Genomic DNA, 109,897 nt, shown 5'->3' on the forward strand with positions numbered 1-109,897 from the left:
GGAGAAGCATGGGCTGTAGCGCAAAGGTCGAGCGAATCTCAGCGCATTCCGTTCAGGGATTCGGGGGCTCTCGGCCTTGCCGGCGGGAAAGGACGCCCCCCGAGCCGAGTTGGCGTGAGGACGGCGTGGGCGGCCCATGTCGGAGCCGGCAGCCATTCACCTTTGCCTGGTCCACCCCAGTCCCTTCCCGTGAAAGGGAGGGGCCCTAGATGCGTTTCCGCAGCCGCTTCATCATCGGGCTGGTGTGGCGCCTCGGCCTGCTGCTGGCCGCCGCGTTCGGCTTCGTCCAGTCGCTATCGATCGAGGGGCTGGGAGCGGCCCGGATCGTTGCTGGCCTGCTCGTCATCGGTGCCGCCACGCTGTTGTGGCGGCACGTGCAGCGGACCAACATGGAGCTCGCCCGCTTCATCGACGCCGTCCGATTCGCCGATTTCAGCCAGGGCTTCTCGCACCGATTCGACGGGAGCGGCTTTGCGCAGCTCGGCGCCGTGCTGGACGACGCGATCAAGCGGATGCGCGACGAGAAGCACAAGCTCATCGACGCCAACCGCTTCTACGAGGCGGTGCTGGACGATGCGCCCACCGCCTTGCTGACGGTCGACGAGAGCGGCAAGGTGGAGCTCGCCAACAAGGCGGCACGGCGGCTGCTGATGCGCCACCGAGGCGTCCGGATCGAGGACTTTCGCGAATATGGCGACGCCTTCGCCGACGCGCTCGAGGGCGGCGCGATCAACCGGCCGCGACTGGTTCCCCTGGTCAGCGACGGCGTTCCGCAGACGATGCTGGTCAGCGCCGCCGTCGTGCACCGGCTGGGCGGCTCGGTGCGGGTGGTGGCGGTGCAGCCGATCCAGGGCGAGCTGAACGCCATCGAGATCGCAGCCCAGAGCGACCTCATCCGCGTTCTCACCCACGAGATCATGAATTCGATGACCCCCGTCACGTCGCTGGCACACAGCGCTGTCGAGCTGATGCGCCGGCTCGATTCCGGGGCCGGACCGGAAATGGCGGATGCGCGCGGGGCGGTCGAGACGCTGGCGCGGCGGGCTGACGGGGTGATGAAGTTCGTCGAGAGTTATCGCCAGATCAGCCGCGCGCCGCAGGCCCGGCCGCGTCCGATCGACGTCGCCGCCTGGGGCGCCGAGCTCGAGGCCCTGTTTCGGGCCGGAGACGTTGCGGATGGGGTCGAGTTCACCCTGGCTGTTCCGGACGGACTGCCGCCGATCGAAGCTGATCCGGACCTGATGAGCCAGGTGCTCATCAACCTGCTGCGCAACGCGGCGGAGGCGGCGCGGAGCCATTCGGAGCGGCCCTGCGTCTCCCTGTCCTTCGGTCGGACCCGATCGGGGCGGACCCGGATCGAAGTGGAGGATAACGGCCCCGGCGTTCCGCAGGGGCTGCGCCAGGACATCTTCCTCCCTTTCTTCACCACCAAGGCGAAGGGGACCGGCGTCGGGCTCAGCCTGGCCCGCCAGGTGGTGCTCGCCCATCGCGGATCGATCAACGTCGACGCGGGCCAGAGCGGCGGCGCCCTGTTCCGGATCGTGATCTGAGAGGCGGGAGATCCAACACAATTCCCGCCCTGCGTGCAGCCCAGGCGATTCACGCCTCTTCCGCCAAGTTCCATAGCCGCAGCCCGTCTTGCCAGCGAAGGCTGGCATCCAAGGGGACCAGGCTCCTGGAAACCGAGGCCGGACGGACCCCAGCTTTCGCTGGTGCGACGAACAAGAACAGAATGGGTGAACGCGATGCCCCGGCGCGCGGGGAGGCAGAGCTCAAGAGAGGGCGCCGGCCTGTGCCTCCTCGAGGGTCGCGATCGGCTCGACCTGGTCGACCGGATCGGCAAGGGTGAGGCCATCGAGGATGCGGGCGGTCTCGTCGCGCACGAGCAGCATCGCCCGATGCAGCCGGCACTTCTCCTCGCTGATGCAGTTGCGGCAGGCCTCGTGCGCCAGGCGGCTGGCGCAGGGGAGCAGACCCAGTGAGCCGCGGGTCAGCCGGACGATCTCACCATAGCTTATTTCCTGGGGGGGCCGGGCGAGCCAGTAGCCGCCCTCGCGCCCGCGCATCGTCGCGATCAGACCGGCCCGGCGCATCTGCGAGAGAATGACGGTCAGGAATTTGGGCGGCAGGTTCTGCGCCTCGGCAATCTCGGCAAGCTGGACCGGCCCTTCCCCGTAGCGATCGGCGAGATGGAGCAGAGCCCGAATTGTGTACCGCGTCCGTTGAGAAAGCATGGGGCCCCAATGGACCGCGGCGGCGCGAATCGCAACCGGACGCCCCCTTCGGGCCATTCCCGAAAGCGCCTGACAGCCGCGAAAGCCGCCTCTATCACGAGCGGCGCGAGGCTCTCGGTCGAAGGGAGAGCGCGAGGGGAGAGGTCAATGGCACAGGCGCGGCGGCCGTTCTGGCGGACGCTCTATTTCCAGGTGCTAGTCGGGATCGCGCTCGGCGTGCTGGTCGGCTGGCTGTGGCCCGAGACCGGCCAGTCGCTGAAGCCGCTCGGCGACGGTTTCATCAAACTGGTCAAGATGATCATCACGCCGGTCATCTTCCTCACCGTCGTCACCGGCATCGCCGGAATGGCCGACCTCAAGGCTTTCGGGCGTGTCGGCGCCAAGGCGATGGCCTATTTCCTGACCTTCTCGACCCTGGCGCTGGCGGTCGGGCTGGCGGTCGGCAACCTCGTCCGGCCCGGCGAGGGACTAAACATCGACCCGGCGACACTGGATAGGGGCGCGGTCGCCGGTTACGTCACCGAGGCGCAGGAGCGCACGCTCACCGAATTCGTGCTGCACATCATCCCGGACACGGCATTCAGCGCCTTCACCTCGGGCGAGATCCTCCAGATCCTGTTCGTCGCCATTCTGTTCGGCATCTCGCTGGCGCTGGTCGGTGCGCGCGGTGAAAGGGTGCTGAGCGGCCTTCGCGTGCTCACCGCCATCGTATTCCGCATGGTGCACATCCTGATGTACGCGGCGCCGATCGGGGCATTCGGCGCGATGGCTTTCACGATCGGCCAATATGGCATCGGCTCGCTTGCCAACCTCGCCGGGCTGATCGGCACCTTCTACTTCACCTCGCTGCTGTTCGTGGTCGTGGTGCTCGGATTGGTGGCGCGGACGGTCGGTTTCTCGCTTCTCGGCCTGGTTCGCTACATCAAGGACGAGCTGCTGCTGGTGCTCGGCACGTCGAGTTCGGAAAGCGCGATGCCGCTCCTGATGGAGAAGCTGGAGCGGGCCGGCTGTCCCAAGCCCATCGTCGGCCTGGTCGTGCCGACCGGCTATTCCTTCAACCTCGACGGCACCAACATCTACATGTCGCTGGCTGCCTTGTTCATCGCCCAGGCGACCAACACCGAGCTGACGCTGGGCGACCAGCTGCTGCTGATGGCCGTGGCGATCATCTCGTCCAAGGGCGCCGCCGGCGTGACCGGATCCGGTTTCATCGTGCTCGCCGCCACCTTGTCGGTAGTGCCCTCGATCCCCGTCGCCGGAATGGCGCTGATCCTTGGCGTCGACCGGTTCATGAGCGAATGCCGGGCGCTCACCAATTTCGTCGGCAATGCCGTAGCGACGATCGTTGTCGCGCGCTGGGAGAAAGCGGTCGATCCGGCCCGGCTTCGCGCGGCGTTTCGCGGCGAGGGGGGCGAGCTCACCGAGAAAGAGAGCGACCTGCTGCAGATCGAAGGGAAGAGCGACGTGCCGGCGCCGGCGGCCGAACCCGGCTGAGCGGGCTCAGGATGGCGGCAGGCGGCGATGCGGCATCTGCTCGCTACCGACGCGCAGCGCCCGGATGGCGAGACGTATCTCCCAAAGGAAGAGGGCGAGCCCAGCGATCAGCAGCAGCATCGTAATAATGAACAGCCAGGCGATCTCCCGTCCGAAGGCGAAGTCGGCGAGGTCGGCGATGAACATCATCGCGATGAGCACGCAGACGGACAACGCCGCGGCGGTGCAGGCGGTGATCGCCCAGTTCACGACCGTGACCCGCCGGTCCAGGATGTGCAGCTCGTCGGTGGCGATCCGGCGCGCATGCATGTCGAACTGCTCGAAGTCGCGCTGGAGGCTTCGCTCGCGCTCGACGGCGCGGGCGAGGCGCTGAGTCAGCACGCTCAGGAGTGCGCCGATGCCGGCGAGCAGGAATACCGGAGCGATCGACAGCTGGATCTGCTGGGCGATGGTCGAGACGGCGGCCTGGCTCATGGTCACGGACCTAGCCGGTCGGATCGCCGATGATCAATCGGATTGGCGGGCGCAGGCGTCGGGCCTCGGCCCGATGTCCTAGCATCACCTGCGCCTGTTCGGTTAGCAGAGGTACGAAGCGGGACGAGGCGCAATTGGCGGAACATCACGGCCATCATCATCACCATGGCGGGCACAGTCATGCGCCGGCGGACTTCGGCCGCGCCTTCGCCATCGGAATCACGCTCAACATCCTGTTCGCCACGGCCGAGGCCGCCGCGGGCCTGGCCTTCGGCTCGATGGCCCTGCTCGCCGATGCCGGACACAATTTTTCCGACGTGCTCGGCCTCGCCGTCGCCTGGGTAGGCGCCGGCCTGTCGAAGCGACCGCCGACGCGGCGATTCACCTGGGGCTATCGCGGCTCGTCGATCCTCGCTTCGCTCGCCAACTCGCTGCTGCTGCTCGTCGCCTTGGGCGCGATCGTGCTCGAGGCCGCGAGCCGCTTCACGGATCCCCCGCCCGCCCCCGGCCAGGCAATGGTGCTGGTCGCGGCGATCGGAGTCGTCGTCAATCTCGCCACCGCCTTGCTGTTCGTCAGCGGTCGCAAGCGCGACCTCAACATACGCGGCGCCTATCTCCACATGGCTGCCGACGCCGGCGTCTCGGCCGGGGTGGTCGTCGCCGGGCTGCTGATCCTGTGGACCGGCGCAAGCTGGATCGACCCCGCCGTGACCCTCGTGATCGCGGCGATCATCTTCTGGAACACCTGGGGCCTGCTCAAGCAGTCGGTGTTCATGTCGCTGGGGGCGGTGCCGGAGGGAATCGAGCCGGAGGAGGTGGAGCGGGCGCTCGCCGGCCTGCCCGGCGTGACCGCGGTGCACGACCTCCACATCTGGCCGATGGGCACGACCGATACGGTGATGACCGCGCATCTGGTCATGGCCGACGGGCACCCGGGCAACGGCTTCCTCGCGAGCGCCCAGAAGCTGATGCACGACCGGTTCGGAATCGGCCATGCGACCCTTCAGATCGAGCTCGAACTCGGCGCCGACTGCCAGGATTGCGGAACGGAAGAGGCGGTGAAGCAATAGCGCGGCGCTGCACGCCGCATCACGGCGGACTTGGCCGCGCCGACGACGGACGCTTCCCGGGACGAACGCAGGACCCGCACCGGAAGACCCGCCTTAGCGGATGCCTTGGGCCTCGCGAACGCGTATGGTCGTCGCGGGCGTGACGCCCAAGGAGCAGCGACATGGCCAAGGGTCAGAAAAAGTCGAACAAGGAAATCCGCAAACCGAAGGCGGAGAAACCGAAGAAGAATGCCTCCAATCCATCGACCAAAGGCATCATCCACGACGCCAAGAACTGAGGTGCGGAATGGGCGAAAGCGCCGACAGGGACCGATTCGATCTCCAGCGGTTCGTGGCGGCGCAGGAGCCGATCTACTGGCTGGTCCAGGCGGAGCTGGCCCGCGGGTGCAAGGAAAGCCATTGGATGTGGTTCGTCTTCCCGCAGATCGCTGGCCTCGGCTACAGCGCCGCCGCGCGGAATTTCGCCCTTTCCGGCCTCGAGGAGGCCCGCGCCTATCTAAGCCACGCAGTGCTAGGATCCCGGCTGCGCGAATGCACCGAGGCGGTGCTGGCCCACCGCGAGCTGACCGCCGAGGAGATCTTCGGTCGGATCGACGCGGTCAAGTTCCGGTCGTCCATGACCCTGTTCGACGCAGTCGAGGCGCCGCCGTCGCCCTTCGCCGAGGCGCTGGACGCATTCTATGGCGGGCAGCGTGACCCGGCGACCTGCGAACGGCTGGCGAAGAGCTGACCGACGCCCGACATCGGCTGAAGTCCCGAATCAGCCGCAGCGAACCCGTTCGGCCGGCGGGCCGGCGGCCTCGACGGCGAGCCGGTCTTCGGCCGTCCTGCGCAGCGTCCGCGTCTCGCGCCAACTTTCCCCCTCGCCCTGGAAGGCGAGATCGACTTCGACGTGCCCGCCATCCGTTTCCCGAATCGCTTCTATGCGGGCGACGCTCTCGTGGAATCGAAGCCGCCCCGGCTCGACGACGAGCCGCATCTCGCTGCCCGAGCCGGCGCACGCGGCCGCGCTCTGATCCCAGGTTCCGAGGAAGCGCGCCGGCAGCGCCGGCACCGGGGGAGCGGAGGGCTCGGCCGGCGAAGAGGCTTGAGGCCCGGACGGGATCGCGCGGGCGCTACCGTCCTCCGGGAGCCCCCTATCGACTCGCGCGGGTGAGCTTTCGGCCGCCCGATCGGGTGGCGGACCGCAGGCGGCAAGAGCGAGCGCAGGCGCAAGCAAGGCCGCCAGGCGAAGGGTTCGACGAGACATGGGGCAGAAAGGCAGGAAAGAGGCTCGGAGTTCCGAATCCGTCTGGGATGGATTGCGCGCCGCCTGAGGCTGGACGATCATTCCGCCGTTCAACGCGGCCATAGCCGGCATCGGGACGATCAATTGACGAACGACGCAAGACGCCTGATCGAGGCCCTGGACTTGGCGCCCCACCCGGAAGGCGGCTGGTATCGCGAGACGTGGCGCGCCGAGGCGCCCACAGGGGGGCGCGCCTCGGCCACCGCCATCTAGTTCCTGCTCGAAGCGGGTGAGCGTTCACACTGGCACAAGGTGGACGCGACAGAGCTGTGGCTGTTTCACGCGGGCAGCCCGCTTCGGCTCGACGTGGCACGGTCCGACGCAGCGCCGGTCCGCACGGTGCGGCTCGGGAGCGGCGTGCTTGCCGGCGAGGAGGCGCAGGTGAGGATCGCGCCGGGCGAATGGCAGTCCGCCGTTGCGGACCGCGGCTGGGCCCTTGTTTCCTGCGTGGTGTCGCCCGGATTCGAGTTTGCGGGGTTCACCCTGGCACCGCCGGGCTGGGCGCCCGGCGGCTGAGGCGGCCTCGGCAGCCGGTCTCAACCAATCGTCCCGCCAGCGCGACAGGCTACCGCTTCGCCGGAACCCGAAAGACGGGTCGCGATTGGCAGCCCGGAGGCGCCGTCGATTGCGTCGGTGCGGCGAGGAGACGCGATGATGGAGATCGCCCTCGAGATCGCCGCGACCTTGCTGGTCGCGATCACGATGGCCCTGTCGCTGGCCCATGCGCTGGAGTTGCCGGGCAAGATGCGCCTCGACCGCGAGCAGTATCTGGCGGTGCAACCGATCTACTATCCCGGTTTCACGATCGGCGGCGCGGCCGAGCCGCTCGGGACGGTCGCCGTGGCCGCGCTGCTTGCGACGATACCGGTTGGAACGTCCCGCTTCTGGTTGATCGCCGGGTCACTGGCGGCACTGCTTGTCGTGCAACTGATCTTCTGGACGATGACGCAGCCTGTGAATCGCTACTGGCTTCAGGCGCAGCCGCTGACCGGATCTGCACGAAATTTCTTCGACACCGGCGCCGCCGCCGAGGCGCCCGGCGACTGGAGGTCGATGCGCGACCGGTGGGAACGCTCGCACGTGCTTCGTGCGGTCGCGGCTATGTCGGCGTTCGTGCTGCTCGTCGTGGCCGTGGCGCTCTGAGGCAGAGCGTTTTCAGAACCTGACGATGAGCGGCACGTTCGGCCGGAAGTCGACTTGCTGATTCTGAGAGCCGTGGTCGAGCTCCAATTCCATCAGCCATTCGTCGCCGACCCGCAGCTCCGCCGCCCAGCTGAGATTGACGAAGGAAGCGGACGGCGGAAGCGCCAGGCGCGTCGGAGCGCTTACCCGGAGCCCCGTGATCCGCCGTGCGCCGTTCGGGTGCAGGAACGGCTCGGCCGCGGCCCCACCGGCCGCAATGGCGGCGCGGTTTGCCGCTTCATCGACGCCTTGAGAGGCAATGAACAGCGTGACGGTCCGCGCGTCGAGCGGCGAGAGCATTTCGATGCTGCTGCCCGGTCCCATCCAGGGCGCGGCGACGCGCCATGTTTCGAACGGGAAAGTGGGCGGCGTCGCCGAAGTGCGGCGGAAGCCGATCCCGAACGGCGAGTCCCCCGAGCGTCGCCAGTCGGCGCGCCTGGCGAATCGCGCCTTGGCCATCGCTCCGCCGTCGAGCTCGGGCACGTCGTTATCGGGCCAGATCAGCTCGAAGGAACCGTTTTCGAACGCGATCCTCGCCGAGGCCGTACCCTGCCCTTCGTGCGCGTTGATCGTTGGCACGAAGCGGAAGCCCGCCGCCTCCAGCATCGGCCGTTCCGGTCCACCCTCACGAACCGCCATCCAGGCGTGGTCGAGGACCAGGACCGGATCGGTAGGTGCGGGACGCACGTAGCGCTCCTCACGGGGGCCGGCACAAGCGGCGGCGAGACAGAGGAAGGCGAGCGTGAGTGCGCGAAACGGGGACGCCTGCGACAAAACAAAGTCTCCCTGCTGGTGCCGCGCCTTATCGGGCGGTCCGGCGCGGCGGGCAAGGCCGCGACGGAGACACAGCCCGGTGCAGGCAGCATTCCGTTCTCGCCGAACAGCACCTAGCCTGGCACGCATGATTCGCACGCTCGCCTGTCTGGCCTTGCTCGCTTCGACTCTTGCCTGCGGAGAATCCCCGCCGGCGGCGGCCCCCGAGCCTCGGCGGGAGGCGGACGCCGCCAGTCCAACCGCGCCGACGGCGGACAAGGTGCGGGTTCGGCTCGAGACCGAAGCGGGCGCCATCGACCTGGAACTCGACGCCAAGCGCGCGCCGATCACCACCGCCAACTTCCTCGCTTATGTCGACAAAGGCCGTTTCGACGGCACCCGCTTCTATCGCGCCTCGCGCACCCGCGGCGCCGAGGAGCGCGGCTTCATCCAAGGAGGCATCCAACGCAATTACCGGCTGATGCTGCCAGCGATCGCGCACGAGCCGACGTCGCAAACCGGGATCCGGCACGAGGCCGGCACGATATCGATGGCGCGGACAGCCCCGGGAACCGCGATGGGGGAATTCTTCATCACCGCGAGCGAGATGCCCTCGATGGACGCCGGCGCGGGCCGGGAAGGAGACGATCTGGGCTTTGCGGCGTTCGGCAGGGTCGTCGGAGGCCTCGATGTCGTGCGAAGGATCCTCGCGTCGGACACCGTCGAGGAGGCCGGCCGCGGCGCGATGCGCGGGCAGATGCTTGCCAATCCGGTCGAGATCGTTCGCGCGCGGCGGCTCGATTAGGGAACATGGTGTCTCCCGCATCTTTTGCGGGATTCCGCCAACAGTGTAGTTGCTATTGAGAGGCGTTCTCAATAGATAGGCGGGATGCTGGACTGGATAGCTCCTCACCCCGTTCTCGATTCGCTCCCGATAAACACGCGCAAGATCGTGCTTGGCCTGCGCGCCTGGGCCGTGACGGCTCGGCTTGGCAGATGCTCGCTGCACGCGGCGGCCGAGCCGCTCGGCTCGCAGCGTGCCGCGGCCCACCTTCACCTGATGGTCGGGGAGATAAGGGAGCTGTGGCCGGAACCGTTCGCGGTGAGCGGGCCCTGCTGTGCCGGGCTCACCCATGACGAAGCCGTGCTCGCCGAGATGCTCCGTCTCGGGAACCGTCGGAGTCGCCTCGCCTTCGATCGGCTGCTCGAGGAGATGATCGGCGCCGAAGGCCGGGAACGCCTGTTCATTTCGGCCTGTGTCCTGATGCAGGTGATGGAGTAGAGCGTCCGAGCCGCTGGCGAAGGCTGCCGGCGATCACTTCGTCGCCGGCAGGTAGATCTCTCCGCCTTTGTCGCGGAACTTCTCGCTCATCTCGGCCATGCCGGCTTCGGCATCGGCTTGCGTGAGGTCCGAGGCAAAGCTCGCTCCACCCCCCGCCTCGGGTGGACGTACCCCCTCCCCGCGCAGGGGAGGAACCGGAGCGGCCGCCAGAAAGTCCGACGTGTTCTGCCTCGCCGCGAAGTCGCGGACCTCCTGGGTGATCTTCATGCTGCAGAATTTGGGGCCGCACATCGAGCAGAAATGCGCCGTCTTGGCGCCTTCGGCCGGAAGGGTCTGGTCGTGATATTGCTCGGCCGTGTCGGGATCGAGCGACAGGTTGAACTGGTCGCGCCAGCGGAACTCGAACCTCGCCCGTGACAAGGCATCGTCGCGAAGCCTGGCGGCCGGGTGGCCCTTGGCGAGGTCGGCGGCGTGGGCGGCGAGCTTGTAGGTGACGACGCCTACCTTGACGTCGTCGCGGTCGGGGAGGCCGAGATGCTCCTTGGGCGTGACGTAGCAGAGCATCGCCGTCCCAAACCAGCCGATCATCGCGGCGCCGATCGCGCTGGTGATGTGGTCGTAGCCGGGGGCGATGTCGGTGGTGAGGGGCCCGAGCGTGTAGAACGGGGCCTCGCCGCAGGCCTCGATCTGCTTGTCCATATTGGCCTTGATCTTGTGCATCGGCACGTGGCCGGGGCCCTCGATCATCACCTGGACATCGTGCTTCCAGGCGATCTGCGTCAGCTCGCCCAGCGTGGCGAGCTCGGCGAACTGAGCCTCGTCGTTGGCGTCCGCAATGCTTCCGGGCCTCAGGCCGTCACCGAGGCTGAAGGCGATGTCATACGCCTTCATGATCTCGCAAATCTCCTCGAAGCGCGTGTAGAGGAAGCTCTCCTGATGATGGGAGAGGCACCATTTCGCCATGATCGAGCCGCCGCGCGAAACGATCCCGGTCACCCGCTTCGCCGTCATCGGAACGAAGGGCAGCCGCACGCCGGCATGGATGGTGAAATAGTCCACCCCCTGCTCCGCCTGCTCGATCAACGTGTCCCGGTAGATCTCCCAGGTCAGCTCCTCGGCGATCCCGCCGACCTTCTCGAGCGCCTGGTAGATCGGCACGGTGCCGATCGGCACCGGCGAGTTGCGGATGATCCATTCGCGCGTGTCGTGGATGTTGCGGCCCGTCGACAGGTCCATGACCGTGTCCGCACCCCAGCGGATCGACCAGACCATCTTGTCCACCTCGGCGGCGACGTCGGAGGCGACGGCACTGTTGCCGATATTGGCGTTGATCTTGACCAGGAAGTTGCGGCCGATCGCCATCGGCTCGCTCTCGGGATGGTTGATGTTCGACGGGATGATGGCGCGGCCACGGGCGACCTCGTCGCGGACGAATTCCGGGGTGACGTAATCGGGAATGGCGGCGCCGAAATCCTGTCCGTCGCGGATCTGATCGAGAATGGCCTCGCGTCCGAGATTCTCGCGAATCGCGACATATTCCATTTCCGGCGTGACGATGCCGCGACGGGCATAATGCATCTGGCTCACATTGGCGCCGGGCTTCGCGCGGAGCACCTTGCGGCGGACGTTGGGAAAGGCCTTCACAGCGCCGGACCGATCCGGGCCGAGCTGCCCGTTGTCCTCCGGGCGGACCTCACGCTGCGCGACCTCCTCGACATCGCCGCGGCCGCGGATCCAGTCGCGGCGCAGTTCGGGCAGCCCCGCCATGATGTCGATTCGGGCATCAGGGTCGGTGTAAGGACCGGACGTGTCGTAGACGCGCAGCGGCGGCTCGCCCGACGAAGGCTCCAAGTGGATCTCGCGCATCGCCACGCGCAGGCCGGCGCGGCCCTCGACATGCACCTTGCGGCTGCCACGGATCGGACCGGTCGTTACTTGAAGCTCGGTGCGTGCAGGAATGTCGGCCATTTCGCTCTCCTCATGCGGGAGGATAGAGGCCTGGCGCGCACTCACCCTCCCTACGCCGGCGCTAACCGGATCAGGTTCGACGGGTCTCGGGCTCCCGGCCCGACTCTCAGCCGCGGATCAGCGGCCCCCCGGGGAATGGTCGACTCTTAGGGGCTATGGCGTGGCGACGGAAGCCGGAATCGGGCAGATCGGCGGAAGCACGCATTGGCCTGATCCTTTCAGCCGGCCTGCGTCCAGTTATGGCTTCGGTTGCGTCGATCCTGCCATGTCATCAAGGAATGCCCGCTGCATCGCGCTACGCTGAATGTTGGCATGGTATCTGTTCGAGGTTGAATAATAGACCCGGAGCAAGCGGAGATCCCATTCGGTCAGGCTCGGCGGGGCCGTTGCCGCCCGGCGGCCACGCTCGTCGAAGAGGTTCAGAATCGTCGGTGAGCGAAGCAGACGGGCGCGGCTCGGATCGGTGGCGATGAAGGTCCGCAAGGTAGCATAATCGGCGATCTGGATCGGGGTGAGCCCATTCAAGGCCGCGGTTTCGATCACCAAGAAGGCAGCAAGAAAGATGGGGCGCGTCGGCGAGGTGGTGCGCGTCTGCAGCCCCACCACCCAGCTTTGTCCTTCTATGTCGTGCGTGACCTGCTGACCGTCGCTCCCCACGAGCTTCCTGACCTGCCAGCTGACGGTCGGGCCGGGGGAGGCGGCCAGCTGCGCCAGGTCGCTGGCTCGAAGTCCCGTGAACATCTCCGGATCGCGCTCATGGAGGGCGCGGATCGCGTCGGCCTTCCCCGGCGCTGCCAGAACGACGATGTTCGGAGCGCAGCCGACCGGGGCCACGGCAATCCCCGCCGCAGAAGCGACCCGGCGCATCCGATCGGCGATGGCACGGTTGCTGGCCTCGCCGAGACCGGCCGCAGCCGGACAAACCGGGGCTTCGAACCGGCTCAGCTGCTCGTCAGGACCGGACTGCGCGAAAACGTCGATGACGCGCTGCACGCGACGGTCGAGATCCCGGTGGCCCTCCACCACGATCGCGCCGTCCGCATTCGTGCCCGACACGTCTTGAGCGGCACCTGGCGCCGAGGCCAAGATCGCGAGGAGCCAAGGCGCTAGAACGCGAAGCATAGCCTGCCTCCGGGAGATGTGCTGCAACGAGAGAATAAAGGAGATTCGCCAGGCGATCCAGCGCCGCGCGAAGCCTGCGCTTCGGCACGGGCCTGGAAGCGCTCCCTATCCTTCGGCCGCACATCACCTGTCGGACCGGCCGCTACCTTCGGTGGGGTTCGGCGAGCCTCGGTTCATCGCCGACTGCCGCAGGTGGGATGGGCGGCGCCAAGGGCGAGCTCCAATGTCGAGGGCGTGGCGATGGAGGCCGGAATCGGGTAGACCGGGCCGAAAGGGAGAGGCCCGCGAGGGCCGGGGACTGGCCCGGCTTCGAGGCGCGGTGGCGGATCGTCCGCCTCCGGTCCGATCGCTCGGGCGCTGGTCCCGGCGCTGGAGCGAGAGGCGCCGGCCTCCACGGAAAGGCAATTCATCAGCCATGCAATTGATCGAGATCCTGCTGCCGCTACGCGACAAGGAGGGGCGGCCGTTCGACCCGACGATATGGGCGCAGGTACGCGAGGAGCTCATCGACAAATTTGGCGGCCTTACCGCCTTCACGCGCGAACCGGCCGAGGGGCTGTGGGAGGAAAATGGCAGGCGCGACAAGGATGAAATCGTCATCCTCGAGGTGATGGCGGAGACGCTCGACCGCAATTGGTGGCGGACCTATCGCGAGGAACTCGAGCGGCGGTTCCGGCAGGACGAAATCGTGCTCCGCGGGCGGGAAATCGAGCGGTTCTAGGGGACGGGGCGGCTTCGACAGCGCTCACACGCGAGTCAGCCGCGCGCTGCCTTCCAGCAAATAGACTCGTGTCAGCCCTTCGAAACCTGAATCGGTGCCGATGATCAGCCACAGCCGACCATGCGAGTCGCTGCTTACGACGGGTCCTCCACTGCCGGTGGCAAGCGTCTTGCGCGAATAAAGCGGCGCGAGACAGTCTCCGGCCGGGACGTTCTGGGCGAGATTGCCGATCGCGATAACATCGCGCCCGCCTTGCGTCTGGTTGCCCTTGTCGAAATTGGTCCTGACGAACCCCTGCTCCACCACCTTGTCCGGCCGCACGCGGGAGGCCCCGGCCTTGACCGTGACCGCCTCGCCGGGGGCTCCGCCAATGCCGACGCAATCGGGCGGGGCGTTGGTCGCCAGCGTCACCGAAAGCTCGACCCGGTAGCGCGCTCCGGCTGCGAGCCCGTCGAGCAATCGGCTGACGTACATGAACACATCGTCGGCGACGTTCGTGCTTTGCAGGTAGATTCCGGAACGGTCGTCGACCGAGGGAGGCAGCCGCTCGTGACCGAAAGCGAAACCGATGCTCGATTCCTGGCCAAGAGCATAATCGGCAATGGCCGGCTCCCAGCCCGCGAAATTATCGGCAAAGCTGAAGTTGAACGTCACTTGCCCCGGCGGCGGTGGTGCGGGCGGCGGCGGTCCGGGTGGCGGAGGCGGGTTGGCGCCGCTGCCGCACCGCCCAACAAAGCCGGCACTCGAGGCCGAGGCAAGGAAGAGACGGCGGGTGAGCAGCATGGCAGGCTCCATTTTCCGTGCCGGGGCCGGCAAGCAGCCTTCGGTTCACCGAGTCCGAGACGCCGCCGCTCGCCTCGTCCCGCAGCATTCCGGAATCAGCGCGTGCAGGTGGACGGCAAAGGCAGCTCAAGTTCGAGAGGCGTCGCGATCGGCGTTTGGCCTTCGCTCAACTTCGACAGAGTCAGGCCGAGCAGCCGGATGCCTTTGGGCGGCGGCAGCAGGCCGCGCAGCAACGCACAGCCTATCTCAAGGAACTCTTCTCGGCCGGCGACCGGCCGATCGAGGCTGCGGGCACGCGTAACGATCCGGAAATCTCGATATTTCACCTTTAAAGTAACCGTTCGTCCGACGATTTTCTTCTCCTCGATCCGGCGCCAGACGGTGCGGCTGATCCGGTCGAGTTCGGCGACCAGGGCCGCCTCGTCCATGAGGTCGTCGAAGAAGGTGTCCTCGGCTCCGATCGACTTGTACGGCCGGTCCGGCTTGACCTCGCGGCGGCAGATGGCGCGGGCGAGATCGTAATAATAGCGGCCGCTGCTGCCGAAATTGTGGGTGAGGAAAGCGAGACTTTGGGCTCGCAGGTCGGCGCCGGTCTCGATGCCGAGCCGCCCCATCTTCTCGGCGGTCTTCGGCCCGACTCCATGGAAACGCTTCACCGGCAGGCTGGCGACGAAGTCCAGGCCCCGCGCGGGCGTGATCACGCACAGGCCGTCCGGCTTGTTCTGGTCGCTGGCGAGCTTCGCGAGGAACTTGTTGTAGGAGACGCCGGCACTTGCGGTGAGGCCGGTCTCGGCGCGGATGCGGGCGCGTATCTCCTCGGCGATGCGGGTGGCGATCCCGACGCCCTTGAGATCATCTGTCACGTCCAGATAAGCCTCGTCCAGCGACAGCGGCTCCACGAGCGGCGTATATTCGGCGAAGATGGCGCGGATCTGGCGCGACACCTCGCGATAGGCGTCGAAGCGCGGCTTGACGAAGACGAGGTCAGGGCAGCGCCGCCTCGCCGTTACCGACGGCATCGCCGAGCGAACACCATAGCGACGGGCCTCGTAGCTCGCGGCCGCGACGACGCCGCGGGCGCTCCCGCCGCCCACGGCGACCGGCTTGCCGCGAAGCGCGGGGTCGTCGCGCTGCTCGACGCTCGCGAAGAAGGCATCCATGTCGATATGGATGATCTTGCGCACCGGTTCGGGCGAGGACGTCGGCTGCGGGTCGTTCACCCTTTGTCTTTAGAGCGTTTCCAGTGCGGGCGGAACGGCCCAGGTTCGAAAATGTGCGAAAACCGGCGAGCAAGCGGGGCGGAGCGGGAGGTGCCGTTCATTCGGTCCGACGGGCGTCACGTCGCGGACATGGCGGTGCGCCTCCGGTTCGGCTAAGTGACGTCGCATGGGACGCGGGCAACGCGAGGGGGTGCTGATCGCGGGCGGCGGCGTCGCCGGCTGCCTCGCGGCGTTGGCCATGGCGCGGCTGCGGCCCGAAGTACCGCTGACCATCGTCGAGGAAAGCGACCGCTTCGGCGGCGACGGCTTCCATCATCTTTTCGAGGCCGAGCTCGAGGAAGCGGAGCGGACGATCGCGGCCGATCTGATCGAGCAATCCTGGCCGGGCTTCTACGTCGCCTTTCCGGACGTCCGGCGCAATCTGAAGGCGCCGCTCGGCGGTTTCGAAGCGGCAGTGCTGCACCAGGCGATGCTCGAGACCCTTCGGCCCGACCAGTATCGACTCGGCACGCGGGTCGTCGCGATGCGCTCGGACGCGCTCGAGCTGGACGGCGGCGAGACGATCAGGGGCGACGGTGCGATCGACGCACGAGGTCCCGCCAATCTGTCGACGCTCGATCTGCTCTACGAGGCGCGGGTCGAGCGGATTGTCCGGCTCGAGGCGCCGCACCGGCTCGACCGCCCCCTGCTCGCCGACGCCACTGGCGAGCAGAGCATCGGATTGACCTTCATCCAGGCCTTTCCGATCGATGCCGAACGGCTGCGGATCGCCAAGGTGCTGATTTCCGAGCGCGTCCAGGCGGACGAGGCCGCGCCGGCGCGGCTCGACCACTATCTTACGACGCGCGGGTGGAGAGTCGCGGAATCGCAGGCCTGCCCGGCACCGGGGTCGGCGCGGCCACTGCCGACCGGCGGCGACTTTGGCGCCTATTGGCGGATCGGCGGCGCCCGGGTCGCGAAGCTCGGCCTGCGCGGCGGCTTCGTCCAGCCGACGACCGGCCGCACCGCCCCGGACGCGCTCCGCAACGCGCTGCTGCTTGCGGCGCAGCGGGACTTTTCCGGCGACGCGCTTCACGACGTATTCGAGGATCAGGCGAAACAGACGTGGCGACGACGCGAGCCGCAGCGAGGGGTCCTCGCCGCCGTCGCGGCCGCCGGTCCGGCCGAGCGGCGGGCGTTGCTCGAGCAGATATATCGGCTCGATCCCGGCACTATCCTGCGCTTCCACACCGACCGGCTCGGGCTGCTCGACCGGCGACGGATCCAGCAGGCCGTTCGCAACCGAAGCGCAGCGATTCCGAGTTGAAGCGAGCTAGCTGACGAGCCGACGAGCGGCCTGAGCGGCGGCTCGGCGGGGACCGTGCCAGTCCTCCGGTTCGGGCCGAGCCGTCGCCAAGCTCAACCCCTCTTCCAGATTATCCGATCTCGACCACGCCTGAACCGCCTTTTCCGGCGCGGTGGAACCTGTTCACTTCCGGACAGAAACTGTCCGGGCGCGGGCAGCGCTTCGAGCCGCCCTCTCCCCAGTCCGAGAGAGGGGCGATGGCACGGATCCTGCTCCGGCCCCGGAGAGGGCCTCACGGGCAGGCCGACGGGAGGAAGGCAGCATGACAACGGGAATGAGATTCGCCGTGACGGCCGCTCTGGGGGCAGCCGCCATTCCGGCAGCCGCGCAAACGCCGGTGCCGGTGCCCCAATTCGACTCGATGGAGTTGCGCGGCGGCGGGACCGTGACCCTCAGGCACGGAATGCGGCAGCGCGTGACCCTGCTCAGCGGCGATCTGGAGACTTCGCGCTTCACCGTGGATGATGAGGGGCAGCTGACCATCCAGGCATGCCGCAACAGCTGCCGGGACTATCGTTTGCAGGTCGAGATCGTCACGCCCGATGTCGGCGCACTAGCGATCCACGGAGGCGGATCGATCCGGACCGCGGGCGCATTTCCGCGCAGAGCCAATCTGGCGGTGGCGATCACGGGCGGCGGGACCATGGACGTGGACGAAATCGAGTCGGCCAACGTTGCCGCCTCGATCCGCGGCGGCGGTACCATCGTCACGCATGCACGCGCCAACCTGTCCACCAGCATCGTCGGCGGCGGATCGGTCCGCTACCGGGGCGACCCGCAAATCTCAACGGCCATCAGCGGCGGCGGAACCGTGTCGCCGGTGGGTTGAACGAAACGGCTCCGACGCATGGGGGCCGGAGCCGCCCGTCTCCCTCGAAAGGGGCGACGAGGGAGACATGAAGCCGCTCAGGCGAGACGCCCGTTCAACTCGATCGCGTGCGTCATGTTGAAGAAACTGGGTGAACTGGCGATCACGGCGTCGTGAATCTCTCGATACTGATCGGCCGTGCCGTCGCCCTCGAGATGGACGACGAACTCGATCCGGCGGTAGCCGGGGGGCACGTCGTCAACCAGGCCGAGGAACCCGCGTAGGTCGAGCTCGCCCGCGGTTTCGATCCGAATGTCGTCGAGGGCAACGCCACGGACCGCCGCCTGGGCGACATAGCCGACGGTCATGCAGGCATTGAGCGCCGACAGGAGCAGCTCCTGCGGATTGGGCGCCGAATTGTTGCCGAGCAGCTGGCTCGGCTCGTCGGCGACGATCTTGAACCGGCGGGCAATCTCCTTTCCGCCGATCCGGCAAGACTCGATCCGTGATTCGGAGCGGGTGCGGCCCGTCCACTGCGTCTTCACCCGAAACTCGACAAGCCCCGCCGCCGGATCCCGGCGGATGGCCTCGACCGTCTCCTCGAGCGCCTGGAGATCGATTCCGTTGAGGGTCATTCGCGTGAGAGTTTCAGTCATCAGAAGGATCTCCGTCGGGAGGCTCGCGAGAAAGGCAGCCGGTCCAGCCTCGTGTCCGCCCTTCTTTTCTCGCGTTCAGATGGCGCGCGGGCCGGCGGCCTCGGCAGGCGCAGCGGCCAGCGACGCAAGGGCACCGCTGAGCGAGGCGGATCCCACTCCGAGCAGGGCGGCGGTCGCAAGCAAGGCTCGCAGCCTCCTGCGCCTGAGATCGAGTATCTGGCCAGTCATTCGTCTTCTCCCATGCGCAGGCAGCGGCGCCGCGTCGGTGCCCGATCTCGCGCGCAGGCATGTGAGCGGGCGTGGGAATGAGCGTGTTAATTGCCGCACGAGCGGGGATCGGCTAATTTCAACGGCTCGACGCTCCGTCCGGCCGCCGGATGCGAGAGGCGATGGAGGGCGAGACGCAAGGGTCCGGCCTGGAGCTGCGCCTGCTGGGCGAGCCGTCCCTGATCAGGGGCGGACAGGCGTGTCCGCTTCCCCCCTCGCGCAAGACGCGCGCGTTGCTCGCCTTCCTTGCAACCACCGGCAAGCCGCATCGGCGCGACCGGCTCTGCAGCCTGCTATGGGACCTGCCAGACGACCCCAGAGGCGCGTTGCGCTGGAGCCTGAGCAAGCTGCGGTCCCTGGTCGACGAGCCGGACCGGCCGCGGCTGATCACCGACGGCGAGCATGTCTCGCTCGACCTGGCCGACGTCGCCGTCGACCTCCACGCATTGCGCGCCTGCGCCTCCGGCGCCGAACCGCCCGAACAAGGCTTCGATCCGCATTGGCTCAGCCCCTTCTGCGACGGGCTCGACCTGCGGCGCTGCGAGGAGTTCCAGGCCTGGTTCGCCACGGAGCGCGAGAATGTCCGTCAGCTTCAGATCGCCTTGCTGCGGCGGGTCGCCGAAAAGGCGCCGCCGACAGACCGTGTAGCGCCGTTGCGCGGCCTCGTCGCGCTCGATCCGCTAAACGAGGCCGTGCGGCTGCGGCTCGTCGAGGCCCTGATGAGGGCCGGGAGGTGCGGCGAGGCCGAGGAGCAGCGCAAGCTGGCGCTCGCGACGCTGGAGGAGGCCGGAATCGGTGCGCCGGCGGCGCTGCGACGACCGGTCGGAGAGCGGAATGTCGAGCCCGGCTCCGCTACCGTGCAGCACACCTTGTTCTGCACGGCGCGCGACGGCACCGGCATCGCTTACGCCTGCGCCGGGGAGGGCCCGGCGATCGTCAAGACCGCCAACTGGCTCAACCATATCGAATATGAATGGGAGAGCCCCATCTGGCGGCATTGGCTGCGCGAGCTCACCCGCGAACACAAGCTTCTGCGCTATGACGAGCGCGGCAACGGCCTTTCCGACTGGAAGGTCGCCGACCTGTCGTTCGAGGCGTTCGTCAACGACCTGGAGAGCGTCGTCGACGCGGCTGGGCTTGACCGGTTCGACCTGCTCGGCATCTCGCAAGGTTGCGCCGTCTCGATCGCTTACGCGGTGCGTCATCCCCATCGGGTAAAGCGCATGGTGCTGGTCGGCGGCTATGCCGCCGGATGGGCCGTGCGCGGCGATCCGGACGAGGTCGCCCGACGCGAAGCGATGATCACGCTCACGAAAGTTGGCTGGGGACAGGATAATCCCGCCTTCCGCCAGATCTTCACCACGCTCTATTTCCCCGGCGCCTCGCACGAGCAGGCCGACTGGTTCAACGAACTGCAGCGGGTCTCCGCCTCGCCGGAAGGCGCTCAGAGGCTGCAGCGGGCGTTGAGCGAAATCGACGTCCGGCCGCTGCTCGACCGGGTCGGGGTGCCGACCTTGATCATGCACAGTCGCGGGGATTCGGTGGTGCCCTTCTCCGCCGGGCGCGGGCTCGCGTCGCGAATTCCGGGTGCCCGGTTCGTCGCGCTCGACAGCGACAATCATCTGGTGCTCGACAGCGAGCCGGCCTGGCGGGTGCTGGTCGACAACCTGCGCGACTTCCTGCGCGACCCGGACTAGATCCCGGCCTTCGATTCCGAACCGCCGCTCGGCAGCCCGCTTCGCCCGAGATTCTTCCAGCATGGGCATCGTGAAGCTCATCCTGAGCAAAGGCGGTGCCTGTCGGAGGCCTTCGCGGCCGGACGGAAATGTCCAGGGCCTCGATCAATTCGCAGAATGCCCGCGCAAGACGGTTGCGGCCCCGGCGAACATGTCGCCGGGGCCGCGTTCTCCCCCGGATGGGCAGGAGGGAGACGCTCGCCGTCGCGCCGCCGCGGCTCAATACTCCGAGACCGCGAGGGAGACCGATCGGCGCGAAAAGACCTTCATGCCAAGCGCCCGCACATCTGCACGGGCTGGGCGAGATTGAAGTAATTGGGAGAGCTGGCCATCACCGCCTGGTGAATCTCCTGATACTGCTCGGGCGTGCCATTGCCCCGGATATGGACCGTATAATTGATCCGCCGGTAGCCTGGCGGGATGTCCTCATCGAGGCCGAGGAAGCCAGCCAGGTCGAGTTCGCCTTCGGTCTCGATGCGGCATTCCTCCAGCTTCACGCCGCGCACGGCGGCCTGGGCAACATAACCGACCATCATGCAGGCGTTCAGCGCCGACAGCAGCAGCTCCTGCGGATTGGGCGCGGTGTCGGTGCCGAGCAGTTCGCACGGCTCGTCGGCGACGATGGTAAAGCTGCGCGGGATCGGATCCCCGGCGCAGGTGAAGGATTCAACGGTGGACTCGGAGCGGGTCTGCCCCTTCCATTCCGTCTTCACCCGGAAGGCGGCGGCCCCGCAGGCGGGGTTGCCACGGACGGTCTCGATCATCTCGCCAAGTGCGTCGAGATCGATGCCGTTGAGGGTGTTGCGGGTGAGAATGTCGGTCATGGTCGGGGTCTCCGTGCTGGAGGTCACGAGAAGGCCGGGGCAATTTCGGCGATACGATCGCGAGCGCTGGGTGAGATTGCGGCAAGGGTGCCGGTGAATCGCGGATGGATCATGCCCGAGCCCAGATAGGTCCAGCGCAGCGCCTGGTGCTGCTGGGCCTCGAGCTCTGCCCGCACCGGCTCCGCGAGCCGGCGCCCGGCTGCCCGCTCGAAGGCGTCGAGATTGAATCTCGCCTGGGCCCTCAGGCCCTTGTCGAGAAAGGTACCGATTTCGAGATACTCGCCGATCGCCGAATCGATGCGTTCCGGGTCGCGGCCGTCCGCCAGGGCCTCGACCATCAACGTGTCGAGCTTGGCGTGCTGCGCTTCCTCCATCCAGTGATGCTTCAGGAGGCTCTTGAAGAGCGGATCGAGGGCCGCATCGTTCCGGACGGATCCGAGATAATGGCTCTGCGTCATCCACTCGACGTGGAGGATCAAGAGTGCGACCGCGAGAGGATCGTGGCGCAGCACCTCGGCGCCGATCGTCTCCGCCGGCCCGATCGTCTCGCACGGGGTGCCGAAGCTCTCGGTGAACAGCGCATGGAAGCGCCGGAACAGATGGATATGCTTGGCTTCCTCGCCGGCGAACTGCAGCAAGGCGCGGACCCGGACGTCATCCCCGTTCAGTTGCGGGCGGGCATGGTCCAGCACGAAGGGGAGGATGAACTCCTCGACCAGCCCGAACAGAACGAGATATTCGTGGCCGCGTATCTGGTTGAGCAGACGGCGCTCATCCGGAGAGAGGTACGGCACGCATTCGGTGCGGGCGAGAGTCTCGGGCATGAAGCAGCGGCCGAAATCGAGGACGGCCCCCTGGGGGAGCACGTCCTCGATCTGCCAGGCCGCACGGACCGACGAGGCCAGAACGTCCCGAAAGTTGAAGTCGTGATGCACGGCATTCTCCACGCGTCGAGTTCAGGCGACTTCGGGTTGGCCGGCGATCGTCTGCTGGATGGCCAGGGCTCCGAGCGCGCCGCTCATGGTCGCGGAGCTCGCTCCAAGCGCCGCCGCGGCGATCAGCAGAAAACGCAGCCGGTTCTTCTTCTTGTTGCTCGTACTCATCTTCATTCTCCTCGTGACTCGAAAGGCGCGCCACGAGGGCCGTTCTGGACGAAGCCGGTTTCAGCCTGATGCCGTCGGGGAAGCAAATGTGTGTCAATTGTTACGGCGAACCGTAATGGGTTGAAGCGCGGCGGCTTTTCGCGCAGCCGCCGATGCTGCTATAGCGATTCGGGGGAGTCGCAGGCGTCCTGCGGGGAAGGGGCGATGCTCAGAACAGCCGATCTCGAGCCGATCAAGGCAGCCGTCGTCAGCTCGTCGCTCGACGCGATCGTCGTCATCGACGACTCAGGCGCCGTGCTCGCCTGGAATCCGGCGGCCGAGACGCTGTTCGGCTATTCCCAGGAAGAGGCCGTTGGCCGGCCCGTCGCCGAGCTCATCGTCCCCGAGAATCTGCGCGGCGCCCATAAGCAAGGATTCGAGGCTTATCTCGCCGGCCGCCCGGCCCGGGTGCTCGGCAAGAGGGTCGAGACGCAGGCCTCGTGCAAGGACGGCAGAATCATTCCCGTCGAGATCACCATATTGGAGATCGGCATCGACGATCGACGCATGTTCACGGCCAATATCCGCGACCGGTCCGACGATGCCGCCCGCGACGAGGAGCTCGAGGATACGCGCCGGCAGCTTCACCTCGCCGTTCAGGGCGCCGATCTGGGCGTGTGGACGTTCAACCCGACCAATGGTGCCTTGTGGTATTCGGAACGTTCCCGACAGTTGATCGGCCTCGGCCCGGACGACGTGCTCGACGTCCCGACCCTGCGGGCGAGAGTTCATCCCGACGACTGGGAGCGGCTGTCCGAGCCTTACTATCAGGGCTTCCCGCACGAGACGCTCGCCATCGAGTATCGCGTCATCCGGCCGGACGGGGAGCTGCGCTGGATCTACGCGCTCGGCGCTGCGGAGCGGGACGCGGCCGGGATAGCGCGCGAGGTCCATGGCATCCACCTGGACATTACGGAACGCAAGCGCGCCGAGGAGGAGCTTGAGAGTATCCGCCGTCATCTCGAGCTGGCGGTGGAAGGCGCGCAGCTCGGGGTCTGGTCGTACAATCCGGTCACCCGCTCCGCCTGGTTCTCGGATCGGTCCCGCGACCTGCTCGGGCTCAAGGACAATTTCCTCCCCGACGCGACGTCGGTGCGCGAGTGCATCCACCCCGACGACTGGGAGCGGCTGGTCGGCCCCCAATTCCGGCATTTTCCCGACCAGCCAGTCGGGATCGAATATCGCACCTTGCGGCCGGACGGCGAGGAGCGCTGGGTCTATTCACTTGGCGCGGCCGCGCTGGACGAGGCCGGAACCATGCAGTCGGTGCACGGCATTCACTTCGACATCACCGATCGCAAGCGCGCCGAGGAAGAGCTCGCCCGTTCGCGCGACGCCCTGGTCCAGTCCGAGAAACTGGCTGCGCTCGGCGCGCTGCTCGCCGGGGTCAGCCACGAGCTCAACAATCCGCTCGCCGCGATCGTGGGCCAGGCCGAGATGCTTGCCGAGGATGCCCAGGGCACGCCGATGGAGCAGCGCGCCAACCGGATCAGCGCCGCTGCCGAGCGCTGCGCACGGATCGTCCAGACCTTCCTTGCCATGGCGCGGCAGCGGGAGCGTCAGCTCGGCCAAGTCAACCTCAACGACATCATCGCTTCCGCGCTCGAGCTGACCGACTATAGCCTGCGCACCTCGGGAATCGCCGTCCGGGTCAATTTCGGCAGCGGCCTGCCCCCGGTCGAGGGCGACCGCGACCAGCTGCATCAGGTGCTCGTCAATCTCATCGTCAACGCCCAGCAGGCGATGGAGAAAGGCGAAGCCTTCGAGAAGGTGCTGACCATCCGCACCTCGGTGAACCAGGCGGGGCGAGTCCTGGTCGACGTCACCGACACCGGACCGGGCGTTCCGGAAGCGATGCGCCGACGCATCTTCGAGCCCTTCTTCACCACCAAGCGCCAAGGTCAGGGCGGCGGAGGAACGGGGATCGGGCTTTCCTTCTCGCAGGGCATCGTCGAGGCGCATGGCGGCACGATCAGCGTGCAGCCCAGCCGGCGCGGAGCCCATTTCCGGATCGAGCTTCCGGCCGCCGCCGGCCAGCCGGTCACCGTCGTGCCGCAGATGGAGGTGGTCATAGCCGAAGCGGCGCCGAGCTTGCGCCGATGCCTGATCGTGGAGGACGAGCCGGACGTCGCCGACACGCTACGCGAGCTGATCGCGCGCGAAGGGTTCGAGGTCACGGTCGCGGCGAACGGGAGCGAAGCCCTTCACGCCATCGACCGCAACGCCTTCGACGTGCTGCTGTCGGATCTGAGGATGCCGCAGCTCAGCGGCGCCGAGCTCCACGAGCGCCTGTCGGAGACCCACCCGGAGCTGGTACAGCGGATGGCCTTCGTCACCGGCGACACGATGGGCGACCGGATGGGCGAGTTCGCGCGCAGCTGCAGCCGTCCGGTGCTGGAGAAGCCTTTCACCCGCGCCGGGGTACGCGCGCTCCTCGCCGCCCTGATCAATCCCGGAGCTTGAGATGAGCGAAGCGGCGCACATTGTGGTGGTCGACGACGATGCCGACGTCCGCGAGACGGTCGCGGAGTATCTGCGGCGCAACGGCTTCGCAGTGAGCGAGGCCGACGGCGGCGACGCTCTGCGAGGGGTGATGAGCACCCGCCCGATCGACCTCGCGTTACTCGACATCAACATGCCCGGCGACGACGGCCTGACCCTGGCGCGCGAAATAAGGGCGTCCGGGCCGGCCGGAATCATCATGCTGACCGCGAACAATGACGATCTCGACAAGATCGTCGGGCTGGAAGTCGGCGCCGACGATTATGTCACCAAGCCCTATAATCCGCGTGAGCTGCTGGCCCGGGTCAAGGCGGTACTGCGCCGGGCGAAGGGGGCCGGCGGCGGCAGCGCCGCGACCTTGGGCCGCGAGGTGCAGATGGGCCGGTGCCGACTGAACCTGGACACGCGCAAGTTGTTCGAGCCCGACGGCAGCGAGGTGGCGCTGACCGCGATGGAATATGACCTGCTGCGCACCTTCGCGGAGAATCCGCGTCGGGTCCTGAGCCGCGATCAGCTGCTCGACCTTGCCCACAGCAAGGAGATGGAACCGTTCGACCGCTCCATCGACACGCGAATCGCCCGGATCCGCCGCAAGATCGAAGCCGACCCGTCCAAGCCGGACTGCCTGCGAACGGTGCGCGGCGCCGGCTATGTCTACAATCCGGATTGTCGGACGGCTTGATATCCAACGACCCACATTCTCACGTCATCCCATCCCGAGCTGGGATCCAGGTCGGGCTCGGTCGGACCGCCGCCAGCGAGCAAGCCTGGGGCCTCGGACTTGGGTGAGATGGCTCGGTTTCCTCACGTCGAATATTGGACCATAGAAGCCGTAGAGGGGCGAACGTGCTTGATCGAATTCTCTTCCTCTTCCTCCTTGTTTCGCTCTTGCCGGTGACCGCCGAAGCGAGCGCCCGTCCCCGCGCCCGCGAGGCCGGAATTGCGATCGGCATCCTCCCGACCGGCCCCTTGAACGCGATCACCGACGTCGCCGGCGTTCGCGTCGGCCACGTCACGCTGATCGAAGGCGATTCGATCCGGACCGGAGTCACCGCGATCCTGCCGCACGGCGGCAACCTCTATGCGGACAAGGTGCTCGCCGGTTTCGCGGTGGCGAACGGCTACGGCAAGTTCATGGGCTCGACCCAGATCGAGGAGCTGGGCGAGATCGAATCGCCGATCCTCCTCACCAACACGCTGAACGTGCCGGAAGCGGCCGCCGCGGCGATCGGCTGGACGCTGCGCCAGCCGGGAAACGAAGAAGTGCGATCGGTCAACGCCGTGGTCGGCGAGACCAATGACGGCTTCCTCAACGACATCCGCAAGCGTGTCGTCACGAGCGATCACGGCCTGGCCGCCATCGAGGCCGCGCGCGAAGGGCCGCTAGCCGAGGGATCGGTCGGGGCGGGGACCGGAACTGTGGCATTCGGCTGGAAGGGCGGGATCGGCACCAGCTCACGCCGCTTGCCCGAGCGGCTCGGCGGCTGGACCATCGGGGTCCTCGTCCAGGCGAATTATGGCGGCGTGCTCACCATCGACGGCGCGCGCGTCGGCGAAGCACTGGACCGCTATTTCCTGCGCGACGCCCTGCAGTCCGGATCGGGCGACGGATCGGTGATCATCGTCATCGCCACCGACGCGCCGCTCTCCGACCGCAATCTGGAGCGGCTGGCGCGCCGGTCCTTCCTCGGAATCGGCCGGACGGGATCGCCGATCACCAACGGATCGGGTGATTATGCGGTCGCTTTTTCGACTCACGAGGGCGTGCGGCGAACTTCGGCGCGGCGTGCGGCGCCGTCGAGCATCGAAGAGCTACCCAATGAAGCCGTCTCCCCGCTCTTCCAGGCAGTCGTCGAGGCCACTGAGGAGTCGGTGATCAACGCCTTGTTCGCGGCCGAGACGATGGACGGACATCAGGGCAGGATCGAAGCGCTTCCGATCGAATCGGTGGCCCGCCTCCTCGGCGGACCTGCCCGTGAGGACCCGAATACCCAATCGCCCTAGTGCAGGCCGGACGGCTTCCGCCCCAGGACACGCGACCGCAACGTCTCCCTTCGGGTTCATTCGTCGTTCATGCCGCGCCATGTGATAGTGTAACATCGATTTCGACCATGGAGGTGACGATGCGTGCGCTGATCCTGGCTTCGATGACCGCTCTGGTGGTGACTGGCGTGCCACCCGCCCCCATCGCGCCTCTTCCCGCCCAGGCGCCCGAGCGCCGAACCGCGGCGGTCGATCCCGACGCAATCTGCGCGCCCTATATCCAGGGCTTCCACAATCTGCATGGCGGCGGCCGCCGCCTTGTCCGGCAGCAGGCCGGAACGGTGCGGACGTCGCCCCAGCCGCATGTCATGGTGCCGACCTCCCCGCTTCCTCCGCCTCCGCCTCCGCCTCCGCCGCCGCCTCCGCCCCCGCCTCCAGCGCCCCCTCCGCCCGTCACCGGACAGGCCGCCAGGGAGGACGCATCCGACCTCACAGTGACGGGGAGCCGCGCGACGTCCGCCCCGCAATATAGCGCCCAATCCCCGACGACCGTGATCGGACCTCCTGGGCGTCCCTTCCAGCCGATGCCGCGCGAGGATCGCGAGCGCTATGCAGGCGAGGATGTCGCCCTGGTCCAGGCGGTCGCCGATGCGCCGGTGTCCACCTTCGGAGTCGATGTCGACACCGGCAGCTATGCGAATGTCCGGCGGATGCTGACCCAAGGGTCAATGCCGCCCCAGGCGGCGGTCCGCACCGAGGAGATGCTGAATTACTTCCGCTACGATTATCCGCGCCCGGAGGATCGCAGCCGGCCGTTCAGCATCACCACCGACATGACGACGACACCGTGGAACGAGAATACGCGGCTGCTCCGCGTCGGCTTGCGCGGCTACGACCTGCCGCGTCGCGAGCGGCCGTCGGCCAACCTCGTCTTCCTGGTCGACGTGTCGGGATCCATGGCGAGCGTCGACAAGTTGCCGCTCGTGCAATGCTCGCTAGCCTTGCTCGCCGAGCGGCTGAACCCGCGCGATCGGGTGTCGATCGTCGTCTATGCCGGCGCCGCCGGCCTGGTGCTGGCGCCGACGTCGAGCCGCGGGGAGATCGTCGCTTCGCTCAAGCGGCTGATGGCGGGCGGATCGACCGCCGGCGCAGCCGGCATCCAACTGGCTTACCGGATCGCGCGCCAGAACATGATCGAGGGCGGGGTGAACCGGATCATCCTTGCCACGGACGGCGACTTCAACGTCGGCATCACCAACGACGAGACCTTGATCGACATGGTCGAGCGCGAACGCGCGGCAGGGATAACGCTGACCACTCTCGGCTTCGGCACCGGCAACTACAACGAAGCGATGATGGAGCAGATCGCCGACCACGGAAATGGCAATTACGCCTATATCGACTCGCCGCGCGAGGCACAGAAGGTACTCGACCAGGAGCTCGCCTCGACCCTCTTCACCATCGCCCAGGACGTGAAGATGCAGGTCGAATTCAACCCCGCCTATGTCAGCGAGTATCGACTGATCGGCTACGAGAACCGGCTGCTCGCCGAGCAGGATTTCGACAATGATGCGGTCGATGCCGGCGACATCGGCGCCGGCCACCAAGTGACGGCACTCTACGAGCTCGTTCCGGCCGGAAGCCCGGGTTGGCTGCCCGACCGGCGCTATCCGGCAAACCGGCGCCAAGCGGCGGGAAGCGCCAATGAGGAGCTCGCGTTCCTGCGCCTCAGGTACAAGCTGCCGGGCGAAGACGAATCGCGGCGACTGATCGAGCGGCCGGTCCGGGCGGGCCTCGTCCGCAGCGCCCGGGCGCCGAACGGCGATACTGCCTTCGTTGCTGCCGTGGCGGCCTACGGCCAGCTGCTTCGCGGCGACACAAATCTCGGCACCTTCACCTTCGCCGACGTGCGCAATCTCGTCCAACGCGCAAGCATTGACGATTACTGGCGTCGCGAGTTCGTGCAGCTCACCGAACTGGCGGAGCGCCGTCGGCTCGCCGGCGGGGGAGAATGAGAGGACGGCCGCTTCCCCGTGGCCCGGGCCGCTCTCTCGCAGGCGGAGGCTAGCGGGCGGGCGGCTTTCTGAAGCGCATGACGAACTGGTCGGTGCGGCCGCGTATAGCCGGATCGAAGACGGTGACGGCGTGGTCATCGCCCGGATTGCTCAGCACGTCGCTGGACCCGACATATTCGAAGCCGGCTTGCTCGACCTGACGCCGGACAATCTGCGGATCGATTCGGTGGAGACGTTCGGCGTCGCGCAGACCCGATCCCGGTTCGGCCGCATGATCGATGATGAACCAGGTCCCGCCGGGCTTCAGCATGTCGAATACGGCGCGGTTGAGCTGGGCCGGATCCGTCCGCCCCATGAACTCCGCCGGATAGTCATGATAGTTCTGCGAGGTCCACACCATGTCGAGCGGCTCGGGCGCCGTGAGGATCGGCGTGGGCTGCACCTGAACGGTGACGTTCGAATAGGCGTCCGAGGTTGCCATCTGCTCGAGCTCGGCGACGTTGCCGCGAGCGAAGCGCGCATAATGTTCCGGCCAGACCGCATAGACCCGGCCCTCGGGACCGACGATCCGGCTGAAGATCCGGGTCCAGTAGCCATTGCCCGGGATGAGATCGAGGACGCGGTCGCCGGGCTTCAGGCCCGAGAGCGTGACCAGCGCGCCAGGCTTGCGACGTTCGTCGGCGCCGCGTTGCGCCGCCCGCCCCGTATCGTCGAGCGCGGCCTGGACGTAGGCCGGCACGTTGGCGGGGTCCGGAAGCGCCGGAATCGCGGCCGCCGCCTTATTTGCGTCCGTGCCCGCCGTCTCTCCGCAGCTCGAGAGCATTGCCGCCGCGGCAAGCAAGGCCGCCGCCCATCTACCCGCTCCGGCCATTCCGCCTCCTCTTCCCCGTCATGAGGATCGCCGCTCCACTGCTGCCTTGCTCCGGCATTTCGATCAATCCGGCTCAGAATTCGACGAGCGGTCACGACGCGTCGCGGCTTTACGCGCCGCCGCAGGCTGGGGCATGAGCGGACGATCAGGGAGGATGCCGCAATGAGTGACGAGCCTTCGATCCAGGCCAGGCTCGCCCGCCTGGAAGCGCAGGCCGGCAAAGCTTCGCCAGCGCCTTCCTCGAACTTCGACAGGGTGGCGAAATATCTGCCCTGGCTGGCCTTCGCCCATGTCGCGATCGGCGCGCCGACCCTCCTCCTCACTCTGGTCCTCGCCTACGCCACCTTCGTCCAGGCCGATGCGACCAGGAAGATGCAGGTCGGCGGTGCCTTGCCTTACGTCGCCTACGGCACGAGCAATGCGAACGAGGAGGGCGAGGAAGAGATTTCGCTCAACCTGTCCAACGATGGCGTCGGGCCGGCGCTGCTTGGACCGATCGAGATACGATATGACGGCCAAGCCATGCGCGACGCACAGGAGCTGCTCGCGCGTTGCTGCGGGCTGCAGGCGGGGCAGGGTCAATCCTTCTCGGTGGCGCCGGCCAGCAGCATAGCGCTTCGGCCGGGAGAAAGGGTGGACGTTCTCCGCATAACGCGGACGCCCGCCAATGCAGCGGTCTGGGACCGGCTCGATTCCGAACGGTGGAGGCTCCGCGTCCGGTCCTGTTACTGCTCGATCTTCGACGATTGCTGGACCATCGACGGGACGCAAAGCCAGCCGCAGCCGGTCGAGGGCTGCCCGACAGACTGGACCGTCTACTCGGTGCGGCTGCAAGGCCAGGCGGAGGAAACTCCACCCGTTTCCTGAACCGCCGCCGGAGTCCAGCGGCTCTTTCGGCGAGCCCGCTTCTCGGCGAGGGTCTCGCCCTCATAGGAAACCGGAACAGCCGCCAGGTCGGGGCGCGGGTCGTCGAAGGCGTTGAGGTTCAGGGTGGCGCAGAGCGCGCCGCCAATCTCGGCTACCGCGCCCAGATAGACGCCGCAGCGACCGCAGAGGATATAATCGCTGGATCGGGTTCCGAAGCGGTAGCGCCAAGCTTCCGGCCCAAGGAGCAGGTGCGCCATCCCTTGCGGATCGGTGACCGTCCGCGCGCCATGCCTGCGGCAGAAACCACACTGGCATGCGCGCGGCGCAAGCGGCGCAGCCGTGACCAGTTGGAGCCGATTGGCGCCACAATGGCAGCGGCCGGTCAGACTCGGGTCCATGCGCCCTGGTCTTGCCGGCCAGCCGTGGACGGTGTCGGAAAGCGGTAGAGCGCCCGTATCCGCTCACCGTCCAGCAACGCGAAGTCGATTCCGGTGGCGAGCGACGGCCGGCCCGGCGGACCGAAGGTCCAGGCCAGGCAGGCCATCTCATTATGCGCGGCGACGCTCCCGGAAGGTCTGAAGGTCCAGGAGCTGTGCCCCGCCAGAAGCTGCTCGGCCCACCGATCGATCGCGCGGCGCCCTTTCAGTCCCACTCCGGGCTCGACCAACAGGCAGTCCTCGGTGAACAGCAGGTCGACGGCCCGACGGCGCCGATCGGGCCGGTCCTCGCCGAGGACATGGTCGATCCAGTCATGCATGATCGCCACGGCCGTCCAGCCGGCAATGTCCGAACGGCGCAGGAGGTCGGCATCATCGATGGAAGCGAGCAGCCGGTCGAACGACAGCATTGTAGGTCTCCGCAAGGCGTTGTCTTGGCCGTACCCAATCATGTATGACGCATGTCAACAATGACAATCTTCCCTGATTTTCGGCCAATAGGCCTGTCGTGACGCGCAAGGATCGCCTTGTCCTCTTCGTCGCGTTCGACACGGTTTCCGCGCTGGACCTGTCGGGACCGCTCAGCGTGTTCGCCGGCGCGTCGGCCTTCCTCAAGGAAGACGGGAAGACCGGCTATGACTGCCGGATCGTGTCGATCGACGGCGGACCGGTCCGGACCGATCTCGGCGCCGCCTTCCTGAGCGAACCCGTGGACGCCTTCCGCGACTCGATCCTCGACATGGTGATCGTTCCCGGCTCGGTCTCGATGGACAGAGCGCTTGGGGACCAGCGCCTCATCGACTGGATAAGGATACAAGGCGCGCGCGCGCGCCGAACCTGCTCGGTCTGCGCCGGAACCTATGTCCTGGCGGAAGCGGGCCTGCTCGACGGCCGTCGAGCTGCCACCCACTGGGCGCACTGCGATGCGCTTCAGCGGCGCTATCCCTCCGTCAAGGTCGAGCGGGATCCCATCTTCGTGCAGGACGGACCGATCTGGTCGTCGGCCGGCGTGACGGCAGGCATCGACCTCGCTCTTGCGCTGGTCGAGGAAGATCATGGCCGCGAGCTCGCCATGCTGCTCGCCCGACAGCATGTCGTGTTCCTCAAGCGGCCGGGCGGACAGTCGCAGTTCAGCATGCTCCTCGAGAGCCAGTCGATGGAAGGCGAAGCCTTCTCCGATCTGCACAAGTGGATCATGGAGCGGCTTGACGACGCCGAAGCAAACCTGACGATCGAGCGACTGGCCGAACGCGTCGGCATGAGCCCACGCAATTTCTCGCGAGTCTATAAGGCGAAGACGGGCCGAACGCCCGCAAAGGCGATCGAGCTTTTCCGCCTGGAAGTGGCGAGGCGGCTGCTCGAGGAGACGGACGAGCGGGTCCAGAGCGTAGCGCACCGGACCGGCTTCGGCGACGAGGAACGGATGCGCACCACCTTCCATCGTCATCTCGGCGTCAGCCCGCGCGAATATCGGGACCGCTTCGGGCCGCGCGTCTCGCTCAGGCTGGCGTCCTGAGAAGGCCGAAAGCGGCCCCCCGGCAATGCCTCACACGTCGAGATTGGCGACGTTGAGCGCATTCTCCTGGATGAAGTCGCGGCGTGGCTCGACGACGTCACCCATCAGCCGGGTGAAGATCTCATCGGCAAGATCGGCCTGCGCGACCTCGACCCTCAGCAGGGAGCGGTTGGAGGGATCGAGCGTCGTCTCCCAGAGCTGGTCGGCATTCATCTCGCCGAGGCCCTTGTAGCGCTGGATGGCCAAGCCCTTGCGGCCCGCGGCGAGGATTGCCTCGAGCAGCTCGCTTGGGCGGGTGACCCGCGCGCCCTTGGCCGGAACCGCGGACTGCTCCTCGCCCTCGGCGCCGGTTTCCTCGTCGCCGGCCGGCTCGGACGCGTCCGCCGCGGCCTGAGCCGCCTTGATCGACACCAGGCGGGACGGGTGCGCATAGGCGGCTGCCTGCTCGGCGGCGAGGCCGTGGAGCTTGCGCGCCTCGGCCGACACCAGGAACTTGTGATCGATGATGTGGTGGTCGGTAACGCCACGCCACAGGCGGCGAATCAGAAAGTCGCCGTCGACGCCGATCTCGGCCGTCCAATGGCCGCCTTCGCCGGTGCCGCCCTCTCCGAGATTCAGCCATTCGGCCGCCCTCGCGAGGGATGCGGCGCGTCCCTTGTCGTCCAGCTGGGGATCGAGCGCACCGGCCAGGGCCACCGCCTCGATGATCGCCGGATCGTAGCGGCGCGGCACGTAGCGCATCAGGCTGCGCATCCGCCTGGCATGATCTGCCAGCGCACGCAGGTCCTCGCCGGAACGCGGGCCGTCCACCGTTTCCAGCAGCATGCCGCCAATGCCCCCCTGAACGAGATATTCGTCGAGCGCGGCATCGTCCTTGAGGTAGACCTCGGACCGGCCTTTGGCGACTTTGTAGAGCGGCGGCTGGGCAATGAAGAGATGGCCGCGCTCGATGATGTCCGGCATCTGCCGGTAGAAGAAGGTGAGCAGCAGCGTGCGGATGTGGGCGCCGTCGACGTCGGCGTCGGTCATGATCACGATCTTGTGATAGCGCAATTTCTCGATGTCGAAATCGTCGCGGCCGATGCCGGTGCCCATCGCCTGGATCAGGGTGCCGACCTCGCGTGACGAGAGCATGCGATCGAAGCGCGCGCGCTCGACGTTGAGAATCTTGCCGCGCAGCGGGAGGATCGCCTGGAAATGGCGGTCGCGACCCTGTTTGGCAGAGCCGCCGGCGCTGTCGCCCTCGACCAGGAACAGCTCCGACTTGGCCGGATCGCGTTCCTGGCAGTCGGCGAGCTTGCCCGGCAGCGAGGCGACGCCGAGAACGCTCTTGCGGCTCGCCTCGCGTGCCTTGCGGGCCGCTTCGCGCGCCGCGGCGGCGTCGATGATCTTCTGGATGATGGTGCGGGCGTGGCCCGGATTCTCCTCGAGCCACTCCGCCATCTTGTCGGCCATCAAGCTTTCGAGCGGCTGGCGCACCTCGGAGCTGACCAGCTTGTCCTTGGTCTGGCTGCCGAATTTGGGATCGGGCAGCTTGACCGAGACGATCGCGGTCAGGCCTTCGCGCATGTCGTCGCCGGTGAGGCTGACCTTCTCGCGCTTCATCATGCCGGACTTGTCGGCATAATTGTTGAGCGTGCGGGTCAAAGCCGCGCGAAAGGCGGCGAGATGGGTACCGCCGTCGCGCTGCGGAATGTTGTTGGTGAAGCAGAGGACCTGCTCATAATAGGAATCGTTCCACTCGAGCGCGACCTCGATACCGACGTCGTCGCGTTGCCCGGTGACCGAGATCGGCTCCGGGATGAGCGGCGTCTTGGCGCGGTCGAGATAGCGGACGAAAGCGGCGATACCGCCCTCGTAATAGAGCTCTACGCTCTTCTCCTCCTCGTGGCGGGCGTCGGTGAGGATCAGCCGGACGCCGCTGTTGAGGAAGGCGAGCTCGCGAAAGCGGTGCTCGAGCGTATCGAAGTCGAACTCGACGATCTTGAACGTCTCGGGCGAGGGCAGGAAGGTCACCCTGGTGCCCTTCTTCCCTGGCGGCGCGTCCCCGACCACCCGCAACGGCGCCTCGGGCTCGCCGCCGTTGAGAAAGCGCATAAAATGCTCCTTGCCATCGCGCCAGATGGTGAGCTCGAGCTTCTCCGACAGCGCATTCACCACCGAGACACCGACGCCGTGGAGGCCGCCCGACACCTTGTAGGCGTTGGCGTCCGACGCATTCTCGAACTTACCTCCGGCGTGGAGCTGGGTCATGATCACCTCGGCCGCCGACACCCCCTCCTCGGAATGGATGTCGGTCGGGATCCCGCGGCCATTGTCCTCGACCGAGCAGGAGCCGTCCGCGTTGAGGGTGATGCGGATGAGGTCGCAATGACCGGCCAGCGCCTCGTCGATCGCATTATCCGAGACCTCGAACACCATGTGGTGAAGGCCCGACCCGTCATCGGTATCGCCGATATACATTCCGGGCCGCTTGCGGACCGCGTCGAGGCCTTTCAGCACCTTGATGGATTCGGCGCCGTACGTGCTTTGATTTGGGGAGCTTGCCATGTCGATCATATAGGCGGCGAAGGGTTCGAACCCAAGGAAAATCGCGGGATTCGCGGGCCGGATCGCAGGTGCAGCAAAGCCCTTCGATCAGGCGGGGCGGACGACCCCATCCCTGACTTCCAGCCAGCTCGCACCATCACCTATTCCGACGAACAGCCCGGGCTCGGTTCCGGTCATCCAGACCTGGCCGCCGGCCGCCTCGAGCCTCTCGAACAAGGCGGCCCGTCGGACCGGATCGAGATGGGCCGCGATCTCGTCAAGAAGCAGGATCGGGCGGCGTCCGGCCCGTTCCGCCACCAGCTCGGCATGGGCCAATACGAGGCCGATGAGCAGGGCCTTCTGCTCACCCGTCGAGCAGAGCGAGGCGGGCTGGCCGCCCTCGCCCCCGACCGGCAGCGATCCCGCGGGACCGCTCAGGGCCGGCTTGCCGAGATGGCTGACGATGAGGTCGGCGCGATGAGGGCCGTCGAGCGCGCGCCCCGCCGCGGCATCGCGCTCGCGCCCGGCGGCGAGACGGCGGGCGAGATCGCCGGCGCCACCGCCCGTCAGCGCCAGGCCGGCACGGGCGAACGGGCCTTCCGGCGCATCCGCCAGTCGGTCGGCAAGCAGGGCCACCGTCGTGGCGCGGGCCTCGGCCAGAGCAGCGCCATGCTCGGCCATCCGGGCTTCGAGCGCGGCGAGCCAAGCCTCGTCGCGCGGGGGTGGCTCGGCCAGCAGCTTATTGCGTGCGCGCATCGCGGCGTCGTAGCGGGTCGCCTGCGCCGCGTGGCCGGGGTGGAGCGCGAGAACAAGCCGGTCGAGGAAGCGGCGGCGCGCCGAGGCGCCTTCGACGAACAGGCGGTCCATCGCCGGCGTGAGCCAGAGCACCGACAGCCATTCGGACAGGGAGTTGGCGGCGGCGGGCGCGCCGTTGATCCGCACCTGGCGGCGGTCGGGGGCGGCAGCGGTCGTGCCCGTGCCGATGTCGATCTCGGCGGAACCGGGGCTTTCCCGAGTCCCGACCTGCTCCCCTGAATCGGCCGGAGAGATCCGGGCCGCGACGGCGAAGCCACCGGGACCGCCGCGCCGTGCCATTTCCGCAAGGGTGGCGCCCCTGAGCCCGCGGCCCGGGGCGAGCAGCGAGACCGCCTCCAGGAGGTTGGTCTTCCCGGCGCCATTCTCCCCGCTCAGGATGACGAATCCGGGGCCCGGAGCGACGACGGCGTCGGGATAGGAACGAAACTGGCTGAGGCTGAGGCGGCGGACGGCCATGCGCCCTCCCTATCGGCAATGACGCGCAATCGCCATGCGGGCACTAGAGCCTGAGAACGCCGCGCCGCTTTTCGCCGCCCTCGCGTCCGTCTAAGCCCGCAGGCGATGCATGCGACGACCCCCCCTACGGTGGAGGAGCCGATCACGGTCGCGGGCAACCGTCTGACCCTGCTCGCCGACGGTCCGGACCGCCTGGAAGCGCTGATCGCGCTGATCGAGGGCGCCAAGGAATCGCTGCGGGTCCTCTATTACATATGGGAGGATGACGACACGGGGCGACGGGTCCGGGACGCGCTCGTCGCCGCGCTGGGGCGCGGCGTCTGCGTGTCGCTGCTCGTCGACGGGTTCGGCGCGGCGAACGCGACCGAGGCCTTCTTCCAGCCGCTGATCGACGCAAAGTGCCGGTTCTGCCGGTTCGCGCCGCGGTTCGGCCGGCGCTACCTGCTGCGCAATCACCAGAAGCTCGCGCTCGCCGACGAGCGGCGGGTCATCATTGGCGGGTTCAACATCGCCGACGAATATTTCGGAACGATCGAAAGCGGGGCCTGGCGCGATCTCGGCCTGCTGGTGGAGGGCGAAAGCGTCTCCTGCCTCGCTCCCTATTTCGACGACCTGTTTAGCTGGGCGTCGAAGCCGGATCCGCGCATCCGGCAGCTTCGCCGGATCCTCAGCCGGCGGAGCCACACAGACGGCGCGCTCCACTGGCTATTCGGCGGGCCGACCCGGCGGCTGAGCCCGTGGGCACGCGCGGTGCGGCGCGACCTCCGGGCGGCAAGGCGGCTCGACCTCGTTGCCGCTTATTTCGCGCCCGGGCCGGCGCTGCTCCGGCGAAGCGGGAATGTCGCGCGGCGAAGGGGCGAAGTGCGTCTGATCACCGCCGCTAAATCGGACAATGGAGCGACGGTCAGCGCCGCCCGCCACACCTATTGGCTGCTGCTCAAACGGGGCGTGAGGATATTCGAGTATCAGCCGACGAAGATGCACACGAAGCTGTTCGTGCTCGACGACGTCGTCCATATCGGATCGGCCAATTTCGACATGCGCAGCCTCTATCTCAACCTGGAGATGATGCTTCGAATCGAGGATCCCGGCTTTGCCGGCGCGATGCGGCGCTTCGTCGACGGTGAGGTCGCGCAATCCGTCGAGATCACGCTGGACACGCACAGCCGGCAGCGCACCTTGTTCAACCGGCTGCGCTGGGGATTCGCCTATTTCCTGCTGGCGATCGCCGACTATCGCATCTCGCACCGGCTCAACTTCCGCAACGAACCCTTGGCGGGATAAGCCATCGGCCCAGGCGAGCCGATCACGCGACCACCCGTCGACCCGTCATGCCAGTTCAGGAAAGTTGCGCTCGGGTGCCGGCTTTCCGCCGGTACCCAGGAAGCCCCTTGCGTGCCGCTCAGTCCCTCCAGGCCCAGAAAAGCTGGGCGGGCGGGATGTTGACCCATTCGAAACCGCGATCGATCCGGTCGAAATAAGGGGCCAGGAACTCCCGCACCTTGGGCGAGAATTGATAGACCAGGAACGCGCCGCCGGGACGCAACGCCTCGGCCGTCTCCTCCGCGATCTTGGGCCCGAGACCCGGGGGCAAGGTCGAGAAAGGCAGTCCGGAAAGGACGTAGTCGGCCTGCTCGAAGCCGCAATCGGACATGATCTGGCGCACGTCGGCGGCCGAGCCGGTCACGGCGAACAGCCGGCTGTCGGCAAACTTGCGCCGAAGAAAGCTGGTGAAGTCGGCGTTGGTATCGATCGCGATCAGCGTCGCGTCGGGCGCCAGGCGCTGCAACAGATGTTCGGTGAAGGTGCCGACACCGGGACCATATTCGACGAACAGCTTGCAAGACGCCCAATCGACCGGCTCGAGCATCCTGTCGATCAAGGCCTTGGACGAAGGGATCACCGATCCCACCATCACCGGATGCTTGATGAATCCGCGCAGGAAGTGCCACAGGGGGCCGCCGCTCAGATCGCGCGCCAGGCGGCTATCGCGCCGCGCTTCGTCCCAGGATGCCGACATGCTGCCTTCCAGAATGTTACGGAAAGATGATGCGTTGGCAAATCGCCGACCGGTTGGCAAGAAGCAAGCCATCCTTCCCCGTTTCACCATCAACCTCGCTCCCGGAGAAAGGCTCCCTGTCTCGTCGAGGTGGCGAAAGAAAAACTCAAGCTTGTGAACGGGTTCGGCCTATCGCGTGAACGCTTCGCTGTGCTGTTCTCCGTGATGCTGGTCGCCGCGGCCGGCAATACGGCGATGCAGTCGCTGCTCCCGGCCATCGGCCGCGACCTCGGCGTCGCCGATATCTGGGTGGCCATCGCCTTCAGCCTGTCCGCGGTGCTGTGGGTGGTGACGGCGCCTTATTGGGCGCACCGCGCCGACCGGCGGGGCCGGCGGGCGCTGATGCGCCTCGGCCTCTACGGCTTCATCATATCGATGCTGATCTGCGGTGCTGCCCTGGCTGCCGGGCTGCAGGGCGGCCTCGGACCGATGGCGGTGTTCGTCATCTTCATGCTCGGCCGGACGATCTACGGCGCATTCGGATCGGCTTCGCCGCCCGCCGTGCAGGCCTATGTCGCCGCGCGCACCGAGGGGCAGCAGCGCACGAGCGGCCTTGCGGCGATCGCCTCCTCCTTCGGCCTCGGAACGATCATCGGGCCCGCCATCGCTCCCTTGTTCATCTTCGAGCCGCTCGGCCTATCGGCTCCCCTGTTCGCCTTCGCGGCCATCGGTGTGCTGGTGCTCGCCGCTTTGGCCCTGCGGCTTCCGGACGACACGCCTCGCGCGGAGGCGCGCGGGCCGATCGTCTCCTACCCCTCGATCGGTGGCGGCGGCGCGTCGGTTCGGGAGGAGGCCGGCACGCCGGCCAAGCTTGCATGGCGCGATCCGCGGGTCTTGCCCTGGCATGTGATCGGGGCCGTCGGGGGACATGGCCATGCCGCGCTGCTGGGCGTTATCGGCTTCCTGGTCATCGATCGGCTGAACCTGCCGCTGGATCACGCCCAGCAATGGATCGCGATCGTGCTCATCGCCGGCGCGGCGGCGTCGCTGCTGGCGCAATGGTGGTTGATCCCGCAGCTTGGACTGGAACCGCGCCAGCTCGTCGTGTGGGGATGCGTGCTCGCCGCCGGCGGCCTTGCCATGACGGGATTTTCCCAAGGGATCTACGGGATCACGATGGGATTCGCGCTTGCGTCGCTCGGTTTCGGCTTTTTCCGGCCCGGCTTTACCAGCGGCGCCTCGCTCGCCGTCGCCCCGCACGAGCAGAACGCGGTTGCCGGCATGGTCACGTCGGTCAACGGAGTCGCGTTCATCGCCGCCCCGGCGCTCGGCGTGGCACTCTACACGGTCGCGATCCCGCTTCCCTTCCTCGCCACGGCCGCGCTCATGCTCGGCCTTGCCGCCTGGACCGGCCTTGCCTTCAGGCCTGCGCGCCTGGAGGAGTGAAGCCTGGACGGCCTAGCTATTCCTTTCCGCCGGGACGAGGCGTGAGCATGCCTGGATGGATGAATCCGATGCCGCCGGATCCGACGCTGCGTGCGTCCTGTTTCAGGTGCGCCTGGATCTGTTCGTAGTCGCGCTCCATTTCGGGCGTGACCGAAGCCCGCGTTTCGGCGAGCGCTCGTTCGAACTCCGCCATCGACACGACTCCCGCCTCGATCGAGGCCCTGAGCGCGAACAGGCCGGCACGCCGGACCAGATCTTCCAGATCGGCACCGGTAAAGCGCTCGGCCCGCGCAGCGATCGAATCGAGGTCGACATCGTCCGCTAGCGGCATGCCCTTGGTGTGGATTCCGAGAATGTGGCGACGGCCGGCCTCGTCGGGCACCGTGACGTAGATGAGCTCGTCGAACCGGCCCGGCCGCAGCAGCGCCGGATCGATCAGATTGGGCCTGTTGGTGGCCCCGATAACGACCACCGACTGAAGCTCCTCGAGCCCGTCCATCTCGGCCAGGATCGTGTTGACCACCCGCTCGGTCACCTGAGGCTCGCCAAGGCCGCCGCCGCGGGCCGGAACCAGGCTGTCCAGCTCGTCGATGAAGATGACGGTCGGCGCGACCTGGCGGGCGCGGGCGAAGAGCCTTGCGATCTGCTGCTCGCTCTCGCCATACCATTTGGACAGGAGGTCCGACGACTTGGTCGCGATGAAGTTCGCTTCCGCCTCACGAGCCGTCGCCTTGGCGAGCAGCGTCTTGCCGGTGCCCGGCGGTCCGTAGAGCAGGAATCCCTTGGCCGGACGGATGCCGAGCCGCCGAAACGCGTCGGGATGCTTCAACGGCAGCTCGACGCCTTCGCGCAGCCGCTCGCGCGCCTCGTCGACCCCGCCGACATCCTCCCAGCGCACCGTCGGCATCTGCACCATCACTTCGCGCATTGCGGAAGGCTGGACCCGCTTCAGCGCCTCGTCGAAATCCTTGCGAGTGACCGATAGCCCGTCGAGCACCTCGGGCGGGATCGTCCCGTCCTCCAGGTTGAGCTTCGGCATAATGCGCCGCACCGACTCGATCGCCGCCTCGCGGGTGAGAGCGGCGAGGTCGGCACCGACGAATCCGTAGGTCTTGCGCGCCAGCTCCTTGAGATCGACCCCGTCCCCGAGCGGCATGCCGCGGGTATGGATGGCGAGGATCTCCCGCCGGCCGCTCTCGTCGGGCACGCCGATGACGATCTCGCGGTCGAACCGGCCAGGCCGGCGAAGTGCCTCGTCGATCGCTTCGGGCCGGTTGGTAGCGGCGATGACGACGAGATTCTGGCGCGGCTCGAGCCCGTCCATCAGCGACAGAAGCTGTGCGACCAGGCGCTTCTCGGTCTCTCCGGTCACCTGGCCGCGCTTGGGCGCGATCGAATCTATCTCGTCGATGAAGATGATCGACGGCGCGGCGTTGCCGGCTTCTTCGAACAGCTCGCGAAGCTTCTTCTCGCTCTCGCCGTAGGCCGAACCCATGATCTCGGGCCCGGCAATGTGAAAGAAGCTGGCATCGCTTTCATTGGCAACCGCGCGCGCCAGCCGGGTCTTGCCGGTACCGGGAGGCCCGTGCAGCAGCACGCCCTTGGGGGGATCGACGCCGAGCCGCTCGAAAATTTCGGGATAGCGCAGCGGCAGCTCGACCATCTCGCGCAGCTGATCGATCGTCGAGCCGATGCCGCCGATATCGTCATAGGTGACGTCGGCGCGGCGGGTTTCCTTGGCTTCGGTATATTCGGGTCGGAGTTCGACCTCGGTATTGGCGTCGATGAGGACGATTCCCTTGGGAACGGTCGAGACGACGACCAGCCGGATCTCCTGCAGCGCATAAGCCGGCGCGGTGAGCATCTGCCTGAGCTCGGGCGGGATGTCGCCACGCATGATCTGCTGCTGTCCCGTCGTGGCAACCACGTCGCCGGCGGTGAGCGGCTTCATGCCGAAGCTGCGCTTGAGCGCATGAGCGGAGCCGTGCAACCGCAGGTTCTTCTGAGCCGGCGCAAAGACGACGCGCTGCGCCGGCTTCGCCTCGGCCTTGCGGACCTCGATGAAGTCGCCCGACCCGATCTCGGCATTGGCGCGCTGGAGGCCGTCGAGCCGGATGATCTCCAGGCCCTCGTCCTCCGCATAGGGGCCGACCGCCCGGGCCGGAGTGGTTCGCTTCCCGATCAGTTCGACCACATCGCCTTCGGCGAGGCCGAGCTCCGTCATCAGCGCACGCGGCAGTCGCGCAATACCGCGCCCGCTGTCGTCAGGTCGCATGGTTGCGACCTGGAGTCGCCGGGGTTTCCGTTCTTCGTCGGCCATCAGCTATCGCCCTCCATCGGAACCCCACATAGGCACGGAGAACGGATGGTCCAGACGAGGGTTCAAAAAAGGGCGACCAGCGGCCGGTCGCAGAATAGAAATTGACAAAAAAGGGCCGGCCCCGAAGGACCGGCCTTTGAAGTTTTTAGGAGAGGATGCCTGAAAGGCGAGGTCCTTTTCGCGCCTGCACACTTATTGTGCAAGTGCGAAGAAAGTTGCTAGAGATGCAGAAAATGCACGCACTCTTCCTTAGATGCACTCCGTCGGTGGGTCGAGCGGCCTTGTGTGCACCGCACAAAAGGTACGACCTAAAGGGGGCAGGCCGATGAAGCGCCTGCCGCCTTTGTCGGCGTTGGAGGCCTTCGTCCACGCCGCCCGGACGGGTTCGGTCAAGGCGGCCGCCGAGGCGCTGGCTTTGTCGTCGCCGGCGCTCACGCGACGAATCCAGGCCCTCGAGCGCCATGTCGGCCATCCCCTGTTCGAACGGCGGCACCAATCGATTCACCTCAACGAGGCGGGCGAGCGCCTGCTCGGCGACGTCGGGCCGGCGCTTGACGCGATCGGAGTGGCAATCGAGCGCGCGTCCGGCAAGGGCGAGCTGATGCGCCTCAAGCTGGCGGTGCTGCCGCTGTTCGCCTCCTATCAGCTGATGCCGCGCCTTTCGAAGCTCCGCGAGATCGAGCCGGACCTCCACATAGACATTGACACGCGCCCGCACGCACTTGCGCGGCTCGACGAGGGTCTTGACGTCGCGATCACTCTGACCCGTGAGGTCGAGCCGCCGCTCTATGCCAGACGTCTGGGCGCGAATCGCGTGGTGGCGATCGGCGCGCGCCACCTCGCAGAAGGGCCGCGGGCGCTCACCGCTCCAGCGCAGCTTCGCGAAGCGACGGTGCTGCTCCACCGCGACCTGCCCGACGCGTTCGACGCCTGGCGCGAGGCGGTCGGCCTTCCCGGCCTCGAACCCGCGGCGATCGACATGTTCGATTCGGGGCAGCTCATCCTGAACGCCGCGGCCGAAGGGCTGGGCGTCGCGTTCATGTTCGAAATGCATCTTGAAGGGGCGCAGGATCCGCGCCTGGCGCGGCTGTTCGACGTCGCGGTCGAGAGCCCCTATTGCTACTGGTTCGCCTGTCGGCGCTCGGCGCTGAACCGCCGACCGGTGCGCCTTTTCCACGATTGGCTGATCAGCGAGCTGGGCTAGAGGTCATCGGCCCGCCGCGAATTCCGGCACGCCAGATATTCAGGGCCGGCCTCAGAAAGCCGCGCGTCCGAAACCAAGTCAGCCCTGCAACCGCGCGACGATCCGGCGCAGCAGTGCGCGCGGGACGAAGCGGGTGGCCTGCGCCGTGGCCTTGTTGAGCAGCCCCGGCACGACCACCGCCCGATTTCGGTCCAGCCCCTTCAGGCCGGCCGCGGCGACGGTGGCGGCATCGGCGAGGAAGCCATCGAAGCGGCCGTCCCGATAACCGGCGACGGTGCCGAATTCCGTGGCGGTCGGGCCGGGGCACAGCGCCGATACCTTGATGCCGCTCCCCTTCAGCTCCTGGTGAAGCGCCTCGGTGAAGGACAGCATATAGGCCTTGCTGGCGAAGTAGACGGCGAACCCCGGACCGGCCTGGAAGGCGGCGGTCGAGGCGAGATTGAGGATCGCACCGTGGCCGCGCTCAAGCATCGGCGGGAGCACCAGTCGGCACAACTCGGTCGGCGTCCGCACGTTCAGATCCACCATCTCCCGCTGCCGATCGAGTGACAGCTGCCCGAAGCGGCCGACCAGCCCGAAGCCGGCATTGTTGATCAGTACGTCGACGGTGAGCCCTTCCGCCTCCACCTGATCGATCAGGCTTGCCGCCGCATCGGGAAGTGAAAGGTCGGCGACAAGGACATGAACGCGCCCGCCGAGTTCGACCGCAAGAGAGTCCAGCCGGTCGCGCCGCCGGGCGACCAGGACCAGCTCGTCGCCGCGGCCGCCGCATTGCCGGGCGAACTCGGCGCCCAGTCCCGCCGACGCTCCGGTGATCAGGGTCACGGGACGGGCCACGGGCTCCGGACCCGCCGAGCCGCGCCTCAGGCTCGCAAGCTGGCCTTCACGATCTTGCCCGGCGTGGCGGGCGGCTCGCCCTTCGGCAAGGCGTCCACATGTTCCATGCCTTCGATCACCTCGCCCCAGACCGTATATTGCCCGTCGAGGAAGCGACAATCGTCGAAGCAGATGAAGAACTGGCTGTTGGCGCTGTTCGGATCGTTGGTACGCGCCATCGAGGCGGTCCCCCGAACATGCGGCTCGCGACTGAACTCCGCCTTCAGGTTCGCCTTGGACGAACCGCCGCCGCCGGTGCCGGTCGGATCGCCGCCTTGGGCCATGAAGCCGTCTATGACCCGGTGGAAGACCACGCCGTCGTAGAAACCTTCTTCGGTCAGATCCCTGATCCGCTCGACGTGGCCGGGCGCGAGGTCCGGACGCAGTCGGATGACGACGTCGCCGCCGCTGTCGAGGCTGAGCACCAGGGTGTTGCGTTCGTCCGCCATGTTCCGACTCCTTCGGTTCCGTTCCTCCGCGCGGCCTTAGGGCCGGCGCGGCCGTTGCGCCAGCCCGGCGCGACGCGTTCCCTGTGCCTTTCCTCCGACACCATCAGCCACTAGATGGATTCGGGCGAGAGGCTCCCGGCCTGCGCGCATGACCCTTAGATGCAACGATCTTCCGAGTCGGTGGACGATTCCCTTCGGCTCGGAATCCCTTTAGAAAGCGGCGCTTCCAGGCGCCGGGAGGAGCGGGATGAGCGACAGCGACCTCGAAGCTCCCGATGGTGCCTCGCCGACCGAAGCGCCGGCGGCGGAAAGCCGACACGACGAGGACGACCGTCTGAGGCCTGAGTTCGTCCGCTCGGTGGTCGAGCGGGTCCAGGCCGGCGACGCCGAAGGCGCCCGCCTGCTCGTTGAGCCACTGCATCCGGCCGACATCGCCGACCTTCTCGAGCTGGTCGATCGCGACGACCGGCGCTCGCTCGCCGCCGCGCTGGCAGGGCTGCTCGACGGCGATGTCCTCGCCGAGATGAACGACTGGGTGCGCGACGAGCTGCTCGAGGCGCTCGAGCCCCACCAGGTCGCCGAGATCGCCGGCGAGCTCGAGACCGACGATGCGGTCGCGATCATCGAGGACATGGAGGAGGAGGATCAGCGCGCGGTGCTGCGGGCGCTCGATCCCGACGACCGCGCAGCGATCGAGGAAGCGCTGTCCCACCCGGAAGATTCTGCGGGCCGGCTGATGCGCCGCGACGTGGTCGCGGTGCCGGAGCATTGGACCGTGGGGCAGGTGATCGACTTCCTAAGGGCGGACGAGACGCTCGCCACCGATTTCTTCGAGATATTCGTCGTCGATCCGGCCCACCGGCCGGTGGGCACCTGCCTGCTCTCGTGGGTCCTGCGGACCCCGCGACAGGTCGCCGTCGCCGACGTGATGCAGCGCGAGCAGACCCTGATCCCTGTCGACATGGACCAGGAGGAAGTGGCGCTTCGCTTTCAGAAATATGCCCTGGTTTCGGCCGCGGTGGTCGACCATGCGGGCCGGCTGGTCGGGATGATCACCGTCGACGACGTGGTCCACATCATCCAGGAGGAAGCGAGCGAGGACGCCTTCCTGCTCTCCGGCGCGGGCATCGAGGGCGACATCAACGAGCCGGTGCGCGACAGCTACAAAGCGCGGGTACGATGGCTGATCACCAACCTAGCCACAGCTCTCGTCAGCGCGACCATCATCCTGCAGTTCGGCGTTGCGATAGAGCAGATGGTGGCGCTCGCCGCCCTAGGGCCGATCGTCGCATCGATCGGCGGCAATGCCGGAACGCAGACGATGGCCGTGGCGGTCCGGGCACTGGCCCTTAACCAGCTTACCCGCTCCAACACCTGGCGTGCGATCTGGCGGGAGCTGCGGGTGGCATTGCTCAACGGCTTCACCATCGCCCTGCTGCTCGGCCTTGGAGCAGGGCTCGTATTCGGGGATCCGCAACTGGGGAGCGTCATCGCCGCCGCCGTCCTGATCAACATCGTCATCGCCGGCCTCTCCGGAGTGGCCGTGCCGATCATTCTGGAGCGGCTTGGCCAGGATCCGGCCGTCGCCTCATCGGTGTTCCTGACGATGATCACCGATTCGATGGGCTTTCTGATCTTCCTCGGCCTCGCCGTCGCCTCCGGCCTCGTCGGCTAGCCAAGCCCTTGATTTGGCGCGCTTCGGCCGGCACAGCCCGGCCATGGCCCGGCTTCACATCAGCAAGGTTGCGGTCGGCTGCGGCAGTGTCGACGCACTGCGGTTGCGCCAGCAGTCGCGGCTGCAAGGCGACCATGTGCCTATCACGACCCGGTTCCGGCCGAAGCGGGCCGAAGAGCTGATCGGCGGATCGATCTACTGGATCGTCAAGCACCGGCTCGCGGTGCGCCAGACAATCCTCGGATTTGCCGAAAGCGAGGGCGACCGCCGTACGATCATCCGTCTCGATCCGACCCTGGTGCCGGTCCGAGGGCAACCGAAGCGCGCCCATCAGGGCTGGCGCTACCTTGGACCCGAGGACGTTCCGCCCGACCTGGGCGGAGACGGCGACGGCGTCGAGGCGCTGCCGCCACAACTCGCCGAGCGGCTAGCGGTGCTGGCTCTGATCTAGACGCCCCGATCCGCAGCGGACGAGATCGCTGTTCGGGCCGCGCAGCGTGCAGGCGGCCGTTCCCGCTATCTCTACCGTGCCTAGGCCCAGCGCCGTCACCGTCGCGGCTCGCCGTGCCTCCACCGCGATCGCACCACTGGTGACCGAAGTGATCGCGGCGGTCTCGACGCGCAGGCCCGAAGCCTCCAGATCGCCGCTGCCCTGCACATTGGCGTTCATCACCTCGGCGGTGCCCGCCAGTTCGACCCGGCCGGCGCCGGCGAGGCCGACCGACAGATTGTCGGCCTGCAGCTGCGCGACGCGTAACCGCCCGCTGCCTTCGACCGACAGATCGACCTTCAGGCCCTCGATGCGGTCTATGTCCAGCCTGGCGGGACCGAGCAGACGGGCCGAGCGCAGGCTGCGCGTTCCGAGTTCGACCGTCACCGTTCCTTCCTGAGCTCCCGGATTGCCGCCCCAATGATGTCGATTGCGCCTGATGCGCAGCATCCGACCAGTGACGTCGATCGCGACGCGGTCGAGCGCGGCCTGGCTGCCCGACGCGACCGCCGTGGACGGACCGCCGACGGTCAAGCGGACAATGTACGGGCCTTCGACCACCACCCGATCGAAGTCGGTGACCGCGTAGCGGCGGTCCGCCGCCACGGCAGGCGATGTCGTCGAAACTGCAACGAGGCCGGCGACGAGAAGAAGGGTTCGGATCATCCGGCAACCATGCCCGGAATTGGTTAACCATCCATGGGGACGGCGGCTCGAAAACCGGGACTCAGTCGCCGCAGCGTATCTCGCCCGAACCCATCTTGGTGACCGAACAGCGGGCGGCCCCGCGAACCGTGACGTGGCCGGACCCCATGATCGAGCCGTCGACCGCCTCGCTCGCCTGAATGGCCACGTCGCCCGAGCCGGCGATCGACACCGACGCCCGGCGCACCTGCAGCGAATCGAGCTCGACGCTGCCGGATCCCGCAATGCTTATCTCGGCCTCCTCGGCTGCGCCCGACGCGCGAATGTCGCCGGAACCCGTGACCGAAAACTCGACACGCCGGGCCTGGAGCGTCCCGATCTCGAGGTCGCCCGAGCCGGAGATCGAGCTTTCGAACGCCTCCGCCTGGACGCGGTCGATCCGCATGTCGCCGGAACCGCCGATGGAAGCGCCATTCAGCGATGGGGCCGTGACGTGAACCGTGACGGAGCCCCGACTTCCCCCGGAGAACCAGGAGTCGCGGCGGGTTTCGAGCCGGAGCACGCCGCCTTCGACCCGCACCTCGAGGCGCTCGAGCGCTTCGGCATTGCCCTCGGCGCGCACCGACGGAGGCCCGCCTACCGTCACGATCACGTCGTGCGCGCCCGCCAGACTGACCGACTGAAAGGCGCCGACGTCGAAGTTGCGCTGCCCGGCCGAGCCGGTCTGAACCCCCTCGCTTCCGCCGCTTGTGCTGTTGCCGCCGTTGCCGCTCTCGTTCCCGTTGGCCGAAGTGCAGGCGCTGGCCGCGATAAGCGCGCCGATGATCGCCAGACGCATCCATTCCTCCTGTCTCTGCTGTATTATAGACATAATACAGATGGTGTATGTCGGCCGCAACAGAAAAAGGCGGCCCGTCTCCGGGCCGCCCTTTCCGAGCCATCGCCGCTTTGGCGGCCTACTCTTCTTCCTCTTCTTCGCGCACCTTGTTGTGGGCGGCGGCCGCCGTGTTCAGAATGTCGAGGATCTTCTCGAGCGCCCTCTTTTCGTCGACCTCCTCCATTGCACCAAGCTCGCGTGCGAGGCGGGTGGAAGCGGCCTCGAAGATCTGGCGTTCGGAATAGCTCTGCTCCGGCGCGTCGTCGGGCCGGAACAAGTCGCGGACCACCTCGGCGATCGAAACGAGATCGCCCGAATTGATCTTCGCTTCATATTCCTGAGCGCGGCGCGACCACATGGTGCGCTTCACCTTCGGCTTGCCCTTCAAGGTGGCGAGCGCCTCCTGCATCGTCTTGTCGGACGAGAGCTTGCGCATGCCGACGCTTTCCGCCTTGTTGGTCGGGACGCGGAGCGTCATCTTTTCCTTCTCGAAGCGCAGAACGTAGAGTTCGAGCTGCATTCCAGCGATGTCCGTGCTCTGCAGGTCGATGACACGGCCGACGCCGTGCTTGGGGTAAACGACATAATCGCCAACGTCGAAGCTCAAGGCTTTCGTTGCCATCAATATGGACCTTCCCATGGAAATGGCCGCAATGAACCGGTCTAGCCTCGCATCCGTCCCAAGAGACGCAATTGCTGGTTCCGGTTGTGCGGCAATTCGCTGTGATCACCGTCTGCGGGTGCGGTGGCATCCGCTTCGATGACAAGCATATAGCATCAAATGCGCCGGAAATCCAGCCATTCGAGATCGCTGCGCGCACGAATCGTGCCAAGGCGCCCCCGCGGGGGACCGAGCATGGAGGAGATCAGTCGCCTTCGCCGGGCTCCGCCGAGAAGTATTTCTCGAACTTGCCTTCTTCGCCCTTATGCTCGTCAGCGTCGGGCGGCGAATCCTTCTTGCGCGTGATGTTGGGCCATTCGGCGGAGTAGGTCGTGTTGAGCTCCAGCCACTTCTCAAGACCGCTCTCGGTGTCCGGCAGGATCGCCTCGGCCGGGCATTCGGGCTCGCAAACGCCGCAGTCGATACACTCGCTCGGATTGATCACGAGCATATTCTCGCCCTCGTAGAAGCAGTCCACCGGGCAGACTTCCACGCAGTCCATATATTTGCAGCGGATGCAGGCATCGGTGACGACGTAGGTCATGAACGGCTTCTCCCGCGCCGTCCCTAAGCTTGGCCCCCTTCGCTCGTCAATTCACAATAAAGGAGCCGGGCCGCAGCCGGCGGCCCGCGGCGCTGCGGAAGCGCTTCGACCTTGAGTACCCGCACCCTCCCGTGCTGCGCAAAGCTCAGCACGTCTCCGACCCGGACGGGCGCATGAGCGCGGTCGATCACCCGTCCGCCCACCCGGATCCGGCCTTGTTCGGCCAAGGCCTGCGCAGCGCTGCGCGTCTTGACGATCCGGGCAAACCAGAGAAATTTGTCGAGCCTTAGGCTCTCCGCCGGCCGATTCAGCGTCAAGGACCGGGCCTACCTTCCGGATCCCGGAGGGGCGCGCAGCTCCGCCAGCGCGGCGAAGGCGTGGGAGCCGCCCGCCTCCCTCGTGCGGGGCCGTCGCGCCCGGCCCCGCCAGACCCAGCCGGCGTCACCGGCCGCCGGCCGGAACCCGATATCGCGCATCAGCCTGGCCACAGCGGAAGGCTGAAGTCCGAGCGAGGTGACGAGCGCCTCGTCGACGATCGGGCCTTCCTTGCCGCCCTTCACCTCATGGGCGTGACGTGCGAGGCGCTCGGCCATGTCGACACGGATCATCTGCGGGCCCGCGGGGCGAAAGCCAAGCCGCGCCAGCGAAGCGAGGACCGGCGGCGCCGGCGCTGGCAGCACGACACTCGACGGCGGCGGGAGCTCCGGCATCGGCTCGCCGCCCGCGGCAGCGCGAAGCGCGCTGCGCCAGCGCATCGCCTCGGGCTTCAGCACAGCTGGCATGAACAAGTCGAGCGCACCGATCCGCACGCCCAGGCTGGTGACGGCGCGACGCTGCTCCCGATCGAGCGCGGCGAGCGGCTCGGCCACCCGCTCGCGGGCGACGATGCCGCCCTCGTCGACCAGCATCGCGAGCAACGAGCGGATAGCCGCCGGCGAGACGGGATCGCGGGCAGCGGTGCCGGCCGCGCGCAAGGGCCCAAGTGTGCGCTCGACCTGGCCGCGGATCCAGCCGTGCAACCGCTCGATCACCGCGTCGCGTCCACGCGGCGAGACGGAATCGATTCGCCGGTCGAGCTGGATGCGCGGCGAGAGCAGGTTCTTGCCGGGACCGAGCTTCGCCACCTCGTGGCCGCGCCACAAGAGGGCGACCGGGGTTCCAGGAACGGTGCGCAACGAGAAATGATCGTCGCTGTCGGCGACCAAGGCAGCCGCCCTTTTCTCATATTCGCCCGCGAGCCGCCGCTCGGCGGTGGCCAGCAGCATCTTGCGGTCGGCGTGGCGTGCCGCCGGATCCACCTCGAAGGTGAAGCCCTGCAGCCGCCCGATCGCATAGGCGCCGACGCTCACCTCGCCCTGATCGTCGATCAGCACCGGGAACTCGCCTGCGTCCTTGCGGCCCAGATCCCGCATCAGAACCGACGTGCGGCGATCGACGAAGCGCTGCGTGAGACGGTCGTGCAGCGCCTCGGACAACTTCTCCTCGACCGCCATCGCCCGTTCGGCCATCGCTGCCGGTTCGGCCAGCCAGTCGGCGCGATGGGCGATATAGGCCCAGGTCCGCACGCCGGCGAGCCGGTCGGCAAGCGTCTCGATGTCACCCTGCACATTGTCGAGCCGGGCGACCTCGGCGGCATACCAGGCCTGCGGTATGTGGCCCTTTCCCTCACTCAGATGGCCGAAGATGCGGGCGACGAGGCGTGCATGATGTTCTGGACCGGTCTTGCGGAAGTCGGGCAGGCCGCAGGCCGCCCACAGCCGGCGCACATTGCCGCCACGCGTGCGCGCCAGGATGTCGGCATCGCCGGCGAGCAGCTTCAGCACGGCGAGATCGATCGCCTCCGGCGCTGCGCGAAGCCCCGGACGCGTCGGCCGGCGCTCAAGCGAGCGGATCAGAGGCTCGATCCCATCGAAGTCGATGTCGCTGGCCCGCCAATAGAGGAAGTCGAGCGGCGCGAAGCGATGCTCCTCGATCGCCTCGATCTCCTCCGGCCGGAACTCGGCGAGCGCCTCCCCTTCCAGGGTCAGAGAGCCGAATGTGCCGTCGCGCTGGTGCCGTCCGGCCCTTCCGGCGATCTGCGCCATCTCGGCTAGGGTCAGGCGGCGGCGGCGGCGGCCGTCGAATTTGCTCAGGCCCGCGAACGCGACATGGCTGACGTCCATGTTGAGGCCCATGCCGACGGCGTCGGTGGCGACCAGATAATCGACCTCGCCAGCCTGATACATCTCGACTTGTGCATTGCGGGTGCGTGGGCTCAGCGCGCCCATCACCACCGCGGCGCCGCCGCGCATCCGGCGCAGCATTTCGGCGACGGCATAGACCTGCTCGGCCGAGAAGGCGACGATAGCCGACCGGGGCGGCAGCCGCGACAGCTTGGCCGGGCCGGCATAGGTCAGCGTCGAGAAGCGGGGCCGGCCGACGATCTCGGCGTCCGGCAGCAGGCTGCGGACCATCGGCGCCAGGCTCTCCGAGCCCAGGATCATGGTTTCCTCGCGACCGCGAGCGTGCAGCATCCGGTCGGTGAAGACATGTCCGCGCTCGGGATCCGCGCCGAGCTGCGCCTCGTCCACGGCGACGAAGGCGAAGTCCCGGCCTCCATCATCTCCACGGCCAATGACGGGCATGGATTCGGCCGTGCACAGGAACCAACGCGCCTGCGGAGGAAGGATCTTCTCCTCGCCGGTGAGCAAGGCGACCTGGCTTTCGCCCTTCAAGCGGACGACGCGGTCATAGACTTCCCGCGCAAGCAGCCGCAGCGGAAAGCCGATCATGCCCGAGGAATGCCCACACATGCGCTCGACCGCCAGATGCGTCTTGCCGGTGTTGGTCGGGCCCAGAATGGCCTTGAGCGGCTGATCGCGCATATGAGCTAGATTGTTTCATCGCTGCCAAAGCGCAACCATTTCCGACGTTTGGAACAAGGCACCGCTCGCCCGGCCACACCTTCGCTTCGTCGCATGGACGAGTCCGTCCGCCGTTCCGTAATTTGACTTTAACCTCTTTTCTTCACAACCGTGCAGGCCTGCCGAGCGGGGTGCGCGGCGGGGGTGATGGGCGCGCGGGGGTTCTCCTGCATTGTATCGATTCAACGACATAGGCGGAGCGCCAGGAAGCGGAACGGCCGCGCTCGCACTCGACGGAGGCGCGCTTCGTCCGCCCGTCGCGCGGCCGGGCTTCGGGCAGAAGAGCGCAATCTCGTCTCGTGCTGCCGGCTTCGACCTCGTCGTCGACCTTGGCCAGCGTATCGGCTCGCGCGAATGGTTCCGCGGCTTTGCGACCTGTTCCGCCCTTTGCTATGCGGCATGGTCGCTGGCCCCGACGCTGGCACCACTGCCCGGCGCGTCCCCGGCGCCTCTCCCCGAAGCCCAGTTCGAGGAAGTGCGGACCCTCGCAATCGCACCGCTCGCCTTCGGCGCCGACACCGGCCGCCGCATGGCGCCGACCGATGCGGTCGAGCCACTCGCCGACACGCCCGAACGCCCGGTGATCGAGCTGCGCGCCACCTTGGGGCGCGGCGACGGTCTGGCCCGGATGCTGCAACGCGCCGGCGTCGCCGGTCCCGAAGCCGACCGCGTCGCCACGCTGATCGGAGAGGCCGTGCCGATCGACGAGATCCGGCCCGGCACCGTGATGGACCTGATGTTGGGCCGGCGCCCGAACCGCCTGGTGCCCCGGCCGCTGGACGCGCTCGCCTTCCGCGCCCGATTCGACCTGCGGATCGAGATCGAGCGGGTCGACGGCGCGTTGGTGCTGAAGCAGGTTCCGATCGCGGTCGACGACACGCCCCTGCGGATCCAGGGCCGTGTCGGTGCGAGCTTGTACCGCTCTGCGCGCGCCGCGGGCGTGCCGGCGCGTCACGTCGAATCCTATATCCGAGCTCTTACGACGCAAATCAGCGTGCCTTCCGGCCTCAATTCCGACGACCGCTTCGACATCATCATCGAGCATCGGCGCGCCGCGACCGGGGAGACCGAGACGGGGCAGCTGCTTTATGCCGGCCTGAACCGCGCCAGCGGCCGCGACTTGCAGCTGATGCAATGGACCAGCGACGGCCGGAGCCAATGGTTCGAGGCGTCCGGCGTCGGCCGCGAAAGCGGTACGTTCCAGCAGCCGGTGCCGGGCCGGATCACGTCGAATTACGGGCTCAGGATGCACCCGATCCTGCGCTATTCCCGCATGCACCGCGGCATCGACTTCCGCGCGTCGCACGGCACGCCGATCCTTGCCGCCGCGGACGGCCGGGTCACCCGCGCAGGCTGGGCAGGGGGCTATGGCCGTCAGGTGCGCCTCGACCATCCAGGCGGAATCGCGACCTCCTATTCTCACATGAGCCGGATCGCGGTGAGCTCGGGCACTCGGGTGCGCCGCGGCCAGGTGATCGGCTATGTCGGCTCCACGGGCCTGTCTACCGGTCCGCACCTTCACTACGAGATGTATCGTAACGGCCGCCACGTGAACCCGCGCTCGGTGCGCTTCACCAGCCGCGCCCAGCTTTCCGGCAGCGAGCTGGCCAGCTTCCGGAGCCGCCTGCGCGGTCTGCTCACGACACCGGTCGGCGCAGCGCGGAGGCAGGAGCAGGCCGAGGCCCCGGCCGGCGGCTCTGCCAGCGGAGCACGCTAGGACGCAAAGGCGGTCGCCGTCTCCGCAGCGGGCCCGTCGATCTTCTTAGCCGTCCTGAGCCGGGATATCGACAGCTTCGCATTTGCGTCAGTACCGCGTGAAGCGGGCAGGGATGGTCGCAGGTAGCGAAGCCGCGACTAGCGCCCTTGAGCGCGCCAGCGCTTCACGACGCGGGCGACCATCGCCTCCTCTTCTCCGCTCTGCCGCCAAAGCTCCGAAAAGAGCGGGTCGGACGAAGCCGGACGGCGATCGCGCTCGAGATCGTCAAAGGCGACGCGGATCGGGATCGATACGCCTTCGCCGCAGACGATGCACTCGCGGTTGCGAAGCGCCGGTATGACGTCGAGGAACCCGCGCGACCCTTCCGGCATCGCGCTCTTCACGAACTGCTGGTCGCGGTCGTTGTTGAGACGCATGGCGATGATGGTGCCGCATTGCGAAAGCACGCCCTCGGCCAGATCCGACGGACGCTGGGTGATGAGACCAAGCGAGACGCCATATTTGCGGCCTTCCTTGGCGATCCGTTCGAGCACCTTGCGCACCGCCTGGCCGCCGCCGGTCCTGTCGGCGGGCACATAGCGATGGGCCTCTTCGCAGACCAGCAGGACGGGCCGCTGGACCTCGCTGCGCGACCAGATCGCATAATCGAAGACGAGCCGCGAGAGCACTGCGACGACAACCGAGACGATGTCGGAAGGAACGCCCGACACGTCGATGATCGAGATGGGCTTTCCCTTTGCGGGGAGCCGAAAGATCCGGCTGATGAAGGTGCCCATCGAATCGGCGACCAGCATGCCGGAGAACATGAACTGATATCGCGGATCGGACTTCAGCTCGTCGATCTTGCCCCTGAGGCGCATGAAGGGCGCCGTGTCGGTGGCTTTGTTGAGCAAGCCCATTTCGTGCGTGATGGCGCCGGTAAGGTCCGAGAGGGTGTACGGAATCGGCGAGTCCACGGTGAGCTTCGAGAGCCCTTCGGCCGCACGATTCCTCGCCCGCGCCTGGAGCAGGCACTTGGCCAGGATATCGGTGTCGCGCTGGCGATCGGCGCCCGACGAGGTGACGAACACCTCGCAATGCTCCTCGAAGTTCATGAGCCAGTAGGGCATGGCGAGATTGTCGACGTTGAACAGCTCGCCATGGCCCTTGAACGCCGCCGAATATTCCCCGTGCGGGTCGATCATCACGATATGGCCCTCGGGGGACTGATCGCAGATGCGGTGCATGATCAAGGCGGCTGCGGTCGACTTGCCGGTGCCGGTCGAGCCGAGCAAAGCGAAATGCTTGCCCAGGAACGGATCGACGTAAAGGGCGGCGCGCACGTCCTTGGTCGGATAGACGGTGCCGATCTCGATATGGGCGCGCTCGTCGGCGGCGAACATCTGCTTCAGGTCGGAGGCGGTGACCGGATAGACCTTGCTTCCGGGGATCGGATAAGCGGTGATGCCGCGCTTGAAATTGACGAGCTTGCCGCTGTGCGGATCCTCGTCCCCCTCTCCGAGGAAGTCGATATCGGCCAGAACCACGCCCGCCTCGGCATCGGCGACCTTGAGGCGGCGGACGTTGGCGAGCAGCCAGCGCCGGCCGGAATCGATCTTGATCTGGCTGCCGACCTGGCCCGACATGGCGACGCTGGGATCGGGATCGCCGGCCAGCTCGAGGAGCCGGCGGCCGACGATTTCGACACTCGCGCCGCTGCCGGCAATCTCCACCACCTGCCCGATCGCCTCATGGCGAGAGACGAGCCGGCGCTGCGTCGTGCCGCGCTCGGGCTCGGGCTCGTCGCCGGAGGTCGGAAAAGCGTGGAAGTTCATCGCATCGGTCATCGGGCGTCGGTCCCTGATTGTTTCGATCCGGACTAGCCCAATCGGGTAAACAAGTGATTTGCAGCACTTTCAGGGGTTTCCGCGCCCGCCCGACATCGGACCGCGGCGGCGGTCACCCGTAGCGGCGGCGGAAAGCGGCACTGGCGCCCCAGCCGAGCAGCAGCGACAGGGCGACGGCGCTAATGCCGTAGGTGACCGACCAACGCTCGGCCGCCCGCGCGACGAAGCCTTCGAATCCCAGCTTCTCGATGAGGATCTCGCGCGCGGCGCCGGCGACGACGCGGCCGTCGCGGATCAGGAAGGTTTCGGCGGTGTAGGTGCCTACGGGCACGCGCGCCGGTATGTTGATGCGGGCGCGATAGAGGACGCCCTCGCTGATTTCCACGCCGCGGGGATATTCGGCAAAGAGCTGGTTGCGCATCCTGAGGTCGATCAGGCCGTGCTCGAAACGGCGCAGCACTTCGGCGGAATGGCCACCACCGGGCGAGAGCTGGAGGTTATCGACCCCGAGTTCGTATATGGCGGCGATCCGCTCGTCGATGAGCTGTGGAAGCGGCCGAGACGAGGCGACGGCATAGAAGGACGGCGCCGAACGGAAGCGAACCCGTCCCACATTCATCCAGATGCCCGCCACCTTCTGCTTCTCGCGAACGACGATCCGTTCGAGGGGCCCTTTCAAGACGACGGCGATATCGGTCTGGCCCTCCGGCGGGCGGCCGTCCGGATAGATGATCGCCCCGAACAGCAGCAGCTCGGCGCCGGCGAAGCTGTAGCGTATCTCGATGTTGCGGTCCGAAACGTCCGGGACGAGATGCGGCTCGGCCTGGCCGAGAGCCAAGGGTGCCAGCATTGCCAGGCCGAGCGCCCGCCATTGACGCTCCGCAACCCTGATCACAGCATCTGCACCGTGTAGATCTCCTCCGGCCGCCAGCCGAGCTGGAGCGCCATGCGGAAGGCCACGGCGAGGACCACGATGGCCAGGATCATGCGCAGAAGTTCGGGCTTCATCGTCTGCGCGAGACGCGCGCCATATTGTGCCCCGATGACGGAGCCGATGAGCAGGAGCCCGGCAAGCACGATATCGACCGAACGGGTGGTGGTGGCGTGGACCATCGTCGTCGCGGCGGTCACGAACAGGATCTGGAGCAGAGACGTGCCGACCACGACCTGTGCCGACATGCCGAGCAGGTAAATCATCGCCGGAACCATGATGAAGCCGCCGCCGATACCGAGCAGGACGGTCAGCAGCCCCGAAACGAAGCCAAGCCCGAGCGGCGCCAGCGGCGAGATGTAGAGGCCGGAGCGATAGAAGCGCCAGCGCATCGGTAGCGCGGCGATCAGCGGGTTGTGGCGCCGCGGCGGCCGATCGCCCTTGCGTTGCGACGGCTTGATGATCTCGAGCGCCGTGGCCGCCTCCTTGGCCATCAGGATGCCGATGCTGCCGAGCAGGATGACATAGAGCAGGGAGATGACGGTATCGATCTGGCCCATGTCCTGGAGCAGACGGAAGACGAGCCCGCCGACGATCGATCCGGCGATGCCGCCCGCGATGATCACGGCCCCCATACGCATGTCGACGCCGCGGCGCCGACGGTGGGCAAGCACGCCGGAAATGCTGGTGCCGGTGATCTGCGTCGTGGCGGAAGCCACTGCGACTGCGGGCGGGATTCCGTAGAAGATGAGGATCGGTGTGGTGAGGAAGCCGCCGCCGACCCCTACCATGCCGGTGAGCAACCCGACGAGGCCACCGAGGCCAACGATCACCAGCGCATTTACGGAGAGGCCAGCGATCGGCAGGTAGATGTCCATGGGCCGGTGACCCTAGCGATTAAAGTCGGACGGCGGAAGCGCGGCCCAGGTCGGATTCCGCTCGTGCCGGCGTAACCGGGGGCTCAGAATCCCGACAGGAAGGCGGCGACGTTGTGGCCGAGCGCATCGACTGCATAACCGCCTTCCATCACCACCAGCACCGGGGCGCCGAGCGCGGCGATGCGGCTGGAGAGAGCGGAAAAGTCCGCCGTCTCGAGTTCGAAATGGGAGATCGGATCGCCGGAGAAGGTATCGGCACCGAACGAGCAGAGCAGGACGTCCGGCGACCAGGCACGAATCTCGGCCAGCGCCCGGTCGAGCGCGGGGAGATATTCGGCAGCACCCGCACCACGCGGCAACGGGAGGTTGATGGTCGCACCGGCGCCGGGCCCATGGCCGGTCTCGTCGGCATGGCCCCAGAAGAAGGGATAATCGGTGACCGGATCGGCATGGATCGAGACGAACAGCACGTCGCCGCGATCGTAGAATATGTCCTGGGTGCCGTTGCCGTGGTGGTAGTCGATGTCCAGGATTGCGGGCCTGCGGCCCGCCGCGACGGCGGACTGGGCGGCTATGGCGGCGTTGTTCAGATAACAATAGCCGCCCAGATAGTCGGCGCCGCAATGGTGGCCTGGCGGGCGGCACAGCGCGAACGCGCCGGTCCCCCCGGCCAGCACGCCATCGAGCGCCGTGAGCGCGGTCTGCGCGCTCCAGTAAGCGGCTTCCCATGTCCCTTCGGCGATGGGGCTCGAGGCATCGAAGCTGTACAGGCCGAGGCGGGCGTCGATCCGGTCCAGCGCCAGCGGGCGACGACGCACCACCGGCCAGGCATAGCCACCGGCATCACCCGGACGGCCAGCCGCTCGCCAGTCTCGCCAGGCGGCGCGCAGGAAATCGAGATAGTCCGCCGTGTGGACCGCGCGCAGGGGGGCCTCGCCATGATCGACTGCCGGCTCGACGGGACCGATCGCGGCCAGCATCGACTCGGCCCGGCCGGGATGCTCGGCATAAGGCGCAAAGCCGCCATTATGCAGCTCCTGCACCGGCGCATGGGCAAGCTGCCGCGGATCGAAGAAGCGGCGCATCAGTGCGCGCGGACCAGATCCGACGGAAGCGTCGGCTCCGACAGGATCCGCCGCATCGCCGCCCAGCGCGCGGCCGGATCCGCCCCTGCCGCCTCGACATGCCGAGCGACCATGTCGCGGCCGAGGCCGTAATTGATCACATAGGCCCGGTACTGGTCGGTGAACGCGACCGATTGCTCGGCGCGACGCTCCGACACGAGCTGATAGCGTTCGGTGAGGGCGATCGCCTGATCGCGGCTGATCCGCCCCTCGAGATAGTCGCGCGCGATGGTGAAGCGAGCTCCGGACAGCGCCTGCAGAGCCTCCTGGAGCGCGATATAGTCCGCGGCCTGGTCGATCGGCAGGCCGGCAAGCGGGTAGAGGGTCTGCGTTTCGAAGGCGAGCCGCTCGTCACCGGGAAAAGCGAGCTCGATCCCGTAATTGGCCGAGCCCTCGGCGATGAAGGATTGCGGCGAATAGAGTGGATAGACCTGATATTCGACCCAGCCGCGGCCGCGCGCCAGGTCCCGCTCGAGCAGGACGTTATAGGCATGATGGCCGGGATAGCCTTCGTGGCAGCCGAGATCGACCGCTCGGCTGAGCCGGACCGGCAGGTCGGTGTTGACCTGGATGAGGCTCCGATAGCCGCCCTGATACCAGTTGTAGCCGGACCAGCTTCGGTCCGTCACGAACTCCAGCGTGAAGCTCTCGGCCTCGGGCAAGGGGATGTGAGCCAGGGTGCGGCGGCGGCATTCGTCGATCGCCGCGCGCATGACCGGCTCGAGCCGGTCGGCGGGAACGACGAATCGGTTCTGGAACGCCTCGACGCGGTCGGCAAGAGGGCCCGAGCCGGGGACCAGGGTGTCGATACGCCCGAGGATCGGATCATAATGTTCGAGCGGCAGGATCTCCGGATCGACCCCGTACAGGCCACGCGCCTCCTCGGCGAAACTCAGCCGCTCGCCGCCCGCCATCCTGAGGCGCGTGCGGGCCGCGGTCAGCTGGGCGAGGAGGAAGTCGCGGCGCGCGGCGACGAGCGGATCGGTTGGAACGGAGAGGGCGGTGAGGCGGGCATGAAGCGATGCCGCCGCCTGTGCGAGCTCGGCCACTGTCCTGGGATTGGCCTGGGCCGCCTCACGCCATTCGGCGGGGCCGTAATAGGCGTCGACATACCCCTCCTCACGCTCGCCGATCTCGAGCGTGAGCTGGACATAATCGCGGGCAACGGCGTCGAGGCTATCGGCCGCTTGCGTGGACGTCGCTGCCGTTGCGCATCCGCCAAGCAGGATCGCGACCACCACCGCCTGAAACCATCCGGCCATTCGCCCCTCCGCTCCTGTCTGCGAAGCCTCTAGCGCGGCGAATCGGTCAAGTGAACCGCCGTAGCCGCGGGGCGCCGCTGGCGGCCGCACCGGCCGACAGACACCGTGCGCTTCTGCCGATGAGGTTCCAGCCGGAGCGCCCAACACGCGGGAATGTGCGCCCGCCCTCGGGTCGTTCAGAGCTTCTCGGTGAGCTCCGGGACGATCTTGAACAGGTCGCCGACGAGGCCGAGGTCGGCGACCTGGAAGATGGGGGCGTCCTCGTCCTTGTTGATCGCGACGATCAACTTGGAATCCTTCATGCCGGCGAGGTGCTGGATGGCGCCGGAGATGCCGATCGCGACATAGAGCTCGGGCGCGACCACCTTGCCGGTCTGGCCGACCTGGTAATCGTTGGGGACATAGCCCGCATCGACCGCGGCGCGGGATGCGCCGACGGCCGCGCCGAGCTTGTCGGCGAGGGGCTCGATATACTGATGGAAGGCCTCGGAAGAACCGAGCGCGCGGCCGCCCGAGACGATGATCTTGGCGCTGGTGAGCTCGGGACGCTCCGAATGGGCGATCTCGGCGCCGACGAAGCTGGAAAGGCCGGCATCGCCGGTGCCGGCGACCGGCTCGACTGCTGCGGAGCCGCCCTCGCGCGCCGCCTTCTCGAAGGCCGTGGTGCGGACCGTGATCACCTTCTTCGCATCGGCGCTCTTCACGGTCGCGACGGCATTGCCGGCATAGATGGGACGGGTGAAGGTGTCCTCGCCCTCGACCGAGAGGATGTCGGAGATCTGCATGACGTCGAGCAAGGCGGCAACGCGCGGCGCGATATTCTTGCCGGTCGTCGTCGCCGGCGCGAGAAAGGCGTCATAGCCTTCCATCAGCTTGGCGACGAGCGGCGCCACATTCTCGGCCAGGCCGTTCGCATAAGCGCCATCGTCGGCGAGAAGGACCTTCTCGACGCCGGCCACCTTTGCGGCTTCGTCGGCGGCCGGGCCGACGCCGGAGCCGGCGACGATCAGGTGGACTTCACCCAGCCTGGCGGCGGCGGTGACGACGGGAAGGGTCGCGTCGCGAAGCTTGCCTTCCTCATGCTCGGCCCAGACCAGCACCTTCATCCGATCACTCCCGTTTCCCTGATCTTGTCGATGAGTTCCTCGACGCTGGCGACCTTGACCCCGGCCTGGCGCCTCGGCGGCTCGGCAACCTTCAGCGTCGTCAGCCGCGGCGTGGTGTCGACGCCGTAATCGGCCGGCGTCTTCTGCGCCAAGGGCTTGGACTTGGCCTTCATGATATTGGGCAGGCTGGCATAACGCGGCTCGTTCAGGCGAAGGTCGGTGGTCACCACCGCCGGAAGCTTCAGCTTCACCGTCTCGAGGCCGCCATCGACCTCGCGGGTGACGGCGACGCTCTCGCTGCCCTCAACCTCGACCTTGGAAGCGAAGGTGCCCTGGCCCCAGCCGAGCAGAGCGGCCAGCATCTGGCCGGTCTGGTTGCTGTCGTCGTCGATCGCCTGCTTGCCCAGGACGAACAGACCCGGCTGCTCCTCTTCGGCCACCTTGGCGAGGAGCTTGGCCACGGCGAGAGGCTCGAGCTCGTCGTCGCTTTGGATGAGGATTGCCCGGTCGGCGCCCATCGCCAGCGCCGTCCTCAGCGTCTCCTGCGCCTTGGCCGGGCCGATCGAGACGGCGACGATCTCGGTCGCGACGCCCTTCTCCTTCAAGCGAATCGCTTCCTCGACCGCGATCTCGTCGAACGGGTTCATGCTCATCTTGACGTTGGCGAGATCGACCCCGGTCCCGTCCGCCTTCACCCGCGGCTTGACGTTGAAATCGATCACCCGCTTCACGGCGACCAGAAGCTTCATGCTCTTCCTCCGATATGTCGCGATCCCACTGGCCCGCGCCTTACGTTAACGTCAAGCGGCTTCCTTCACCTGCGCGACGATCTTGCGCGCGGCGTCACCGAGATCGTCGGCAGGAACGATGGCGAGGCCGCTGTCGGCGAGGATGGCCTTGCCCTCCTCGACATTGGTGCCCTCCAGGCGGACGACGAGCGGCACGTCGAGGCTGACCTCCTTCGCCGCCGCGACGATGCCTTCGGCAATGATGTCGCAGCGCATTATCCCGCCGAAGATGTTGACCAATATGCCCTTCACCGACGGATCGGAAAGGATGATCTTGAAAGCGGACGTGACCTTCTCCTTCGAAGCGCCACCGCCGACGTCGAGGAAATTGGCGGGTTCGGCGCCATTCAGCTTGATGATGTCCATCGTCGCCATGGCGAGCCCGGCGCCGTTGACCATGCAGCCGATATTGCCGTCGAGCTTGATGTAGGCGAGGTCGTGCCGCGAGGCCTCGAGCTCCATCGGATCCTCCTCACTCTCGTCGCGAAGCGTTTCGAGATCTGGATGACGGAACTCGGCGTTGGAGTCGAAGCCGACCTTGGCGTCGAGGACGAGCAGTCGCCCGTCGTCGGTCACCGCGAGCGGATTGATTTCGATCTGCGAGGCGTCGGTGCCGAGGAAGGCGTCGTAGAGCAAGGCGGCGACCTTCTGGGCCTGCTTGGCCAGATCACCCTCGAGCCCGAGCGCGTAAGCGACGGCGCGGCCGTGGTGCGGCATGAAGCCCGTCGCCGGGTCGACGGTGAAGGTGCGGATCTTCTCAGGCGTATCGTGAGCGACGTCCTCGATGTTCATGCCGCCCTCCGTCGAGACGACGAAGGCGACGCGGCCGCTCTTGCGGTCGACCAGCAGCGCCAGATAATATTCCCGGGCAATGTCGACACCGTCCGTGACGTAGAGGCGGTTGACCTGCTTGCCCGCCGGCCCGGTCTGCACCGTGACGAGCGTGTTGCCGAGCATCTCCGCGGCGGCGGCGCGGACCTCCTCCGAGCTGCGGGCGAGGCGGACTCCGCCCTTGGCGTCGGGCCCGAGCTCCTTGAACTTGCCCTTGCCGCGGCCGCCGGCATGGATCTGCGCCTTGACGACGTAGAGCGGCCCGGGGAGCTTCGATGCGGCGGCGACGGCTTCCTCGACGCTCATCGCGGCATGGCCGGCGGGCACCGGCACGCCATATTTCGCAAGCAGTTCCTTGGCCTGATATTCGTGGATGTTCATTGTCGGGAAAAGCCTTTCGGCGGGGAGGAAGGATGGAGTCGCCGGGGCTAAAGCATAGACTCGCCCCGATGAAAAGCGTCGGGGCCCGGGCAGACGGCCGTCAGGGGCTGTCGAACGATTCGAAGCGGGCGGTCGCCTCGGCTGCGGGCAGCGGGAGCCGGACCAGCTCGCCGAAGTGGGCGCGCACGCCGCAGCTCGCATAATGGATGGCTCGGGGATCGACGCCTTCGACGCCGGCATGGGGATGGCCATGGCGATAGACTTCGCCGCGATCGTCCCAGAAGAGCATGACCGGGACCGGCCGGCCGCGCCATTCCGGCGGATCGGTGGCCTCGGCCGCGGCTTCGCGGGTGGCCGAATACCAGCCCGAGGACGGGTCCGGCCGGAGCCGGTCGGCGGCCAGCGAGCAGCTATGGGCATTCGCGCCGATCGCGTCGCCGCGCACATCCAGGCTGCCGTCGCCATTGACCCGCACCGCCACCTGGGCCCAGGCGGCCCGCTCGAACACCGGCAGAAGCCGCCGGAAAAGCGGATGGTCGCGAAAGGTCTCTTCGAAATCGACCACCGGCACGACGAACAAGGCGGCCGCGCCGGGCCGCGCCCAAGCGGGCGCCCCGATGCCGGCGATCAGCTGCTCGCGGCGCTCGACATAAGCTTTCTCGACGCAGGTCCAACCGGCATCCGCATCATCCGCGCAGCGGTCACGCTCGCGCAGCCAGGAACGCTGCGCGGCGGCTATGCCGGGGTCGGCCGCGGCGGCGCGGGCGTAGAGACCGGCCACCACCCGGTCGAGCGCACGCAGACGCCCACCTTGATCGCCGCAGATCAGCCGCTCGACCGGCCCCGACGCCCGCGTGCAGTCGAAGGATGGCGCCGCCTCCTCCTCATCGGGACGAAGTCGAGCGACCAGAGCCCGGTGTTCGGCGGCGGAGAGCTCCGCCGTCGCGTCGCCGCCGCGCACGAGCAGGGGCCCAGCGAACTCTGCGCCGGTGAGATCGTTGATCTGGTGGAGCCCAACGACCGTTCGGTCGATGCGTGCGCCCGTCCAGTCATCTCCGCCTTCGCCCCAGTAGGTGTGAAGGCTGGCCTCGGTCAGATCCGCCCCGCGAAAGCTGATCGCCCGTTCGAGCGGACAGCCGTCGCCCAGGGAGATCCCGCAATCGAACTGGAAACCGCGAAGGTTCGCGCGATCGAGGCGGAGATTATCGAGGCTGCCATCCCAGCCGCCGTCGATCCGGCCACCGGACAGATCGGCGCCCGAAGCATCGACATCCTTCATCACCGGCCGGCGCAGCAGGACGCGCGGCATGCGGGCCCCCGTCAGCCGGGCCCCGGTCAGGTCGGCGCGGACGAAGCCGATTCCGGTCGCGTCGGCGCCGCGCCAGTCGCTGCCGGCGAGGCCGGTATCGAGGAAGCAGACATTGTGGAGCCGGGCACCGCGGAAATCGGCCCCGGCGAAATCACCGCCCTTGACCACGATCAGGGCGTCGCCGCGCGCCGCGCGCAAGGCAATGAGCGCCCCCGCATCGAGCGTTGCGCCCTCGAACTGTCCAGAAAGGGCGGACTCCTCCGCGCCCTCGTAAATAGGGCCCAGCGCCGTCTGGCAGTCCTGGCCCACGGCGGCCGCGGCCGCCAGCGAAGCCGCGGCAAGCCAGGTCAGCGCCACGGGCCGTCCTTTCCATTCATCCGGCAAGGCCCGTCGCGCAGACGGCGGCCGAGCCGGCCGTGACGCTCAGTATCTCGGAATCGCGCAAGGAACGGACGCGATGGAGAAACTGGTCGACGGAGTCCGATCTGCCGGCTTGGCCGAGGTCCCTTAGCCGGTACAATTGCGCGAGGGAAAGGCGATCGGCCATCCGGCCCGCCATGCAGGCGGCGAGCGGCTCGGAGAGCCCTGTCTCGACCAATGCGACCCTGAGTCGCGTCTCCGGAGTCGCGCAGCCGGCCAGCAGCAAGGCGAATCCGAGCCATGACGCTCCCCGCGCCGCGCGCAAGGTCACGCCGCCGCCCGGCCGATCGCCTTCTGGCGACGGCGCTGCACCGAGGAGCCGATTCCCAGCGCCTCGCGATATTTGGCGACCGTGCGGCGTGCCAGATCGAAGCCCTCGGCCTTGAGCAAGTCGACGAGCTGGTCGTCGGACAGGATTCGGTTCGGCTCCTCGGCGCCGATCAGCGCCTTGATGCGGCTCTTTACCGCCTCGGAGGAGACCGCTTCGCCCCCCTCGGCCGCGTCGGTGGCCCTGACCCCGCTCGTGAAGAAATATTTGAGCTCGAACAGGCCGCGCTCGCAGGCGAGATATTTGTTCGAAGTGACCCGGCTCACCGTCGATTCGTGCATGCCGATCGCTTCCGCCACCGCCCGCAGGGTCAGCGGCTTCAGCTGCGACACGCCGTGCCTGAAGAAGCCTTCCTGCTGCGTTACGATCTCGCTCGCTACCTTGACGATGGTTCGGGCACGTTGGTCGAGCGCCTTCATCAGCCAGTTGGCGCTCTGCAGGCACTCGGAGAGCCACGCTTTGGACTGGCGGTCCTGCGCACCGCCAGAAAGCTCGGCATAATAGGTCCGGTTGACGAGCAATCGGGGCAGGGTCGCGCTATTGAGCTCGACCGCCCAGCCACCGCCGCGGCGAGCGATGAATATGTCGGGGACGATGGCGTCCACCCGTTCGGTAGAGGCAAAGCGGCAGCCGGGCTTGGGATCGTAGGCGCGCAGCTCGCGTATCATGTCGCCGAGATCCTCGTCGTCAATCCCGCAGATCCGCCGCAATGCCGCCAGGTTGCCCTTGGCGAGATAATCGAGATTGTCGATCAGGCGGGCCATCGCCGGATCGTAGCGATTCGCGTCCTTCGCCTGAAGGGCGAGGCATTCGGCAAGGCTGCGTGCCCCGACTCCGGCCGGGTCGAAGGTCTGGATCACGGCGAGTACCCGCTCGACCTCGTGGAGCGGGGCACCGAGACGCTGGGCGATGTCGAGCAGGGAAGCGAGGAACCAGCCCGTCTCCTCGATCTGCTCGATGATCTGGTCGGCAATGGCGAGATCCATGCCGTCGAGGCACATACCGGCCTGCCGGCGCAGATGGTCGTGAAGCGAGACCTGCTCGCTGGCGAAGCTGTCGAAATCGACGCCCTCGTCGCCGGTGCCGCCGGCCGAGGACGCCCCGCCGCCGGAAAGCCCGAGTCCGCCGTCCAGGCCCATCGTCGCGTCGGCGGCGCTGTCCTGGTGGAAGTCCTCGCTGTTGAGATCGACGTCGAGCGGTGCATCCGCAATGGCGTCGCCACCCGTCACCAACTCATCCACCGTCGCCGCTTCACTGCGCTCGACCGCAGGGTCGGCAGGCTCCCCCGGCGTCTCAGCCTCGCCGCCCGCGGATTCGAGCAACGGATTGCGCTCGATCTCCTCTGCGATGAAGCTCTCGACCTCCAGATTGGACAGCGCCAGCAGCCGAATGGCTTGCTGGAGCTGCGGAGTCATCACCAGCGACTGCGACTGGCGGAGATCGAGACGGGGACCCAGCGCCATCAGTCTGCCCTCAGATCGCGATCTTTCGGGCGCGACGGGCCCCGGGCGGCGCTGGGGCTCGGCGAAACGTCACAGCTCGAAGCTTTCGCCAAGATACAGGCGGCGGACATTCGGGTCCTTGACCAGATCCTCCGGACTGCCGGCGAACAGCACCTGTCCGCCATAGATGATGCAGGCACGGTCGACGATGTCGAGCGTCTCGCGGACATTATGGTCGGTGATGAGAACGCCGATGTCGCGCTTCTTGAGTTCACCGATCAAGTCGCGAATATCCTGGATGGAGATCGGGTCAATGCCCGCGAACGGTTCGTCGAGCAGCATGATCGACGGATTGGCGGCGAGCGCCCGGGCGATCTCGCAGCGGCGCCGCTCACCGCCCGAAAGCGCCATGGCCGGTGCGTCGCGCAAGGCCTCGAGATGGAATTCGGCGAGCAGCTGCTCGAGCCGTTCGGCGCGAGCGGCCTTGTCGGGCTCGGCCACCTCGAGCACCGCCAGGATGTTCTGGGAGACCGAAAGTCCGCGGAAGATGGAGGTTTCCTGCGGGAGATAGCCAAGGCCGAGGATGGCGCGGCGATACATGGGCAGGCCGGTTATATCCTCGCCGTCGAGCAGGATACGGCCGCTGTCCGGCTTCACCAGCCCCATGATGGAATAGAAGCAGGTCGTCTTGCCGGCGCCGTTGGGGCCGAGCAGGCCCATCACCTCGCCGCGGTCGACGCCGAGCGAAACGTCGGTCAGCACGGCTTTCTTGTCGTAGGACTTGGCGATCGAGATGACCGACAGTCCGCGCGAGACGTCGCCGACCGCCGCCTTCACGTCGGGCCGCTCGATGGCGAGGCTCTCGTTCATTCGCTCTCCGCGGAGCCGCCGGCCGACGGGTCGATCGGCCTCCCCACTCCAGATTGTCGTTTCGTCACTGCTCCGCCCAAGCCGAAAGGCCGGTGGACGCCGTGCCCAGTCCCACTGCGTAGTTAGGTGATTGAGAGCGCGGCCTCAACCGGCAAGAGTCTTGCATGCGGGCCAGCCGCATCGCGCGGGCTCGCGCGACGGGCATCCTGCCGATCAATCCTGCCGCTGAGGTACGGTGAAGCGGCCGGTCACACGCCCGCCGGAATTCTCCGCGCCCGGAGCGCCTGCGGCTCCGCCGTCCATGACGGCACGGCCGCTGTCGAGGTCCAGCACCAGGCGCCCGCCCTGCACGTTCGACTCGCCGCGCGTGAGTGTGACGCTGCCTATCATCGTTACCAGCCGCCGGTTGAGGTCATAGATGGCGAACTGGCTGCGCGCGGTTTCGGACGGGCTGCGCAGCACGACGCCGCCGCTCGCCTCGAGCCGCTCGATCTCGATTCCGCCCGCACTGGCATAAGCTACGGTGAGGCGGGCCGTGTCGAGCTGCAGATTGCCTTGCCGTACCTCGACATTTCCGGTGAAGATGGCCCTGTCCGCGCGATCCTGAACCTCGATCCGATCCGCCGCGACGTCGACCGGCGCGTCGGTATCATGGCCCTTGAGCGCGGAGCCCGCGCCCTGTCCGAGCGCAGCCTGGGCGCCGATCGCGAGGAGGAAGGCGGCCATGCCGACGGCGAGGCTGCGGCTCATCCGACCCCTCCCTGTACGATGTGCAGGCGTGCGTTCCCTTCCAGCACGGCGCGCCGTGCCGGAAGATCCACCTGGAGCCGATCCGCCGAGAAGCGCCCGAGCGGCATCTGGCCGTTGACCGCGCCGCGGCTGGCGAGCGTACGCCCGCGCAGGTCGACGGTTACGTCTCGCGTCGCCAGACGATAGCCGTCCGCGGCGGTAAACAGGATCGGACCGCGCACGTCGACATGATCCACCTCCATGTCGTAGCGCGCCTCCCGAGCCACCAGGCGCGCCGGTCCGTCGTCGAGCAGGATCTGCGCGGTCATGTCGCGTATGTCGACGATCGGCACCGCCGAGCTCTGCTGCAGCGCCGAGCGGGCGTTGAGGATGAAGGGCCGCCCGCGGCTGTCCTGCCCGCGATATTGCGCGGCCTCGACCCGCATCCTTTCCTCGGCATGTTCGACCTTGTTCTTGTCGAGCAGGAAGCTGACCTCCTGCTTCTCCTCGAGCGGCGAGAAAGCAAGAAAGGCGAGCACGACTCCGATCGCCCCGGGCAGGGCGATCTTCATCAGGCGGATGACATGATCGTGGACGCCGCCAGGCGACGCCCAGCCGCGCTTGATCACCCGTTCGCGTTCGGCGAGCTCAGACATGCGCGAAGATGTCCTGATCCGCCCAGCCGGCAAGGTCCAGGATCGCGCGATGGGGCAGGAAGTCGAAGCAGGCCTGGGCGAGCGCCGCCCGGCCCTCCCGTTCGAGCCGCTCGTCAAGCTTCTCTCTCAGGGCATGGAGATAGCGCACATCCGATGCGGCATAGTCCTTCTGCGCGTCCGACAGCTCCGGACCGCCCCAGTCGGTCTGCTGCTGCTGCTTCGAGATCTCCTGACCGAGCAGCTCCTTCACCAGATCCTTGAGACCGTGCCGGTCGGTATAGGTCCGCACCAGCCGCGAAGCGGTCTTGGTGCAATAGGCCGGGGCGGCGACGATGCCGAGATAGGCGCGGATGGAAGCGAGGTCGAAGCGCGCGAAATGATAGAGCTTCAGCCGCTCCGGGTCGGTCAGCACCGCCTTGAGGTTGGGCGCGTCGAAGCGGCTCCGCGGGCCGAAGCGGACGAGATGTTCGTCGCCGCCGCCGTCGGAGATCTGCACCACGCAAAGGCGGTCGCGGCCGAGCTGCAGCCCCATCGTCTCGGTGTCGACGGCGACCGCCCCGGGGCCGAGCACGCCCGCGGGCAGATCCTCTTCGTGGAAGTGAACACTCATTGGTCGCAGATAAGGCGAAGCGGATGAACGCTCAATGGCCTCTCTCGGCCTCCGGCGGCTCCGCCGCCCGCAAAGCCTCCTTGCGCTTTCGGGCATTGCGCGCCGCCATGTTGAGCCCCTCGACCAGCGCCGAGAACGCCATTGCCGCATAGATATAGCCCTTGGGCACATGCACGCCGAAGCCGTCCGCGATGAGGATGGCGCCAATCATCAGCAGGAATCCGAGCGCCAGCATCACGACCGTCGGGTTGCGGTTGATGAAATTGGCGAGCGGTGTGGCCGCCACCATCATCACGCCGACCGCGAAGATCACTGCGATCACCATGACCACCAGATGCTCGGTCATCCCGACCGCCGTCAGGATCGAGTCGATCGAAAACACGATGTCGAGCATCAGGATCTGGACGATCACGGCGCCGAAGCCGACCGTCGCCTTGGTCGTGTCGAACATGTCGTCGGTCGGGCTCGGATCGACGGTGTGATGGATCTCCTTGGTGGCTTTCCAAACCAGGAACAGGCCGCCGGCGATCAGGATCAGGTCACGCCAGGAAAAGAGGGTCTCGAAAGCCGGCGCGCCATGCTCGTTCAGCGGACCTTGAATGCCGAGGTCGAAGACGGGCGCCGTCAGGCCGACCAGCCAGGCGATGACCGAAAGCAGCGCCAGGCGCATGATCAGGGCGAGGCTGATGCCGATACGGCGCGCTCTTGCGCGCTGCGCCTCGGGGAGCTTGTTCGACAAGATCGAAATGAAGATCAGATTGTCGATGCCGAGCACGACTTCCATCACCATCAGGGTGATGAGGGCAGCCAGCGCTTCTGGCTGCGCAAGGATGGCAAGAGCGTCGATCATGAGGTCCCCGAACCGTGAAGGCGTGGCATCCGCAATGCATGAACTGTTGCACCGGAGCAATGCGGCGCGGTGAAGTAGCCGACGAGACCCGGGGGGTCAGCCAAAATCTCTCGCAGGTGCACTATTTTTCCGCTATAGCGCTTGCCGGCGCGCCAATTTTCAGGCGCGAAGGCCTTTACGCGTTCTGCCCAGCGCGATGGTTCTGACAGGGGATTGGGCGCTGGAAAGTACTTGAATCAGATGGGTTTCGATAGAGGGCGGCGCGGCGAGCGCGGCGGACGCGGCAGAGACAAGCGCGATTTCATCGGAGAAGAAGGCCCGAGCCAGGAGCGCAGCTACGGCGGTGACCGATTCGGCGGCGGCGGTGACCGATTCGGCGGCGGCGGCGACCGATTCGGCGGCGGCGGTGGGGGCTATGGCGGCCCGCGCGGCGGCGGCGGCGGTTATGGCGGCCCGCGTGGCGGCGGGGGTGGCGGTTTCGGCAGCCCGCGCGGCGGCGGCGGAATGCCTCCCCAGGTCGTCGGCGAGGGCAAGGGAATCGTCAAGTTCTTCAACTCGCAGAAAGGCTTCGGCTTCATCGTGCGAGACGATGGCGGGGAGGACGTGTTCGTCCATATTTCCGCGGTGGAACAGGCCGGCCTGACCGGCCTTGCCGAAGGACAGCCGCTCGAGTTCACGCTCGTCGATCGCGGCGGGCGGGTCTCGGCCACCGATCTGAAGATCGAGGGCGATCCGTTGCCGGTCGAGGAAGCGCCGCGCGAGCGCGGGCCTCAGCGCCAGCTGACCGGAGAGAAAGCCACGGGCACGGTCAAGTTCTTCAATGCGACCAAGGGGTTCGGCTTCATCACGCGCGACGACGGACAGCCCGACGCGTTCGTCCACATCTCGGCCGTCGAGCGTGCCGGAATGATCTCCCTCAACGAAGGCGACCGGATCGAGTTCGAGCTGGAGGTGGACCGGCGCGGCAAGACCGCCGCGGTCAATCTCACGCCGATACAGTAACAAGGCTACGACGCGAAAAGGGGCCGGCAGCAATGCCGGCCCCTTTTTCCTGCCTGGTTCGGCGACCGCCCTCGGCGGGAACAGGCTCGCGCTGGCGACTTTCAAGCCACGCTCCTGCTCGACCCGCCGTGGCATTTTCCGAACCCGTAGCTCCGGCGTTCGCGCGATCAGGTAGCCAGGCGCTGGAGCGCTTCGATCGTGTCGGCCTCGTGTGCAGGCTTGTCGCGGCGGATTCGGGAAATTCGCGGGAAGCGCATCGCCAGGCCCGATTTGTGGCGCTTGCTGACGTGGATCGAATCGAAGGCGACCTCGAGGACGAGGCTTTTTTCGACCTCCCGCACCGGGCCGAATCGCTGGACGGTGTGGCTGCGCACGAAACGGTCGAGCCACATCAATTCCTCGTCGGTGAACCCGAAATAGGCCTTTCCGACGGGGAGCAGTTCGCCTTCGGCGTTCCAGCATCCGAAGGTGTAATCGGAATAATAAGACGAGCGCTTGCCGCTGCCTCGGGCCGCGTACATCAGCACGCAATCGGCGACGAGCGGGTCGCGTTTCCATTTATACCAGAGGCCGGTGCGGCGGCCGGGCACATAGAGGCTGTCCCGGCGCTTCAGCATAACGCCCTCGATCGCCGCGTCCCGGGTGCCGGCCCGGATCCGCTCGAGCGCGTCGAAATCCCTCGCCTCGATCAGGGGCGAGACGTCGAACCGCTGGGGATCGAGGGCCGTGGCGAAGCCTTCGAGCCGCCGACGCCGCTCGATCCAGGGAAGGCCACGAAGATCCTCCTTTCCCTCGATCAATATGTCGTAGAGCCGCACGAAGGCAGGAAAGTCGGCGAGCATTCGCGCCGACACCGTCTTACGTCCGAGACGTTGTTGGAGGGCGTTGAAGCTTCCCGCCTGGCCGCCCTGGAACTCGCCACGAACCAGCATCTCGCCGTCGAGCACGCCTTCGGTCCGGAAGGCCTCGGCGACGTCGGGAAAGCTACGGGAGATGTCGTCACCGGCGCGGCTGTAGAGGCGGCTCTCGCCGCCGGCCCGCACGACCTGGACGCGGATCCCGTCCCACTTCCATTCGGCGGCGAACTCGTCCATCGAGACGCGCAGGTCTTCCAGCGGATGCGCGAGCATGAACGGCCGGAAGACAGGTACGTCGTCGACGGTCGGCTGGGCGCTGCGCCCCTCTGCCCAGTCGAACAAGGGCAGATACGGCGCACCGATGCCATGCCACACCTCCTCCACCGCATCGACGTCGAGATCGAAGGCCTGAGCAAGCGCGACCTTGGCCAAACGGGCGGAGATTCCGATCCTGAGCTCGCCGGTCGCCAGTTTGAGCAAGGCGAAGCGCCCGCTCGCATCAAGGTGGTCCAGCATCGCCGCCAGAGCTCCCGGCGCTTCGGCGCGACCCATTCCGGCCAGACGCTCGACGACGTTGGCGATGCGAAGCGTGCCGTCGTCGAGATCGGCGGGCTGAGCCTCCGACTTCGGCCAGAGCAAGGCGGCGGTCTCGGCCAGGTCGCCGACATAGTCCCAGCTCATGTTGAAAAGGGTGGGATCGACCCTTTCCTCGACGATCGCCCGAATCGCTGCGGCCTTGACCGCCGGAAGGTTGAGTTCGCCGGTGAGCGCCGCGAGCGCGTAGCCGCGGTCAGGATCGGGCGTCCGCCGGAGATAGTCGCCGATCAGCTTCAGCTTGGCGCTGCGCGAGCGCGTGTAGACGAGCGCGTCCAGAAGCTGGGAGAAATCTCTCATCCGGCGGCTATTCTCCCGTTCCTCCCCATCGCAGGCAAGCCATGACGCTTTACCGCTCCTTCCTGTTCCTCCTGCTGGTCGGCTTAGCCCTGCTCGCCTGGAGCTACCGCACCGCCGTTTCGGATCCGATCGTGCGCGAGGCCGAGGTTGCGCTTGCCGGATGGCCACCCGGCGTGCCTCCGGTCCGCGCGCTGCTCGTGTCGGACATTCACGTCGCCGGTCCCGACATGCCGCCGTCGCGGCTCGAGCGGATCGTCGAGCAGATCAATGGGCTTCGGCCCGATCTGGTGCTGATCGCCGGCGACCTGGTGAGCGACAAGCTATGGTCGACCCGCGCCTACACTCTGACCGAGGCGGTGGAGCCGCTCGCCCGGCTTCGGCCGCGGCTCGGCGTGTTCGCCGTGCTCGGCAATCACGACCATTGGCGCGATGCCGGCGAAGCGCGGCGGGCGCTGGAGGCGGCCGGAATTGCCGTGCTCGACAATGAGGCTGCTCGAGCGGGTCCGCTCGTCATCGGCGGGCTCGACGACGCCTTCACCGGCCGACACGACATGCCGGCGACGATGACGGCGATGGAGCGGATGGAGGGTCCGGGCCTGTTGCTCAGCCACAGCCCGGATCCCTTTCCGTCGGTTCCCCCGGCGACAGGCCTGATGCTCGCCGGGCATACCCACTGCGGCCAGATTCGACTGCCGCTGGTCGGCGCCCTGTCGACCATGTCGGAGCATGGCGACCGCTATGCCTGCGGACGGATCGACGAGGCCGGCAAGTCACTGATCGTGACGGCCGGAATAGGCACAAGCCTCCTGCCGTTGCGCCTGGGTGCGCGGCCGGACATGTGGCTGGTGGAGATCGGCCCGGAACGCCTTCGACCGCACGGTCGTTGACCGCGCGTAACGGCAGAGGAGGCCTGCATGCTCCGCTTCATCGGATGCGTCGTACTGATTGCAATCCTGCTGGCAGTGTTGATCCTGTTCGGCATTATCGACCTCGTCTTCTGATCGTCACGGGCCCGGCCCTTGGCGCTCAGGAAAGCTGCAGTGCCTTCAGCGCGACGACGAATCCGGTGATCAGGAACAGGAAGGCGCCGACGATCCGGATGGCGCGGATCGGGACCGTCGTCGCGAAGCTGCGCCCCAGAAGTGCGGCCGGAACAGCGGCCCCCAGGATCCCGGCGATTGCCCCCGCGGCGGCGAGGGAGGGCGAATCGAACCGGCCGGAGAGCGCGAAAGTGATGAATTGCGTTCGGTCGCCCATCTGCGCGGCGAGACACAGGATCGCCGCCGCGAGGATTGCGGGCGTTCTTGGCGACCCTAGGGCAGGGGGGCCCCGGCGGACCAGTCCGGCGACTCCTGCGAACAGAAGCGCCAGCGCCACCAACAGGCTCATGGCGCGTATCGTGATGGTCCCGCCGATCAGCGTCCCGGCGAAGGCGGCGGCGGCACTGCTCAGGATCGCGGCCGCCAGCGCTCCGGCCAGGACCAGGCCGGGGCGTCCGGAGCGCGCAGCGAGAAGGGCGACGAGGAGCTGGCTCTTGTCGCCCCATTCGGCGAGGCTCGCCGCGACGAAGGCGGTGACGAGGGCGTCCATGACGTGTCGATCGGGCGCGTCGGCTCAATCGCCGAAGCGGACCGACACCGAGGCGAGCAGGGCCTCGCTGGCCTGCGGGTCGATCCGCTCGCAGCCGATCGCGTCCCGGAGCCGGTCGAAATAGAGTCCGGCCGGGCAGCCGCGCGGCTGGGCCTGCACGGCGCGCGAGAGCGCTTCGGCGAGGCTCACCACCGGCGCCAATCCGTAGGCTGCCGCAAGCGTCCGGATCGTTCCGATCCCTCCCATGAGATCGCGCACGCTCATCCGCTCCGCGGCCCCCTGCAGCCGATCGAGCCGGTCGCAAAGCTCCGCCCGTACCAGGAGCATTCCGTCATGATCGCGTCGCATCGGCCTGTTCCCCATGGCCCATCATCCGGACGGAATGCGCCTTTTTAATTACAGCCCGGTTAAGCGGGCGGCGGCCCAAGGACGGCCGGCCTTGACAGAATCAGCGCTTCAGGGCAGAGGCGGCGCGCGACAGGGCGGCGGAAGCGCCGCTTTATTTTTTCGTGCATCCAGTTTTTGAAAGAGGCTGTCATGGCCAAGCCGACCACGGTGAAGATCAAGCTCGTCAGCACCGCCGACACGGGCTTCTATTATGTCACCAAGAAGAATCCTCGGAACATCACCGAGAAGATGACCTTTCGCAAATATGATCCCGTCGTGCGCAAGCACGTCGAGTTCAAGGAAGCCAAGATCAAGTAATCCATGGCCGCGAGGCCACGGCATGATGCGCTAGGCCGGCCCCGAATCGGGCGCCGGCCTTTCCAATTCAGACTGGCCCTCCTCCGGCTCGCGGGCCGGCGCGGCGGGACCTTCGCCGGTCCACCCCCTGGCGCCCTCCTCAGCCGCCTCCGCATTTTCGATCGGGTCGTAGGGCTGCCCGCCTTGGGCCGCCGGCTCCGGTCCCTCCGGAGCGGCCGGCTCGGCGTCGGCAGGCCGAGCCGCGGCGGCTTCGAGCATGCCGGCCACCGCCTCGACGAACTTCAGTACCGAAATGGGCTTGGAGACATAGCCTTCGGCCCCAGCGTCGCGAATCCGCTCCTCATCGCCTTTGGCGGCATAAGCCGTGACCGCCATGATCGGGGTTCGCCTGAGGCCGACGTCCGACTTCATCTGCTCGATCAGCTCAAGGCCGCTAACATAGGGCATCTGAATGTCCATCACGACGAGGTCGGGCACGAAGGCGCGGGCGCGATCGACCGCCTCGCGCCCGTCGCGCACCGCCTCGGTCTCGTAACCGTGAGCGCGCAGCAGGTCGCAGAACAGCTTCAGGTTGAGCTCGTTGTCCTCGACAACCAGAATCTTTTGTCCCACCGGGGCGCTGTAGGCGATGCGGGATGAACAGACAAATGACGCCGCGACGGCTTTGCGCGCGCTAGGCTGGACGCTGAGCGAAGATGCGCGCGCCGAGCGCCTGCTGGCGCTGACCGGACTCACGCCCGACGGCTTGCGCGCGCGGGTTGGCGAACCGGCGCTGCTCGCCGCCAGTCTGCGCTTTCTCGAGGCGCACGAGCCCGACCTCGTCGCCTGCGCCGAGGCGCTCGGCCTCACACCATTGCAGCTGGTCGAGACCCGCCGCAGACTAGAGATGGGGAGCTGAAGCCATGCCGCAGTCCGTTCCGCCCGCTCAAGGCAGGCCCTTGCTGATCAGCGACTGCGACGAGGTCATTCTCCATTTCGTTAGCCATTTCGCCGATTGGGTGGAGGAGGCAGCCGACCTCAACTTCACGCTCGACTCGCCGGGGTTCGTCGGGGCCTTGCGCAACCGCGACGGGCAGGTCGTGCCCGAAGAGCGGGTCTGGCCCTTGCTCGACCTGTTCTTCGAGCGCGAGATGCATCGGCAGAACATCGTGCCCGGCGCGGCCGAGGCCCTGACGGAAATCGGCCGCCACGCCGACATCGTCATCCTCACCAATATCGGCAACGATTATCAGGCGAATCGCGTGGCCCAGCTCGAAGCGTTCGACATCCGCCACCGGGTGCTGTGCAACCGCGGCGGCAAGGGCCGGCCGGTTCAGGAATTGGTCGCCGAGATGAAGCCGAGCAGGACGGTCTTCGTCGACGACCTGTCGGTCCACCACGAGTCGGTTGCGAAGCACGCCCCCAACGTCTGGCGGCTCCACATGATCGCCGAGCCTCGGCTGGCGGCGCCGACCCCACCGTCGCCCCACGCTCATGCCCGCATCGACGATTGGGGCGCCGCGCTCCCGTGGATCCTGGATCGGCTGGGGGCGCGATAGGCCTCGCTTTTCGTCCGCTCTTGACCCGCACGGGTGGCCGGTGCTTACCGCAAGTCATGACCGACACCATCGCAAACCGCCTCGCCGAGCTCGGCATCGAGCTTCCCGAACCCGCAGCACCGGTGGCCGCTTACGTGCCGGCGGTGGAAGTGAACGGGCTGCTCCACATTTCGGGTCAGCTCCCGTTCGACGAAGGCGAATTGATGGTCGGCCGCCTTGGCGAGAATCGAGACCTCGACTTCGGGCAGCGGGCGGCGCGGCGTTGCGGCGTCATGCTGCTGGCGCAGATGCGCGCAGCCCTGGGCTCGCTCGACCGGGTGGAACGGGTCGTGAAGCTCAACGTGTTCGTGAACAGCGCCGGAAGCTTCACCGAGCAGCCAAAGGTGGCGAACGGCGCTTCGGAGCTGATGGAGCAGGTGTTCGGCGAAGGCGGTCGCCATGCGCGCAGCGCCGTGGGCGTGCCGGTGCTCCCGCTCGGCGCAGTCGTCGAGATCGACGCGGTCGTGGCCGTGCGGGCCGGTTGAATTCGAAGCGACGATCCGCTGACGGCGCCATGGCGCGTCGCGAGCGGCTCGCTCGGCTGATCGCGCGGCCGTTCGCGCATCGGGGGCTGCATGGAAAGGGCCGGGTCGAGAATAGCCGCGCCGCGTTCGATGCGGCGATCGCCGCAGGATTCGGAATCGAACTCGATGTGCAGGCGAGCGCCGACGGCGAGGCGATCGTCTTCCACGACTACGACCTTGAGCGGCTCACCGAGAGCAGGGGCCTCGTCGCTGCCTTTACGGCCGATTCCCTGGCCCGGGTCCGCCTGCGGGGAACTGCGGAAGCGATCTCGACGCTTCCTGAGGTCCTCGACCTGATCGGCGGACGCACGCCGCTGCTGATCGAGCTCAAATCGCCGGGCCGCCGCGTCGCCGCGCTGAGCGGAGCGGTGCAGCGCGCGCTGGAGCGCTATGATGGTCCGGTGGCGGTGATGTCGTTCAATCCCGAGATCGGGCGCTGGTTCGCACGCAATGCTCCGGGCCTGCTGCGTGGCCTCGTGGTCACCGAGGCGGGCCGCCGCTGGCGCGGCGGTGTGGCGCGGCAGATCGCCTTCTGGCGCTCCAGGCCCGATTTCCTCGCCTACGACATACGCGACCTGCCATCCCGGTTCGCCGCGCGCCAGCGGTCGCGGGGACATGTGGTGCTGACCTGGACCTGCCGTAGCGAGGACGAGAAGAAGCGGGCGGGGCGCCATGCCGATCAGGTCATCTTCGAAGAAGCCGAAGCTGCTGCGCCGGCGGAAAGTCGTCCGGCATGAGCGGCGAGCCGATCGTCGCTCGCCTCGCGCCGGGCATCGCCACGTTCAGCCACTCCGACTGGGACCGCTGCGCCGGGCACGACGATCCCTTCGTTGGTCACGCCTTTCTTTCGGCGCTGGAGGAATCGGGCAGCGCCAACGCATCTACCGGCTGGCAGCCGGCGCCCATCGCAATCGACGGTCCGGACGGACGGCCCGATGCCGTCATGCCGGCTTATGTGAAGAGTCACAGCCTCGGCGAATATGTCTTCGATCATGGCTGGGCCGACGCCTATGAGCGGGCTGGAGGCAGCTATTATCCCAAGCTGCAAATCGCGGTTCCGTTCACGCCGGTTCCCGGCCGGCGGCTGCTGGCCCGCCGGCCGGCGCTCGCACCGGTGCTGATTGCCGCCGCCGAGCGGGTGGTCGCCTCGCACCGGCTTTCCTCGGCCCACGCAACGTTCATCGCCAACGAAGAGGTGCCGTTGTTCGAACAAGCCGGATGGCTGATCAGGACGGACAGCCAGTTTCACTGGCTGAACGAGGGCTATGCCAGTTTCGAGGACTTCCTCGCCTCCCTATCGTCGCGCAAGCGCAAGATGATCCGCAAGGAGCGCGTTCTCGCGCTGGAAGGCCTGGAGGTCGCCCACGTCACCGGCGAAGCGATCGAGGAGGCGCATTGGGACGCCTTCTGGACCTTCTACCAGGACACCGGGGCCCGCAAGTGGGGGGGCCCTTATCTCACCCGCCATTTCTTCTCGCTGCTCGGCGAGCGGCTGGCGGACCGGATCCTGCTGGTGCTTGCGTTTCGCGACGGCCGCCCGATTGCCGGCGCGTTGAACCTGATCGGCACCCATGCGCTCTACGGTCGCTATTGGGGCGCGATCGAGGAGGTGCCGCACCTCCACTTCGAGATCTGCTACTATCAAGCGATCGAGGCGGCGATTTCCCGCGGGCTGGAGCGGGTCGAGGCCGGCGCGCAGGGCGCGCACAAGCTCGCCCGCGGCTACCGCCCCGTACCGACTTTCTCGGCTCATCACATCGCCGATCCCAATCTCAGGGGTGCAGTCGCGGCCTATCTCGCCACCGAGCGCCGCGCCGTGTCCCGAGAGATCGAGGCACTCGAGGATTTCACGCCTTTTCGGCGGGCGTGAGGGATTGCCCGGGCGGGTCGACGCCTTATGGTCGCGGATCGAAGAAGCCCGCGGGTAAGCAGGGGGAACCGATCGCATGCTGAAGAAAGTCTGGGCCGTGGCCTCGCTGCTCGCCCTCGCGCCGGCGCAGGCGCAAGTGCCGGAAGGGCCCGAGCGGCATTTCGTCGCCCGCGACCTGTTCGGACTCGAAGTGGCCGCCGATCCTCAGATCAGCCCCGACGGGCGCTGGATCGCCTATGTCCGCCGCTCCGGCGACATCATGACCGACCGGTTCCGCCCGTCCATCTGGCTGATCGACACGCGAAGCGGCGAGCAGCGGCCGCTGGCAGCGGGGCCGGGCGCGCACAGCCAGCCGCGCTGGTCTCCGGACGGCGAGCGGCTCGCCTTTATTTCAACCGCCGAAGCCGAGCGGCCGCAGCTGTTCGTGCGCTGGATGGAGAGCGGCGAGACGGCACGGATCACCGGCCTTCCCGAGGCGCCGAGCAGCATCGCCTGGTCTCCGGACGGGAGCCAGATCGCTTTTTCCATGTTCGTTCCGGACCAGGGAATGAAGCTCGGGACTCCGCCGACGCGCCCGGAAGGCGCGCAATGGGCGGAACCGCTCGAGATCATCACGGCGGTCAGTTACCGGGCCGACGGCCAAGGCTATCTGCGGCCCGGCTACGAACAGATCTTCCTGGTTCCGGCCGAAGGGGGAACGCCACAGCAGCTGAGCTTCGGTCCCTACAATCATGGCGGCCCGGTCTCCTGGATGCCGGACGGGCGCACGATCCTGTTCAGCAGCAACCGTTCGGAGGATTGGGAGCGCGAAGCGGTGAACAGCGAGGTTTATTCGCTCGACCTCGCCACCAATACGATCCGCGCCCTCACCGAGCGGGAGGGTCCCGACGGCTCGCCTGCGGTGTCGCCGGACGGGCGGCTGATCGCCTATACCGGCTTCGACGACCGCCGCCGGGGCTACGAAAACTCCATTCTCTACGTGATGAACGCGGACGGGACCAACCGCCGTGCGCTCACCGAGTCGCTCGATCGCAGCGTCGATTCGCCGACCTGGGCGGCCAACGGCCGCGCGATTTACGTCTCCTATGACGATCAGGGCGAGACGCGCGTCGCGCGCGTCGGGCTCGACGGGTCGATACGAACCGTTGCCGACGGGCTGAGCGGCGCCAGTCTCGACCGTCCCTATAGCGGGGGCAGCTTCAGCGTCGCCCGAGACGGCACCGTCGCCTTCACCGGCGGCAGCGCAACCCGGCCGGCGGACGTGATGATCGCCCGCGGCGGCGAGCGGCGGCAGCTCACGCGGCTCAACGCCGAACTGCTCGGCGGCAAGACGCTCGGCGAGGTGCGGCCGATCGAAACCGCATCCAGTTTCGATGGCCGGCCGGTGCAGGCGTGGCTGACGCTCCCCCCGGGCCATGCCGAGGGGCAGCGCCACCCCCTGATCCTCGAGATACATGGCGGTCCCTTCGCCGCCTACGGCCCGCACTTTTCGACCGACAACCAGCTCTATGCGGCGGCAGGCTACGCCGTGCTGTCGGTCAATCCCCGTGGCTCGACCTCCTATGGCGCCGAGTTTGCCAACCTCATTCATCACGCCTATCCGGGCAACGACTATGACGATTTGATCAGCGCCGTCGACGCAGCGATCGCCCAGGGCGTCGTCGATCCGGAGCAGCTCTACGTTACCGGCGGATCGGGCGGGGGCGTGCTCACCGCCTGGATCATAGGCAAGACCAACCGGTTCCGTGCCGCGGCGGTCCAGAAGCCGGTGATCGACTGGTCGAGCTTCGCGCTCACCGCCGACAATCCGGCCTATTTCTCGCGCTACTGGTTCGGAGCCTATCCGTGGGAGGATCCCGAGGCGTTCTGGCGGCGCTCACCGCTGTCGCTGGTCGGCAACGTCCAAACACCGACCCTGGTCGTGGTGGGGAGCGAGGATTACCGAACGCCGGTCAGCGAATCCGAACAATATTATACGGCGCTGCAGCTGCGCGACGTGCCGACGGCTCTGGTGAAGGTGCCCGGTGCCAGCCATGGCGGCATCGCGGCGCGGCCGTCGCAGAGCGGCGCCAAGGCGGCGGCGATCCTGGCCTGGTTCGAACGGTATCGGGACGGAACGCCGCGGGCGGCTCAAACGGCGGCGGGCTCTGCGCCTGCGCCGGGCGGACAGGCGTCGGGGTCGGCGACGGAATGATCCTCTCCCCCAGCGCGAGGGAGTGGAAGTTGGATCAGGCGGCGCGCCTCTCCGGGCTGACATCGGCGAGCCAGGCCCGCGCCTGGCGCTGAGCTTCGGCGATCTCGCGCGCACTCATCTCCTCGGCGATGTCGGCGCGCCACGACTGCGCCTCCAGGCTGCCGTTCAGGGCGGCGAGATTGAACCACTTATGGGCTTCGACGAGGTCGACCTCGACCCCGCCGCTGCCGGTCGAGTAAGCGACCCCGAGCTCGTAAAGCGCCTGGACGTTGCCGGCCACGGCGTCGGCGATCCGGCTCTGGACCAGGAATGCGGCTGATTCGAGACTGTGCGCCATCTGACATTCCCCCGTTCACGTATCGAGGATCGGTCATGGACGGCTCTTTCCCAAGAAATGGTTAACGCCGCGCTGACCTTCTCGTCCGGAGGAATGCGGCTGTGCCGGTCATCCTGCGCCGGCCGGCGGCACGACCGGCACATTGTCGATGAGACGGGTCCGTCCCATGCGCGCGGCAGCAAGGAGGCGGGCCGGTCGGGCGAGCCGGTCGACAGGCGCCAGCGTCTCGGCATCGCGGAGCTCGACATAATCGATCGGATCGAAGCCGGCTGCGGCGAGATGGGCCGTGGCCGTTCCCAGCGCCCGGCCGACCGCGCCGCCGGCGGCGATCGCGGCCGCCGCCTCGGCCAGCGCGGCGGGAAGGGCGCGCGCGGCCTCGCGCTCTCCTGCGGAAAGATAGAGGTTGCGCGAGGACAGAGCGAGGCCGTCGGCCTCGCGAACCGTCGGGACGCCGATAATCTCGACCGCCAGGTCGAGGTCGGCAACCATGCGGCGGATGACGGCGAGCTGCTGGTAATCCTTCTCCCCGAACAAGGCGACGTCCGGCCGAACCTGGTTGAGCAGCTTGGCGACGACGGTTGCGACACCGTTGAAATGGCCGGGTCGGGCGGCGCCGCACAGGCCCTCGCTCACGCCGGCAACGCTGACGGTAGTCGCGAAGCCGGCCGGATACATGGCCTCGCCACCCGGAGCCCAGAGCAGCGCGCAGCCGGCCTCCTCCAGCATCGCTGCATCCTCCGCCTCGCGGCGCGGATAGGTCGCGAGATCCTCGCCGGCGCCGAACTGCATGGGATTGACGAAGATCGAGGCGACGACCGACGGCGCATGCCGCAGAGCCTCGGCAACCAGTGCCATGTGGCCGGCGTGGAGGGCGCCCATCGTCGGAACCAACGCCACCGGTCCACCGGCATCGCGCAAGGCGGCGACGGCGCGGCGGAGGGCCGCGACTTCACGGATGATTTGCACCGCTTATTTGGCTCCGATAGAGGAGGAACGGGGGTTCTTTGCGGGCCGCCGCTTTCTATTTCAAGTATCAGGAAAGACAGGCAGCAGCATGACCGGCGCGACGCCGCATTTCCTCGTTTTCGCCAATGAGAAGGGCGGCACCGGCAAGTCGACGACGGCCGTGCATAGTGCCGTGGCGCTTGCCGCGCAGGGGCGCAGGGTCGCGGCGCTCGACCTCGACACGCGCCAGCGCACGCTCGGCCGTTATCTCGACAATCGCGCGGCGACGATAAAGCGCAAGGGGATCGACCTGCCGATGCCGGTCTATGAGACCTACGATCCGGCCGGCGGCGAAAACCTCGAATCGCTGATCGCGCGGGTCGGCGAGGGCATGGACGTCCTGGTCATCGATACACCGGGCCGCGATGATCCGGACGCGCGGGCGGCGATGATCCGCGCCGACACATTGGTAACGCCGATCAACGACAGCTTCGTCGACCTGGACCTGATCGGCGAGGTCGACCCAGACAGTTATCGCGTGCGCCGGCCCAGCTTCTACGCCGAGCTGGTGTGGAACAGCCGCACCCAGCGTGCCAAGGCGCACGGGATGAGCGTCGATTGGGTGGTGCTTCGCAATCGCGTCCAGCACGTCGAGGCACGAAACATGCGCCGTGTCGGCGATGCACTCACCGAATTGTCGCGACGAGTCGGATTTCGAGTGATTCCAGGTCTGCACGAGCGGGTAATCTATCGCGAACTATTTCCGAAGGGCCTCACCCTGCTCGACCTGCAGCAACTCGGGCAGGTGGGAATCGCCCATGTCGCCGCCCGGCAGGAACTGCGCGAGATGATCGCCGGCTTCGCCCTGTCCGAGCCGGGCGCCGAAGCCGCCCCCCGCCAGGTGGCGGCAGGGTGATCGCCAAGCTGCTGATCCTCGTCGCCATCGCGGCGGGAATCTGGATCTGGTGGCGGCGCACAACTCGGCGCAGGCCCGCAATGTCGGTCGCCGAGGCGAGAGCCCTGCTCGGCGTCCAGGACGGGGCGACCTTGAAGGAAATACGCGACGCGCACCGGCGGCTGATCGCCCGCGTCCATCCCGATACCGGCGGATCGGCCGAGCTCGCCACGCGGGTCAATGCCGCTCGTGATGCCCTGGTGGCGGAGCTCAATCGCGCGCCGGCGCGCCGGCGCTGATCGCGCCCGAGCGCCCCCCGCCGAGGCCGAAGCGTCGTGCGAGGCAAGGGAGCACGGCAAGGCGCGACGGACGGCGCATCTTTTCAGACGAGAATCCGTTCACACGGGCTGCCTTCATGCTCTAGGCGGGACCGGCACGACCGGTTCCGGCTCGTTCCTCCTTGTCTCCAATCATGGAGTTGCCTGAATGTCCCACAGCTTCCATCCCTCTTCGCTGCGCGAATATGACATTCGCGGAATCGTCGGGAAGACCCTGAGCGAGGACGACGCTTATGCGCTCGGCCGAAGCTTCGGCACGCTCGTTCGGCGGGGTGGAGGCGGCAAGGTAGCGGTCGGCCGGGACGGACGGGAAAGCTCGCCGGCGTTCGAGACCGCGCTGGTGCGCGGGCTGACCGGCAGCGGCGTCGACGTCGTCCGGGTAGGTGTCGGTCCGACGCCAATGCTCTATTATGCCGAGGCAGAGCTCGTCGGCGTGGGCGGCGGCATCCAGATCACCGGCAGCCACAATCCGCCCGAATATAATGGTTTCAAGATGGTGCTCGGACACAGCGCCTTCTTCGGCGAGGAAATCCAGAAGGTCGGGCGCATGGCTGCGGCCGGAGACTGGGAAGAAGGCAACGGGTCGGTCGAGGATGACGAAGTGCTCGATCGATATGTCGACCGACTGCTCCAGGACTTCGACGGCGGGCCTTTCAGGATCGGCTGGGACGCCGGCAACGGGGCCGCCGGTCCGGCCGTCGAGAAGCTCACGGCAAAGCTGCCGGGCGAGCATCACCTCCTCTATACGGACATCGACGCCCGCTTCCCCAATCATCATCCCGACCCGACCGACGAGCGCAATCTCGAGGACCTGAAGGCGCTCGTGCGCGAGAAGCGCCTGGACTTCGGCGTCGCCTTCGATGGCGACGGCGACCGGATCGGCGCTGTCGATGGCGAAGGACGCGTGATCTGGGGCGATCAGCTGCTCGCCATCCTCGCCGAGCCGGTGCTCCAGGCGGAGCCTGGCTCCACGATCATCGCCGACGTCAAGGCGAGCCAGGCTCTGTTCGACCGCATCGCCGAACTCGGGGGCAAGCCCTGCATGTGGAAGACGGGGCACAGCCTGATAAAGTCGAAGATGAAGGAGACCGGGGCGCCTTTGGCTGGAGAGATGAGCGGCCATATCTTCTTCGCCCACCAGTTTTACGGCTTCGACGATGCACTCTATGCCGCCGTCCGGCTCATCCGCGCGGTGACGGGACTCGGCGAATCACTCACCGCCTTGAAGTCGGCCATGCCCAAGGTGATCAACACGCCCGAAATGCGCTTCCAGGTCGACGAAAGCCGCAAGTTCGCAGTAGTCGACGAAGTGCTCGACCGGCTCTCGGCGGATGGTGCCGACGTGAATCGGACCGACGGCGCGCGCGTCACCACGCCCGACGGATGGTGGCTGCTGCGCGCGTCCAACACGCAGGACGTGCTGGTCGCACGCGCCGAAGCGAAGGACGAAGCGGGCCTGGAGCGGCTGGTGGCGCAGATCGACGCGCAGCTCGGTTTGTCGGGCATCGAGCGCGGCCCGCAGGCCGGCCACTGATGCCCCAGCTTCGTGCCGAGCCCGTCATTTTCGGCTTGGCCTGGGCCGCCCTCGCCGTGGCGGCGGCACTGACGGCGGGCTGGATCGCCGGAGCGGCCCTGTCGGTTGGATTGATGCTCGTCATCATGCCGGTAAGCAGCCTCGTACTGACGCGGGCGGAGAGCTTCCGGGCCGAACGCTTGGCGCGGTGGGGAATCTTGGCGGTGGCTGCGCTGGCATTCGCGCTTCTGGCGGGCGGGCGGGGATAAGGTAGCCGGCTCTCTCCATGCGGAGCACGGTTCAGTCGTCCTCGTCCTCATATCCGACGAGATTGAGTTCGCGGGCCTTGATCTGGCGAGTCATGCACCAGTGCTTGAGCGCCTCCTCCCGCCCATGGGTGATCCAGACCTCGCGCGGGGCGAGCTCGGCGATCGTGCGGGTAAGCTCGTCCCAATCGGCATGGTCGGAGACGATGAGCGGGAGCTCGACCATCCGCTGGCGCGCCCGCTGTCGGATCCGCATCCAGCCCGACGCCATGGCGGTGATCGGATCGGGAAGACGGCGCGACCACCGGTCGTTTAGGCAGCCGGGAGGAGCGAGCACGATTCGGCCCCTCATCTCGTCCTTGGCGACGCCGGTCGCCGGACGCAGCTCTCCGAGCGGCACCCCGAATCCGATATAAAGGTCGCACAGCCGCTGTAGCGCGCCATGGATATGGATCGGCTCGTGATGACCGCGGCAGCGCAGCTCCGCGATCAAGCGCTGCGCCTTGCCGAGGGCATAGGCGCCGACGAGGATGCAGCGATCGGGATTGTCGTGCAGCCGGGCGAGCAGCCGATCGATTTCCTCCACTGTGGCCGGATGGCGGAAGACCGGTAGGCCGAACGTCGCCTCCGTGACGAAGACATCGCAGGGGACCGGCTCGAACGGCGCGCACGTCGGATCGGGCCGGCGCTTGTAGTCGCCGGAAACGACGACTCGCTCGCCGGCATGTTCGAGCACGATCTGGGCCGAGCCGAGGACGTGGCCGGCAGGGACGAACCTCAGGTCGACTTCGCCCAGCCGGACCGCCTCGCCATAGGCCAAAGGTCGTCCCTCCTGGGGCCCGTAGCGTGTCTCCATGATCGCGAGAGTCTCGGGCGTCGCCCACACCGCGCCGTGGCCGCCACGGGCATGATCCCCATGGCCGTGAGTCACGATGGCGCGGGGCTTCGGCTGCGCCGGATCGACCCACGCGTCTGCAGGACGCACGTAGATGCCATCGGAAAATGGTTCAATCCAGGAACCCAGGCGCGCCATGTGAGCTATATGGAGTGAGAGTGGCGGACCACCAACCGCCGAGCAGGACAAGGAGCGAAAGCGATGGATTTAGGCGGATTCAACTGGTCGCTGCTCACCATAGTCGGCGCCATCGTGCTCGCCATCGTCATCGCCTGGGCGGCGTTGCGCAATCGTAGCTCCCGCCGCGACGTGGAGCGGAGCGAACGGGCGACGCATCGCCTGTACGAGGAAGAAGAGCGCGCGCATCGCGGCGAGAGCGATAACGTGCCCTGAAGAACGAAACGTCGTGCAAAGCCAATAGTGCGGGGCAGCTTCCGCCGCGCTGATGCGTGAGGCATGACGCATTCGTGCTCGAGGACGTCGCCTTCCTTCCAGCGCCAATCGCCGGCTGGTTCGCCGCGAGAGGCTGGGCGGTGCGTCGGCACCAGCGCGAGATGCTGGAGGCGGCGCGGGCCGGGCGGAGCGCGTTGCTCGTCGCACCCACCGGCTCGGGCAAGACCATGGCGGGATTTCTGCCGAGCCTCGCCGAGCTGGCCGGCGACCCTGTCGACGGGTTGCACACCCTCTATATCTCGCCGCTGAAGGCGCTGGCGGTCGACGTGCAGCGAAATCTCCTCGATCCCATCGAAGAGATGGGCCTGCGGATCCGGGTCGAGACCCGAACGGGCGACACGCCGTCGGACCGCAAGGCCCGCCAACGATCGCGGCCGCCGCAGATGCTGCTGACCACCCCCGAATCGCTGAGCCTGCTGCTGAGCCACGAGGACAGCTACCGACTGTTCGCCGAGCTCGGGACCGTTGTGATCGACGAGATCCATGCCTTCGCCACCGGCAAGCGCGGCGACTTGCTGTCGTTGGCGATGGCGCGCCTTCAGCGCCTCGCGCCGCGGCTTCGAAGGGTCGGCCTGTCGGCTACGATCGCGGATCCGGACGCTTATCGGCGCTGGCTCGCACCGGATGCGGACGGCGAATCGGTCCGGCTGGTGATGGGGGATCCGGGTGCCGATCCGAAGATCGCCATCATGCTGCCTCAGGACGAGCGCGTGCCCTGGTCCGGGCATAGCGGCAAATGGGGGGCGGCGCAGGTGATGCGCGAGATCGAGCGCCACCGCACGACGCTCGTCTTCTGCAACACGCGCGGACTCGCGGAGCTGACCTTCCAGGAATTGTGGAAGGTCAACGAGCAGTCCTTGCCGATCGGCATACATCATGGAAGCCTGGCGGTGGAGGCGAGGCGCAAGGTCGAGGCGGCGGTCGCGGCGGGACGGCTGCGTGCTCTGGTCTGCACCGCCAGCCTCGACCTCGGCGTCGACTGGGGCGACATCGACCTGGTCGTCCAGATGGGCGCGCCCAAGGGATCATCGCGCCTGGTGCAGCGGATCGGACGCGCCAACCACCGGCTCGACGAACCGAGCGAGGGACTGCTCGTTCCGGGCAACCGATTCGAGTTCCTCGAGGCGCTGGCAGCGCTCGACGCGGTGGACGAAGGCGAGCTCGATCAGGACCAGTTCCGCGAGGGCGCGCTGGACGTGCTGGCGCAGCATGTCATGGCGGCTGCCTGCGCGGCCCCGTTCGACGAAGCCGAAATGCTGGCCGAAGTGCGCAGCGCCGCGCCTTATGCGAAGCTCGACGCGGAGACCCTCCGCCGCATCCTCGGCTTCGTCGAGAGCGGCGGCTATGCGTTGCGCGCCTACGACCGATACAAGAGAATCAAGCGGGGCGAGGACGGTCTCTGGCGCGTGTCGCACCCACGATTCGTCCAGCAGCACCGGATGAATGCCGGGATCATCGTCGACGCACCGGTGCTCGACGTACGCTTCCGCAACGGACGGCGGCTCGGAACCGTGGAGGACGTCTTCGCCTCCTCCTTGTCCGTCGGAGACACCTTCTTCTTCGCCGGCCTGAGCCTCGAAATCGAGCGGATGACCGGAACCGAGATCATCGTCCGCGCGACACGGAAGTCGGCGCGCATCCCGACCTATGTCGGCACGCGCCTGGCGATGACCACCCACCTGGCCAACCGAGTTCGCCGATTTCTCGCCGACCGCGGGGAATGGCGACGCTTTCCCGACGACGTGCGGGAATGGCTGGAGATGCAGGCCTATCGATCGGTGCTGCCCCAGCCCGACCAACTCCTCGTCGAGACCTTTCCGCACGAGCAGCGCCATTATCTTGTCGCCTACAGCTTCGAGGGCTGGAACGCGCACCAGTCGCTCGGCATGCTGATCATGCGGCGGATGGAAGCGACCGGCCTGAAGCCGCTCGGATTCGTCGCGAACGATTATGCGCTCGCCTGCTACGGGCTGGAGCCGATTCTCGATCCGCAGGCTCTGTTCAGCCCCGACCTGCTCGAGGACGAATTCGTTCAATGGGTGCAAGGATCGAACCTGCTCAAGCGCGCATTTCGCGAAGTGGCGGTGATCGGCGGCCTAGTGGAACGGCAGCATCCGGGTCGGCGCAAGTCGGGCCGGCAGGTGAGCTTCTCGACCGACCTCATCTACGACGTCCTGCGTCGCTACGAGCCCGACCACCTGCTGCTGCGCGCCGCGTGGGAGGATGCGAGGACGCGTCTCACGGATGTGCGCCGCCTCGGATCGCTGCTCGACCGGGCAGCCGCGACGATGCTCCACGTCGACCTCGACCGGATTACGCCGATGGCGGTGCCGGTACTGATCATGATCGGCCGCGAGACGGCGCCGGCCGGAACCGCGGAAGACGAGCTGCTGATCGAGGCCGAGGCGCTGGCCGAGGAAGCGATGCGGGTGGGCTGATATGTCTTGCGCCGCCGCGGGGGGGTGGCCATTTCGCGCAAATGATCGACGAAAACCAGGTGCAGAACTTCGTCCGCGAAGGATATGTGAGGATCGAGGGCGCCTTTTCGCGGGCGACCGCCGACGCGGCGCGCGCTATATTGTGGCGCGACACCGGCTGCGATCCCGACGATCCCTCGACCTGGACCAGGCCGGTGATCCGGCTCGGCATGTATCACCAGCCCCCATTCGTGGAGGCGGCGAACACACCTGTGCTGCATGCGGCGTTCGACCGCCTGGTCGGCCGGGGTCGCTGGCTGCGAGTCGGCGCCATGGGGACCTTTCCGGTCCGCTTCCCGTCGGACGAGGATCCGGGTGACGCCGGCTGGCATCTCGACATGAGCTTCGGCGTCGAATCGCCCGATTTTCTGAGCTGGCGGGCGAACGTGACGTCCCGGGGCCGGGCCCTGCTGATGCTCTTCCTCTTCTCGGACGTGGGCGAGAAGGATGCGCCGACCCGGATCCGGATCGGATCGCATCTCGAAATTGCGCGCCGGCTCGCCCCCGCGGGCGAGGAAGGGCTGTCGCTCCGGGAACTGGCCGCGGACGAGTTCGCCGAGACGGCCGATTGTCCGGAGGCGGCGGCGACCGGTGAGGCCGGGACGGTCTTTCTCTGCCACCCCTTCCTCGTTCATGCGGCGCAGCCCCATCGCGGCACGCGTCCCCGCTTCCTGGCCCAGCCACCGCTCCTGCCGGCCGAGCCGCTCAGCCTCTCGGGACCGTCGCCGGTGGAGGCGGCGATCCGGATGGCGCTGGACAGGCAGGACTAGAAAGGGCTCGAAACGCCGGCGATCAGGTCCGGTTGCCGCCAAGGAAGTTTTGGGCGAGGCCGCCGAGATCGTTGAGCGGATTACCGTCGCCGTCGCGGTCGAGCATGCCGCCGACCTTGCCGAGCAGGCCTTCCTGGCCCTGCAACAGGGTCGCGAACTGTCCCAGCGAGCCCTCGCCGCCAATATGGCCGATAATCTCGTTGAGCGTGCCGGTCGGCAGGCCAGTAGCCGCCGCGGCGCCGCTCGCCGTATCGCCCGGGGCGACGTGAGAGCGAGCGAGCGCCGTGACCGCTGCCTCGACCTGCTCGGGAGAAAGCCCCACCTTCGCCGCGAGATTTCGGATATCGACGTTCTGAGCGACCTGTCCCAGAATGCTGTCCAACGCGCTCATCCTCTTCGCTCCCGGATCGATGTCCCTCCGGAACGGTCATAGCCTCGCCATGCCGCCGACGGAAGCGGATTGAAGCGTATCAGGCGGGGGCGCCCTCGGAGTATTGCGGCAGACCGTCGCCGGGCACGACCCAGGCCTGCTTGCTCGACACCCAGATATGCTCGGCCGGTGGGAAGGCGTCAGGATCGTCCAGGCCACCGTGGGTGAGGCCGATCACGCCCGCGCTTGCCCGTTCCGAGAAGAGGCTCGTCCCGCAGCGCGTGCAAAAGCCGCGGCGGATCCCCGGTGAGGAGGCGTGCCAGCCGACGGGGCCCTGTATCTCGACCGAATCGGTCGTAACCAGCACGCGCGCATAGAACGGGGCGCCGGTCGCCTTCTGACAGAGGCGGCAATGGCAGGCGCGGATATTGATCGGCTCGGCCGCAGCTCGGTAGCGGCAGGCGCCGCACAAACAGCCTCCGGTGATGTTCTGGGTCACGAACGCCTCCCGACAGGACGAGTGGGACAAGGGAAGGCCATGGTCAGGCCCCATCGGCGATCGGCAGCTTCAGTCGCGCGAGCAGGCCGCCGAGATCCTCGCTTTCTTCCAGCTCGACCGAGCCGCCGTAGATTGTCGCGACATCACGAACGATGGCGAGGCCGAGACCCGTGCCGGGCTTGCCGGTGTCCAGACGCGCGCCGCGGGCGAAGATGGACGCGCGCTCCGCCTCGGGTATTCCGGCGCCGTCGTCCTCGACCTCGACCTCGACACAGTCGGGCGTGGTCTTCACCGTGACGAACACCCGGCCGCCGCCATATTTCGCCGCATTCTCGATGAGGTTACCCAGCATCTCGTCGAGATCCTGGCGCTCGACCCGGACCGCGGCGGCCTTGCTGCCAGCCAGGTCGACGGTGACGTTCTCGTACAGACGGCTAACGGCGCGCTCGACCGCCTCCAGGGCCGGCCATACCGGCGAGCGGGCCTGAGCGCTGGAGCGGCGGCCGATGGCGCGGGCGCGGGCGAGATGATGGTCGACCTGGCGGCGCATCGTGGTGGCTTCGCGGATCACCGTGTCGGCAAGGTCAGGACTGCGCGCCGTGGCGGCATTGGTGATGACGGTGAGCGGAGTCTTGAGCGCATGAGCAAGGTTGCCGGCATGGCGGCGCGCCTCCTCGGCCTGCTTCTCATTATGCTCGAGCAGGGCGTTCAATTCCTCGGTAAGCGGCTCGATCTCTCGCGGCAGCCTTTCCTCGACACGCGACTTGCGGCCCGATCGTATCGCGGCGATCGCGCGGCGGACACGCCGCAGCGGCCAGAGGCCGTAGACCGCCTGCAGCGCCGCGAGAATGACGAGGCCGAGACCGAGTATTCCGAACGAACGAACGAGGGTTCGTCGGAGCACTCCAATCTGCTCGTCGAGTATGTCCCGGCTCTGCGCAACCTGGAACCGCCAGCGCACCGGCGATCCAGGCAGCCGCACGTCGCGCTCGGCGACCCGCAGCTTCTCCATCGGGAACTCTTCGCTGTCGTAGAAATGAACCTCGTCGTCGGCATGTGAAGGACCGACCGCGAGCCGCCGGTCCCAGAGTGAGCGGGAGGGAAAGGGGTCGAACCCCTCTCCGCTGATCTGGTAATAGAGGCCGGAATAGGGCTCGAGGAACCGCTGGTCGGCGGGTGGCCGGTTGAACAGCACTTCGCCGTCCGGGCCGATTTCCGACGAAGCGATCATCGCGGTCAGCACATAATCTAGCTGGCCGTCGAAATTGGCCGTGATTGCCGAGGTGAGGACGCGATCGAGGGTATAGCCGCCGAGGCCAAGCAGGATGCTGATCCAGATCGCCGCGATGACGATCATGCGGCGGGTGAGGGAGCCGCTGCGCCGCCCGCCCGCAGCCCTCGTCCAGAATCGCGCCAATCTCATCCCGCGGCGGCCGCTCCCATGGGCGCGGGCCTCGCGCTCGGCCGGTTCAGGCGCGTTTCCCGCCGCGTCGATCATGGCCCGGCTGGCCTGAACGCAGGATTAGGGCGCGCCGAGGCGGCACGGACCGGCCGGCATTTCGAGATCAGGCCCGGGGCTCCTCGAGCGAGTAGCCGAGACCTCGTATCGTGGTGATGACATCGGGTCCGAGCTTCTTGCGGATGCGGGTGACGAACACCTCGATCGTGTTCGAGTCGCGGTCGAAATCCTGATCGTAGATATGCTCGATCAGCTCGGTCCGCGAAACGACCTTGCCTTTGTGGTGCATCAGATAGGACAGCAGCTTATATTCCTGCGCCGTGAGCTTCACCGGCTCGCCGTCGAGCGTCACCTTGCCCGAGCGGGTGTCGAGCCGGACCGGACCGGCGGTGAGTTCCGAGCTGGCATTTCCCGAGGCTCGGCGGATCAATGCACGCAGGCGGGCGATCAACTCCTCCGTCTGGAAGGGCTTGGCAAGATAGTCATCGGCGCCGGCATCGAGCCCGGCGACCTTGTCGGACCAGCTGTCGCGGGCGGTCAGTACCAGCACCGGAACCTTGATCCCCTCCTTGCGCCAGCGGTCGAGCACGGTGAGGCCGTCAATTTCCGGCAAGCCGAGATCGAGGATGATTGCGTCATAGGTCTCGGTCGAGCCGAGATAGTGGCCGTCCTCGCCATTGGCCGCGTGATCGACGGCATAGCCGGCGCCTTCCAGCGTCGCACGAAGCTGGCGACTCAGATTCGGTTCGTCCTCGACGATCAGCACGCGCATCGTCTCTCCCCTCGTTTCTTGCTCCGCTCCTGCGGTCGCAGAATAGCCTGCGGCCGGCCCAAAGCGGCTCAGGCGTCCGTCCAATCGGTACGGACGCCTAATGTTCCTGAACTGAAATGGGAAGAGCGCGGCCCGGATGCCAGTGGCGAGCGACTATTGGCGGCCGAGGACTCGACCGGAGCGGGCGTCGACGTCGATCCAGATGACTTCGGCACCGCGCATATATTTGAGCCGATAGACCTGTCCGTCGAATTCGGCGCCGATGAACTGGGCGCCTGGGACCCGGATCCGCGATCGAATCGCCGGCAAGGGCAGGATGCGGCCCTGCTGGGCGGCGCGATAGGCGCGATCCTGTTCGCGCACGTTCTGCAGCCCGCGCGCCTCGGCAGGAATTGAGGGCACGGCCAAGGCGGCGATGGCGAGTAGCAGGCGGATACGCATTGTGACGAGGCTCAGCTTTTTCCCGAGGAGATCGGGGACTGGATAGCAGAAGGCATTGAATAGGCCATGAATAGCGCCGTAGGGCCTGCTTAACATTCCGGCGGCGCACGGAAGCGGAGCGGCATGATTTCGCGCGGGCTTGGAGCGTGCGCCACATCAGCGGCGGGCGGCGGCGACCAGGGCTTCGATCATCCAGGCGCGAACCTGCTCGGCCTCGTCGTCATCGAGACGCAGCACGTCCTTGAACGCTACTCGCGCCTCTGTGCCGATGACGAGAGCAAGCGACTTGACGAGGAGATTTCGGGCGGCAGGAGCAAAGGAATCGGCGGCCGGGGCGATCGCCGCTTCGATGAGCGGCGTCCGGCGGTTCTGGCGGACCGGCAGGGCGTCACCGGGCTCCAGCCCGCGTTCGACACTGTGAATCAGCATTCGCCGGAGCGCCGGTTCATTGGCGCGGATCATCGCATCTACGGCGCGATCCGCGCGGTGCAGCCGTTCGACGGGATCGCACGAGTCGTCGTCGGCAAACAAGGTCTCGCCGGAGGGCATCGCGAGATCGAGCGCGGCCTCGACGAGCAGGGCTTCAATGCCCGGGAAGTAGCGATAGGCGGTGGCGCGGGAGACCAGCGCCGCCTCGGCGACCTCCTCCAGCGTGGGGCTGCGCCCGTCCTTCATCAACCGCGCAGCGGCTCGAATCAGATCCTTGCGCGTCCGGCTCTTCTGGTTGGAGCGGCCGCCGGCTTCGGAATCCGCCATCAGGCAGGTGCCAGCTGGCGCTGGATGGAGGCGAGATCGATCCAGACATTCTCTCGGGCGATCCGGCCGGAATCACTGAATTCGAGCACGTGGAGCAGGCGGAACTCGATCGGGCGGCCATGGCCGTCGATCCCGAACGGCCGGCCCGGCGCCGTGCCGCGCCAGACCGAATCGTCGACCATGAAGGTATCGCCGTAGAGCCGCCGCCGGGATTCGACCCGGCCGTTGGCGAGGTCGGCGAACAGGGCCTGGTAGAAGGACCGGACCGCGGCGTGGCCACGAACCGGACCGCCCGGCCAGCCGACAACGTCATGCTCCACCTCGTCGCTGAGCGTGGCGAGCACGCCTTCGACGTCGTCCGACGCCTCGAATCGGAAATGCTCGTCGAGCTTGGCATCCATCTCGGCAGGTGTGAGCGCCATGTGCCGTCTCCATCCATGTTGAAGGCGCTCAAATAATGAGACTAATGTCTCATGTCAAGATTTATGTCTTATCTCGTTTGCGGCGCGCGGCGGGAGGAAGCGCGGGTTTCGGAGCAGAGCCGCCGAAACCAGGGCGACCAGCAGGCCGACCGGAAAGATTTCGACGAAGGTGATCGGAATGCGGATGAAAGGATTGGCATAGCTGGCCCGCATCCATTCATAGCGATCCAGCTCCTGCGCGAGCGCGGCCTCCGACACGCCGGCGGCGCGGCGCTTCTCGGCGAGCGAGGCGATATATTCGTCCATGAACCGATAGTCGGTCGCCGCGAGATAGGCCTCCCAGGCGGCGACGTAGAAGAGCGCCGCGACGACCGCGATGGCAAGCCCCATTCCAAGCGCCGGCAGGAACCGGATGACCCCTCCGCGCTCGACATCGCGATAGCGCTTCACGCCGACGAAGATCAGCGTCAGCGCAACGAGCATCACCAAGTAGCCGAGCCACTGGGAGGTGAAGAATCCGTCGCGCTCCGCGAAGGTCAGGCCCAGCACGATCACGGCGACGACCGCCAGTCCGGCGAGCGAACCGTAGGTGAAGGCGTACTTCATTCCCTTCGCTCCCTTGGGTCAAAGCAGATCATTGGGCCGGAGGCTCCCAAAGCTCGATGGGATTACCCTCCGGGTCGTGAATGCGGGCGAAGCGACCCGTCTCGGGCGTGTCCCACTCCGCCTTGGTGACCGCGTCGATTCCCGACGCCTTCAGCCGGGCCAGAAGGCCGTCCAGGTCGCGCACCCGAAGGTTGATCATCACCTGCTTCTCGAGCGGAAAATAGTCGCTCGCCTCCCGGAATGGCTCGAAAAGGAGCGGCCCGGGCTCAGGGTACCAGAACCATTCGCCCGAGGCGCCAGTACCGCAGCCGCCGCCGACCCCGAGATGCTCGCGATACCACGCCTTGATCGCCTCGGGATCCTTCGCCCGGAAGAAATAACCACCCATTCCGACCACCGACATACGCGTCTCCATGCATGTGAAAGGCATCAGGATAAGGCAGGACAGGGAGGGCGGATATCGCCCGAACGGGTGATTCCGGCGAGAATCATGCATTCGGGCGAATTGTGCGCGACACGTCAGCCCCGGGGCAGGAAGTTCACGGGATCAGCGCAAGCCACCGTGCTTTCTCGACGGCCTGGACGCGCCTTTGCACCTCCAGCTTCTCGTAGAGCCGGGCGACATGGGTCTTCACCGTGTTGGGCGAAATGCCGAGGCTTCGTGCCACTTCCTTGTTCGACTGCCCGGTCGCGAGCAGCTCCAATATCTCGCATTCGCGACGTGTGAGGCCGAGCGAGCGGATCGCAGCCTGGTTGCGTTCGAACGGGGCTGGGGCGGGCCGGGACGTCAGCCGCCGGCCTGCCCAGATTCCCAGTCCGAGGAAGCCGACGGCGAGCAGGACGATGTAGATCTCGGCCGAGAGCGCGCGCATCGATCGATGCCATTCGAGCCATTCCAGCGCGGCGGTCGCCAGCGCCAGCACCAGAGCGTAGAGAATGACGGTCCTCGCCATGCCCGCAGACTGTCAGAAAGGGCGGGATCCCACCAGCCGACCTAGCGAGGATGACGGCGGCGGGCAGAGCCCCTATCTGGCGCGCATGGGAGCACCTGTCCTCGCTTACGAGAATCTCGGCCTGATCCAGGGTACCGGCTGGCTGTTTCGCAGGCTCGACCTGTTCGTCGGCGAGCGTGACCGGCTCGCCCTGATCGGCCGCAACGGGGCCGGCAAGACGACACTGCTCAAGTGCCTCGCCGGACTGATCGATCCTGACGAGGGTCGGCGGACGATCAAGCCGGGGCTGAAAGTGGTGTTGCTCGAACAGGATCCGCCGATAGCGCGATTCGAGACGCTGCGGGATTTCGCCTTGTCGGGAACCGACGCGCCGGCCGCGCATGCCGTCGAGGCAATCGCCACCCAGATAGGCCTCGACCTCGACCGGCCGGCGACGACCGCCAGCGGGGGCGAGAGGCGGCGGGCGGCGATCGCCCGGGCGCTAGGCCAGGAGCCGCAGGTGCTGCTGCTGGACGAACCGACAAACCACCTCGACCTCGCCGGTATCGAGTGGCTGGAGGATTGGCTTTCGCGGTTCGCCGGCGCGTTCATCGTGATCAGCCACGATCGTACGTTCCTGAAGCGGCTGACCCGATCGTCGCTTTGGCTCGACAGGGGAACGCTGCGACGGGCGGAGATCGGCTATGGCGGCTTCGACGCCTGGACCGAGAAGGTCTACGAGGAAGAAGCGCGCGCCGCGGAGAAGCTCGACGCCAAGCTGAAGCTCGAGCTGCACTGGCTGCAACGCGGCGTGACGGCAAGGCGGCGGCGCAACCAGGGGCGGCTCGCCAAGCTGCACGAGATGCGCGCCGCGAGGGCGGCGATGCTCGGACCGGCGGGTGCCGCGAAGCTCGCGCTCGAGAATGACCAGGTGAAGACCAAGATGGTCATCGAAGCCGAGAAGGTTTCCAAGAGCTTTGGCGATCGTACGATCATCAAGGACTTCTCGCTGCGCATCCAGCGAGGGGACCGGATCGGCCTGGTCGGTGCCAACGGCACCGGCAAGAGCACCCTCCTGAAGCTGCTCACCGGCGAGATCGAGCCCGACGAGGGCAAGGTGACCCGGGCAAGGACCCTGACCGGCGTGATGATCGACCAGCAGCGCAGGCTGCTCGATCCCGACAAGAAGGTACGCGACATACTCGCCGATGGCGGCGACTGGATCGAGGTGCGCGGGCAGAAGAAGCACGTCCAGGGATATCTGAAGGAGTTCCTGTTCGATCCGGGCGTGGTCGACACGAAGATCGGGGCGCTTTCCGGAGGCGAGCGCTCGCGGCTGCTGCTGGCTCGCGAATTCGCCAGGCGCTCCAACCTGCTGGTGCTCGACGAGCCCACAAACGACCTCGACCTCGAAACCCTCGACCTGCTGCAGGAAGTGATCGCGGATTATGACGGCACCGTGCTGATCGTCAGCCACGACCGCGACTTTCTCGACCGGACGGTAACCATCACGCTCGGACTGGACGGGTCGGGACGGGTCGATATCGTTGCCGGCGGCTATGAAGATTGGGAGCGCAAGCGCCGGCCGAACGAGACCAAGGCTTCCGCCAAGGGCACTGCGGCGGCGGACACCGCACCCCCGCCGCGTCCGCGCACCAAGTTGAGCTACAAGGACCAGCGCGACTATGACCTGCTTCCCCAGCGCATCGAAGCGCTGGAGGCGGAAATTGCGCGCGACGAGAACATCCTGTCCGATCCCGACCTCTATCGCCGCGACCCGGAGCGGTTCGCTCAGCTCACCGCGGCAATCGATAAGGCCCGTGCGGAGCGCGACGCCGCCGAGGAGAGGTGGCTGGAGCTTGCGGAAATGGCTGAGTCCCTGGCGGGCTAGCGTCGGTCTGTTTCCTGCCCCTTCGCGGGAGGCGGGAAAAAGGCGCCTTCGACCGGTTCAGGCGAATGCGTCCCAGCCCCCGTGACGTTCACGGTCCCGCCGTGCCTGCTTGTTCCAGCTGCCGCCTGATCGCTTCCTCGCTGGGCGCCCCGCGCGTCGCGCGTGCGAGCAGGGCCAGGCCGCCGGCGGGGTCCTCGCCGCTCTTGAACAGGATCCATCCCAAGGTATCGGCGGTCGCCGGGTTGTTGCGGTCCAATGCCCAGGCCCGGCGTGCGAGGGGGACGGCCGAATCATAGTCGCCGGTTTCCGAATAGGCCCAGGCAAGATTGTTGAGGATGGTCGCATCATTGTTCCCGAGGCGGCTACGCAGACTCTCGTAGACCAGGATCGCTTCCCCATATTCCCGGCGCTGCATCATCCGCGACGCGAGCAATATCTGCCCGGGCACGCTTCGCGGATTCTGCTGGACGTAGAGCTCCAGGACCTGATCGGCCGCGGGCACCTGGCCCGAGCGCTGAAGCGCCTCGATGAGGCGGAGGGCGACCGGCTCGGTAAACGCGAGATTGGCGGCGCGGCGATATTGCTCCGCGGCGCCGGCGAAGTCGCCGCCGGTACCGAGGACGTCGCCGACGAGGACATGGGTTTCCGGAGCTCCAGGATTGGCCGTCTGGATTCGCTGCGCCCTCTCCAGCGCCTCGTCGCGCAGACCGCGCGCGAGAAGGGCGGAGACGAGACGGACCTGGATAGGACCGTCGCCGGGCCGAGCATCGGCCGCCGCCCGCAGGTCCGCAAACTCGCCGTCGGCCAGCGGGTCCAGACGCGTGAGGGCGCCGGGCTGCGGCAAGGCTGCGCGGGCGAGGTAATGTGCTGCCGCAGCGGCATCACCGCGCCGCGCGAGCAGTCGACCCATCAAGGTCAGCGCATAATCGTCGGCATCGGGTCCATCGACGATCGGGCGCAGCGTCTCCGCCGCCGCGATCAGGTCGCCCATCCGCCATTGGGCGACGGCGAGCAATCGGCGTGCCTTGCGGTTGGCCGGCTGGCGCGCAACCAGGGCGGCGAGCCGGTCGGCGGCTTGCGCCGCATTGCCGGTCTCCAGGTCGATCGTGCCCCCGAGCAGCATCCCGGCCGGAACGGAGTCGAACGCTCCGCGCGTGCGATTGTAAAGCGAACGGGCAAGCTCGAAATTGCGCGCCCGGGCGGCCAGCACGGCCTGAAGGTAGTAAGCGGTCGGATGCCCGCCGGTCAGCGCATGGACTGCTCGGACATCGGAGAGCATGTCGCCCATCCTGCCGAGATCTCCATAGGTGATGGCGCGCTCCAGCAGAGCGGGAACATGGCCCGGATCCACGTCCAGCGCGCGATCGAACCACGGCAGAGCGGCGGAGAGGCCATATTGTCCGCGGCTGAGCTCGCCTCGCAGCACCAGCGCCTCGGCGTCGCCCGGCCGGAGCGCCAGGGCGCGGTCGACCGCCTCCAGCGCGCCGGCAATATTGCCGGCCGCGCGGCGGTATCGGGCCAGGTCGATCCACACCGCACTGTCGCGCGGCGCCAGCGAGGCGGCATAGTCGAGCTGCGCCTGCGCCGCGGCCAGGTCATGCAGCGCGAGCAGCGCACGGCCGCGCATCCGGGCCGCATAGGCCTCGTGCGCCGCGGGCACGACCGCCGCTTCGGCGAGCGCGCCGCGCGGATCGTTCTGGAGCAAGCGGGCATGGGCAAGGAGATGGCGGGTTTCCTCCGCCGGAACTCCCGACTGACGCGCCCGCGCGATCTCGGATTCCGCCGCGATGCCGTCCCCCAAAGCGAGCTGGACCCGCGCCTGCATCATCCGCGCGGCACGGTCGCCCGGATTGGCCTGGAGCGCATTCATCAGCTCGACCCGCGCGGTGCGGATGTCGCCGCGCCGAAAGGCGGCCGCCCCCCGCTCATAGGGGCTGCCGGCTGGCCCGCCACAGGCGGCGAGCGCGAGCGATGCCAGAAGGAGAAATCGGCGAATCACGGCTGCATGCCGTATTGCTTGAGCAGGTCGTAGAGCGTCGGCCGGCTGATCCCGAGCAATTTGGCGGTTCCCGAAATATTGCCATCCGCTTGCGCGAGCGCCTTGCGGATCACCGCCCGGTCGGCCGCCTCGCGCGCCGCCTTGAGATTGACCGGAAGTCCGTCCTGCTCGACCGAGGCGAGATCGAGATCCTCGGCCGAGACCATCCGGCCATCGGCCATGATGACCGCGCGCTTCACCCGATTTTCCAGCTCGCGCACGTTTCCCGGCCAACGCCATTGCTCGATCGCAGCCAATGCGCCGGGGGCGAAGCCCTTCACCTGCGGGTTCATCTCGCGGGCGAAGCGGGCGAGGAAATGCTTGGCGAGCAGAGCGGCGTCGCCGTTCCGCTCCGCAAGGCTCGGGATCCGCACGACGATCTCGGCCAGGCGGTAGTAAAGATCTTCCCGGAACGTGCCGGCCGCGATCATCTCCTCGAGATTCTGATGCGTGGCGCAAACGACTCTCGTATCCACCGCGATTGGTCGGCGTCCCCCGATCCGCTCGATGACTCTTTCCTGCAGGAAGCGCAGTAGCTTGACCTGGAGCTGCAGCGGAATGTCGCCGACCTCGTCGAGGAACAGGGTTCCGCCCTGCGCGAGCTCGATCTTGCCCTCGGTCGTCTTGATCGCGCCGGTGAAGGCGCCCTTCTCATAGCCGAACAGTTCCGCCTCGAGCAGATTCTCGGGGATGGCGGCGCAGTTGATGGCGATGAAGCCCGCTCCGCGCCGGCGGCTCTGCTGGTGGACGCCGCGAGCGAGCAGCTCCTTTCCGGTACCACTGGCGCCGAGCAGCATGACAGTCACGTCGGCGTTGGCGACGCGTTCGATCGTTCGCGCCACCTTCACCATCTCCGGTGCGGCGGTGATCATCGTGCCGAGGACGGTGCGATTCTCCCCGATCTCGCTTTCCAGCCGCTTGTTTTCGCATTCGATCTCATGAAGCTGGAAGGCGCGGCGAACGATCAGACCAAGCTGATCGATGTCGACCGGTTTCTGGTAGAAATCATAAGCACCCGAGGCGATCGCCCTCAGCGCGCTCTCGCGCGCACCGTGGCCGGAGGCGACGATCACCTTGGTCGCTGGCTTGAGGGTCAGGATATGCTCGAGCGCGGCAAAGCCTTCGCTCACGCCGTCGGGATCGGGCGGCAGACCGAGGTCGAGCGTCACTACCGCCGGCTCGGCCGAACGAACCATGTTCAGTGCGGTGTCGCGGTCCGAAGCGACCAGGACTTCATAATCGTCATAGGCCCAGCGAAGCTGGCGCTGCAGACCTTCGTCATCCTCGACGATCAGGAGTTTGGGTCTGACCGGGATATTCATGCTCGCATCCGTTCATGCACGAGGGCGGGACGGACTGGCGTTCCCGGGAGGATAAGGGTGAACCGGCTGCCCTCGCCGAGCGCGCTTTCGACCTCGAGCCGGCCCCCCATTGCTGCGATCAAGGCCCGTGCCTCGTAAGCGCCGATGCCGAAGCCGGTTTCCTTGGTAGAAGCGAAAGGCTGGAACAGGCGGGAGCGGACAAAATCCTCGGACATTCCTCCGCCATGGTCGATCACCTCGAGGACGACGTCGCCTCCGCTTTCGAAACCACGGACCTCGACCGGATCGGCAGGGCCGCTGGCGTCGATGGCGTTCTGGAGGAGATGAGCCAGCGCCTGCTCGAGCGCCGCCGCATCGGCCTTCGCGATCAGCGCCTCGGCCACATCGGCCCGGATCGGATGGGCGCGCTGCTTCGCGGCGACGACCGATTCGATCACGCGGCGCACATCGACCGGGCGTGGCGGATCGGCCTCGCGCGCGCCGCCGGGCGTCAGCCGGGCGAGCAGGTCGTTCAGCTTCTTCACCGAGGCCTTCAAGGTTGCGATCATGTCGGCGCGGAATTCCGGATTGCCCGCGTGCCGCTCGGAATTCCGGGCAACCAGGGAGAGTTGGCTGACCAGATTCTTGATGTCGTGCAGGATGAAGGCGAATCGCCGGTTGAACTCGTCGAAGCGGCGGGCGTCGGCGAGCGCCTGCTGGCCGCGCGCCTCCGCGATATAGCTCGCGGCCTGAATGCCGGCGGCGCGGAACAGGTCGAAATCCTCCCAGTCGAGCGGCCGCCGGAAAGCCGGCGGCTCGAGGATCACCAGCCCGACGAGCCGACCGGAATGAATCAGCGGCACCCCCGCCCAGGCGCGCTCCAGCCCGGCCAGCCATCCCGGCACCGGAAGGCGGATGCCGCCCTTGACCAGCCAACCGTCTCGAATCGCGTCGAAGTCCACGACATAAGCCTGCTCCTCGACGAAGCGGGCCAGTGCCTCGGCACCGCTGCCGGTCGGCGGCAGCGGCAACGCCGAATTCCAGCGCGCCGTCGCCACCAGGCGGTAATGAGCGTCGGTCATCAACAGCACGCCGGCCGTCGAGCCGCCAATGTCCGCAAGCGCTTTCACGACCCGCTCCTCGAGTGTGGCGCCGTCCTCGCCCTGACGGGCGACCGTGTCGGTGAAGCGCAGCCATTCCTGCCGATAGTCGTAGCGGTGCTCGAACACATGCTTGGCGACGAGGACCTGAAGCCAGGCCCGCGCCCTACGCGACGGCAGCAGAACCAGCGCGCCGCCGGTCATGATCGCGACGACGCCGAGCTGAGCCACCTCGCCCCAGCCGGCGCCGACGATCTCCAGCGCCCGCGATGCGGACATCATCACGATCAGGTAGGCGAGAATGGCGATAACCGAGAGCGACTGGAAGGTCGCGGCACGCGAGATCTGGACCTTCCAGCTTGCCGGACCGCGAATTCCCAGGGCGAAGAGCGCGGCGAGCATCGCCATCACCACTCCGCGCATTGCGAAAAGGGCTTCGGCGCTGCCGCGCGAGAAATAGGCGACCGTGTAGAGGTGGAGATCGTAAGCCCACATCGCTGCCAGCGCGATCATCGGAAAGCGGAGGGCATTGCGCGAACCAGGCGCGGCCTGCCCGTACAGGTTGTGAACCAGTATCAGCGCGCCGGCAGCCAAAGTGAGGCCAAGTATCTCAAGGGTGGTGACGAGCGACTCGAACACGATCCCGACTTCACGATATTCGGCCATGATGCCGCCGACCACGATCTGCAGGCCGGCCACAGCGGCCACGGCGGCATAGACCGACTTGACCGCACGCTGGGCGCTGCCGCCGCCGGCTTTTTGCATGATGCCGTACATGAAGGCGAGAAAGGCAAGGTTGCGCGCACTCTCGAAGAGCTGGGCGAGCATGTCGTAGCGTCCGAGCAGGGCCAGGAAGATCGCCCAAACGGAGACGGTGGCGAAGGCGGTGACCAGCGGCCGATTGAGCGGATCGCCGTTCCAGTGGCGGAGCTGGAAGATCGCCAGCGCTCCATATAGGCCGGCAGCGAGGAGATGGCTCCACAGCGCGATCAGCCCGAGCATCAGCGCGCGCCCTCCGGCCAGAGGATCACCCGCGCCGTCTGGAGCAGGATCAATATGTCGAGAAATGGCGTGTAGTTCTTGGCGTAATAGAGATCGAATTCGAGCTTCTCACGCGCATCCTCGATCGATGCTCCGTATGGATAGTTGATCTGGGCCCAGCCGGTGATTCCCGGCTTCACCACGTGGCGCTCCGAATAATAAGGAAGCCGGGCTTCGAGATCCGCGACGAATTGCGGTCGCTCCGGCCGCGGACCGACAAAGCTCATCTCGCCGCGCAGCACGCTCCAGGCCTGCGGAAGCTCGTCGATCCTGAGCTTCCGGATCAGGCGGCCGACCCGCGTGACACGCGGATCGTCGCGCTGCGCCCACACCGCCTTGCCCCCGACCTCGGCATCGACGCGCATCGAGCGGATCTTCACGACGTCGAAGGTTTGGCCGTACAGGCCGACACGGCGCTGCCGATAGAAAACCGGACCACGGCTTTCCAGCTTCACCGCGATCGCCGTGATCGCGATCAGCGGGACAGCAAGGAGCAGGATCGACAGGCTCACCGCCACGTCGAACAGCCGCTTGCCGAGGCTCGACAGCCGGCGGCCTGCGGAGAAGCCGTCGGAGAAGATCAGCCAGGAGGGATTGAGGCTGTCGAGGTCGACCCGGCCGGTCTCGCGCTCGATGAAGGTCGAGAAATCATGCACCTCGACCCCGGTCGTCTTGATTCGCAGTAGATCGTTGAGCGGCAAAGCGTTGCGGCGCTCCTCCAGCGCCAGCACCACCTCGCCGGCCCCGAGGTCGAGCAGATGGCGGGGAAGACTCGCTATGTCGTCGCGATTGACCGAGCCGACTACGGCGGCGGGCCCGTCGTTCATCCCGACGAAGCCGACGACGTGGAAACCGGATCCGGCCCGCTCCGCAAGCGCTTGGATCCGGGCGGCGCGCGGCCCGGCGCCCAGCACGAGGACGCGACGCCGGAAATGCCGCCCACCGATCAGGTCGCGGAGCAGGGCTCGGAGCCCGCCCAGGCCGAATAGGGCCAGCAAGGTGGCGTAGAGCAGGCTGGAGCGCCAGAAGCTGACCGGAGGGAAAGCGAAGAAGACCAGCGACAGGAGCAGGATTCCGAGCGCGACCGCCACGAGCAGGCGAGCGACGGCGAACCGCACCGACTGCAGCGCCTGCACGCCGTAGACGCCGACGGCCACCATGGCCGCCTGCATCGCGAGCGCGAACGCAAGCATGTTGGGAAGCCGCGCCGCCTCCGGGTCGAACTTGCCGTCGACCTGCCACACGCGCAGGGCCCAGCCGGCTTCTGCCGCGACCATGAGCAGCGCGAAATCGATTGCCGCCAGCAGCAACACGGAGACCGGCAGGTAATGTTTGAAGATTCGGATCATGATGGACGGGCCTCGCGAAGCGCGGGCCGGACGGCCGCGCGCCAGATCGGCGCCGCGCCTTCGTCACCGAGGCGAAGTGTAAGCTGGACCGACACGGGCGGGAGTGTCGGCGAAATTGACAAATAAAGGGTGAAAGGGGCTGGCCCCGACTAGTGCCGGGTCCAGGCTTGTGAGCGACAGACGATCGCGACGCAGCCGGTCACCCGCAACGTACCGTCGGGATTCAGGCGCAGCCGGGCGCGATACGATCTGCCGGTCTTCGGATCATAGGCGCGGCCTTCGCCGCCGCCGCCCGGCGCAAAGCCGCTGAGGACGGCGACACCGACCAGCGGGCGGCGGCGAAGCGCTTCGTCCGGGTTGTTCGCGTCTTGGACAGGGGCGCCGCGGGCGAGCACGCGCACGACACGTCCGCAGGCGGTCTCTCCGCATCGTCCGATCCGGACGACGGCCGAGCGATCCGCGGTCACCCAGTCGCCGGCGAATCCCCGCGGGTGTCGAGAGGATAAGGGCGAGCGATGCGGCGAGCATGCCCCCGCATAGCCGGCCAGACGCACCGATGGCCACCCTTAGAGAGAGGGGACTATCGCGGCAGGGCCCGGCCCGGCTAGGCTGAAGCATGGGCCAAGCCGCAACCGCACGCATCATACCGGTCATCCTTTGCGGAGGCGCCGGGACGCGGCTGTGGCCCTTGTCGCGGCTCGACCGCCCCAAGCCTTTCGTTTCGATAGATGGCGGGGCGACTCTGTTCCAGGAGACCGCGCGCCGGGTTGGGGATCCTGCCCTGTTCGCGCCGCCGATCGTCGTCGTGGCCGAGGAGTTCGGTGGCACCGCCGCGGCCCAGCTCGAGGAAGCCGGCGTCGGCGGCGCCCGGCTGATCCTCGAGCCGGCGGCGCGGGGCACGGCGCCTGCGATCGGGACGGCGGCCCTGATGAGCGATCCGAACGACCTGCTGCTGGTGCTGCCGAGCGATCATGTCGTCAGGAACGTGACTGCCTTCTCCACCGCCGTCGGCGAGGCCGTGACGGCGGCGCGTTCGGGATGGCTGGTCACTTTCGGCGTGCAGCCGGAACGGCCGGAAACCGGCTACGGCTACATCCTGCGCGGCGAATCGGCAGCGCCGGGCGCATCCCGGGTCGAAAGCTTCGTCGAGAAGCCCGATGCGGCAACCGCCGCACTTTATCTCGCAGACGGACGCTATTTGTGGAACAGCGGCATCTTCCTGTTCGGCGCCGGGACGCTCATCGCGGCGCTGCGAGAGCATGCATCTTACATCTTGCCCGCGGCCGAGGCGGCGCTCGCGGCGGGGCGGTGGGAGGACGGGTCGATCCATCCAGAGCGCGGCCATTTCGCACGCTCGCCGTCGCAGTCGATCGACCATGCGGTCATGGAGAAGAGCGACAGGGTCGCGGTCGTACCGGTCGACATGGGCTGGTCCGACGTCGGCAGCTGGGAAGCGCTGCATGCCGCTGCCGAGCACGACGCACAGGGCAATGCACTGGCAGGCGACGTCGTGATGATCGACAGCCAGGGTTCGCTGGTCCGCTCGGAAGGACCGCTGGTGGTCGGCGTCGGAGTGCGGGATATGGTCATCGTCGCGACCGAGAGATCGGTGCTGATCGTGCCGCGCGGCGAGAGCCAACGCGTTAAGGAAGCGGTCGAGATCCTTGCCCGCAGAGGAATGGAGCCGCCGCAGGAGCTAGGGGGCGGTCGACGGACCGGCGACGGGCCGAAACCCTAGACCGCTTCCAATTCCAGGACGAAGGTGCGCAGCGCGCGGGCATCGTGCAGGGCGTTGTGGGGAACAGCGCTGTTGGCGGCGGTGCAGAAGCCAGGCGTGCTCAACAGCTCGAAGCGCAGGGCGCCAACGGGCGCCATTTCACCCGGCCCGGTGGTGATCAGCGCGCAGAAATGGCTGATATCGTCCGGCCAGTCGGCGACGATCACCGGATCGGGGTCTCCGGCCAGATAGTCGGCCAGGCGCTCGGCGGCCACCGCGCGCGAAAGGGGCTGATCGGCTCCCAGCGGCACGGTTCCAAGATAGGGAACGACATGCCGCTCGACCCAGGGATGCAGCGGATCGGGAAGCGGCAGGGTCGCGTAATATTCCTGGTCGCCGTGCTCGGGCGCCAGCGCGAGGCTGATCAGCGCGCCGCCAAATCCGTTGAACTCCGTGTCGAGAAAATAGCGCATTCGTCCGTGCTTCGTCCGTTTCCGTCTGCGGTCCGCTGAACCTGGCAAGTCGCTGGCCGCCCACGGGGCGGGCCGGGCACGGCTCTAGCAGTCAAATAGAAAAGGGGCGCCCGAAAAATGCTTCGGGCGCCCCCAATCTGTTCCAACTCAGGCGTTGGTGAGGTTGCAGGCGCTGGTCTTGCCGCGATCCTGCTGCAGATCGTAGCTGACGCGCTGGTCCTTCTGGAGCGTGCCCATGCCGGCCGCTTCCACGGCGGAGATGTGCACGAAGGCGTCCTTGCCGCCATCATCCGGCTGGATGAAGCCGTAGCCCTTGTCAGCGTTGAAGAATTTCACGGTTCCGATGGCCATGTTGCCATTCCTTCCTTTGGTTCGCGTACCGACCGTCGGTACGTCCGTGCTCGAGTAGCGAGAGAGAAGGAAAGAGGGGCCGCAAGGCGCCAAAGACCGTCAACTTGCGACTGTAGCCCCCCTGATATGGGCCATATCTGCCCCAAGCACAAGGCGGGGAGGCTGTCAGGCGGCGATGCGAGGCGGCTCCGCGGCGGACGAGCCGCCCCAAGCGCGCCCGAATGGCTTAGTGGCGAAAGTGACGCATGCCGGTGAAGATCATGGCCAAACCCGCTTCATCCGCTGCGGAAATGACTTCTTCGTCGCGAATCGAGCCGCCGGGCTGAATCACGGCGGTGGCGCCGGCCTCGGCGGCGGCGAGCAGACCGTCGGCAAAGGGGAAAAAGGCGTCCGAGGCGACGGCCGAGCCGATCGTCCGCGGCTCGGGCCACCCCGCTTTCTGGGCAGCGTCCTTCGCCTTCCAGGCAGCGATTCGGGCGGATTCGAGCCGGTTCATCTGACCGGCGCCAATGCCGGCAGTCGCGCCGCCTTTCGCATAGACGATCGCGTTCGACTTGACGTGCTTGGCGACGGTCCAGGCGAACAGGCAATCGGAAAGCTCCTGGTCGGTCGGTCGGCGCCGCGTCACGACCTTGAGATCGTCGCGCCCGACCCGGCCCGAATCGCGCGACTGGACCAGCCAACCGCCGGCAATGGTCTTCATGGTAAGGCCCGGCCGGGCCGGATCGGGCAATTCGCCAGTGAGGAGCAAGCGGAGATTCTTCTTCTCCGCGAAGACCGCACGCGCTTCCTCGTCGGCGTCCGGAGCGATGATCACTTCGGTGAAGATGCGAGTCATCGCTTCCGCGGACGCGCGATCGAGCGCACGATTGACCGCGATGATGCCGCCGAACGCCGAAACGCTATCGCAGGCGAATGCGGCCTCATAGGCGTCCGCCAGCGTGGCGGCGACGGCGACGCCGCAGGGATTGGCATGCTTGACGATGACACAGGCCGGATCGCCGTCGCGGAACTCGGAGACGAGCTCGATGGCCGCGTCGGCATCGTTGTAATTGTTGTAGCTCAAAGCCTTGCCCTGGACCTGCTCCGACTGAGCGATCCCGCGGCCATGCGGCCCCTGAGGCAGGTAAAGGGCGGCCTGCTGGTGCGGATTCTCGCCATAGCGCAGGTCAGCGCCGCGGCTCATCGCCAAGGTGAGGCTATCGGGAAAGGCGCTGCCCTGGTCGGCGAACGCGAACCATTGGGAAATAGCCGAATCATAAGCGGCGGTGGCGGCGAAGGCCTTGGCGGCGAGACGCCGGCGGAGATCGAGTGACGTCATGCCGCCGCTGGAATCGAGTTCGCCGATCAATGCCTCATAGTCGGCAGGGTCGGTGACGATGGCGACGTAAGCATGATTCTTCGCCGCCGAGCGAACCATCGAAGGGCCGCCGATATCGATATTCTCGATGATCTCTTCGCGACCGGCGCCGCGCCCCACGGTGGCCGCGAACGGGTAGAGATTGACGACGACCAGGTCGATGGCGCCAATGCCGTGGGCGATCATCGCCGCCTCATGTTCGGGGTCATCGCGGACCGCGAGCAGGCCCCCGTGGACTTTCGGATGAAGCGTCTTGACCCGCCCGTCCATCATCTCCGGAAATCCGGTGAGCTCGGAGACGTCGACAACGGCGAGACCGGCGTTGCGCAGCGTCCTCGCGGTGCCGCCCGTCGAGACAAGCTCGACGCCGTGACGGGCGAGTGCGACGCCGAGCTCGACAAGGCCGCTC

At 67.2% G+C, this 109,897-nt stretch carries 110 protein-coding genes, 2 pseudogenes and 1 riboswitch (2 of these 113 cut by a window edge); of the genes and pseudogenes, 43 read left to right on the top strand and 69 right to left on the bottom strand.

The genetic code is table 11. The features are described 5' to 3' along the window. Both EKM57_RS08035 and EKM57_RS08040 read left to right on the top strand, forming a co-directional pair. Positions 1 to 19 carry the 3' end of a sigma-54 dependent transcriptional regulator gene (locus tag EKM57_RS08035; protein ID WP_243450947.1) on the top strand. It extends 1,388 nt beyond the left edge of the window, so only the last 19 of its 1,407 coding nucleotides appear in the window; the start codon falls outside the window, past its left edge; it ends in the stop codon at positions 17 to 19. 190 nt (positions 20 to 209) lie between these two features. Continuing rightward, positions 210 to 1,550: a PAS domain-containing sensor histidine kinase gene (locus tag EKM57_RS08040; protein ID WP_129791975.1), complete on the top strand. Its 1,341-nt coding sequence runs from the start codon at positions 210 to 212 to the stop codon at positions 1,548 to 1,550. A 222-nt stretch (positions 1,551 to 1,772) separates the two neighbouring features. Here the strand turns inward: EKM57_RS08040 and EKM57_RS08045 are convergent, their stop codons facing one another. Then, positions 1,773 to 2,234, bottom strand: a complete 462-nt coding sequence (locus tag EKM57_RS08045; protein WP_129791976.1) for an Rrf2 family transcriptional regulator — start codon at positions 2,232 to 2,234, stop codon at positions 1,773 to 1,775. Positions 2,235 to 2,381: 147 nt separating this feature from the next. Here EKM57_RS08045 and EKM57_RS08050 point away from each other — a divergent pair, with 147 nt between their 5' ends. Beyond that, positions 2,382 to 3,728 (top strand): dicarboxylate/amino acid:cation symporter, encoded by a 1,347-nt coding sequence (locus tag EKM57_RS08050; protein WP_129791977.1) that lies wholly within the window; start codon positions 2,382 to 2,384, stop codon positions 3,726 to 3,728. A gap of 6 nt (positions 3,729 to 3,734) precedes the next feature. On the opposite strand, the gene EKM57_RS08055 is transcribed toward EKM57_RS08050, so the two are convergent. Next, positions 3,735 to 4,202: a DUF2721 domain-containing protein gene (locus EKM57_RS08055; RefSeq protein ID WP_129792119.1), complete on the bottom strand. Its 468-nt coding sequence runs from the start codon at positions 4,200 to 4,202 to the stop codon at positions 3,735 to 3,737. A gap of 134 nt (positions 4,203 to 4,336) precedes the next feature. Here EKM57_RS08055 and EKM57_RS08060 point away from each other — a divergent pair, with 134 nt between their 5' ends. Both EKM57_RS08060 and EKM57_RS08065 read left to right on the top strand, forming a co-directional pair. Beyond that, complete coding sequence (locus EKM57_RS08060) at positions 4,337 to 5,272, top strand: cation diffusion facilitator family transporter (protein ID WP_243450948.1); 936 nt, start codon at positions 4,337 to 4,339, stop codon at positions 5,270 to 5,272. A gap of 286 nt (positions 5,273 to 5,558) precedes the next feature. After that, entirely contained in the window at positions 5,559 to 6,002 is a 444-nt protein-coding gene (locus EKM57_RS08065) for a DUF1810 domain-containing protein (RefSeq protein WP_129791979.1), read from the top strand. A gap of 30 nt (positions 6,003 to 6,032) precedes the next feature. On the opposite strand, the gene EKM57_RS22215 is transcribed toward EKM57_RS08065, so the two are convergent. Further along, on the bottom strand, positions 6,033 to 6,521 hold the full coding sequence (locus EKM57_RS22215) for a hypothetical protein (protein WP_129791980.1): 489 nt from the start codon (positions 6,519 to 6,521) through the stop codon (positions 6,033 to 6,035). Positions 6,522 to 6,644: 123 nt separating this feature from the next. Here EKM57_RS22215 and EKM57_RS08075 point away from each other — a divergent pair. Further along, positions 6,645 to 7,076, top strand: a pseudogene (locus EKM57_RS08075) (cupin domain-containing protein). A 135-nt stretch (positions 7,077 to 7,211) separates the two neighbouring features. Next, a complete protein-coding gene (locus EKM57_RS08080) occupies positions 7,212 to 7,703 on the top strand; it encodes an anthrone oxygenase family protein (RefSeq protein ID WP_206185347.1) in 492 nt (163 codons plus the stop codon). 12 nt (positions 7,704 to 7,715) lie between these two features. Here EKM57_RS08080 and EKM57_RS08085 read toward each other — a convergent pair whose 3' ends face one another. Beyond that, entirely contained in the window at positions 7,716 to 8,429 is a 714-nt protein-coding gene (locus EKM57_RS08085) for a VOC family protein (RefSeq protein WP_129791981.1), read from the bottom strand. A gap of 214 nt (positions 8,430 to 8,643) precedes the next feature. On the opposite strand from EKM57_RS08085, the gene EKM57_RS08090 reads away from it, so the two are divergent. Continuing rightward, positions 8,644 to 9,300, top strand: a complete 657-nt coding sequence (locus EKM57_RS08090; RefSeq protein ID WP_129791982.1) for a peptidylprolyl isomerase — start codon at positions 8,644 to 8,646, stop codon at positions 9,298 to 9,300. Positions 9,301 to 9,384: 84 nt separating this feature from the next. Further along, positions 9,385 to 9,777 (top strand): hypothetical protein, encoded by a 393-nt coding sequence (locus EKM57_RS08095; RefSeq protein ID WP_129791983.1) that lies wholly within the window; start codon positions 9,385 to 9,387, stop codon positions 9,775 to 9,777. A 33-nt stretch (positions 9,778 to 9,810) separates the two neighbouring features. Here the strand turns inward: EKM57_RS08095 and thiC are convergent, their stop codons facing one another. Together thiC and EKM57_RS08105 are read right to left on the bottom strand one after the other, a co-directional pair. Then, the gene (gene thiC, locus EKM57_RS08100; RefSeq protein WP_129791984.1) at positions 9,811 to 11,745 is read right to left on the bottom strand and encodes a phosphomethylpyrimidine synthase ThiC; all 1,935 of its coding nucleotides are present in this window, start codon (positions 11,743 to 11,745) and stop codon (positions 9,811 to 9,813) included. Positions 11,746 to 11,775: 30 nt separating this feature from the next. Then, a riboswitch (TPP riboswitch) is annotated at positions 11,776 to 11,886 on the bottom strand. A gap of 96 nt (positions 11,887 to 11,982) precedes the next feature. After that, the gene (locus EKM57_RS08105; protein WP_129791985.1) at positions 11,983 to 12,801 is read right to left on the bottom strand and encodes a hypothetical protein; all 819 of its coding nucleotides are present in this window, start codon (positions 12,799 to 12,801) and stop codon (positions 11,983 to 11,985) included. A 481-nt stretch (positions 12,802 to 13,282) separates the two neighbouring features. On the opposite strand from EKM57_RS08105, the gene EKM57_RS08110 reads away from it, so the two are divergent. Beyond that, the gene (locus EKM57_RS08110; RefSeq protein WP_129791986.1) at positions 13,283 to 13,588 is read left to right on the top strand and encodes a hypothetical protein; all 306 of its coding nucleotides are present in this window, start codon (positions 13,283 to 13,285) and stop codon (positions 13,586 to 13,588) included. Positions 13,589 to 13,612: 24 nt separating this feature from the next. Here EKM57_RS08110 and EKM57_RS08115 read toward each other — a convergent pair whose 3' ends face one another. Together EKM57_RS08115 and dinB are read right to left on the bottom strand one after the other, a co-directional pair. Next, positions 13,613 to 14,371, bottom strand: a complete 759-nt coding sequence (locus EKM57_RS08115) for a hypothetical protein (RefSeq protein WP_129791987.1) — start codon at positions 14,369 to 14,371, stop codon at positions 13,613 to 13,615. Between the two features lie 95 nt (positions 14,372 to 14,466). After that, positions 14,467 to 15,591: a DNA polymerase IV gene (gene dinB, locus EKM57_RS08120; RefSeq protein WP_256386871.1), complete on the bottom strand. Its 1,125-nt coding sequence runs from the start codon at positions 15,589 to 15,591 to the stop codon at positions 14,467 to 14,469. 166 nt (positions 15,592 to 15,757) lie between these two features. On the opposite strand from dinB, the gene EKM57_RS08125 reads away from it, so the two are divergent. Together EKM57_RS08125 and EKM57_RS08130 are read left to right on the top strand one after the other, a co-directional pair. Then, positions 15,758 to 16,897: a lycopene cyclase family protein gene (locus tag EKM57_RS08125; protein ID WP_129791988.1), complete on the top strand. Its 1,140-nt coding sequence runs from the start codon at positions 15,758 to 15,760 to the stop codon at positions 16,895 to 16,897. A 313-nt stretch (positions 16,898 to 17,210) separates the two neighbouring features. Beyond that, on the top strand, positions 17,211 to 17,765 hold the full coding sequence (locus EKM57_RS08130; RefSeq protein WP_206185348.1) for a GIN domain-containing protein: 555 nt from the start codon (positions 17,211 to 17,213) through the stop codon (positions 17,763 to 17,765). Positions 17,766 to 17,842: 77 nt separating this feature from the next. Here the strand turns inward: EKM57_RS08130 and EKM57_RS08135 are convergent, their stop codons facing one another. Both EKM57_RS08135 and EKM57_RS21820 read right to left on the bottom strand, forming a co-directional pair. After that, positions 17,843 to 18,400 carry an OsmC family protein gene (locus EKM57_RS08135; RefSeq protein ID WP_243450949.1) on the bottom strand — a complete coding sequence of 186 codons (558 nt, stop codon included), beginning with the start codon at positions 18,398 to 18,400 and terminating at the stop codon, positions 17,843 to 17,845. A 75-nt stretch (positions 18,401 to 18,475) separates the two neighbouring features. Then, positions 18,476 to 18,628 (bottom strand): hypothetical protein, encoded by a 153-nt coding sequence (locus EKM57_RS21820; RefSeq protein WP_165357273.1) that lies wholly within the window; start codon positions 18,626 to 18,628, stop codon positions 18,476 to 18,478. 149 nt (positions 18,629 to 18,777) lie between these two features. Between EKM57_RS21820 and EKM57_RS08140 the strand changes: the two genes are divergently transcribed. Next, entirely contained in the window at positions 18,778 to 20,364 is a 1,587-nt protein-coding gene (locus tag EKM57_RS08140; protein ID WP_129791990.1) for an alpha/beta fold hydrolase, read from the top strand. Positions 20,365 to 20,669: 305 nt separating this feature from the next. Here EKM57_RS08140 and EKM57_RS08145 read toward each other — a convergent pair whose 3' ends face one another. The 3 genes from EKM57_RS08145 to EKM57_RS21825 are packed head-to-tail and all read right to left on the bottom strand — an operon-like array spanning position 20,670 to position 22,330. Continuing rightward, positions 20,670 to 21,227 carry an OsmC family protein gene (locus EKM57_RS08145; RefSeq protein WP_129791991.1) on the bottom strand — a complete coding sequence of 186 codons (558 nt, stop codon included), beginning with the start codon at positions 21,225 to 21,227 and terminating at the stop codon, positions 20,670 to 20,672. A gap of 23 nt (positions 21,228 to 21,250) precedes the next feature. Continuing rightward, positions 21,251 to 22,174 carry a diiron oxygenase gene (locus EKM57_RS08150; protein WP_129791992.1) on the bottom strand — a complete coding sequence of 308 codons (924 nt, stop codon included), beginning with the start codon at positions 22,172 to 22,174 and terminating at the stop codon, positions 21,251 to 21,253. A gap of 9 nt (positions 22,175 to 22,183) precedes the next feature. Further along, positions 22,184 to 22,330 carry a hypothetical protein gene (locus EKM57_RS21825; RefSeq protein WP_165357279.1) on the bottom strand — a complete coding sequence of 49 codons (147 nt, stop codon included), beginning with the start codon at positions 22,328 to 22,330 and terminating at the stop codon, positions 22,184 to 22,186. Between the two features lie 204 nt (positions 22,331 to 22,534). Between EKM57_RS21825 and EKM57_RS08155 the strand changes: the two genes are divergently transcribed. The 4 genes from EKM57_RS08155 (at position 22,535) to EKM57_RS08175 (ending at position 28,869) form a co-directional block, all read left to right on the top strand. Beyond that, the gene (locus tag EKM57_RS08155) at positions 22,535 to 24,832 is read left to right on the top strand and encodes a PAS domain-containing hybrid sensor histidine kinase/response regulator (protein ID WP_129791993.1); all 2,298 of its coding nucleotides are present in this window, start codon (positions 22,535 to 22,537) and stop codon (positions 24,830 to 24,832) included. Between the two features lies 1 nt (position 24,833). Then, on the top strand, positions 24,834 to 25,553 hold the full coding sequence (locus EKM57_RS08160) for a response regulator (RefSeq protein WP_129791994.1): 720 nt from the start codon (positions 24,834 to 24,836) through the stop codon (positions 25,551 to 25,553). Positions 25,554 to 25,717: 164 nt separating this feature from the next. Next, complete coding sequence (locus tag EKM57_RS08165) at positions 25,718 to 26,875, top strand: P1 family peptidase (RefSeq protein ID WP_129791995.1); 1,158 nt, start codon at positions 25,718 to 25,720, stop codon at positions 26,873 to 26,875. 119 nt (positions 26,876 to 26,994) lie between these two features. Beyond that, positions 26,995 to 28,869: a VWA domain-containing protein gene (locus EKM57_RS08175; protein ID WP_243450950.1), complete on the top strand. Its 1,875-nt coding sequence runs from the start codon at positions 26,995 to 26,997 to the stop codon at positions 28,867 to 28,869. Positions 28,870 to 28,918: 49 nt separating this feature from the next. Here EKM57_RS08175 and EKM57_RS08180 read toward each other — a convergent pair whose 3' ends face one another. Continuing rightward, the gene (locus EKM57_RS08180) at positions 28,919 to 29,740 is read right to left on the bottom strand and encodes a class I SAM-dependent methyltransferase (RefSeq protein ID WP_206185349.1); all 822 of its coding nucleotides are present in this window, start codon (positions 29,738 to 29,740) and stop codon (positions 28,919 to 28,921) included. A 162-nt stretch (positions 29,741 to 29,902) separates the two neighbouring features. Between EKM57_RS08180 and EKM57_RS08185 the strand changes: the two genes are divergently transcribed. Next, positions 29,903 to 30,607, top strand: coding sequence for a hypothetical protein (locus tag EKM57_RS08185; RefSeq protein ID WP_129791997.1), 705 nt, complete (start codon positions 29,903 to 29,905; stop codon positions 30,605 to 30,607). On the opposite strand, the gene EKM57_RS08190 is transcribed toward EKM57_RS08185, so the two are convergent. Further along, a complete protein-coding gene (locus EKM57_RS08190) occupies positions 30,556 to 30,864 on the bottom strand; it encodes a hypothetical protein (RefSeq protein ID WP_129791998.1) in 309 nt (102 codons plus the stop codon). The two genes, EKM57_RS08185 and EKM57_RS08190, sit on opposite strands and share 52 nt — an antisense overlap. Positions 30,865 to 30,989: 125 nt before the next feature. After that, on the bottom strand, positions 30,990 to 31,454 hold the full coding sequence (locus EKM57_RS08195) for a nuclear transport factor 2 family protein (RefSeq protein ID WP_165357281.1): 465 nt from the start codon (positions 31,452 to 31,454) through the stop codon (positions 30,990 to 30,992). Positions 31,455 to 31,552: 98 nt separating this feature from the next. Here EKM57_RS08195 and EKM57_RS08200 point away from each other — a divergent pair, with 98 nt between their 5' ends. Next, positions 31,553 to 32,560, top strand: a complete 1,008-nt coding sequence (locus tag EKM57_RS08200; RefSeq protein WP_129792000.1) for a GlxA family transcriptional regulator — start codon at positions 31,553 to 31,555, stop codon at positions 32,558 to 32,560. A gap of 30 nt (positions 32,561 to 32,590) precedes the next feature. Here the strand turns inward: EKM57_RS08200 and gyrB are convergent, their stop codons facing one another. Together gyrB and recF are read right to left on the bottom strand one after the other, a co-directional pair. Then, the gene (gene gyrB, locus EKM57_RS08205) at positions 32,591 to 35,110 is read right to left on the bottom strand and encodes a DNA topoisomerase (ATP-hydrolyzing) subunit B (protein WP_206185350.1); all 2,520 of its coding nucleotides are present in this window, start codon (positions 35,108 to 35,110) and stop codon (positions 32,591 to 32,593) included. Between the two features lie 87 nt (positions 35,111 to 35,197). Beyond that, positions 35,198 to 36,361, bottom strand: a complete 1,164-nt coding sequence (gene recF, locus EKM57_RS08210; RefSeq protein ID WP_129792002.1) for a DNA replication/repair protein RecF — start codon at positions 36,359 to 36,361, stop codon at positions 35,198 to 35,200. 105 nt (positions 36,362 to 36,466) lie between these two features. Here recF and EKM57_RS08215 point away from each other — a divergent pair, with 105 nt between their 5' ends. Further along, complete coding sequence (locus EKM57_RS08215; protein ID WP_129792003.1) at positions 36,467 to 37,645, top strand: phosphatidylserine/phosphatidylglycerophosphate/cardiolipin synthase family protein; 1,179 nt, start codon at positions 36,467 to 36,469, stop codon at positions 37,643 to 37,645. Between the two features lie 118 nt (positions 37,646 to 37,763). Here EKM57_RS08215 and EKM57_RS08220 read toward each other — a convergent pair whose 3' ends face one another. Then, complete coding sequence (locus EKM57_RS08220) at positions 37,764 to 38,381, bottom strand: class I SAM-dependent methyltransferase (RefSeq protein ID WP_129792004.1); 618 nt, start codon at positions 38,379 to 38,381, stop codon at positions 37,764 to 37,766. Positions 38,382 to 38,510: 129 nt separating this feature from the next. On the opposite strand from EKM57_RS08220, the gene EKM57_RS08225 reads away from it, so the two are divergent. Next, entirely contained in the window at positions 38,511 to 39,806 is a 1,296-nt protein-coding gene (locus EKM57_RS08225) for an MFS transporter (RefSeq protein ID WP_243450951.1), read from the top strand. A 16-nt stretch (positions 39,807 to 39,822) separates the two neighbouring features. Here EKM57_RS08225 and EKM57_RS08230 read toward each other — a convergent pair whose 3' ends face one another. After that, a complete protein-coding gene (locus tag EKM57_RS08230) occupies positions 39,823 to 42,126 on the bottom strand; it encodes a CDC48 family AAA ATPase (RefSeq protein WP_129792005.1) in 2,304 nt (767 codons plus the stop codon). A gap of 325 nt (positions 42,127 to 42,451) precedes the next feature. Between EKM57_RS08230 and EKM57_RS08235 the strand changes: the two genes are divergently transcribed. Then, a complete protein-coding gene (locus EKM57_RS08235; RefSeq protein WP_129792006.1) occupies positions 42,452 to 43,330 on the top strand; it encodes a LysR substrate-binding domain-containing protein in 879 nt (292 codons plus the stop codon). A gap of 78 nt (positions 43,331 to 43,408) precedes the next feature. On the opposite strand, the gene EKM57_RS08240 is transcribed toward EKM57_RS08235, so the two are convergent. Next, positions 43,409 to 44,167, bottom strand: coding sequence for an SDR family oxidoreductase (locus tag EKM57_RS08240; RefSeq protein ID WP_129792007.1), 759 nt, complete (start codon positions 44,165 to 44,167; stop codon positions 43,409 to 43,411). 26 nt (positions 44,168 to 44,193) lie between these two features. After that, positions 44,194 to 44,655: a peptidylprolyl isomerase gene (locus EKM57_RS08245; RefSeq protein ID WP_129792008.1), complete on the bottom strand. Its 462-nt coding sequence runs from the start codon at positions 44,653 to 44,655 to the stop codon at positions 44,194 to 44,196. A gap of 247 nt (positions 44,656 to 44,902) precedes the next feature. Between EKM57_RS08245 and mgtE the strand changes: the two genes are divergently transcribed. Together mgtE and EKM57_RS08255 are read left to right on the top strand one after the other, a co-directional pair. Beyond that, complete coding sequence (gene mgtE, locus EKM57_RS08250) at positions 44,903 to 46,330, top strand: magnesium transporter (protein ID WP_129792009.1); 1,428 nt, start codon at positions 44,903 to 44,905, stop codon at positions 46,328 to 46,330. A 43-nt stretch (positions 46,331 to 46,373) separates the two neighbouring features. Next, positions 46,374 to 46,781, top strand: coding sequence for a DUF1489 family protein (locus tag EKM57_RS08255; protein WP_129792010.1), 408 nt, complete (start codon positions 46,374 to 46,376; stop codon positions 46,779 to 46,781). Here EKM57_RS08255 and EKM57_RS08260 read toward each other — a convergent pair. The 6 genes from EKM57_RS08260 to EKM57_RS08285 all read right to left on the bottom strand — a co-directional run bounded on the left by EKM57_RS08260 (position 46,758) and on the right by EKM57_RS08285 (position 52,411). Beyond that, positions 46,758 to 47,486: a head GIN domain-containing protein gene (locus tag EKM57_RS08260; RefSeq protein ID WP_129792011.1), complete on the bottom strand. Its 729-nt coding sequence runs from the start codon at positions 47,484 to 47,486 to the stop codon at positions 46,758 to 46,760. The genes EKM57_RS08255 and EKM57_RS08260 overlap by 24 nt on opposite strands. A 61-nt stretch (positions 47,487 to 47,547) precedes the next feature. Beyond that, positions 47,548 to 48,303, bottom strand: coding sequence for a head GIN domain-containing protein (locus EKM57_RS08265; RefSeq protein ID WP_165357283.1), 756 nt, complete (start codon positions 48,301 to 48,303; stop codon positions 47,548 to 47,550). 118 nt (positions 48,304 to 48,421) lie between these two features. After that, positions 48,422 to 48,964, bottom strand: a complete 543-nt coding sequence (locus EKM57_RS08270) for a CarD family transcriptional regulator (protein ID WP_129792013.1) — start codon at positions 48,962 to 48,964, stop codon at positions 48,422 to 48,424. A gap of 244 nt (positions 48,965 to 49,208) precedes the next feature. Beyond that, positions 49,209 to 49,547: a ferredoxin FdxA gene (fdxA, locus tag EKM57_RS08275; protein WP_129792014.1), complete on the bottom strand. Its 339-nt coding sequence runs from the start codon at positions 49,545 to 49,547 to the stop codon at positions 49,209 to 49,211. Between the two features lie 23 nt (positions 49,548 to 49,570). Continuing rightward, a complete protein-coding gene (locus EKM57_RS08280; RefSeq protein WP_129792015.1) occupies positions 49,571 to 49,864 on the bottom strand; it encodes an RNA-binding S4 domain-containing protein in 294 nt (97 codons plus the stop codon). Positions 49,865 to 49,873: 9 nt separating this feature from the next. Next, positions 49,874 to 52,411 carry a helicase-related protein gene (locus tag EKM57_RS08285; RefSeq protein WP_129792016.1) on the bottom strand — a complete coding sequence of 846 codons (2,538 nt, stop codon included), beginning with the start codon at positions 52,409 to 52,411 and terminating at the stop codon, positions 49,874 to 49,876. Between the two features lie 211 nt (positions 52,412 to 52,622). Between EKM57_RS08285 and EKM57_RS08290 the strand changes: the two genes are divergently transcribed. Further along, on the top strand, positions 52,623 to 54,167 hold the full coding sequence (locus EKM57_RS08290; RefSeq protein WP_129792017.1) for a M23 family metallopeptidase: 1,545 nt from the start codon (positions 52,623 to 52,625) through the stop codon (positions 54,165 to 54,167). 137 nt (positions 54,168 to 54,304) lie between these two features. Here the strand turns inward: EKM57_RS08290 and EKM57_RS08295 are convergent, their stop codons facing one another. The 16 genes from EKM57_RS08295 to EKM57_RS08370 form a co-directional block, all read right to left on the bottom strand. Continuing rightward, positions 54,305 to 55,993, bottom strand: a complete 1,689-nt coding sequence (locus EKM57_RS08295; protein WP_206185351.1) for an ATP-binding protein — start codon at positions 55,991 to 55,993, stop codon at positions 54,305 to 54,307. Between the two features lie 112 nt (positions 55,994 to 56,105). Continuing rightward, complete coding sequence (locus EKM57_RS08300) at positions 56,106 to 56,843, bottom strand: TIGR02186 family protein (protein ID WP_129792127.1); 738 nt, start codon at positions 56,841 to 56,843, stop codon at positions 56,106 to 56,108. A 41-nt stretch (positions 56,844 to 56,884) separates the two neighbouring features. Next, a complete protein-coding gene (locus tag EKM57_RS08305) occupies positions 56,885 to 57,802 on the bottom strand; it encodes a sulfite exporter TauE/SafE family protein (protein ID WP_129792018.1) in 918 nt (305 codons plus the stop codon). An 83-nt stretch (positions 57,803 to 57,885) separates the two neighbouring features. Further along, the gene (locus EKM57_RS08310; protein ID WP_129792019.1) at positions 57,886 to 58,887 is read right to left on the bottom strand and encodes a histone deacetylase family protein; all 1,002 of its coding nucleotides are present in this window, start codon (positions 58,885 to 58,887) and stop codon (positions 57,886 to 57,888) included. After that, positions 58,887 to 60,188, bottom strand: a complete 1,302-nt coding sequence (locus tag EKM57_RS08315) for a hypothetical protein (protein ID WP_243450952.1) — start codon at positions 60,186 to 60,188, stop codon at positions 58,887 to 58,889. Before EKM57_RS08315 ends, EKM57_RS08310 begins: the two co-directional genes overlap by 1 nt. Before the next feature lie 176 nt (positions 60,189 to 60,364). Next, positions 60,365 to 61,294, bottom strand: a complete 930-nt coding sequence (locus tag EKM57_RS08320; protein ID WP_129792020.1) for an electron transfer flavoprotein subunit alpha/FixB family protein — start codon at positions 61,292 to 61,294, stop codon at positions 60,365 to 60,367. Then, positions 61,291 to 62,043 (bottom strand): electron transfer flavoprotein subunit beta/FixA family protein, encoded by a 753-nt coding sequence (locus tag EKM57_RS08325; protein ID WP_129792021.1) that lies wholly within the window; start codon positions 62,041 to 62,043, stop codon positions 61,291 to 61,293. The genes EKM57_RS08320 and EKM57_RS08325 overlap by 4 nt, the downstream gene beginning before the upstream one ends. 51 nt (positions 62,044 to 62,094) lie before the next feature. Beyond that, complete coding sequence (gene sucC / locus EKM57_RS08330) at positions 62,095 to 63,294, bottom strand: ADP-forming succinate--CoA ligase subunit beta (protein ID WP_129792022.1); 1,200 nt, start codon at positions 63,292 to 63,294, stop codon at positions 62,095 to 62,097. Positions 63,295 to 63,394: 100 nt separating this feature from the next. After that, positions 63,395 to 64,960: a pentapeptide repeat-containing protein gene (locus EKM57_RS08335; protein WP_165357285.1), complete on the bottom strand. Its 1,566-nt coding sequence runs from the start codon at positions 64,958 to 64,960 to the stop codon at positions 63,395 to 63,397. A gap of 16 nt (positions 64,961 to 64,976) precedes the next feature. Next, positions 64,977 to 65,294: a hypothetical protein gene (locus tag EKM57_RS08340; protein ID WP_129792024.1), complete on the bottom strand. Its 318-nt coding sequence runs from the start codon at positions 65,292 to 65,294 to the stop codon at positions 64,977 to 64,979. Beyond that, entirely contained in the window at positions 65,291 to 66,814 is a 1,524-nt protein-coding gene (gene rpoN / locus EKM57_RS08345) for an RNA polymerase factor sigma-54 (protein WP_129792025.1), read from the bottom strand. The genes EKM57_RS08340 and rpoN overlap by 4 nt, the downstream gene beginning before the upstream one ends. A 69-nt stretch (positions 66,815 to 66,883) precedes the next feature. Continuing rightward, the gene (gene lptB, locus EKM57_RS08350) at positions 66,884 to 67,663 is read right to left on the bottom strand and encodes an LPS export ABC transporter ATP-binding protein (protein WP_129792026.1); all 780 of its coding nucleotides are present in this window, start codon (positions 67,661 to 67,663) and stop codon (positions 66,884 to 66,886) included. Positions 67,664 to 67,876: 213 nt separating this feature from the next. Further along, the gene (locus EKM57_RS08355) at positions 67,877 to 68,413 is read right to left on the bottom strand and encodes an LptA/OstA family protein (RefSeq protein ID WP_129792027.1); all 537 of its coding nucleotides are present in this window, start codon (positions 68,411 to 68,413) and stop codon (positions 67,877 to 67,879) included. Next, the gene (locus EKM57_RS08360) at positions 68,410 to 69,048 is read right to left on the bottom strand and encodes an LPS export ABC transporter periplasmic protein LptC (protein ID WP_129792028.1); all 639 of its coding nucleotides are present in this window, start codon (positions 69,046 to 69,048) and stop codon (positions 68,410 to 68,412) included. The genes EKM57_RS08355 and EKM57_RS08360 overlap by 4 nt, the downstream gene beginning before the upstream one ends. Continuing rightward, positions 69,041 to 69,658, bottom strand: a complete 618-nt coding sequence (locus tag EKM57_RS08365) for a ribonuclease D (RefSeq protein ID WP_129792029.1) — start codon at positions 69,656 to 69,658, stop codon at positions 69,041 to 69,043. The genes EKM57_RS08360 and EKM57_RS08365 overlap by 8 nt, the downstream gene beginning before the upstream one ends. 31 nt (positions 69,659 to 69,689) lie before the next feature. Continuing rightward, entirely contained in the window at positions 69,690 to 70,508 is an 819-nt protein-coding gene (locus EKM57_RS08370) for a TerC family protein (protein WP_129792030.1), read from the bottom strand. Positions 70,509 to 70,748: 240 nt separating this feature from the next. On the opposite strand from EKM57_RS08370, the gene EKM57_RS22735 reads away from it, so the two are divergent. Next, positions 70,749 to 71,510, top strand: a complete 762-nt coding sequence (locus tag EKM57_RS22735; protein ID WP_129792031.1) for a cold-shock protein — start codon at positions 70,749 to 70,751, stop codon at positions 71,508 to 71,510. 167 nt (positions 71,511 to 71,677) lie between these two features. Here EKM57_RS22735 and EKM57_RS08380 read toward each other — a convergent pair whose 3' ends face one another. Continuing rightward, positions 71,678 to 73,261 carry a cisplatin damage response ATP-dependent DNA ligase gene (locus EKM57_RS08380; RefSeq protein WP_129792032.1) on the bottom strand — a complete coding sequence of 528 codons (1,584 nt, stop codon included), beginning with the start codon at positions 73,259 to 73,261 and terminating at the stop codon, positions 71,678 to 71,680. 41 nt (positions 73,262 to 73,302) lie between these two features. On the opposite strand from EKM57_RS08380, the gene EKM57_RS08385 reads away from it, so the two are divergent. Continuing rightward, positions 73,303 to 74,148: a metallophosphoesterase gene (locus EKM57_RS08385; RefSeq protein ID WP_129792033.1), complete on the top strand. Its 846-nt coding sequence runs from the start codon at positions 73,303 to 73,305 to the stop codon at positions 74,146 to 74,148. Positions 74,149 to 74,287: 139 nt separating this feature from the next. On the opposite strand, the gene EKM57_RS08390 is transcribed toward EKM57_RS08385, so the two are convergent. After that, the gene (locus EKM57_RS08390; RefSeq protein WP_129792034.1) at positions 74,288 to 74,851 is read right to left on the bottom strand and encodes a TMEM165/GDT1 family protein; all 564 of its coding nucleotides are present in this window, start codon (positions 74,849 to 74,851) and stop codon (positions 74,288 to 74,290) included. Positions 74,852 to 74,875: 24 nt separating this feature from the next. Next, positions 74,876 to 75,199, bottom strand: coding sequence for a hypothetical protein (locus EKM57_RS08395; protein ID WP_129792035.1), 324 nt, complete (start codon positions 75,197 to 75,199; stop codon positions 74,876 to 74,878). Between the two features lie 189 nt (positions 75,200 to 75,388). Between EKM57_RS08395 and rpmG the strand changes: the two genes are divergently transcribed. Next, positions 75,389 to 75,556, top strand: coding sequence for a 50S ribosomal protein L33 (gene rpmG / locus EKM57_RS08400; protein WP_129792036.1), 168 nt, complete (start codon positions 75,389 to 75,391; stop codon positions 75,554 to 75,556). A gap of 252 nt (positions 75,557 to 75,808) precedes the next feature. Here the strand turns inward: rpmG and EKM57_RS22455 are convergent. Further along, a pseudogene (locus EKM57_RS22455) lies at positions 75,809 to 76,168 on the bottom strand (response regulator); the annotation flags it as partial. Positions 76,169 to 76,184: 16 nt separating this feature from the next. Between EKM57_RS22455 and EKM57_RS08410 the strand changes: the two are divergent. From EKM57_RS08410 to EKM57_RS08435, 6 genes are all read left to right on the top strand, one after another. Next, positions 76,185 to 76,454, top strand: a complete 270-nt coding sequence (locus EKM57_RS08410; protein WP_129792038.1) for a DUF3572 family protein — start codon at positions 76,185 to 76,187, stop codon at positions 76,452 to 76,454. A 4-nt stretch (positions 76,455 to 76,458) separates the two neighbouring features. After that, positions 76,459 to 77,094: an HAD family hydrolase gene (locus EKM57_RS08415; RefSeq protein WP_129792039.1), complete on the top strand. Its 636-nt coding sequence runs from the start codon at positions 76,459 to 76,461 to the stop codon at positions 77,092 to 77,094. 56 nt (positions 77,095 to 77,150) lie between these two features. Then, a complete protein-coding gene (locus EKM57_RS08420) occupies positions 77,151 to 77,618 on the top strand; it encodes a RidA family protein (RefSeq protein ID WP_129792040.1) in 468 nt (155 codons plus the stop codon). 29 nt (positions 77,619 to 77,647) lie between these two features. Next, positions 77,648 to 78,394, top strand: coding sequence for a glycerophosphodiester phosphodiesterase family protein (locus EKM57_RS08425; protein ID WP_129792041.1), 747 nt, complete (start codon positions 77,648 to 77,650; stop codon positions 78,392 to 78,394). Further along, positions 78,391 to 79,527, top strand: coding sequence for a GNAT family N-acetyltransferase (locus tag EKM57_RS08430; protein ID WP_129792042.1), 1,137 nt, complete (start codon positions 78,391 to 78,393; stop codon positions 79,525 to 79,527). The genes EKM57_RS08425 and EKM57_RS08430 overlap by 4 nt, the downstream gene beginning before the upstream one ends. 76 nt (positions 79,528 to 79,603) lie before the next feature. Continuing rightward, positions 79,604 to 81,721, top strand: coding sequence for a S9 family peptidase (locus EKM57_RS08435; RefSeq protein ID WP_129792043.1), 2,118 nt, complete (start codon positions 79,604 to 79,606; stop codon positions 81,719 to 81,721). 34 nt (positions 81,722 to 81,755) lie between these two features. Here the strand turns inward: EKM57_RS08435 and EKM57_RS08440 are convergent, their stop codons facing one another. Next, positions 81,756 to 82,058 (bottom strand): SEL1-like repeat protein, encoded by a 303-nt coding sequence (locus EKM57_RS08440; protein WP_129792044.1) that lies wholly within the window; start codon positions 82,056 to 82,058, stop codon positions 81,756 to 81,758. A gap of 108 nt (positions 82,059 to 82,166) precedes the next feature. Continuing rightward, positions 82,167 to 83,024, bottom strand: a complete 858-nt coding sequence (gene panC / locus EKM57_RS08445; RefSeq protein WP_129792045.1) for a pantoate--beta-alanine ligase — start codon at positions 83,022 to 83,024, stop codon at positions 82,167 to 82,169. 88 nt (positions 83,025 to 83,112) lie between these two features. Here panC and EKM57_RS08450 point away from each other — a divergent pair, with 88 nt between their 5' ends. The 4 genes from EKM57_RS08450 (at position 83,113) to EKM57_RS08465 (ending at position 86,018) form a co-directional block, all read left to right on the top strand. Beyond that, entirely contained in the window at positions 83,113 to 83,919 is an 807-nt protein-coding gene (locus EKM57_RS08450) for a division plane positioning ATPase MipZ (protein WP_129792046.1), read from the top strand. Next, entirely contained in the window at positions 83,916 to 84,197 is a 282-nt protein-coding gene (locus tag EKM57_RS08455) for a DnaJ domain-containing protein (protein WP_371414128.1), read from the top strand. The genes EKM57_RS08450 and EKM57_RS08455 overlap by 4 nt, the downstream gene beginning before the upstream one ends. Before the next feature lie 187 nt (positions 84,198 to 84,384). Then, positions 84,385 to 85,770, top strand: coding sequence for a phosphoglucomutase/phosphomannomutase PgmG (gene pgmG / locus EKM57_RS08460; protein ID WP_129792047.1), 1,386 nt, complete (start codon positions 84,385 to 84,387; stop codon positions 85,768 to 85,770). Next, the gene (locus EKM57_RS08465; RefSeq protein ID WP_129792048.1) at positions 85,770 to 86,018 is read left to right on the top strand and encodes a hypothetical protein; all 249 of its coding nucleotides are present in this window, start codon (positions 85,770 to 85,772) and stop codon (positions 86,016 to 86,018) included. Before pgmG ends, EKM57_RS08465 begins: the two co-directional genes overlap by 1 nt. 31 nt (positions 86,019 to 86,049) lie before the next feature. Here EKM57_RS08465 and EKM57_RS08470 read toward each other — a convergent pair whose 3' ends face one another. Continuing rightward, entirely contained in the window at positions 86,050 to 87,048 is a 999-nt protein-coding gene (locus EKM57_RS08470; protein WP_129792049.1) for a ligase-associated DNA damage response exonuclease, read from the bottom strand. A 63-nt stretch (positions 87,049 to 87,111) separates the two neighbouring features. Between EKM57_RS08470 and EKM57_RS08475 the strand changes: the two genes are divergently transcribed. Genes EKM57_RS08475 through EKM57_RS08485 form a run of 3 tightly spaced genes read left to right on the top strand, consistent with a single transcriptional unit; the run spans position 87,112 to position 90,610 of the window. Next, positions 87,112 to 87,303 carry a hypothetical protein gene (locus tag EKM57_RS08475; RefSeq protein WP_129792050.1) on the top strand — a complete coding sequence of 64 codons (192 nt, stop codon included), beginning with the start codon at positions 87,112 to 87,114 and terminating at the stop codon, positions 87,301 to 87,303. Positions 87,304 to 87,359: 56 nt separating this feature from the next. Further along, positions 87,360 to 89,801: a ligase-associated DNA damage response DEXH box helicase gene (locus EKM57_RS08480; RefSeq protein ID WP_256386873.1), complete on the top strand. Its 2,442-nt coding sequence runs from the start codon at positions 87,360 to 87,362 to the stop codon at positions 89,799 to 89,801. 41 nt (positions 89,802 to 89,842) lie between these two features. Continuing rightward, the gene (locus tag EKM57_RS08485; RefSeq protein WP_129792051.1) at positions 89,843 to 90,610 is read left to right on the top strand and encodes a phytanoyl-CoA dioxygenase family protein; all 768 of its coding nucleotides are present in this window, start codon (positions 89,843 to 89,845) and stop codon (positions 90,608 to 90,610) included. Between the two features lie 22 nt (positions 90,611 to 90,632). On the opposite strand, the gene EKM57_RS08490 is transcribed toward EKM57_RS08485, so the two are convergent. From EKM57_RS08490 to EKM57_RS08535, 10 genes are all read right to left on the bottom strand, one after another. Continuing rightward, the gene (locus EKM57_RS08490) at positions 90,633 to 91,001 is read right to left on the bottom strand and encodes a hypothetical protein (RefSeq protein WP_129792052.1); all 369 of its coding nucleotides are present in this window, start codon (positions 90,999 to 91,001) and stop codon (positions 90,633 to 90,635) included. Between the two features lie 79 nt (positions 91,002 to 91,080). Then, on the bottom strand, positions 91,081 to 91,479 hold the full coding sequence (locus EKM57_RS08495; RefSeq protein WP_243450953.1) for a GFA family protein: 399 nt from the start codon (positions 91,477 to 91,479) through the stop codon (positions 91,081 to 91,083). Positions 91,480 to 91,522: 43 nt separating this feature from the next. After that, a complete protein-coding gene (locus EKM57_RS08500; protein ID WP_129792054.1) occupies positions 91,523 to 92,836 on the bottom strand; it encodes a sensor histidine kinase in 1,314 nt (437 codons plus the stop codon). A gap of 208 nt (positions 92,837 to 93,044) precedes the next feature. Next, positions 93,045 to 93,710: a response regulator transcription factor gene (locus tag EKM57_RS08505; RefSeq protein ID WP_114954558.1), complete on the bottom strand. Its 666-nt coding sequence runs from the start codon at positions 93,708 to 93,710 to the stop codon at positions 93,045 to 93,047. Between the two features lie 153 nt (positions 93,711 to 93,863). Beyond that, complete coding sequence (locus tag EKM57_RS08510; protein WP_129792055.1) at positions 93,864 to 94,151, bottom strand: hypothetical protein; 288 nt, start codon at positions 94,149 to 94,151, stop codon at positions 93,864 to 93,866. 156 nt (positions 94,152 to 94,307) lie between these two features. Continuing rightward, on the bottom strand, positions 94,308 to 94,907 hold the full coding sequence (locus tag EKM57_RS08515) for a TetR/AcrR family transcriptional regulator (protein ID WP_129792056.1): 600 nt from the start codon (positions 94,905 to 94,907) through the stop codon (positions 94,308 to 94,310). Then, complete coding sequence (locus EKM57_RS08520) at positions 94,907 to 95,329, bottom strand: ester cyclase (RefSeq protein ID WP_129792057.1); 423 nt, start codon at positions 95,327 to 95,329, stop codon at positions 94,907 to 94,909. Before EKM57_RS08520 ends, EKM57_RS08515 begins: the two co-directional genes overlap by 1 nt. 54 nt (positions 95,330 to 95,383) lie before the next feature. Further along, positions 95,384 to 95,935, bottom strand: a complete 552-nt coding sequence (locus EKM57_RS08525) for a DUF4199 domain-containing protein (RefSeq protein WP_129792058.1) — start codon at positions 95,933 to 95,935, stop codon at positions 95,384 to 95,386. A 28-nt stretch (positions 95,936 to 95,963) separates the two neighbouring features. Then, a complete protein-coding gene (locus EKM57_RS08530; protein ID WP_129792059.1) occupies positions 95,964 to 96,338 on the bottom strand; it encodes a VOC family protein in 375 nt (124 codons plus the stop codon). A 136-nt stretch (positions 96,339 to 96,474) separates the two neighbouring features. Continuing rightward, a complete protein-coding gene (locus EKM57_RS08535; protein WP_129792060.1) occupies positions 96,475 to 96,888 on the bottom strand; it encodes a response regulator transcription factor in 414 nt (137 codons plus the stop codon). 85 nt (positions 96,889 to 96,973) lie between these two features. On the opposite strand from EKM57_RS08535, the gene EKM57_RS08540 reads away from it, so the two are divergent. Then, a complete protein-coding gene (locus EKM57_RS08540; RefSeq protein ID WP_129792061.1) occupies positions 96,974 to 98,758 on the top strand; it encodes an ABC-F family ATP-binding cassette domain-containing protein in 1,785 nt (594 codons plus the stop codon). A gap of 88 nt (positions 98,759 to 98,846) precedes the next feature. Here EKM57_RS08540 and EKM57_RS08545 read toward each other — a convergent pair whose 3' ends face one another. The 5 genes from EKM57_RS08545 to EKM57_RS08565 all read right to left on the bottom strand — a co-directional run bounded on the left by EKM57_RS08545 (position 98,847) and on the right by EKM57_RS08565 (position 106,054). Next, on the bottom strand, positions 98,847 to 100,757 hold the full coding sequence (locus tag EKM57_RS08545) for a tetratricopeptide repeat protein (RefSeq protein WP_129792062.1): 1,911 nt from the start codon (positions 100,755 to 100,757) through the stop codon (positions 98,847 to 98,849). Beyond that, the gene (gene prsR, locus EKM57_RS08550; protein WP_129792063.1) at positions 100,754 to 102,118 is read right to left on the bottom strand and encodes a PEP-CTERM-box response regulator transcription factor; all 1,365 of its coding nucleotides are present in this window, start codon (positions 102,116 to 102,118) and stop codon (positions 100,754 to 100,756) included. Before prsR ends, EKM57_RS08545 begins: the two co-directional genes overlap by 4 nt. After that, complete coding sequence (gene prsK, locus EKM57_RS08555; protein ID WP_129792064.1) at positions 102,115 to 104,199, bottom strand: XrtA/PEP-CTERM system histidine kinase PrsK; 2,085 nt, start codon at positions 104,197 to 104,199, stop codon at positions 102,115 to 102,117. The genes prsR and prsK overlap by 4 nt, the downstream gene beginning before the upstream one ends. After that, positions 104,199 to 105,587: a TIGR03013 family XrtA/PEP-CTERM system glycosyltransferase gene (locus EKM57_RS08560; RefSeq protein ID WP_129792065.1), complete on the bottom strand. Its 1,389-nt coding sequence runs from the start codon at positions 105,585 to 105,587 to the stop codon at positions 104,199 to 104,201. Before EKM57_RS08560 ends, prsK begins: the two co-directional genes overlap by 1 nt. 149 nt (positions 105,588 to 105,736) lie before the next feature. Further along, positions 105,737 to 106,054, bottom strand: a complete 318-nt coding sequence (locus EKM57_RS08565) for a DUF2147 domain-containing protein (protein WP_243450954.1) — start codon at positions 106,052 to 106,054, stop codon at positions 105,737 to 105,739. 149 nt (positions 106,055 to 106,203) lie between these two features. Between EKM57_RS08565 and EKM57_RS08570 the strand changes: the two genes are divergently transcribed. Continuing rightward, positions 106,204 to 107,325 carry a mannose-1-phosphate guanylyltransferase/mannose-6-phosphate isomerase gene (locus EKM57_RS08570; protein ID WP_129792066.1) on the top strand — a complete coding sequence of 374 codons (1,122 nt, stop codon included), beginning with the start codon at positions 106,204 to 106,206 and terminating at the stop codon, positions 107,323 to 107,325. On the opposite strand, the gene EKM57_RS08575 is transcribed toward EKM57_RS08570, so the two are convergent. From EKM57_RS08575 to purH, 3 genes are all read right to left on the bottom strand, one after another. After that, the gene (locus EKM57_RS08575; protein ID WP_129792067.1) at positions 107,322 to 107,777 is read right to left on the bottom strand and encodes a hypothetical protein; all 456 of its coding nucleotides are present in this window, start codon (positions 107,775 to 107,777) and stop codon (positions 107,322 to 107,324) included. The genes EKM57_RS08570 and EKM57_RS08575 overlap by 4 nt on opposite strands. 147 nt (positions 107,778 to 107,924) lie before the next feature. Next, entirely contained in the window at positions 107,925 to 108,128 is a 204-nt protein-coding gene (locus EKM57_RS08580) for a cold-shock protein (protein WP_129792068.1), read from the bottom strand. 226 nt (positions 108,129 to 108,354) lie between these two features. Beyond that, positions 108,355 to 109,897, bottom strand: the 3' portion of a protein-coding gene (gene purH, locus EKM57_RS08585) for a bifunctional phosphoribosylaminoimidazolecarboxamide formyltransferase/IMP cyclohydrolase (RefSeq protein ID WP_129792069.1). It continues 47 nt past the right edge of the window; the window shows 1,543 of its 1,590 coding nt (coding positions 48–1,590); the start codon falls outside the window, past its right edge; its stop codon occupies positions 108,355 to 108,357.

Origin of the sequence: Sphingosinicella sp. CPCC 101087 (genome assembly GCF_004151485.1) — a bacterium.
Lineage (GTDB): Bacteria > Pseudomonadota > Alphaproteobacteria > Sphingomonadales > Sphingomonadaceae > Allosphingosinicella.

Bases quoted from the DNA above. Each gene is read 5' to 3' on its own strand.
- EKM57_RS08040 (WP_129791975.1), top strand. From the start codon at position 210: ATGCGTTTCCGCAGCCGCTTCATCATCGGGCTGGTGTGGCGCCTCGGC.
- EKM57_RS08045 (WP_129791976.1), bottom strand. From the start codon at position 2,234: ATGCTTTCTCAACGGACGCGGTACACAATTCGGGCTCTGCTCCATCTC.
- EKM57_RS08050 (WP_129791977.1), top strand. From the start codon at position 2,382: ATGGCACAGGCGCGGCGGCCGTTCTGGCGGACGCTCTATTTCCAGGTG.
- EKM57_RS08055 (WP_129792119.1), bottom strand. From the start codon at position 4,202: ATGAGCCAGGCCGCCGTCTCGACCATCGCCCAGCAGATCCAGCTGTCG.
- EKM57_RS08065 (WP_129791979.1), top strand. From the start codon at position 5,559: ATGGGCGAAAGCGCCGACAGGGACCGATTCGATCTCCAGCGGTTCGTG.
- EKM57_RS22215 (WP_129791980.1), bottom strand. From the start codon at position 6,521: ATGTCTCGTCGAACCCTTCGCCTGGCGGCCTTGCTTGCGCCTGCGCTC.
- EKM57_RS08080 (WP_206185347.1), top strand. From the start codon at position 7,212: ATGATGGAGATCGCCCTCGAGATCGCCGCGACCTTGCTGGTCGCGATC.
- EKM57_RS08090 (WP_129791982.1), top strand. From the start codon at position 8,644: ATGATTCGCACGCTCGCCTGTCTGGCCTTGCTCGCTTCGACTCTTGCC.
- EKM57_RS08095 (WP_129791983.1), top strand. From the start codon at position 9,385: ATGCTGGACTGGATAGCTCCTCACCCCGTTCTCGATTCGCTCCCGATA.
- thiC (WP_129791984.1), bottom strand. From the start codon at position 11,745: ATGGCCGACATTCCTGCACGCACCGAGCTTCAAGTAACGACCGGTCCG.
- EKM57_RS08110 (WP_129791986.1), top strand. From the start codon at position 13,283: ATGCAATTGATCGAGATCCTGCTGCCGCTACGCGACAAGGAGGGGCGG.
- EKM57_RS08115 (WP_129791987.1), bottom strand. From the start codon at position 14,371: ATGCTGCTCACCCGCCGTCTCTTCCTTGCCTCGGCCTCGAGTGCCGGC.
- EKM57_RS08125 (WP_129791988.1), top strand. From the start codon at position 15,758: ATGGGACGCGGGCAACGCGAGGGGGTGCTGATCGCGGGCGGCGGCGTC.
- EKM57_RS08130 (WP_206185348.1), top strand. From the start codon at position 17,211: ATGAGATTCGCCGTGACGGCCGCTCTGGGGGCAGCCGCCATTCCGGCA.
- EKM57_RS08135 (WP_243450949.1), bottom strand. From the start codon at position 18,400: ATGACTGAAACTCTCACGCGAATGACCCTCAACGGAATCGATCTCCAG.
- EKM57_RS21820 (WP_165357273.1), bottom strand. From the start codon at position 18,628: ATGACTGGCCAGATACTCGATCTCAGGCGCAGGAGGCTGCGAGCCTTG.
- EKM57_RS08140 (WP_129791990.1), top strand. From the start codon at position 18,778: ATGCGAGAGGCGATGGAGGGCGAGACGCAAGGGTCCGGCCTGGAGCTG.
- EKM57_RS08145 (WP_129791991.1), bottom strand. From the start codon at position 21,227: ATGACCGACATTCTCACCCGCAACACCCTCAACGGCATCGATCTCGAC.
- EKM57_RS21825 (WP_165357279.1), bottom strand. From the start codon at position 22,330: ATGAGTACGAGCAACAAGAAGAAGAACCGGCTGCGTTTTCTGCTGATC.
- EKM57_RS08155 (WP_129791993.1), top strand. From the start codon at position 22,535: ATGCTCAGAACAGCCGATCTCGAGCCGATCAAGGCAGCCGTCGTCAGC.
- EKM57_RS08160 (WP_129791994.1), top strand. From the start codon at position 24,834: ATGAGCGAAGCGGCGCACATTGTGGTGGTCGACGACGATGCCGACGTC.
- EKM57_RS08175 (WP_243450950.1), top strand. From the start codon at position 26,995: ATGCGTGCGCTGATCCTGGCTTCGATGACCGCTCTGGTGGTGACTGGC.
- EKM57_RS08180 (WP_206185349.1), bottom strand. From the start codon at position 29,740: ATGGCCGGAGCGGGTAGATGGGCGGCGGCCTTGCTTGCCGCGGCGGCA.
- EKM57_RS08185 (WP_129791997.1), top strand. From the start codon at position 29,903: ATGAGTGACGAGCCTTCGATCCAGGCCAGGCTCGCCCGCCTGGAAGCG.
- EKM57_RS08190 (WP_129791998.1), bottom strand. From the start codon at position 30,864: ATGGCGCACCTGCTCCTTGGGCCGGAAGCTTGGCGCTACCGCTTCGGA.
- EKM57_RS08195 (WP_165357281.1), bottom strand. From the start codon at position 31,454: ATGCTGTCGTTCGACCGGCTGCTCGCTTCCATCGATGATGCCGACCTC.
- gyrB (WP_206185350.1), bottom strand. From the start codon at position 35,110: ATGGCAAGCTCCCCAAATCAAAGCACGTACGGCGCCGAATCCATCAAG.
- recF (WP_129792002.1), bottom strand. From the start codon at position 36,361: ATGGCCGTCCGCCGCCTCAGCCTCAGCCAGTTTCGTTCCTATCCCGAC.
- EKM57_RS08215 (WP_129792003.1), top strand. From the start codon at position 36,467: ATGCATGCGACGACCCCCCCTACGGTGGAGGAGCCGATCACGGTCGCG.
- EKM57_RS08220 (WP_129792004.1), bottom strand. From the start codon at position 38,381: ATGTCGGCATCCTGGGACGAAGCGCGGCGCGATAGCCGCCTGGCGCGC.
- EKM57_RS08230 (WP_129792005.1), bottom strand. From the start codon at position 42,126: ATGGCCGACGAAGAACGGAAACCCCGGCGACTCCAGGTCGCAACCATG.
- EKM57_RS08235 (WP_129792006.1), top strand. From the start codon at position 42,452: ATGAAGCGCCTGCCGCCTTTGTCGGCGTTGGAGGCCTTCGTCCACGCC.
- EKM57_RS08245 (WP_129792008.1), bottom strand. From the start codon at position 44,655: ATGGCGGACGAACGCAACACCCTGGTGCTCAGCCTCGACAGCGGCGGC.
- mgtE (WP_129792009.1), top strand. From the start codon at position 44,903: ATGAGCGACAGCGACCTCGAAGCTCCCGATGGTGCCTCGCCGACCGAA.
- EKM57_RS08255 (WP_129792010.1), top strand. From the start codon at position 46,374: ATGGCCCGGCTTCACATCAGCAAGGTTGCGGTCGGCTGCGGCAGTGTC.
- EKM57_RS08260 (WP_129792011.1), bottom strand. From the start codon at position 47,486: ATGATCCGAACCCTTCTTCTCGTCGCCGGCCTCGTTGCAGTTTCGACG.
- EKM57_RS08265 (WP_165357283.1), bottom strand. From the start codon at position 48,303: ATGCGTCTGGCGATCATCGGCGCGCTTATCGCGGCCAGCGCCTGCACT.
- EKM57_RS08270 (WP_129792013.1), bottom strand. From the start codon at position 48,964: ATGGCAACGAAAGCCTTGAGCTTCGACGTTGGCGATTATGTCGTTTAC.
- fdxA (WP_129792014.1), bottom strand. From the start codon at position 49,547: ATGACCTACGTCGTCACCGATGCCTGCATCCGCTGCAAATATATGGAC.
- EKM57_RS08285 (WP_129792016.1), bottom strand. From the start codon at position 52,411: ATGCGCGATCAGCCGCTCAAGGCCATTCTGGGCCCGACCAACACCGGC.
- EKM57_RS08295 (WP_206185351.1), bottom strand. From the start codon at position 55,993: ATGACCGATGCGATGAACTTCCACGCTTTTCCGACCTCCGGCGACGAG.
- EKM57_RS08300 (WP_129792127.1), bottom strand. From the start codon at position 56,843: ATGCTGGCACCCTTGGCTCTCGGCCAGGCCGAGCCGCATCTCGTCCCG.
- EKM57_RS08305 (WP_129792018.1), bottom strand. From the start codon at position 57,802: ATGGACATCTACCTGCCGATCGCTGGCCTCTCCGTAAATGCGCTGGTG.
- EKM57_RS08310 (WP_129792019.1), bottom strand. From the start codon at position 58,887: ATGCGCCGCTTCTTCGATCCGCGGCAGCTTGCCCATGCGCCGGTGCAG.
- EKM57_RS08315 (WP_243450952.1), bottom strand. From the start codon at position 60,188: ATGGCCGGATGGTTTCAGGCGGTGGTGGTCGCGATCCTGCTTGGCGGA.
- EKM57_RS08320 (WP_129792020.1), bottom strand. From the start codon at position 61,294: ATGAAGGTGCTGGTCTGGGCCGAGCATGAGGAAGGCAAGCTTCGCGAC.
- EKM57_RS08325 (WP_129792021.1), bottom strand. From the start codon at position 62,043: ATGAAGCTTCTGGTCGCCGTGAAGCGGGTGATCGATTTCAACGTCAAG.
- sucC (WP_129792022.1), bottom strand. From the start codon at position 63,294: ATGAACATCCACGAATATCAGGCCAAGGAACTGCTTGCGAAATATGGC.
- rpoN (WP_129792025.1), bottom strand. From the start codon at position 66,814: ATGGCGCTGGGTCCCCGTCTCGATCTCCGCCAGTCGCAGTCGCTGGTG.
- lptB (WP_129792026.1), bottom strand. From the start codon at position 67,663: ATGAACGAGAGCCTCGCCATCGAGCGGCCCGACGTGAAGGCGGCGGTC.
- EKM57_RS08355 (WP_129792027.1), bottom strand. From the start codon at position 68,413: ATGAGCCGCAGCCTCGCCGTCGGCATGGCCGCCTTCCTCCTCGCGATC.
- EKM57_RS08360 (WP_129792028.1), bottom strand. From the start codon at position 69,048: ATGTCTGAGCTCGCCGAACGCGAACGGGTGATCAAGCGCGGCTGGGCG.
- EKM57_RS08365 (WP_129792029.1), bottom strand. From the start codon at position 69,658: ATGAGTGTTCACTTCCACGAAGAGGATCTGCCCGCGGGCGTGCTCGGC.
- EKM57_RS08370 (WP_129792030.1), bottom strand. From the start codon at position 70,508: ATGATCGACGCTCTTGCCATCCTTGCGCAGCCAGAAGCGCTGGCTGCC.
- EKM57_RS22735 (WP_129792031.1), top strand. From the start codon at position 70,749: ATGGGTTTCGATAGAGGGCGGCGCGGCGAGCGCGGCGGACGCGGCAGA.
- EKM57_RS08380 (WP_129792032.1), bottom strand. From the start codon at position 73,261: ATGAGAGATTTCTCCCAGCTTCTGGACGCGCTCGTCTACACGCGCTCG.
- EKM57_RS08385 (WP_129792033.1), top strand. From the start codon at position 73,303: ATGACGCTTTACCGCTCCTTCCTGTTCCTCCTGCTGGTCGGCTTAGCC.
- EKM57_RS08390 (WP_129792034.1), bottom strand. From the start codon at position 74,851: ATGGACGCCCTCGTCACCGCCTTCGTCGCGGCGAGCCTCGCCGAATGG.
- EKM57_RS08395 (WP_129792035.1), bottom strand. From the start codon at position 75,199: ATGCGACGCGATCATGACGGAATGCTCCTGGTACGGGCGGAGCTTTGC.
- rpmG (WP_129792036.1), top strand. From the start codon at position 75,389: ATGGCCAAGCCGACCACGGTGAAGATCAAGCTCGTCAGCACCGCCGAC.
- EKM57_RS08410 (WP_129792038.1), top strand. From the start codon at position 76,185: ATGCGGGATGAACAGACAAATGACGCCGCGACGGCTTTGCGCGCGCTA.
- EKM57_RS08415 (WP_129792039.1), top strand. From the start codon at position 76,459: ATGCCGCAGTCCGTTCCGCCCGCTCAAGGCAGGCCCTTGCTGATCAGC.
- EKM57_RS08420 (WP_129792040.1), top strand. From the start codon at position 77,151: ATGACCGACACCATCGCAAACCGCCTCGCCGAGCTCGGCATCGAGCTT.
- EKM57_RS08425 (WP_129792041.1), top strand. From the start codon at position 77,648: ATGGCGCGTCGCGAGCGGCTCGCTCGGCTGATCGCGCGGCCGTTCGCG.
- EKM57_RS08430 (WP_129792042.1), top strand. From the start codon at position 78,391: ATGAGCGGCGAGCCGATCGTCGCTCGCCTCGCGCCGGGCATCGCCACG.
- EKM57_RS08435 (WP_129792043.1), top strand. From the start codon at position 79,604: ATGCTGAAGAAAGTCTGGGCCGTGGCCTCGCTGCTCGCCCTCGCGCCG.
- EKM57_RS08440 (WP_129792044.1), bottom strand. From the start codon at position 82,058: ATGGCGCACAGTCTCGAATCAGCCGCATTCCTGGTCCAGAGCCGGATC.
- EKM57_RS08450 (WP_129792046.1), top strand. From the start codon at position 83,113: ATGACCGGCGCGACGCCGCATTTCCTCGTTTTCGCCAATGAGAAGGGC.
- pgmG (WP_129792047.1), top strand. From the start codon at position 84,385: ATGTCCCACAGCTTCCATCCCTCTTCGCTGCGCGAATATGACATTCGC.
- EKM57_RS08465 (WP_129792048.1), top strand. From the start codon at position 85,770: ATGCCCCAGCTTCGTGCCGAGCCCGTCATTTTCGGCTTGGCCTGGGCC.
- EKM57_RS08470 (WP_129792049.1), bottom strand. From the start codon at position 87,048: ATGGCGCGCCTGGGTTCCTGGATTGAACCATTTTCCGATGGCATCTAC.
- EKM57_RS08475 (WP_129792050.1), top strand. From the start codon at position 87,112: ATGGATTTAGGCGGATTCAACTGGTCGCTGCTCACCATAGTCGGCGCC.
- EKM57_RS08485 (WP_129792051.1), top strand. From the start codon at position 89,843: ATGATCGACGAAAACCAGGTGCAGAACTTCGTCCGCGAAGGATATGTG.
- EKM57_RS08490 (WP_129792052.1), bottom strand. From the start codon at position 91,001: ATGAGCGCGTTGGACAGCATTCTGGGACAGGTCGCTCAGAACGTCGAT.
- EKM57_RS08500 (WP_129792054.1), bottom strand. From the start codon at position 92,836: ATGATCGTCATCGCGGCGATCTGGATCAGCATCCTGCTTGGCCTCGGC.
- EKM57_RS08505 (WP_114954558.1), bottom strand. From the start codon at position 93,710: ATGCGCGTGCTGATCGTCGAGGACGAACCGAATCTGAGTCGCCAGCTT.
- EKM57_RS08510 (WP_129792055.1), bottom strand. From the start codon at position 94,151: ATGCGTATCCGCCTGCTACTCGCCATCGCCGCCTTGGCCGTGCCCTCA.
- EKM57_RS08515 (WP_129792056.1), bottom strand. From the start codon at position 94,907: ATGGCGGATTCCGAAGCCGGCGGCCGCTCCAACCAGAAGAGCCGGACG.
- EKM57_RS08520 (WP_129792057.1), bottom strand. From the start codon at position 95,329: ATGGCGCTCACACCTGCCGAGATGGATGCCAAGCTCGACGAGCATTTC.
- EKM57_RS08525 (WP_129792058.1), bottom strand. From the start codon at position 95,935: ATGAAGTACGCCTTCACCTACGGTTCGCTCGCCGGACTGGCGGTCGTC.
- EKM57_RS08530 (WP_129792059.1), bottom strand. From the start codon at position 96,338: ATGTCGGTGGTCGGAATGGGTGGTTATTTCTTCCGGGCGAAGGATCCC.
- EKM57_RS08535 (WP_129792060.1), bottom strand. From the start codon at position 96,888: ATGGCGAGGACCGTCATTCTCTACGCTCTGGTGCTGGCGCTGGCGACC.
- EKM57_RS08540 (WP_129792061.1), top strand. From the start codon at position 96,974: ATGGGAGCACCTGTCCTCGCTTACGAGAATCTCGGCCTGATCCAGGGT.
- prsR (WP_129792063.1), bottom strand. From the start codon at position 102,118: ATGAATATCCCGGTCAGACCCAAACTCCTGATCGTCGAGGATGACGAA.
- prsK (WP_129792064.1), bottom strand. From the start codon at position 104,199: ATGCTCGGGCTGATCGCGCTGTGGAGCCATCTCCTCGCTGCCGGCCTA.
- EKM57_RS08560 (WP_129792065.1), bottom strand. From the start codon at position 105,587: ATGATCCGAATCTTCAAACATTACCTGCCGGTCTCCGTGTTGCTGCTG.
- EKM57_RS08570 (WP_129792066.1), top strand. From the start codon at position 106,204: ATGGGCCAAGCCGCAACCGCACGCATCATACCGGTCATCCTTTGCGGA.
- EKM57_RS08575 (WP_129792067.1), bottom strand. From the start codon at position 107,777: ATGCGCTATTTTCTCGACACGGAGTTCAACGGATTTGGCGGCGCGCTG.
- EKM57_RS08580 (WP_129792068.1), bottom strand. From the start codon at position 108,128: ATGGCCATCGGAACCGTGAAATTCTTCAACGCTGACAAGGGCTACGGC.